General features: G+C 42.7%; 120 protein-coding genes and 4 pseudogenes (2 of these 124 cut by a window edge). 27 read left to right on the top strand and 97 right to left on the bottom strand.

What is annotated here, in order from left to right; translation table 11 throughout:
- Window positions 1-701: the 5' portion of an ABC transporter substrate-binding protein gene (locus MHH52_RS11045; protein ID WP_340008578.1), read on the bottom strand. It extends 319 nt beyond the left edge of the window; only the first 701 of its 1,020 coding nucleotides appear in the window; the start codon lies at window positions 699-701; its stop codon lies beyond the left edge, outside the window.
- A 232-nt stretch (window positions 702-933) separates the two neighbouring features.
- Here MHH52_RS11045 and MHH52_RS11040 point away from each other — a divergent pair, with 232 nt between their 5' ends.
- On the top strand, window positions 934-1,989 hold the full coding sequence (locus MHH52_RS11040) for a LacI family DNA-binding transcriptional regulator (RefSeq protein ID WP_340008576.1): 1,056 nt from the start codon (window positions 934-936) through the stop codon (window positions 1,987-1,989).
- Between the two features lie 182 nt (window positions 1,990-2,171).
- The gene (locus MHH52_RS11035) at window positions 2,172-4,607 is read left to right on the top strand and encodes a glycosyl transferase (RefSeq protein WP_340008574.1); all 2,436 of its coding nucleotides are present in this window, start codon (window positions 2,172-2,174) and stop codon (window positions 4,605-4,607) included.
- A gap of 92 nt (window positions 4,608-4,699) precedes the next feature.
- Here the strand turns inward: MHH52_RS11035 and MHH52_RS11030 are convergent, their stop codons facing one another.
- Window positions 4,700-5,008: a hypothetical protein gene (locus tag MHH52_RS11030; RefSeq protein ID WP_340008572.1), complete on the bottom strand. Its 309-nt coding sequence runs from the start codon at window positions 5,006-5,008 to the stop codon at window positions 4,700-4,702.
- A gap of 267 nt (window positions 5,009-5,275) precedes the next feature.
- Between MHH52_RS11030 and MHH52_RS11025 the strand changes: the two genes are divergently transcribed.
- The 5 genes from MHH52_RS11025 to MHH52_RS11005 all read left to right on the top strand — a co-directional run bounded on the left by MHH52_RS11025 (window position 5,276) and on the right by MHH52_RS11005 (window position 9,070).
- The gene (locus MHH52_RS11025; protein WP_313639595.1) at window positions 5,276-5,464 is read left to right on the top strand and encodes a hypothetical protein; all 189 of its coding nucleotides are present in this window, start codon (window positions 5,276-5,278) and stop codon (window positions 5,462-5,464) included.
- 286 nt (window positions 5,465-5,750) lie between these two features.
- A complete protein-coding gene (locus MHH52_RS11020) occupies window positions 5,751-6,341 on the top strand; it encodes a YitT family protein (RefSeq protein WP_340008570.1) in 591 nt (196 codons plus the stop codon).
- Between the two features lie 96 nt (window positions 6,342-6,437).
- Window positions 6,438-7,700 (top strand): DNA polymerase IV, encoded by a 1,263-nt coding sequence (locus MHH52_RS11015; RefSeq protein ID WP_340008569.1) that lies wholly within the window; start codon window positions 6,438-6,440, stop codon window positions 7,698-7,700.
- A gap of 157 nt (window positions 7,701-7,857) precedes the next feature.
- Window positions 7,858-8,616, top strand: coding sequence for a threonine/serine exporter family protein (locus tag MHH52_RS11010; protein ID WP_313641796.1), 759 nt, complete (start codon window positions 7,858-7,860; stop codon window positions 8,614-8,616).
- A gap of 28 nt (window positions 8,617-8,644) precedes the next feature.
- Window positions 8,645-9,070, top strand: a complete 426-nt coding sequence (locus tag MHH52_RS11005) for a threonine/serine exporter family protein (protein WP_313641797.1) — start codon at window positions 8,645-8,647, stop codon at window positions 9,068-9,070.
- Window positions 9,071-9,260: 190 nt separating this feature from the next.
- On the opposite strand, the gene MHH52_RS11000 is transcribed toward MHH52_RS11005, so the two are convergent.
- Window positions 9,261-10,157 (bottom strand): DegV family protein, encoded by an 897-nt coding sequence (locus tag MHH52_RS11000; protein ID WP_313640381.1) that lies wholly within the window; start codon window positions 10,155-10,157, stop codon window positions 9,261-9,263.
- 721 nt (window positions 10,158-10,878) lie between these two features.
- On the opposite strand from MHH52_RS11000, the gene MHH52_RS10995 reads away from it, so the two are divergent.
- On the top strand, window positions 10,879-11,634 hold the full coding sequence (locus MHH52_RS10995; protein WP_340008568.1) for an MBL fold metallo-hydrolase: 756 nt from the start codon (window positions 10,879-10,881) through the stop codon (window positions 11,632-11,634).
- A 76-nt stretch (window positions 11,635-11,710) separates the two neighbouring features.
- Here MHH52_RS10995 and MHH52_RS10990 read toward each other — a convergent pair whose 3' ends face one another.
- The 24 genes and pseudogenes from MHH52_RS10990 to MHH52_RS10875 form a co-directional block, all read right to left on the bottom strand.
- Window positions 11,711-12,346 carry an NAD(P)-dependent oxidoreductase gene (locus tag MHH52_RS10990; RefSeq protein ID WP_313640379.1) on the bottom strand — a complete coding sequence of 212 codons (636 nt, stop codon included), beginning with the start codon at window positions 12,344-12,346 and terminating at the stop codon, window positions 11,711-11,713.
- 22 nt (window positions 12,347-12,368) lie between these two features.
- On the bottom strand, window positions 12,369-12,686 hold the full coding sequence (locus MHH52_RS10985) for a beta-1,6-N-acetylglucosaminyltransferase (RefSeq protein ID WP_340008567.1): 318 nt from the start codon (window positions 12,684-12,686) through the stop codon (window positions 12,369-12,371).
- Between the two features lie 34 nt (window positions 12,687-12,720).
- Window positions 12,721-13,611, bottom strand: a complete 891-nt coding sequence (locus tag MHH52_RS10980; protein ID WP_340008566.1) for a VOC family protein — start codon at window positions 13,609-13,611, stop codon at window positions 12,721-12,723.
- A 141-nt stretch (window positions 13,612-13,752) separates the two neighbouring features.
- Window positions 13,753-14,265 (bottom strand): N-acetyltransferase, encoded by a 513-nt coding sequence (locus MHH52_RS10975; protein ID WP_340008564.1) that lies wholly within the window; start codon window positions 14,263-14,265, stop codon window positions 13,753-13,755.
- Between the two features lie 61 nt (window positions 14,266-14,326).
- Window positions 14,327-14,698, bottom strand: a complete 372-nt coding sequence (locus tag MHH52_RS10970) for a hypothetical protein (protein WP_340008563.1) — start codon at window positions 14,696-14,698, stop codon at window positions 14,327-14,329.
- 13 nt (window positions 14,699-14,711) lie between these two features.
- Window positions 14,712-14,997: pseudogene (locus tag MHH52_RS10965) on the bottom strand (hypothetical protein).
- On the bottom strand, window positions 14,994-15,734 hold the full coding sequence (locus MHH52_RS10960) for a peptidase E (protein WP_340008561.1): 741 nt from the start codon (window positions 15,732-15,734) through the stop codon (window positions 14,994-14,996). Before MHH52_RS10960 ends, MHH52_RS10965 begins: the two are co-directional and overlap by 4 nt.
- 17 nt (window positions 15,735-15,751) lie before the next feature.
- Window positions 15,752-16,339: a GNAT family protein gene (locus MHH52_RS10955; protein WP_340008559.1), complete on the bottom strand. Its 588-nt coding sequence runs from the start codon at window positions 16,337-16,339 to the stop codon at window positions 15,752-15,754.
- A gap of 13 nt (window positions 16,340-16,352) precedes the next feature.
- Window positions 16,353-16,958 (bottom strand): class I SAM-dependent methyltransferase, encoded by a 606-nt coding sequence (locus MHH52_RS10950; protein WP_340008558.1) that lies wholly within the window; start codon window positions 16,956-16,958, stop codon window positions 16,353-16,355.
- A gap of 50 nt (window positions 16,959-17,008) precedes the next feature.
- A complete protein-coding gene (locus MHH52_RS10945) occupies window positions 17,009-17,743 on the bottom strand; it encodes a metallophosphoesterase family protein (protein ID WP_340008557.1) in 735 nt (244 codons plus the stop codon).
- 546 nt (window positions 17,744-18,289) lie between these two features.
- Window positions 18,290-18,712 (bottom strand): Rrf2 family transcriptional regulator, encoded by a 423-nt coding sequence (locus MHH52_RS10940; protein WP_313640372.1) that lies wholly within the window; start codon window positions 18,710-18,712, stop codon window positions 18,290-18,292.
- Between the two features lie 123 nt (window positions 18,713-18,835).
- Window positions 18,836-19,708 carry a YitT family protein gene (locus tag MHH52_RS10935; protein WP_340008555.1) on the bottom strand — a complete coding sequence of 291 codons (873 nt, stop codon included), beginning with the start codon at window positions 19,706-19,708 and terminating at the stop codon, window positions 18,836-18,838.
- Between the two features lie 207 nt (window positions 19,709-19,915).
- Window positions 19,916-20,998, bottom strand: coding sequence for a nucleotidyltransferase domain-containing protein (locus MHH52_RS10930; protein ID WP_340008554.1), 1,083 nt, complete (start codon window positions 20,996-20,998; stop codon window positions 19,916-19,918).
- Between the two features lie 196 nt (window positions 20,999-21,194).
- The gene (locus tag MHH52_RS10925) at window positions 21,195-22,499 is read right to left on the bottom strand and encodes an ectonucleotide pyrophosphatase/phosphodiesterase (RefSeq protein WP_340008553.1); all 1,305 of its coding nucleotides are present in this window, start codon (window positions 22,497-22,499) and stop codon (window positions 21,195-21,197) included.
- On the bottom strand, window positions 22,496-23,755 hold the full coding sequence (locus MHH52_RS10920; RefSeq protein WP_340008551.1) for an MFS transporter: 1,260 nt from the start codon (window positions 23,753-23,755) through the stop codon (window positions 22,496-22,498). Before MHH52_RS10920 ends, MHH52_RS10925 begins: the two co-directional genes overlap by 4 nt.
- A gap of 141 nt (window positions 23,756-23,896) precedes the next feature.
- Complete coding sequence (locus MHH52_RS10915; RefSeq protein ID WP_340008549.1) at window positions 23,897-25,180, bottom strand: DUF1963 domain-containing protein; 1,284 nt, start codon at window positions 25,178-25,180, stop codon at window positions 23,897-23,899.
- A 269-nt stretch (window positions 25,181-25,449) separates the two neighbouring features.
- Window positions 25,450-25,749, bottom strand: coding sequence for a hypothetical protein (locus MHH52_RS10910; RefSeq protein ID WP_340008547.1), 300 nt, complete (start codon window positions 25,747-25,749; stop codon window positions 25,450-25,452).
- Between the two features lie 24 nt (window positions 25,750-25,773).
- Window positions 25,774-26,133 carry a DJ-1/PfpI family protein gene (locus MHH52_RS10905; protein WP_340008545.1) on the bottom strand — a complete coding sequence of 120 codons (360 nt, stop codon included), beginning with the start codon at window positions 26,131-26,133 and terminating at the stop codon, window positions 25,774-25,776.
- Between the two features lie 51 nt (window positions 26,134-26,184).
- A complete protein-coding gene (gene map, locus MHH52_RS10900) occupies window positions 26,185-26,931 on the bottom strand; it encodes a type I methionyl aminopeptidase (RefSeq protein ID WP_313640364.1) in 747 nt (248 codons plus the stop codon).
- A gap of 32 nt (window positions 26,932-26,963) precedes the next feature.
- The gene (locus MHH52_RS10895) at window positions 26,964-27,956 is read right to left on the bottom strand and encodes a hypothetical protein (protein WP_340008543.1); all 993 of its coding nucleotides are present in this window, start codon (window positions 27,954-27,956) and stop codon (window positions 26,964-26,966) included.
- A gap of 199 nt (window positions 27,957-28,155) precedes the next feature.
- Entirely contained in the window at window positions 28,156-28,788 is a 633-nt protein-coding gene (locus MHH52_RS10890) for an SGNH/GDSL hydrolase family protein (RefSeq protein ID WP_313640362.1), read from the bottom strand.
- A 156-nt stretch (window positions 28,789-28,944) separates the two neighbouring features.
- Window positions 28,945-30,123, bottom strand: a complete 1,179-nt coding sequence (locus MHH52_RS10885) for an NAD(P)/FAD-dependent oxidoreductase (RefSeq protein WP_340008541.1) — start codon at window positions 30,121-30,123, stop codon at window positions 28,945-28,947.
- 39 nt (window positions 30,124-30,162) lie between these two features.
- Window positions 30,163-30,606 carry a DUF1641 domain-containing protein gene (locus MHH52_RS10880; RefSeq protein ID WP_313640360.1) on the bottom strand — a complete coding sequence of 148 codons (444 nt, stop codon included), beginning with the start codon at window positions 30,604-30,606 and terminating at the stop codon, window positions 30,163-30,165.
- A gap of 207 nt (window positions 30,607-30,813) precedes the next feature.
- Entirely contained in the window at window positions 30,814-31,692 is an 879-nt protein-coding gene (locus MHH52_RS10875) for a DUF2785 domain-containing protein (protein ID WP_340008539.1), read from the bottom strand.
- 228 nt (window positions 31,693-31,920) lie between these two features.
- Between MHH52_RS10875 and MHH52_RS10870 the strand changes: the two genes are divergently transcribed.
- Entirely contained in the window at window positions 31,921-32,538 is a 618-nt protein-coding gene (locus MHH52_RS10870; protein ID WP_313640358.1) for a nitroreductase family protein, read from the top strand.
- Window positions 32,539-32,644: 106 nt separating this feature from the next.
- Here the strand turns inward: MHH52_RS10870 and MHH52_RS10865 are convergent, their stop codons facing one another.
- The 6 genes from MHH52_RS10865 to MHH52_RS10840 form a co-directional block, all read right to left on the bottom strand.
- Window positions 32,645-33,265: a hypothetical protein gene (locus tag MHH52_RS10865; protein ID WP_313640357.1), complete on the bottom strand. Its 621-nt coding sequence runs from the start codon at window positions 33,263-33,265 to the stop codon at window positions 32,645-32,647.
- Between the two features lie 230 nt (window positions 33,266-33,495).
- Window positions 33,496-34,638, bottom strand: a complete 1,143-nt coding sequence (dnaN, locus tag MHH52_RS10860; protein WP_340008537.1) for a DNA polymerase III subunit beta — start codon at window positions 34,636-34,638, stop codon at window positions 33,496-33,498.
- On the bottom strand, window positions 34,639-34,950 hold the full coding sequence (locus MHH52_RS10855; protein WP_340008535.1) for a hypothetical protein: 312 nt from the start codon (window positions 34,948-34,950) through the stop codon (window positions 34,639-34,641). It lies immediately after the preceding gene.
- A gap of 473 nt (window positions 34,951-35,423) precedes the next feature.
- The gene (locus MHH52_RS10850) at window positions 35,424-35,909 is read right to left on the bottom strand and encodes a DUF3888 domain-containing protein (protein WP_340008533.1); all 486 of its coding nucleotides are present in this window, start codon (window positions 35,907-35,909) and stop codon (window positions 35,424-35,426) included.
- Window positions 35,910-35,969: 60 nt separating this feature from the next.
- Complete coding sequence (locus MHH52_RS10845; RefSeq protein ID WP_340008531.1) at window positions 35,970-36,932, bottom strand: phosphotransferase; 963 nt, start codon at window positions 36,930-36,932, stop codon at window positions 35,970-35,972.
- Complete coding sequence (locus MHH52_RS10840) at window positions 36,929-37,375, bottom strand: effector binding domain-containing protein (protein WP_340008529.1); 447 nt, start codon at window positions 37,373-37,375, stop codon at window positions 36,929-36,931. The genes MHH52_RS10845 and MHH52_RS10840 overlap by 4 nt, the downstream gene beginning before the upstream one ends.
- A gap of 173 nt (window positions 37,376-37,548) precedes the next feature.
- On the opposite strand from MHH52_RS10840, the pseudogene MHH52_RS10835 reads away from it, so the two are divergent.
- A pseudogene (locus tag MHH52_RS10835) lies at window positions 37,549-38,761 on the top strand (MFS transporter).
- Between the two features lie 100 nt (window positions 38,762-38,861).
- Here the strand turns inward: MHH52_RS10835 and MHH52_RS10830 are convergent.
- Genes MHH52_RS10830 through MHH52_RS10820 form a run of 3 tightly spaced genes read right to left on the bottom strand, consistent with a single transcriptional unit; the run spans window position 38,862 to window position 40,853 of the window.
- Window positions 38,862-39,566, bottom strand: coding sequence for an SAM-dependent methyltransferase (locus MHH52_RS10830; protein WP_340008527.1), 705 nt, complete (start codon window positions 39,564-39,566; stop codon window positions 38,862-38,864).
- Between the two features lie 43 nt (window positions 39,567-39,609).
- A complete protein-coding gene (locus tag MHH52_RS10825) occupies window positions 39,610-39,909 on the bottom strand; it encodes a hypothetical protein (RefSeq protein WP_076282998.1) in 300 nt (99 codons plus the stop codon).
- A 50-nt stretch (window positions 39,910-39,959) separates the two neighbouring features.
- The gene (locus tag MHH52_RS10820; RefSeq protein ID WP_340008526.1) at window positions 39,960-40,853 is read right to left on the bottom strand and encodes a LysR family transcriptional regulator; all 894 of its coding nucleotides are present in this window, start codon (window positions 40,851-40,853) and stop codon (window positions 39,960-39,962) included.
- A gap of 131 nt (window positions 40,854-40,984) precedes the next feature.
- Here MHH52_RS10820 and MHH52_RS10815 point away from each other — a divergent pair, with 131 nt between their 5' ends.
- A complete protein-coding gene (locus MHH52_RS10815) occupies window positions 40,985-41,725 on the top strand; it encodes an SDR family NAD(P)-dependent oxidoreductase (protein ID WP_340008524.1) in 741 nt (246 codons plus the stop codon).
- Window positions 41,726-42,073: 348 nt separating this feature from the next.
- Here the strand turns inward: MHH52_RS10815 and MHH52_RS10810 are convergent, their stop codons facing one another.
- Window positions 42,074-43,318 carry a metallophosphoesterase family protein gene (locus MHH52_RS10810; RefSeq protein ID WP_340008522.1) on the bottom strand — a complete coding sequence of 415 codons (1,245 nt, stop codon included), beginning with the start codon at window positions 43,316-43,318 and terminating at the stop codon, window positions 42,074-42,076.
- Between the two features lie 215 nt (window positions 43,319-43,533).
- Between MHH52_RS10810 and MHH52_RS10805 the strand changes: the two genes are divergently transcribed.
- From MHH52_RS10805 to MHH52_RS10795, 3 genes are read left to right on the top strand one after another with little or no spacing between them, the layout of a single operon-like run.
- On the top strand, window positions 43,534-44,247 hold the full coding sequence (locus tag MHH52_RS10805) for a polyphosphate polymerase domain-containing protein (RefSeq protein WP_340008520.1): 714 nt from the start codon (window positions 43,534-43,536) through the stop codon (window positions 44,245-44,247).
- A 2-nt stretch (window positions 44,248-44,249) separates the two neighbouring features.
- Window positions 44,250-44,978, top strand: a complete 729-nt coding sequence (locus tag MHH52_RS10800) for a DUF4956 domain-containing protein (RefSeq protein ID WP_340008519.1) — start codon at window positions 44,250-44,252, stop codon at window positions 44,976-44,978.
- A 10-nt stretch (window positions 44,979-44,988) separates the two neighbouring features.
- Window positions 44,989-46,755 carry a CotH kinase family protein gene (locus MHH52_RS10795; RefSeq protein WP_340008517.1) on the top strand — a complete coding sequence of 589 codons (1,767 nt, stop codon included), beginning with the start codon at window positions 44,989-44,991 and terminating at the stop codon, window positions 46,753-46,755.
- Window positions 46,756-46,993: 238 nt separating this feature from the next.
- Here the strand turns inward: MHH52_RS10795 and MHH52_RS10790 are convergent, their stop codons facing one another.
- The 8 genes from MHH52_RS10790 to MHH52_RS10755 all read right to left on the bottom strand — a co-directional run bounded on the left by MHH52_RS10790 (window position 46,994) and on the right by MHH52_RS10755 (window position 53,556).
- Complete coding sequence (locus MHH52_RS10790) at window positions 46,994-47,641, bottom strand: DUF1775 domain-containing protein (protein WP_340008516.1); 648 nt, start codon at window positions 47,639-47,641, stop codon at window positions 46,994-46,996.
- A 50-nt stretch (window positions 47,642-47,691) separates the two neighbouring features.
- Window positions 47,692-48,357 carry a response regulator transcription factor gene (locus MHH52_RS10785; protein WP_313638675.1) on the bottom strand — a complete coding sequence of 222 codons (666 nt, stop codon included), beginning with the start codon at window positions 48,355-48,357 and terminating at the stop codon, window positions 47,692-47,694.
- A complete protein-coding gene (locus MHH52_RS10780) occupies window positions 48,354-49,172 on the bottom strand; it encodes a histidine kinase (RefSeq protein WP_340008515.1) in 819 nt (272 codons plus the stop codon). Before MHH52_RS10780 ends, MHH52_RS10785 begins: the two co-directional genes overlap by 4 nt.
- A 245-nt stretch (window positions 49,173-49,417) precedes the next feature.
- A complete protein-coding gene (locus MHH52_RS10775; RefSeq protein WP_340008513.1) occupies window positions 49,418-50,362 on the bottom strand; it encodes a hypothetical protein in 945 nt (314 codons plus the stop codon).
- Window positions 50,363-50,382: 20 nt separating this feature from the next.
- Window positions 50,383-51,303: a cysteine synthase A gene (cysK, locus tag MHH52_RS10770; protein WP_340008512.1), complete on the bottom strand. Its 921-nt coding sequence runs from the start codon at window positions 51,301-51,303 to the stop codon at window positions 50,383-50,385.
- A gap of 440 nt (window positions 51,304-51,743) precedes the next feature.
- Window positions 51,744-52,442: a cyclic nucleotide-binding domain-containing protein gene (locus tag MHH52_RS10765; RefSeq protein WP_313638671.1), complete on the bottom strand. Its 699-nt coding sequence runs from the start codon at window positions 52,440-52,442 to the stop codon at window positions 51,744-51,746.
- Between the two features lie 199 nt (window positions 52,443-52,641).
- On the bottom strand, window positions 52,642-53,163 hold the full coding sequence (locus MHH52_RS10760) for a hypothetical protein (protein ID WP_340008509.1): 522 nt from the start codon (window positions 53,161-53,163) through the stop codon (window positions 52,642-52,644).
- Between the two features lie 24 nt (window positions 53,164-53,187).
- Window positions 53,188-53,556, bottom strand: coding sequence for a DUF4153 domain-containing protein (locus MHH52_RS10755; protein ID WP_340008507.1), 369 nt, complete (start codon window positions 53,554-53,556; stop codon window positions 53,188-53,190).
- 112 nt (window positions 53,557-53,668) lie between these two features.
- On the opposite strand from MHH52_RS10755, the gene MHH52_RS10750 reads away from it, so the two are divergent.
- A complete protein-coding gene (locus MHH52_RS10750) occupies window positions 53,669-55,363 on the top strand; it encodes an ABC transporter substrate-binding protein (RefSeq protein WP_340008505.1) in 1,695 nt (564 codons plus the stop codon).
- Window positions 55,364-55,434: 71 nt separating this feature from the next.
- Here the strand turns inward: MHH52_RS10750 and MHH52_RS10745 are convergent, their stop codons facing one another.
- The 5 genes from MHH52_RS10745 to MHH52_RS10725 form a co-directional block, all read right to left on the bottom strand.
- Window positions 55,435-55,923, bottom strand: a complete 489-nt coding sequence (locus MHH52_RS10745) for a DinB family protein (protein WP_340008503.1) — start codon at window positions 55,921-55,923, stop codon at window positions 55,435-55,437.
- Window positions 55,924-55,938: 15 nt separating this feature from the next.
- The gene (locus MHH52_RS10740) at window positions 55,939-56,382 is read right to left on the bottom strand and encodes a GNAT family N-acetyltransferase (RefSeq protein WP_340008501.1); all 444 of its coding nucleotides are present in this window, start codon (window positions 56,380-56,382) and stop codon (window positions 55,939-55,941) included.
- Window positions 56,383-56,403: 21 nt separating this feature from the next.
- Window positions 56,404-57,267, bottom strand: coding sequence for a HAMP domain-containing sensor histidine kinase (locus MHH52_RS10735; protein ID WP_340008500.1), 864 nt, complete (start codon window positions 57,265-57,267; stop codon window positions 56,404-56,406).
- A 591-nt stretch (window positions 57,268-57,858) separates the two neighbouring features.
- Window positions 57,859-59,277, bottom strand: a complete 1,419-nt coding sequence (locus tag MHH52_RS10730) for an NAD-dependent malic enzyme (RefSeq protein ID WP_340008498.1) — start codon at window positions 59,275-59,277, stop codon at window positions 57,859-57,861.
- 84 nt (window positions 59,278-59,361) lie between these two features.
- Window positions 59,362-59,862, bottom strand: coding sequence for a GNAT family N-acetyltransferase (locus MHH52_RS10725; protein WP_340008497.1), 501 nt, complete (start codon window positions 59,860-59,862; stop codon window positions 59,362-59,364).
- A gap of 190 nt (window positions 59,863-60,052) precedes the next feature.
- On the opposite strand from MHH52_RS10725, the gene MHH52_RS10720 reads away from it, so the two are divergent.
- A complete protein-coding gene (locus MHH52_RS10720; RefSeq protein WP_340008495.1) occupies window positions 60,053-61,048 on the top strand; it encodes an acryloyl-CoA reductase in 996 nt (331 codons plus the stop codon).
- Between the two features lie 54 nt (window positions 61,049-61,102).
- Here the strand turns inward: MHH52_RS10720 and MHH52_RS10715 are convergent, their stop codons facing one another.
- Window positions 61,103-61,921, bottom strand: a complete 819-nt coding sequence (locus MHH52_RS10715; protein ID WP_340008493.1) for a cupin domain-containing protein — start codon at window positions 61,919-61,921, stop codon at window positions 61,103-61,105.
- A 184-nt stretch (window positions 61,922-62,105) separates the two neighbouring features.
- Here MHH52_RS10715 and MHH52_RS10710 point away from each other — a divergent pair, with 184 nt between their 5' ends.
- Window positions 62,106-62,963, top strand: a complete 858-nt coding sequence (locus MHH52_RS10710; protein ID WP_340008491.1) for an alpha/beta hydrolase — start codon at window positions 62,106-62,108, stop codon at window positions 62,961-62,963.
- Window positions 62,964-63,064: 101 nt separating this feature from the next.
- Here the strand turns inward: MHH52_RS10710 and MHH52_RS10705 are convergent, their stop codons facing one another.
- From MHH52_RS10705 to MHH52_RS10670, 8 genes and pseudogenes are all read right to left on the bottom strand, one after another.
- A complete protein-coding gene (locus MHH52_RS10705) occupies window positions 63,065-63,559 on the bottom strand; it encodes a hypothetical protein (protein WP_340008489.1) in 495 nt (164 codons plus the stop codon).
- 147 nt (window positions 63,560-63,706) lie between these two features.
- Window positions 63,707-64,464 (bottom strand): annotated as a pseudogene (gene fetB, locus MHH52_RS10700) (iron export ABC transporter permease subunit FetB).
- Window positions 64,461-65,174 carry an ATP-binding cassette domain-containing protein gene (locus MHH52_RS10695; RefSeq protein WP_340008487.1) on the bottom strand — a complete coding sequence of 238 codons (714 nt, stop codon included), beginning with the start codon at window positions 65,172-65,174 and terminating at the stop codon, window positions 64,461-64,463. The pseudogene fetB and the gene MHH52_RS10695 overlap by 4 nt, the downstream one beginning before the upstream one ends.
- 155 nt (window positions 65,175-65,329) lie before the next feature.
- Window positions 65,330-66,739, bottom strand: coding sequence for a glycoside hydrolase family 9 protein (locus tag MHH52_RS10690; protein WP_340008485.1), 1,410 nt, complete (start codon window positions 66,737-66,739; stop codon window positions 65,330-65,332).
- 35 nt (window positions 66,740-66,774) lie between these two features.
- Window positions 66,775-66,954, bottom strand: coding sequence for a cellulase N-terminal Ig-like domain-containing protein (locus MHH52_RS10685; RefSeq protein WP_340008483.1), 180 nt, complete (start codon window positions 66,952-66,954; stop codon window positions 66,775-66,777).
- A gap of 154 nt (window positions 66,955-67,108) precedes the next feature.
- Window positions 67,109-67,858: a GTP pyrophosphokinase family protein gene (locus tag MHH52_RS10680; protein WP_042187155.1), complete on the bottom strand. Its 750-nt coding sequence runs from the start codon at window positions 67,856-67,858 to the stop codon at window positions 67,109-67,111.
- Window positions 67,859-67,944: 86 nt separating this feature from the next.
- Window positions 67,945-68,328, bottom strand: a complete 384-nt coding sequence (locus MHH52_RS10675) for a hypothetical protein (protein ID WP_340008482.1) — start codon at window positions 68,326-68,328, stop codon at window positions 67,945-67,947.
- A gap of 103 nt (window positions 68,329-68,431) precedes the next feature.
- Window positions 68,432-69,010 (bottom strand): TIGR00730 family Rossman fold protein, encoded by a 579-nt coding sequence (locus MHH52_RS10670; protein WP_340008481.1) that lies wholly within the window; start codon window positions 69,008-69,010, stop codon window positions 68,432-68,434.
- Between the two features lie 96 nt (window positions 69,011-69,106).
- On the opposite strand from MHH52_RS10670, the gene MHH52_RS10665 reads away from it, so the two are divergent.
- Window positions 69,107-69,424: a MazG-like family protein gene (locus MHH52_RS10665; protein WP_340008480.1), complete on the top strand. Its 318-nt coding sequence runs from the start codon at window positions 69,107-69,109 to the stop codon at window positions 69,422-69,424.
- A gap of 74 nt (window positions 69,425-69,498) precedes the next feature.
- Here the strand turns inward: MHH52_RS10665 and MHH52_RS10660 are convergent, their stop codons facing one another.
- From MHH52_RS10660 to lepB, 3 genes are all read right to left on the bottom strand, one after another.
- Window positions 69,499-70,359 carry an alpha/beta hydrolase gene (locus tag MHH52_RS10660; protein WP_340008478.1) on the bottom strand — a complete coding sequence of 287 codons (861 nt, stop codon included), beginning with the start codon at window positions 70,357-70,359 and terminating at the stop codon, window positions 69,499-69,501.
- Between the two features lie 264 nt (window positions 70,360-70,623).
- A complete protein-coding gene (locus tag MHH52_RS10655; protein ID WP_340008477.1) occupies window positions 70,624-71,661 on the bottom strand; it encodes an HD domain-containing phosphohydrolase in 1,038 nt (345 codons plus the stop codon).
- Window positions 71,662-71,787: 126 nt separating this feature from the next.
- Window positions 71,788-72,285, bottom strand: a complete 498-nt coding sequence (lepB, locus tag MHH52_RS10650; RefSeq protein WP_340008476.1) for a signal peptidase I — start codon at window positions 72,283-72,285, stop codon at window positions 71,788-71,790.
- A gap of 208 nt (window positions 72,286-72,493) precedes the next feature.
- Between lepB and MHH52_RS10645 the strand changes: the two genes are divergently transcribed.
- A complete protein-coding gene (locus MHH52_RS10645; protein WP_340009593.1) occupies window positions 72,494-73,432 on the top strand; it encodes an alpha/beta hydrolase in 939 nt (312 codons plus the stop codon).
- Between the two features lie 113 nt (window positions 73,433-73,545).
- Here MHH52_RS10645 and MHH52_RS10640 read toward each other — a convergent pair whose 3' ends face one another.
- Complete coding sequence (locus MHH52_RS10640) at window positions 73,546-73,941, bottom strand: DUF4265 domain-containing protein (protein WP_340008475.1); 396 nt, start codon at window positions 73,939-73,941, stop codon at window positions 73,546-73,548.
- 368 nt (window positions 73,942-74,309) lie between these two features.
- A complete protein-coding gene (locus MHH52_RS10635; RefSeq protein WP_340008473.1) occupies window positions 74,310-75,167 on the bottom strand; it encodes an SDR family oxidoreductase in 858 nt (285 codons plus the stop codon).
- Between the two features lie 198 nt (window positions 75,168-75,365).
- Here MHH52_RS10635 and MHH52_RS10630 point away from each other — a divergent pair, with 198 nt between their 5' ends.
- The gene (locus MHH52_RS10630) at window positions 75,366-76,142 is read left to right on the top strand and encodes a hypothetical protein (RefSeq protein ID WP_340008471.1); all 777 of its coding nucleotides are present in this window, start codon (window positions 75,366-75,368) and stop codon (window positions 76,140-76,142) included.
- Window positions 76,143-76,160: 18 nt separating this feature from the next.
- Here MHH52_RS10630 and MHH52_RS10625 read toward each other — a convergent pair whose 3' ends face one another.
- The 13 genes and pseudogenes from MHH52_RS10625 to MHH52_RS10565 form a co-directional block, all read right to left on the bottom strand.
- Window positions 76,161-76,952, bottom strand: a complete 792-nt coding sequence (locus MHH52_RS10625; RefSeq protein WP_060622455.1) for a lipid II flippase Amj family protein — start codon at window positions 76,950-76,952, stop codon at window positions 76,161-76,163.
- A 24-nt stretch (window positions 76,953-76,976) separates the two neighbouring features.
- A complete protein-coding gene (locus tag MHH52_RS10620; RefSeq protein WP_340008469.1) occupies window positions 76,977-77,387 on the bottom strand; it encodes a DUF2809 domain-containing protein in 411 nt (136 codons plus the stop codon).
- A 9-nt stretch (window positions 77,388-77,396) separates the two neighbouring features.
- Entirely contained in the window at window positions 77,397-77,822 is a 426-nt protein-coding gene (locus tag MHH52_RS10615) for a hypothetical protein (RefSeq protein WP_340008467.1), read from the bottom strand.
- Window positions 77,819-78,406 carry a histidine phosphatase family protein gene (locus MHH52_RS10610; protein WP_340008465.1) on the bottom strand — a complete coding sequence of 196 codons (588 nt, stop codon included), beginning with the start codon at window positions 78,404-78,406 and terminating at the stop codon, window positions 77,819-77,821. Before MHH52_RS10610 ends, MHH52_RS10615 begins: the two co-directional genes overlap by 4 nt.
- Window positions 78,407-78,424: 18 nt before the next feature.
- Window positions 78,425-78,898, bottom strand: coding sequence for an NUDIX domain-containing protein (locus MHH52_RS10605; protein WP_313638682.1), 474 nt, complete (start codon window positions 78,896-78,898; stop codon window positions 78,425-78,427).
- Window positions 78,899-79,106: 208 nt separating this feature from the next.
- Entirely contained in the window at window positions 79,107-79,253 is a 147-nt protein-coding gene (locus MHH52_RS10600) for a hypothetical protein (protein ID WP_156113097.1), read from the bottom strand.
- Window positions 79,254-79,314: 61 nt separating this feature from the next.
- Window positions 79,315-79,686, bottom strand: a pseudogene (locus tag MHH52_RS10595) (DUF523 domain-containing protein).
- Between the two features lie 4 nt (window positions 79,687-79,690).
- The gene (locus tag MHH52_RS10590) at window positions 79,691-80,257 is read right to left on the bottom strand and encodes a putative ABC transporter permease (protein WP_340008463.1); all 567 of its coding nucleotides are present in this window, start codon (window positions 80,255-80,257) and stop codon (window positions 79,691-79,693) included.
- A gap of 183 nt (window positions 80,258-80,440) precedes the next feature.
- Window positions 80,441-80,629 (bottom strand): hypothetical protein, encoded by a 189-nt coding sequence (locus tag MHH52_RS10585; protein WP_313638641.1) that lies wholly within the window; start codon window positions 80,627-80,629, stop codon window positions 80,441-80,443.
- 229 nt (window positions 80,630-80,858) lie between these two features.
- Complete coding sequence (locus MHH52_RS10580) at window positions 80,859-81,038, bottom strand: hypothetical protein (protein WP_340008462.1); 180 nt, start codon at window positions 81,036-81,038, stop codon at window positions 80,859-80,861.
- A gap of 91 nt (window positions 81,039-81,129) precedes the next feature.
- The gene (locus MHH52_RS10575; RefSeq protein WP_340009591.1) at window positions 81,130-81,816 is read right to left on the bottom strand and encodes an LrgB family protein; all 687 of its coding nucleotides are present in this window, start codon (window positions 81,814-81,816) and stop codon (window positions 81,130-81,132) included.
- Entirely contained in the window at window positions 81,816-82,226 is a 411-nt protein-coding gene (locus MHH52_RS10570) for a CidA/LrgA family holin-like protein (RefSeq protein WP_340008461.1), read from the bottom strand. The genes MHH52_RS10575 and MHH52_RS10570 overlap by 1 nt, the downstream gene beginning before the upstream one ends.
- Before the next feature lie 208 nt (window positions 82,227-82,434).
- The gene (locus tag MHH52_RS10565; RefSeq protein WP_340008460.1) at window positions 82,435-83,109 is read right to left on the bottom strand and encodes an NAD(P)H-dependent oxidoreductase; all 675 of its coding nucleotides are present in this window, start codon (window positions 83,107-83,109) and stop codon (window positions 82,435-82,437) included.
- Between the two features lie 151 nt (window positions 83,110-83,260).
- Between MHH52_RS10565 and MHH52_RS10560 the strand changes: the two genes are divergently transcribed.
- Window positions 83,261-83,653 (top strand): winged helix-turn-helix transcriptional regulator, encoded by a 393-nt coding sequence (locus tag MHH52_RS10560; protein WP_340008459.1) that lies wholly within the window; start codon window positions 83,261-83,263, stop codon window positions 83,651-83,653.
- Between the two features lie 16 nt (window positions 83,654-83,669).
- Here MHH52_RS10560 and MHH52_RS10555 read toward each other — a convergent pair whose 3' ends face one another.
- The 9 genes from MHH52_RS10555 to MHH52_RS10515 all read right to left on the bottom strand — a co-directional run bounded on the left by MHH52_RS10555 (window position 83,670) and on the right by MHH52_RS10515 (window position 93,725).
- Window positions 83,670-84,047, bottom strand: a complete 378-nt coding sequence (locus MHH52_RS10555) for a YkvA family protein (protein ID WP_313638635.1) — start codon at window positions 84,045-84,047, stop codon at window positions 83,670-83,672.
- A gap of 105 nt (window positions 84,048-84,152) precedes the next feature.
- The gene (locus MHH52_RS10550) at window positions 84,153-84,791 is read right to left on the bottom strand and encodes a Vat family streptogramin A O-acetyltransferase (RefSeq protein WP_340008457.1); all 639 of its coding nucleotides are present in this window, start codon (window positions 84,789-84,791) and stop codon (window positions 84,153-84,155) included.
- Between the two features lie 142 nt (window positions 84,792-84,933).
- Window positions 84,934-86,208, bottom strand: coding sequence for an L-rhamnose isomerase (rhaA, locus tag MHH52_RS10545; RefSeq protein WP_340008455.1), 1,275 nt, complete (start codon window positions 86,206-86,208; stop codon window positions 84,934-84,936).
- 109 nt (window positions 86,209-86,317) lie between these two features.
- Window positions 86,318-87,805 carry a rhamnulokinase gene (gene rhaB, locus MHH52_RS10540; protein WP_340008454.1) on the bottom strand — a complete coding sequence of 496 codons (1,488 nt, stop codon included), beginning with the start codon at window positions 87,803-87,805 and terminating at the stop codon, window positions 86,318-86,320.
- A gap of 25 nt (window positions 87,806-87,830) precedes the next feature.
- Window positions 87,831-88,559, bottom strand: a complete 729-nt coding sequence (locus MHH52_RS10535) for an LUD domain-containing protein (protein ID WP_340008452.1) — start codon at window positions 88,557-88,559, stop codon at window positions 87,831-87,833.
- The gene (locus MHH52_RS10530) at window positions 88,552-90,105 is read right to left on the bottom strand and encodes a LutB/LldF family L-lactate oxidation iron-sulfur protein (RefSeq protein ID WP_340008450.1); all 1,554 of its coding nucleotides are present in this window, start codon (window positions 90,103-90,105) and stop codon (window positions 88,552-88,554) included. The genes MHH52_RS10535 and MHH52_RS10530 overlap by 8 nt, the downstream gene beginning before the upstream one ends.
- On the bottom strand, window positions 90,102-90,830 hold the full coding sequence (locus MHH52_RS10525; protein ID WP_340008448.1) for a (Fe-S)-binding protein: 729 nt from the start codon (window positions 90,828-90,830) through the stop codon (window positions 90,102-90,104). The genes MHH52_RS10530 and MHH52_RS10525 overlap by 4 nt, the downstream gene beginning before the upstream one ends.
- A 26-nt stretch (window positions 90,831-90,856) precedes the next feature.
- Entirely contained in the window at window positions 90,857-91,615 is a 759-nt protein-coding gene (locus tag MHH52_RS10520; protein WP_313638627.1) for a DeoR/GlpR family DNA-binding transcription regulator, read from the bottom strand.
- A 40-nt stretch (window positions 91,616-91,655) separates the two neighbouring features.
- Window positions 91,656-93,725, bottom strand: a complete 2,070-nt coding sequence (locus MHH52_RS10515; protein ID WP_340008446.1) for a bifunctional aldolase/short-chain dehydrogenase — start codon at window positions 93,723-93,725, stop codon at window positions 91,656-91,658.
- A gap of 621 nt (window positions 93,726-94,346) precedes the next feature.
- Here MHH52_RS10515 and MHH52_RS10510 point away from each other — a divergent pair.
- Window positions 94,347-95,255, top strand: coding sequence for an alpha/beta hydrolase (locus MHH52_RS10510; RefSeq protein ID WP_313638625.1), 909 nt, complete (start codon window positions 94,347-94,349; stop codon window positions 95,253-95,255).
- Between the two features lie 110 nt (window positions 95,256-95,365).
- Window positions 95,366-96,148 (top strand): sugar phosphate isomerase/epimerase family protein, encoded by a 783-nt coding sequence (locus MHH52_RS10505; protein WP_340008443.1) that lies wholly within the window; start codon window positions 95,366-95,368, stop codon window positions 96,146-96,148.
- 433 nt (window positions 96,149-96,581) lie between these two features.
- Here the strand turns inward: MHH52_RS10505 and MHH52_RS10500 are convergent, their stop codons facing one another.
- Window positions 96,582-97,376 carry a helix-turn-helix domain-containing protein gene (locus MHH52_RS10500; protein ID WP_340008442.1) on the bottom strand — a complete coding sequence of 265 codons (795 nt, stop codon included), beginning with the start codon at window positions 97,374-97,376 and terminating at the stop codon, window positions 96,582-96,584.
- 135 nt (window positions 97,377-97,511) lie between these two features.
- Between MHH52_RS10500 and MHH52_RS10495 the strand changes: the two genes are divergently transcribed.
- Complete coding sequence (locus MHH52_RS10495) at window positions 97,512-98,855, top strand: glycoside hydrolase family 30 protein (protein WP_340008440.1); 1,344 nt, start codon at window positions 97,512-97,514, stop codon at window positions 98,853-98,855.
- 74 nt (window positions 98,856-98,929) lie between these two features.
- Here MHH52_RS10495 and MHH52_RS10490 read toward each other — a convergent pair whose 3' ends face one another.
- From MHH52_RS10490 to MHH52_RS10470, 5 genes are all read right to left on the bottom strand, one after another.
- Window positions 98,930-101,347, bottom strand: coding sequence for a TIM-barrel domain-containing protein (locus tag MHH52_RS10490; protein ID WP_340008438.1), 2,418 nt, complete (start codon window positions 101,345-101,347; stop codon window positions 98,930-98,932).
- A 20-nt stretch (window positions 101,348-101,367) separates the two neighbouring features.
- Entirely contained in the window at window positions 101,368-102,972 is a 1,605-nt protein-coding gene (locus tag MHH52_RS10485) for an extracellular solute-binding protein (protein WP_340008436.1), read from the bottom strand.
- A 37-nt stretch (window positions 102,973-103,009) separates the two neighbouring features.
- A complete protein-coding gene (locus MHH52_RS10480; RefSeq protein WP_340008434.1) occupies window positions 103,010-103,933 on the bottom strand; it encodes a carbohydrate ABC transporter permease in 924 nt (307 codons plus the stop codon).
- A 17-nt stretch (window positions 103,934-103,950) separates the two neighbouring features.
- Entirely contained in the window at window positions 103,951-104,874 is a 924-nt protein-coding gene (locus MHH52_RS10475; RefSeq protein ID WP_340008432.1) for an ABC transporter permease subunit, read from the bottom strand.
- 79 nt (window positions 104,875-104,953) lie between these two features.
- Entirely contained in the window at window positions 104,954-106,558 is a 1,605-nt protein-coding gene (locus tag MHH52_RS10470) for an extracellular solute-binding protein (protein WP_340009590.1), read from the bottom strand.
- Window positions 106,559-106,842: 284 nt separating this feature from the next.
- Between MHH52_RS10470 and MHH52_RS10465 the strand changes: the two genes are divergently transcribed.
- The 3 genes from MHH52_RS10465 (at window position 106,843) to thiD (ending at window position 111,519) form a co-directional block, all read left to right on the top strand.
- The gene (locus tag MHH52_RS10465; protein WP_340008431.1) at window positions 106,843-108,564 is read left to right on the top strand and encodes a histidine kinase; all 1,722 of its coding nucleotides are present in this window, start codon (window positions 106,843-106,845) and stop codon (window positions 108,562-108,564) included.
- A 15-nt stretch (window positions 108,565-108,579) separates the two neighbouring features.
- Window positions 108,580-110,187, top strand: a complete 1,608-nt coding sequence (locus tag MHH52_RS10460; protein WP_340008430.1) for a helix-turn-helix domain-containing protein — start codon at window positions 108,580-108,582, stop codon at window positions 110,185-110,187.
- 519 nt (window positions 110,188-110,706) lie between these two features.
- The gene (gene thiD, locus MHH52_RS10455; RefSeq protein ID WP_340008428.1) at window positions 110,707-111,519 is read left to right on the top strand and encodes a bifunctional hydroxymethylpyrimidine kinase/phosphomethylpyrimidine kinase; all 813 of its coding nucleotides are present in this window, start codon (window positions 110,707-110,709) and stop codon (window positions 111,517-111,519) included.
- Between the two features lie 89 nt (window positions 111,520-111,608).
- Here the strand turns inward: thiD and MHH52_RS10450 are convergent, their stop codons facing one another.
- The 5 genes from MHH52_RS10450 to MHH52_RS10430 form a co-directional block, all read right to left on the bottom strand.
- A complete protein-coding gene (locus MHH52_RS10450) occupies window positions 111,609-111,983 on the bottom strand; it encodes a DoxX family protein (RefSeq protein ID WP_340008426.1) in 375 nt (124 codons plus the stop codon).
- Between the two features lie 247 nt (window positions 111,984-112,230).
- On the bottom strand, window positions 112,231-112,662 hold the full coding sequence (locus MHH52_RS10445; protein ID WP_340008424.1) for an Rrf2 family transcriptional regulator: 432 nt from the start codon (window positions 112,660-112,662) through the stop codon (window positions 112,231-112,233).
- Between the two features lie 154 nt (window positions 112,663-112,816).
- Window positions 112,817-113,245: a hypothetical protein gene (locus tag MHH52_RS10440; RefSeq protein ID WP_340008422.1), complete on the bottom strand. Its 429-nt coding sequence runs from the start codon at window positions 113,243-113,245 to the stop codon at window positions 112,817-112,819.
- A gap of 113 nt (window positions 113,246-113,358) precedes the next feature.
- Window positions 113,359-114,702 (bottom strand): glycoside hydrolase family 30 beta sandwich domain-containing protein, encoded by a 1,344-nt coding sequence (locus MHH52_RS10435; RefSeq protein WP_340008420.1) that lies wholly within the window; start codon window positions 114,700-114,702, stop codon window positions 113,359-113,361.
- A 63-nt stretch (window positions 114,703-114,765) separates the two neighbouring features.
- Window positions 114,766-115,343, bottom strand: partial view of a sugar ABC transporter substrate-binding protein gene (locus MHH52_RS10430; RefSeq protein ID WP_340008418.1) — the final stretch only. 1,060 nt of this gene lie beyond the right edge of the window; the window shows 578 of its 1,638 coding nt (coding positions 1,061-1,638); its start codon lies off the right edge, out of view; the stop codon is at window positions 114,766-114,768.

The raw sequence follows: 115,343 nt of genomic DNA, 5'->3' as shown, positions 1-115,343 counted from the left end.
AAACGGTTTTTAACACCGAACAAAGCAAAGGTCTTATCCGCTACGTTGAGCCGGATCACTGCTACTTTTTCTTGCCCCAGAGCCTGTTGCAGTTTAGCTTTTCCATCTGCCACTTTCTGATCATACTCGGCGAGTACAGCCTCAGCCTTCTCCGGAATACCGAGCGCATCAGCAATCGCTGTAAGCACTTGTCTTGAGTCCTGCAGTGCCGCCTCAGGGAGACGATAAGTTGGTGCTATCTTGGAATATTGTTCATACCTCGCCGCATCCGCGCCTCCGTCCGCAATAATCAAGTCAGGGTCTTTCTCCAACAACGCTTCCAAGCTTCCGGTGATATCAAATTCTGGCACATCGAGATTTAAGTAATCCTGTTTGCCCCAGCTTGGATGATACCACTGAACCACCGGGGTAATTCCCAATGCCTTCAAATAATCTTCAACGTAAATCCCGGCCACCCGTTTAGGGTTGACTGGAATCTCAACATCTCCGAATTCCCCTGTAATCGTCCGAGTTGCAACCTCTTCTGAAGCATTTCCACTTCCTTCGCTCGGCGTGCTGCTAGCTGAGGTTGATTCCTCTGCATTCTCTGTTTTAGCAACATTCTCTTTCGTAGTATTGCTATTCGTTCCGCATGCCGCCAGCGCGGTCAATGCCATAATAAGCACTGCTGACCACAAAAACTTCCGACCCCATCTTACCATTATCCCTTCACTCCAATGCTATATTTTCATTGATTATCATTCTCAATAATCATTATCACAATAGTAGCATGACTTTTATAGCTTTCAATGCACTTTCTCCGCAAAAATCTTATACAAACTATTAACTAGTTTCTTCCCTTCTTCACAAATTTCTTTTTATTTACGATTGATTTATACTATGCTTTCGCTTACAATAAACTCATAAACGCGCGTTTATGAAAAGAGGGGAAACATGCGCAGCGAAGATATAGCTAAGTTGGCCGGGGTTTCCCGAAGCACGGTATCCCGCGTGATCAACAACTATTCCAACGTCCCTGAAGAGACCCGGGCCAAAGTGCTGCGGGTGATTGAGCAACATCAGTACGAACCGAACAGCTTTGCAAGGGCTTTAGCCGGTAAGAAGACCGATACGATCGGACTCTTCGCCATCAGTATGAACGAAAAGGAGAATACCACCCGAATTTATCAGAACAATTACTTTGCGCCATTCGTTGATGCCGTAGTCGACACCTCGAATGCCCGCGGATGTTATGTACTGATTCATACGGTGTACTCTCCCGACGATTTTATCAAGGTAAAGCAAGCTTTTCTTCAAAAACGGATTGACGGCGGTATCATTGTCGGCACTCAGAAGGATATTAATATCGTACGAGAAATGGTAGGGCTCGACTCTCCTCTCGTATTAATTGATTACGATATCTCTGAGATTATGTCGGAGCATCTTGACCGCAATCATCTGGCCATTGTGAATTCCAAAGATTACGAGGGCACCACAGAAGCGATTGAATACTTGATCTCTCTGGGTCATGAAGAAATCGGCATCATCTGTGGGCAAATGAATACGTACTCTGGTCGAGAGCGTTATACTGCCTATGAGGATACACTGAAGAAGCATGGCCTGCCTATCAATGAGAAATTTATCCTGAAAGGTGATTTTCTGAAGGAGACTGCTTACGAAGAGGTTACGAAGCTTCTTGCTTCTGGAGAACCTTTGCCAACTGCCTTCTTCTCCTCCAACGACGATATGGCTATATCAGCGATGGAAGCGTTCTCCGAGCACGGAATCATTGTCCCTGAGGATATCTCCATTGCCGGATTTGATGACATTCAGTTAGCATCTCGTATTCAGCCAAAGCTGACCTCTGTACGCTTGCCGATCTATGAAATGTCCAAGGCTGCAGTGGAAAAAGTAATCGAGCTGTGTGATTCACAGCAGCCGACCTTTAGCACGATCAGCTTTCCAGCTCGTTTAGTGGAGAGAGATTCCTGTCAACCGCCGAAGAAATAGCTTAAGATCAGTCCTTCGCTGAAGAAATCTACATATTTTTCCGTGAAGCTGCTATGATTCGGTATCAAAACTATTGTTCTAGTTGGCCTGCTTGAAAGCATTGAGAAAAATCCCTTCCCTCGAGGGAATTTTTTTCTGAAACTTATAAACGCGCGTTCACAATCGAAAGGAGACTTTCTCACATGAAATTCGGAACCTTTGACGACACTCGTAAAGAGTATGTAATTAACACACCTAAAACACCTTACCCTTGGATTAACTATCTTGGTAATGAGCAATTTTTCGGACTTATTTCTAATACAGCTGGTGGTTATACCTTCTATAGAGATGCTCGTCTCAGAAGATTGACCCGTTACCGTTATAATAATATCCCACTGGATACTGGCGGCCGCTACTACTATCTTTATGACGATGGTGATTTCTGGACCCCAGGCTGGATGCCAGTAAAACGTGATCTCGACTTCTACGAATGCCGTCACGGTCTTGGCTACACGTCTATTACTGGTGAACGGAACGGAATTTCTGTGAACCAGCTTGCTTTTGTACCTATGGGTCATAATGCTGAAGTACATCGTCTTGTAGTGAAAAACACTGGCTCCGCGAAGAAATCCGTGAAACTGTTCTCTTTTGCAGAGTTCTGTCTCTGGAATGCACAAGATGATATGACCAACTTCCAACGCAATCTCAGCACTGGTGAGGTTGAAGTGAAAGGTTCCGTTATCTATCACAAAACAGAATACCGTGAGCGCAGAAATCACTACGCTTTCTACTCCGTAAATAAAGAAATCGCTGGTTTCGATACTGACCGTGAAGCTTTCGTAGGCATGTACAACGGTCTGGAAAGCCCGCAAGCTGTAGTTGCAGGTGAACCTACTAACTCCGTAGCTAGCGGCTGGTCCCCTATCGGATCACATGCACTGAACATTACGCTTGAACCAGGCGAAGAGCAAAGCTTCATCTTTGTACTCGGCTACATCGAGAACCCTGAAGAAGATAAATGGGAATCCTTGAACGTAATCAACAAAAAACCAGCAGAAGCTATGATCGAGCAATTTGCTACAGACGCTCAAGTCGATGCTACACTCGCGGCACTTGCTGCTCACTGGGATAACCTGCTGTCCAAATATCAAATCCAAAGCGGCGACGAGAAACTGGATCGCATGGTTAACATCTGGAATCCATATCAATGTATGGTTTCCTTCAACATGTCCCGTTCTGCTTCCTACTTTGAATCCGGTATTGGCCGTGGTATGGGCTTCCGCGATTCCAACCAAGACTTGCTCGGATTTGTTCACCAAATCCCAGAACGTGCTAAAGAACGTATTCTCGATATCGCCGCTACACAATTTGAAGATGGTAGTGCCTATCACCAGTACCAACCACTCACCAAAAAAGGTAACAATGAAGTCGGCACCGGCTTTAACGATGATCCGCTTTGGTTGATCCTGGGAACGGCTGCTTACATTAAAGAAACTGGCGATACTTCGATTCTTGATGAGCAAGTTCCTTTTGACAGCAATCCGGATAACACGGCTACTCTGTTCGAGCACTTGAAACGCTCCTTCGAGCATGTAGCTAATAATCTCGGACCTCACGGCTTGCCGCTGATCGGTCGCGCAGACTGGAATGACTGCTTGAACTTGAACTGCTTCTCTACTGAGCCAGGTGAATCTTTCCAAACGACTGCCAACATCGAAGGTCGCGTAGCTGAATCCGTATTTATCGCAGGTCTGTTCGTATTCGTTGGTCCTGACTATGCTGAAATCTGCCGGATGCGCGGACTTGACGAAGTAGCTGTAGATGCGGAAGCTAAGATTGACAACATGCGTGAAATCACACTTACACACGGCTTCGACGGCGACTGGTTCCTGCGCGCTTATGACCACTATGGCGACAAGATCGGTTCCAAAGAAAATGAAGAAGGTAAAATCTTCATCGAGCCACAAGGTATCTGCGTAATGGCCGGTATCGGTGTGGAAAATGGGCAAGCTGAAAAAGCTCTGTCTTCGGTACAAGAGCATTTGGATACCGATTACGGTATCGTGTTGCAACAGCCACCATACTCCAAGTACTATCTGAACCTGGGTGAAATTTCTACGTACCCTCCGGGCTACAAAGAAAATGCCGGTATTTTCTGCCACAACAACCCTTGGATCATGATCGCTGAAACTGTACTTGGACATGGCGACAGAGCGTTTGAAATTTACGCTAAAATTGCTCCTGCTTACCTGGAGGATATCAGCGAAATTCACCGCACAGAGCCTTATGTTTACTCCCAAATGATCGCAGGTAAAGATGCCGTTCGTCACGGGGAAGCTAAAAACTCCTGGTTGACTGGTACTGCTGCTTGGAACTATGTAGCCATCACTCAATCGATCCTTGGTATCCAAGCGGATTTCAATGGTCTGAAGATCGATCCTTGTATTCCTACTGAATGGGACAGCTTTGAAATCACACGTGTCTTCCGTGGAGATACTTATGTGATCCAGATCAAGAACCCGAACCATGTATCCAAAAGTGTAGCTAGTCTTACCTTGGATGGCGTAGCTGTAGAAGGTAACATCATTGCTCCTGTTGGAGACGGCGCTGTTCATCAAGTGGTTGTAGAGCTGGGCTAATAAAAAATCCGATCAACCGTTCGTTTGAACGATTGATCGGATCTAAAATTGACGGTAGATGACTCCTGACTTCTTCGAGGGGTCATATTTTTTTACCCTTCCACAATATCTGCTTTTAAATCACTCGCAACCTCAAGCATTCTCGGGATCACAGCTTCATTATTGCCAGATACGTAAATATCGCCTTGATAATGCCTAAATGGGATCTTAGTGTCACCATAGCTCCACATAAAGAAATCTCCATCAATGGACATGCTAGTGGCACCCGCCACCGTAAAAACTGATGTATAGGAGAAATCAGGTTTGGACGCGAAATATTGCTTACACTCTTCCAAAGATATGGTTTGCGCTGAACTTCCATCTTGCTGAATGGCTCTTGTAATTCGATAACGTTTACTCATTGTGATGCCTCCAATATTTTCTGTAAAATAACAACTACATTTCCCGATCAAATATAGCATACAATGAAGAGCAAATCCCAGCTATCCTAAACCTCGTGGTCAAATACTCGATATTCTAAAAAAGCTGTAAAAGTACATTTTTCTAGGATAGTAGGGTCGCTAAAGCACTAATTCCTGCAAATCTACAGTTATTCTTGCTCCAGAAGTAACATTCAACCCTGAAGCATGGAAATACCTGCACATTTGCAGTTTTTGGACTTTATAAAGATGATATCTGATAAAGAAGCTGTACTTTTGCAGGCTTTCCCTGGTTTGGTGAACGGCGTGGATGGAATGAAGGTGTACGAATGGATAGAAATGGCTGGATTAAGACGTAGAGGGCAACGAGCGTCAAAGCTCCTTTTTCACAATAAAAAAGGGACAGACTGTAAAGTAACAGCTGTCCCTTTAAGCTGAATGCTATTCGCTCGCTTTTTCCAAAGTACATACCTTATTCTTTGGTTTAAGCTCTATCTTCAGGAATCCACACCTTCATTTTACCACTACCACGATCTCCCAACAAGTAATATGGAACAGCTTTGACCTTAACGGATTGAAATGTGTGCATTTTATATGTACTCGCCAATCCCTCACTCGTTATGTAACATAAGACTCTTTAATCCTGACTACTAATAGTTTTTTTATTACACTGCAATTTTCTGGAAGTGACAAGCATATTTATAGACATGCCTTTAATGTGGAGATGTTAAATATGCGGCCATTAAGATACCTTATCATTCTTTTAGGAAGCTTACTCGTTGCTGCGGGAACTAATTTTTTTCTCGTACCATATAAAATCCTGGATGGGGGAATAATAGGAATAGCCCTCATTATCAATTATTTGTTTGACGCTAAAATTGGCGTAGCTGTAATTCTCTGCAGCTTCCCTATCTTCCTACTCGCTTGGTTAAAGGAACGCGATATCTTTTACAACAGTGTACTCGGTCTGTTGACCTCCTCATTTCTGATTGAGCTTCTCGGTCCCATGCAATACTACTTTCTGTATTATTTCGAGTTCGGCTCCATTTCTAGCGCGATTATTGGCGGTTTTTTGATGGGAACGGGTCTTGGGATTATGCTGCGGTTTAAAGCAAGTACGGGTGGAACCGATCTGCTTGCTCAATTTATTAAAAGGTATGTCCCGCTGAACCTTGGACTCATCATTTTTTTGACCGACTTTATGATTATCGGCGCTGGAGGACTCCTGATTTCCAAAGAAACCTTCTTCCACTCCATCCTCACGATTGTCTCTGGGGGTGTGGCTACGGGTCTGTGCACACTCAAGACGAAATAAATGGAAATAAATATGAATATACACGATCATATGTTCGTATTATAATAAGGAGAAAGAATCCAACATATCTCTACCTCACCTGGAGCGTGTGAACCTATGATTAAAGAGCGTGTCATTATGCTATCTGATTGCCAAAGCTTCTATGCCTCCGTGGAGAAAGCCTCTAATCCGCAGTACAGCAACCAGCCGCTTATCGTCGCTGGAGACCCGGCTAGACGGAGTGGTATTGTGCTGGCTGCCTGCCCTATAGCCAAATCTTTTGGCATTACTACCGCCGAAACGTTGAAGGAAGCGCTGGCAAAATGCCCCGAAGTCATCGTAGTCAGACCGCATATGCAGCAATATATCGATGTCTCCTCTCAAATCACAGACATTCTACGCAAATTTAGTGATCAGGTAGAACCCTATTCAATCGATGAGCAATTTATAGATGTCAGCGGTAGCCTCAGCTTATTTGGCAGTCCAAGGGAGATCGCTACCGCCATTCAGGATCTAATTCGTAGAAACACAGGTGTGCGTGCGCGCATCGGCATTGGATATTCCAAGGTTACCGCCAAAATGGCCTGTGACCTGTGGGCCAAGAAGAACAATGATGGTATATTCACCCTCACTAAGGAGGAACTTTCGGATGTACTCTGGCCCCTCCCCATTAGCGAGCTGTTCATGGTAGGCCGTCGTATGTCCGCCCACTTCCAAAGTATGGGCATCACGACAATTAGCCATTTGGCACAGATGCCGCTAAGCGAGCTGAAATGGCGCATGCGAGAGAAATTCCACAAAAAGTGTGATATCGATGCCGAGCTATATTGGCGGATAGCCAATGGTATCGATGACAGCCCCGTGAGCCCAAGCACCTATGAAGTCGCACCCAAGAGTGTCGGGCACCAAATGACGCTGCCAAGGGATTACTATAAGCTACAAGATATTAAGACCATCATTCTTGAGCTGTCTGAGCTTGTATGTAGACGTTGCCGCAAACTGAAAGTGCATGGTGCAGTTGTATCTGTCGGCTGCCAAGGTGCCAGCTTTGATGACCCAACAGGCTTCTCAAGACAGACTACAATGAGCGATCCTACGAATGCCACTCTACTGGTATATGAGGCAGCTCTTTCTCTCTTCAAGCTACACTGGGACGGCCAGCATGTGCGTAGAATCCACTTAAGCTTGTCCAATCTATCTGACGAAAGCCAGTACCAACTAACGCTATTTGAGTCTCGCCCTCGCTATCGTGAACTCGAAAGGGCTACCGATGCGCTCAAGAATAAATACGGGGAGACGATCATTGGGCGGGCTGCTTCTTTCACAGATGCTGGGCAGCTCAAGGACAGATCTGGAAAGATCGGCGGACACTATAAATAAACAGTGCATCCTTACACATTTTTATTTTCAAGCTATATTAAAATACACACCATATCGTTTATAATGCTATATTGGGATTGTTATTTTCACACGGATGAAGCGACAATCGAAAATATGTAAACATAGATAATAACATTCCAGAGGAGGACCGTTGAAGTTGGATAGCACGAGCAACACTACCTATTATGAAATCGTTGATCTCTGCCTTCTTGCTGGCAAGATCATGCTGCAGAATGGTGCAGAAACATCCAGAGTTGAGGATACAATGACACGAATGGCTGGATCTCTCGGGTTTCCGGGAGCACACAGTTATGTGACGCCAACCGTTATTATGTTCACCACAAATAGAATAGAACCTGTTAAGTTATACAGGATTGCGGAGCGAACAACAGATTTGCAGAAAGTATCGGAGGTCAATGATATTTCTCGGCGTCTGAGCGAACGTCAGATTACAGCTGAGGAAGCCCGTACACGATTAGGAGAAGTCGATGATGCCTCACATGTCTATCCCGTATGGCTGCAGATCTTAGCGGCCGCCCTTACCGGCGCTTGCTTCACCGTTATGTTTAAGGGTAGTTTGTGGGATGCTCTCCCTGCATTGCCCATTTCCGGATTGGGCTTCGCTGCGGTCATCTATCTGCATCGTCTAGTACAGACTAGATTCTTTGCAGAATTTTCCGCCTCCTTCCTGATCGGACTTCTAGCCTTCTATTCCGTAAAACTAGGGATAGGCCAAGAAATGGACAAAATCATCATCGGCTCCGTTATGCCTCTAGTACCCGGTCTACTCATTACTAATGCCGTTCGTGATCTGATGGCCGGTCATCTGGTCTCAGGTATATCCAAAGGAGCAGATGCCTTTCTAACTGCTTTTGCGATCGGTACAGGCATCGGGCTTGTACTATCACTATTTTAATTCTCCATGTGAAAGAGGTTAGCCCTTCATGATTTTGCAACTTATAACCAGTTTTATCGCCGCGGCAACCTTCTGTATTCTATTTAATGCGCCTAAGCGCTCACTACTGCAGTGTGGTTTTGCCGGAATGGTGGGCTGGATGGTGTATGTGATTCTTAATGTTGAGTTCGGGTCTGTTGTAGCGACGTTTGCAGCTACTGTAATAGTGGGTATCGTTAGCCAATTTTTTGCGCGAACCTTTAAAATGCCTGTTATTATTTTTAGTGTAGGCGGTATTATCCCGCTGGTTCCGGGTGGTCTTGCTTACGATGCTATGCGTAAATTTGTGGAAGAGGATTATACTTTGGCTGTAGAAATCGCTGTTCGGGCACTAATGCTCTCTGGCGCCATTGCAGCTGGACTCGTGCTAAGTGAAGTAATCGGACAAATGTTCCGACGCCGTGCAATCAAATAACAGTATATTTATAAAAAAAGAAATCGCCTCTTGGTATAACGGTGGTCACCCATCCATCTCCCAAGGAGCAATTTCTTTGTTTAAATATAAGAATTTATATGTTCCACGTTATAAATCATTCTTATATTTCTCGCTTAAAAGCTTACCGTCCTTAAAGGGACGCCGAAGGCGTTTATGCTTGATTTCATCTCTATGCATGTACTGCTTCAGGGAAGGCTATAGGCGCAGCGTCCGAATGAATACTATTGATACTAGTGTTCTTGATCCAGGACAGCCCTACGGTACCTTCACCCGCATGAACAGCCACAGCAGGAATATAAGTCATAATCTCTGTACGTAAGTTAGGCGCCATCGCCTTGATGTCTTCTTCCAGCTTAAGTGCCATCTCTAGATTATTAGAATGCATGATGCATACATCGCTAACAAGCCCTACGTCCTGTTTAAATATATCCAAAAGTGCCTGTTGCGTCTTCTTCATCGTGCGGATTTTCTCCACAACAATGACTTTACCTTCGTCAAAACGAAGCAGTAAATTTATGCGCAGCAATTGGCTAAGAACTACCTGTGATCCGGATACACGTCCACTGCGATGAAGCTGTGTCAAGCTTGCAGGAATTAAGTAAAAGGACATATTCTGAATAATATTTTCAATCTTCTCTTTAATTTCTAGTCCAGATAGGCCCTTCTTCTGCCAATGTATACCGCGCATGATCATTTCTCGGATCGGATAAGCGCCAACCTTGGCATCAATTCCAATCACGGTGGCCTCTGCTATATCAGCAGCTTGCATGGAAGCATTGTATGTGCCACTAAGCTCGGACGATAGATGTACCGCGATAATTTCATCGTATTCTTCTTTCAACCGTTCGTATAGCTCGATAAACTCACCGATTGGAGGCTGTGAGCTGCCTACCTTTTCATGCTGACGCATTTTCTCATAGAAGTCATCGATCGTAATATCTATATTCTCTTTATAACATTCGTTGTTGATAATAATCCGTAACGGAATAATATACACATGATTGTTCTTAGCGAATTCCGGATCTATGATACTTGTACTGTCGGTTACCCAGGCAATTGATTTCATGGTCACTTGTCACTTCTCTCTCTCATAAAAAGGAATAGTAGAATGAATGAGGAGACAAGGGCCACAAATTTACGACCAGTGAATCACACGCTCATCCTGAATAATCAACTTAAAATTGAACAGCGGTTAAGTAATCTACGTATTCGTAAATTATACAGGATAACAAGCGATAATATAGGCAAAACAGGCCTTTCTTCAAATTTTATTAAACTTTATTCAACATTATTCGACGTTTTTTCACATTATATATGACGAATATACCTATCCTAATAGAGCCACTTCATGTTATGAAAAAGCTAAACCACAGCAAAAACATCCCCGTCCCCGCCCTCACCGTTCTTGCAAAAAACTTGCGCTTGGTAGTTACATTAATAGGTACACTTTACATTTGTTACAGTACAGGGCTAAATTATGATTTAAGATCACTTCGATTCACTAACGCTTCCGCGAGTTTCATATCTGAATTCCCCCTATAATTTTCTGCCATCCTCTATCATTAGAGCTAATCCTCCCAAATAGATGTTTCCAAACGATCTACGAACCTGATCTTAACGATAATACTCATCTAAAAACCCCACACAAACTACACTAAACACATATTGACAAAAATATTTATTTGTGTTATAATATAATATTTACCTATTGTGATTCATTTGTGTTTTGAGTATTATATGCATTAGCCTAACGGCATCACTCTTATTACCAATCATGGAGGGATATTATGCATATTGCAGATGGAATAGAAATGTTAGAGATTACAGCACAGGTTATGGGCGGAAGTGACACGATTTACCCCACACTGCTCTGGGATCAGAATTCTGCCGTACTCATCGACACTGGCTTTCCCGGCCTGCTCCCAAAATTCAAAGAGGCTCTAAAAGAAGCTAACGTACCTTGGGAACAACTACACACCGTAATCATTACGCATCAAGATTTAGATCATATAGGGAGTTTGCCTGCCCTACTGTCAGATGAAAACCTAGACCTGACTGTTCTGGCTCATGAAATCGAGAAGCCTTATATTGAAGGGGAGCGAATGCTCCTTAAACACACCCCTGAAGCTTTAGCTGCAGCAGAAGCCATGATCCCGCCTCATGTGCCAGAGGAATGGCGCCGCGCTTTCCTATCAGTGTTATCCAATCCCCCTAAGGGGAGAGTAGATCAAATCCTTGCAGACGGGGAAAAGCTGCCTCTCGCCGGTGGAATTACGATTATCCATACGCCAGGTCATAGCCCGGGGCATCTAAGTCTATACCATCATAATAGTCGTACGCTAATTGCTGCGGATGCTCTAACGGTTCAAGACGGCGAGTTGCGTGGGCCCACTCCTTCGGCCACACCTGACATGAAACAGGCTTTATCCTCTCTGACCAAGTTCTCCGAGTATAAGATTGATAGAGTCATTTGCTATCACGGCGGACTCTATCGCGGGGATGCAAATAAACGAATTGCTGAAATTGCTGAAGTAAAGGTATAAAAATATACAAGAAGGCAGAGCCCCGAATACGGCTCTACCTTCTTTTTCAAATAAGATCACTACTCGCTATAAGCACTTAGGACTCCGAAACCACCGTAAACCGCTCGCGAATATGCTGTGGCTGTTCAATTTCATCTACAATAGCAATCGCATAATCTTCATAGCTGACATAGCTCTCGCCCTTGGAATTCACCAGAAGATTATCTTTGCCATTTACATAAGAACCCGTTCTTGAGCCAATAGCGAAATTGGCAGATGGACTGACGAAGGTCCATAAGAGCGAATCTGTTCCTTGTAGAATCTCCAGGTTCTTCCCTTGATTCGTAGCCGTTGGCTTGATAAAGTCAGGGAAATCAGGGGTATCCACCACTTTAAGTGTCTTAGCTTCATCTACATACAGACTTCCCGCACCTCCAACTACAATCAATCTCGTATCAGGCGCATCCTTCAATGCTTCAATAAGCACATTTCCGGCATCAACATGTAAATGCTCTTGTCCAAACGGTGCGGCGAAAGCATTCACTACAACATCAAAACTCTTCAAATCTTCAGCTGTCAGAGTAAATATATCTTTTTCGATGACAGACGCCTTGCTGTTCGCCACTTTGGATGCATCCCGTACGATTGCTGTAACTTCATGACCTCTATCCAGTGCTTCCTGTGTAATTCGGCTTCCGGCTTTTCCACTTGCTCCAACAACTGCGATTTTCATATAATTGTCCTCCTGAATGTGTTTACGATGTTTTCACTTTAGTATTTATATCTAGGAGATCCTGAACTATGGTTCTATCGATATCGAGATCAAACTTTCTACCCCAAAAGCATTCTGTACCCGTATGAGTGATCCGGTCATAATCTTCTATCGTTAGTGTTCGAGGATAATCCGGTCCTGTTTCCCAGTCTGTATACCTCTTAATTTCATTCCGTACATTGTTCTTAAACGCACTATTCAAAATAATCGTCTGGAAGAAGATTTCATCTCCACATAATGTGTTCTTAAAAAATCTAACATACTCCGGAGAAGTAGTAGTAAAATCCATTATGTATTCCATACATTCACCTGTAATTGACATCCAGTTCGAGCCTTTATACAGGTTTTTTGGCGTTCGTATGACTCTTCAATATAAGTCTGATCCCAATGTTCCATGGATCTTTGAATGTAGGAGCTCCATTCTCTTCTGCAACGGTGTAACCAGCCTGCTGAACACGCTCCACCACAGCCGCACGTTCCTCTTCACTCGGAAAAAGTAAGGTGAAATAATCAATTCCCGCTGCATCAACAGGAGCCGCAGGTGCGCCTTGGCCCGCCCAAATATTCAATCCAATATGGTGATGATACCCACCAGCAGAAATAAACATCGCTGCACTACCATAATTAGCTACTAAATCAAAGCCAAGCAAATCAACGTAGAAATCCTTCGCCTTGCTTAAATTGCCCATATGAAAGTGTACATGTCCGATCACCGTTCCAGCTGGCAACCCGTTCCATAGTAAACCTTCAGAAGCCGCTAGTAGTCCATCTACATCCACTGGATCTGTTGTCATCACTACATGCCCTTCCGCATCATATTTCCATGTATCCTTAGGACGATCTCGATAGATTTCGATTCCATTGTTATCCGGATCCTGAATGTACAGCGCCTCGCTCACCAAATGATCCCCCTGACCCACTTCAATCCCCGAAGCGATCAAATTGCGAACAACGAGTCCAAGGCTCGGACGATCTGGAACAAGGATAGCAAAATGATACAACCCAGCCACAGAATTAGGACGAAGCACCCGAGCATTCTCAATCTCCCGCAGAATCAATAACACATTGTGACCGTCAGCGGTCATTTCCGCTTCGCGACCATTCTGCCGCAAAATACTCAGCCCCACAACATTCTGATAAAAGGTGAGCGAACGCTCCAAATTACTTACTCTAATTTGCACCAGACCGATCGCTACGTCCGGATGAAGTGTTGTTTTAGTTGTCATTATAATTCCTCCTAATCTTCCTGTAACTTAATCAGTTACAAATTAACTATCTTTAGTATAGTTACATTCTATATGTTTGTCAATTACCAACAAAAAAATCATGCTGACTGCTTCACAGCCAAGCATGATTCATTTGGATAATTAAAAAAACGATTTCGGGTAGATCAATTCTCCTTTAACCTTCTGAAGTGCTCCTTCCTTCAGCTCACAGACCATAAATACATTGTCAGATACTTCAAATTGCTTCAGTTCGAAACCATGCTGCCTTGCAGGTTGAAATCCGAACTTAGGATAATATTCCGGATGTCCGATCAGAAAAACAAGATCATAGCCAAGCGTTCTACATCTATCTAATCCTTCAAGGATAAGCGCCTTGCCGATGCCCTGCTTCTGAACGTTAGGCATAACCGCTATCGGGGCTAGAACAATTACATCATTTGTATTCTCCCCATCTTGTACTACAGCTTTACTTAGCAGGATATGTCCTACAATCTCATTATCTTTTTCTGCTACAATCGAGAGCTCCGGGATAAACCCTTCTGAATTTCTAATGCTTTCGACTAAGCGCGCTTCATCTTCTCTATCATCAAAGGCCTTAACATTTACTTGATACACGCCATCATAATCTGCTGACGTTTCTGTTCTAATCATCATTTCGAAGTCTCCATTCATCAAAGTATTCAGCTACACTGGACTCCAGAAGCCCGATCAATCCTTATTTCATTTGTCCGTTTAGATAAAATCTCCTATTTAAGGAGGCATCCGTAACCCAATTTGATAAAAAGTCTTTGTTAAAAAGATATTTATGGTCTACATTTATATAAGGAAAAGGAGTGTTAGGAACAGAACCCAGCTTTATAATACTATGCTCCGTTGTAATAATTTTCATCACCTGATCTTCAGTCAGATTTAAGTATAAGGCCGTCTCTTTAATATCCATCAGAAGTTTATCTGCCGTTACTATGGATGGAGTCTGGTCTTGTTCGACTTCCGACTCTTTATCGCCATTAGTTAATGAACATCCAATAATAAATGAAATCCCTAGAATAAAACTCGCTAGGACTATATATATCTGATTTAATTTCACAGCCCCCTCCTCCCTACTTCGCATATTCAATTAACCAACAATCCCTTAGTTCTCCTTCATGCATTTCATGCTTTTCAAGGTATTTCTTCTTTACAAAGCCACCTTTTTCATATACCCTCAGTGCTCTCTCATTCCAAGCCTGCGGGTCCATTACGATTTTGTCATTCCAAATCATGTGGGCGATCACGACCTTCGTAGAATTCCAGTACAACTGGATCTGAGAGCCATTTCACAAGTAATCCAGCATCACTCGGTTCGAGAGTTCTTAGCCCGACATCTCCCCGTTCAAAAATAATCATAGCGCACCATACAGTTCATGAAGAGGTTTGTAGCTTGGATGTTGTTCAATTTCAGTAATCATTACTCCCTGCTCGGAGTCCATCACACGGTACGCTTTCGCTTCGTCTCTGGTAGACATCACTTTATACTCATTTTCTTTATAGACGATTGCACAATTGTTATCCACTGCGATTCCAGTCACACTGCCACCATTAACCATTCGTGAAAAATCCTCAACCCGAGTATCCTCATTATAATGCGGACAATGAATGCCTGACAGGATCCCCATGGCTTCAATCTTGATATACTGCCACTCCCCTTGGTCGTCAAACGCCTCAGAGTCACTATGCCCATATTCAAACCAGCAGATTGAACCTGCGCTCAGTCCTGCCAATACAGTTCCAGATGTATACGCTTCTTTTAGAAGAGTATCTACGCCGGTATTTCTCCAAATCTCCAGCATTTTTCGGGTATTGCCTCCACCAACATAAATCAGATCAGCGGACGTAATTAAATCTGTGATTTCTTCATGGGTATAATTTTGGCTCACAAGCAATAAATGACTTGTCTCACATCCTAGAATATCGCCGTACACTTTGTTGAACGTATCACAGTACCCTGGTGCATCACTACTAGCTGTCGGAATAAATAACGCCTTCGGATTAGGTTTATGGGTTAACTTCACAACTTCACGATCAATTCCAAGTGTTTCTAGTTCGCTTATTTCTCCACCACCAATGACCACAATTGTACCCATGAATATCTCCCTCTCTTTCACTGGTATCCTTTTTCAACCACTCTATAATCCTCTGCTAGAATGCTGTAAATGTCCAGATCTATAAGCCCTTTACCTGACCACACATGAGCCTGTCTTAACGTTCCCTCTTTCATAAAGCCACTTTTCAAAAGAACACGCTTGGACCGTTCATTAAAAGGCATAACCTCAGCTTGAATCCGATTTACTTCTGCAGTCTCAAATAAAAATTTGACCACCTCTTGAACTGCCTGAGTCGCAATCCCTTTTCCCCAATAAGTCTCCGCCAAAAAATAGCCGATCGTGACCATATCCACTTTTTGATTAAAATCCATAACTTCGATGATACCTAGCAGGATGTAAGGATTATTTTTGCGGAAAATCCCCCACTTCACTCTTACCCCTTTGGTAAAATCACGCTCGAAATGTCCGATCATATTCTTTACTGTATCTTTATTATGTTTCGGAATAATTCCGCAGTACTCAAACACTTGATCATTGCTATAAATTCCAAATACCTCTTCAAGATTACTAACTTCAATCTTCTTCAGTAATAATTGCTCGGTTTCCAAAGTAGGGAATTGCTCAAATACGTGACTAAGCTTCAATTCGTTCCCTCCGTTACTTTTTGATGGCTTGGATTAGGGTTGCAGTTTGACTCTTCGTTTCCTGTACCCATTCGATATGATATCCCGTTTTGTTAAAAAGCCTTATATATTCATCCACATCGGCTGGATATAATTTAACTCTTCTATCATTGAAATCAAACCACTCTTCATCCTTGCTAACAGATAACAAAAACGTTCCATTAGGTAGGAGTGATGTATAGATATTTTTTAATGCTTGTTCTTTATCCTCTATATGAAGAAAAGTTAACACACTATAAGCTGCATCAAAAGTATTAGGACGTACGAACTCACAAATATCAGCTAGCACAAGCTCTTTATTGGAGAAATTTCTAAGATTCAGATCCGCTCTTGCTAGTGTTTTTGGCGAGGTATCAATTCCTGTGAGAAACCGGCATCCCAAACCTAAGACCGATTTAGCAACTCTTCCTGTTCCAATTCCAATCTCTAACACCCGTTTATCATTTCCATTCAATCCATCGAAGAAAAGAGGCCCATCCCACTGACTCATATAGGCCTGTCCAATGGGAGGATCTTGTGCTGGATCATTCCCCTCATCAATCAAAGATTCATAATGCTCAAAAGCACTAACCATTTTCATAAGGGATCATCCCTTTCCGATCTAATGTAACGCTACGAGCTTATTCATCATTATCCCCGGACATTCCCTCTGTACTGCGCGGTTCTAAGCTCTCGAATATATGGCTCTGTAGCTGGCATAACGGCATCTATGGCTTGTTGAACGGCTAACTCAATATCATAAGGAACTCTTACAAATTGTATACTCAAAGGAGCTGTTGACACTCCTCCGTACTCCCCCTCCAAAATCACGTAAGATGCCTGAGTTAAGTCAAGAGGATTCCCCACGCTGCCTACATTAAATAAGGTCTTACCCTCTAGATGCTGAATATACGCATTATGAATATCCCCATAACCTACGATATCCGCTTGTCGCTTCTCCTGGCAGAGATCGGAACAACCAAACATAGACAGTTGCTTCTCGTAATCATCCCAAGGCTGAATCCGTTCATAGTAGCTTCGCGGTGAAGCATGAAATAATCGAATAAACTTACCACTCATCATAAACTCAATCGAGAACGATAAGGTACCTAAATAAACAAGTCGATCTTTACCTAACAATTTCCGACTCCACCGGGCCATTTCAAAATCAACATCCTGATTCATTAAATCATCCCAGTTCCCCATAACACTGATTTCACAATTTTTCTTTATGATATCAACGGCTAGATCTGAATTCGGCCCCTTTCCAACGATATCCCCTAGGCAAAATACTCTGCGAATTCCACGCTGCTTAATATCATCTAATACGGCTGTCAAAGCCGGGATATTTCCATGAATATCTGAGATTAATGCGATTTGTTCCACTGTAGATCCTCCGTTCATTTTTCCACTTTATCTTTTGTAAACTTTATAGATTGTATAATATCCTCTATCTTCTTCATATCTTCATTATGTACTTCTTCCATGCTATAAGGAAACAGTGTACCATTTCTTCAACACCTTAGAGTCTCCCTGTATGAAGTATTATCTGTTATCTGCCTTCTAAATACAGATTCTATGATTACGTCTTACTTCCCTTCTTTGAGTCGTTACTCTCCATAACCGAGCCATTGAACAGCCTTGTGATTATGAGCAGAATAACATCGGCCTTAGTGAATCCGTTATATACGTCACAAGGTTCGAGAATAGAAGGATCCTCCGTACTTTCCTTATCCAAATCGGGTGTGACATCTTTATTTAAGGTCGGTATGTGAAACACTTCACTTCCTTGTCTTCTACTAATCGATCAAGCATCTCTATCGTTGGCTCAAGCTGTCTCACCAGGACATTAACCATTGTAGTATTCAAAAAAAGACCACAATCACGTTAGCACATGTTGTGGTCTTCATTCTAAGTTGAGATATGGAGTGGTTATATTTCAGGCATTTCATTCACAATCTGCTCCAAAGTAACCTCCTGAAGGACATTCTCCATCGCCTTTTGCGCGAGCGAGAATACGGGTACAATGGCGCTGGCTATATTTTTACCGACTGGACATTCGGGGTTGGGGTGCTCATGAACCGAGAACAACGAATCCTCCTCCACCGCGTTTACTGCCTTATAAATCTGAAGTAGTGTAATTTCAGAGGCGCTGCGTGCAAGCGAGGCTCCTGCGACTCCCGGGCGGGCTGTTACCAGTCCTGCTTTTTGCAGCATACTCGTTAGCCGGCGGATAACTACAGGGTTTGTGTTCACGCTACCAGCTATCCACTCCGAGGTGCTTTTGCCCTCTTTATTACTGTCGATTAATGTTAATATATGAATGGCTACCGCAAATCGGGTGCTGATGTTCACTATAAATCTCTCCTTCTGCCTTACTGCCCGGCTAATAACAAGTGCATTAATCAGATGCAACAATAATAGTTACATTTTATGCATTTGTCAAACACTTGAAGAGATGGTACTTGAGGATCGTAATTAATGAATATTATGCTTTTTGAAATTACCGCCCTTGACTTCTGCTACATCATATACTACAACAAAAGCGTTAGGGTCAATTTCATGAATGATTTCTTTGATTTTACTTTCTTCCAGACGGTTAATTACACAGGTGATTTCTTTGAATTGTTCATTGGAGTAGCCACCGTAAGCATCTGTATAGGTTGCCCCACGACCCAATCGGTCACGAATTGTTTCTACCATAATTTCCGGTTGAACGGTAATGATTTTAAAAGTTTTAGAGCCACTCAAACCTTCTTCAACAATATGAATCACTTTTGAAGCAATAAAATAAGCGAGTGCTGATAGGATAGCCCCTTGTAGACCAAATACTGTTGAAACAACAATAAAGACAAACATGTTTAAAAATAAGATTAGATCACTAGTCCCAAAAGGTAACTTTCGTGAAAGTAATACAGCTAACATATCTATCCCATCTATTGCCCCACCGTTACGTAAGGCTAAACCCATACCAAAACCGATGATAATCCCACCGACAACGGTAACTAACAATGTATCTCCTTCAATAATCGTAGGTACATGGTGCATAAGACTAGTGCCAATGGCTAGCGAGGAAATACCGATAACGGAATAAACAGCAAAGCTTATACCAATTTGCTTATATCCTAGCCAAACAAAAGGGATGTTAATTACGGCAATTAACATCCCTAACGGTAATCCAAACAGTTTTGAGCCAACGATACTTAGACCTGTCACACCACCGTCTGAGACGTTGTTGGGTATTAACACTGCTTCAAGACCATACGCAGCTATAAGAGCCCCTATAATAATTAATATAACTTTTGAAAAAATCTTCAGCTTATTTGATTTTTGATGTCTCATTTCATTCATTAAATTTCCCCGCTTCTAATTAGTTTCTCTTATCACTGGACAAGAACTCATAAAAAACAGTCTATAATAAATATCACTACTTTGGCAAATCGGACATCACTAGTATGATGATCGTTTATTTTACCCATATGACTTATAATAATTTTGTCGTTCCACAAAATATAAAAAAACCAGACTACGAAAATTCGTAGTCTGGTTTCTTCTCTATCATACCCTCATATATTCGTTATATAATTGCTCAAAAGTATCGTATCGTTCAACTTTCCTTCCTACCTTATTGTATTCTTCCAGATATTCATCCATGACTTGCAGAAACTGCTCTTTAAATAAATGTAGATGATCTGAATCAAAATACTGCATAATATCAAACTTTTTCGTTCCACTTGATTCTGTCATTTCATCAAGAAAATTTTGTATGCCCATTGCTACATAATAAGCATAAGATTTATCATTTAATTCCACACTTGCTATAACCTTATTACGGCTGTTACACCACAATTCCTCAAAGGTGCCACCAAGATTATCATAGGTTGGGACAGGCTGAATCACAAAATCCTTATACATTTTTTTATATAAATCATTAACGCTTTCTAGAAATCTATATGATGTACTTCTGATTTCAGCGATAGTCTTCGCATCGATCACAGCCATATATATAATTTCAAAATCATCAGGAATATAACGATATGTAGCTATTTCCTGCAGATATCTCTTAAGTCCCCGTTTAAAATAGGTATTGTTCAAATGTGTTAGAGCATTTACCAAATTGTATACAACTTCGCATGAAGCATACCTCACAGCTCCGATATCTTCAGAAAGTAATGTATTCGTATATTCTTGCTTTGCAATGTCTATACTCTTTTTCGCTCTACTGATACATTCACTCCCTATAGGCTTTGCCAAAGCATCGAGTGCTCTCTGTTTATATAAATTTAGCTTTACCAGATATTCGGGTTTCGCACAATATAACAGCTCTAAATCTATCAGACACGAAATCATTGGGCTCTCAAGATTCGCTTGATCTTCTATCCTTGTTTCCCATGGCGTACAATATAGGTCGTATCCGATATCCTCCAGAATAAAACACGAAGATATCCCCCAACCTTGGGCCGTGTTATTAATTATGATTAGATCAAGATCGCTTTTTTCATGAAAATCTCCGGTACTGAAAGAACCTGTAAGCCCAATGATTGCAATATCATCAGGAAAATCTCTCTTGGCACGTTCAATAACCATACTAATAAGTTTGTCATTTTTATTTAAAATTTTTTGTCTATTAACAGCATCCATATCCAATTCTCCTCTCAATCCATCTTAATTCCATTGTATATGGATATTGCTCTAGTAAGTATACCGACTTTATCTATATTCAATCTATACCAAATAAAGGGGGCAGTTGGAAAACAAATAACGCGCTGGCGAGAGAAGGCTCTTCTCTACCCACGCGTTATTTAGTAAATAATGAATGCTTTTCTCACAGCTTGCTTTAGTAAATGAAAATTTCATCTAAAGATCTTCCGTCACAATGATTAAAATCAATCCCTAAAATCTTTGCCATCGTAGGGGCTATATCTACCATTTTGAGATCCCCTATAGGATAATCACTTTTAACCTTATTCCCTGAGATCACCAAGTTGCATCTATAATCCTCTTTATCGGGAGAGTAGCCATGAGTAGCATATTTAATCCCTTGTTTGTCCAAATCAACAATCGTTGGTTCATCCATACTTTCATCGAAACAATAGCCTCTTTTAGCTTCAAGCATATACTTAGTAGATTGGCCCACATGTAGATGATCCAGCTCCTCTCTAGCATACAATTCCTCTATGCCAGAAGCGTCATCTTTCATATCACCCCGAATCGCAGCTAATGCTAATTGTTCAGCTTCTTCATCCCCATGTTTGATATGCAGATAAGCGGCTCCGCCCCCACACTGAAAGTAAGCCCTCCACTTCATTTCACCATTCTCTTCATAAATCAGCCCTTTTTCCTGCAAAAGGTTGTTCAAATGCACTTTGTACCTAACATTGAACTGGCCATGGTCACCCAAAACTAAAAAAACTGTGTCATCCAGTATACCGGCTTCATCCACTGCTTGCATAATATCGCCTAGCCGTTTATCCATACGTGTGATTACCTGCTTCACTTCATCGCTGTCAGTGCCGTAAACATGCTTGGCGTCATCCAGATCAATCAAATGCATCATGAGAAGATTAGGTTTTTTACGCCTAATCGTTTCTATCGCACATTTTGTCGTGAAGTCATCCAGATAGGGCTGCTCAATCCCTTTTCGAAGCCTGCCGTATTTCAGCTCCATCTCGATACAATATAAGGGACTCCCGCTTTTTAACACCTTCAGTGCCTGATTTTCTTTTTTGATGGCTCTAATTTCAGGGATATTGTATTGGATTGAGGATTTCCCTGATACCGGCCAGAGGATTCCAGCGGTACTCATGTTATGCTTGCGCGCAGCATCGTAAATCGTGGGCACCTTTATCGCATTTCTAAACCAGAACCAGCTTTGCTCCTTTTCCTTCACAAACGGTTGAAATGGATTGTTGTGATGAATGCCATGCTTATCCGGATATACACCGGTCGCTATCGTAGTGTGCACCACATAAGTGAGCGTGGGATATACACTTTTCATTTTATTGCTATGCGCTCCACTCTTGATCAATTTCGATAAGTTTGGAAGACGGCTAGCCATTTCCCATTGGTCTTCTGAAAAGGCATCGTAAGAGATGACAATCAGATGTTTGGCCATTGCCGTTTGTTCTTTACTTGACTTCATAGGATAAGTCCCTTCGATTCATCTTGTCCAAGCTGCTCTTTAGGTAAAGTTATAAATACGAAGAATCCAATAATAAATAGTGGGATAATCGCTAAAATACTAAATTTTGCATTGCCTGTTAAGGTAGTCGTTAAAGACATCACAGCAGGACCAACAATCGCCGCAAACTTGCCAAAGATATTGTAAAATCCAAAGAATTCATTGGATTTTTCCTTAGGAATAATCTTCGCATAATAAGATCTGCTGAGCGCCTGAATCCCTCCCTGGGCCGAACCAATTAGCGCACCCAGAATAAATATATGCCACACTGAAGTGATAAAGTAAGCCGCGATACAGGAAATGATATATGTAAAAATCCCCACGATGATCATCGTTCTAGCGGAGTATTTTTTGGCGAGATTACCGTACAGGATGGCACATGGAAAAGCAATGATCTGGATAACTAATAAGATCCCCAGTAAAGTAAAGGTGTCAAAAGCATCCGCACCCAAAACCGATGTGGCATATGGAACTACCATTTTAATGATCGTATCTACCCCATCAATATAGAGAAAGTAGGCGATTAAAAAAACAAATACCACCTTATGCTGTCTGACATTCTTAAATGTGTCTCCCAGTCTTTTAAAGCTATTAATAACCGGTTTGGGTTCAGGTTCAATATAATATCTCTGCTGCACATCCTTGATCATCGGCATGGTCAACAGTCCCCACCAAAGGGCAGTGATTATGAATCCAATCTGATAACCAATCGATTTATCCATCCCCATAAACAGAATCAATAGTAGGCTGATACCAAATGGAATGACGCTGGCGATATATCCAAAAGCAAAACCTTTTGAGGATACCTTATCCATCCTTTCATCGGTGGTTACATCCACCAGAAAAGAATCATAAAAAATATTGGCTCCTGCAAAACCTATGACTGACAAGATATAAAATACAATCAATAACTGCCACTGTCCGCTCTCAGGTGCAACGAACGCCAGTGAAGCTGTAGCCATCACGCCAATCAAAGAGAAAAATACAAAGAAGCGTTTTTTCTTATCCTTGTAATCTGCCAACGTCCCTAAAATCGGGCTAAGGATCGCCACCAGAATACTTGCAATTGAATTAAAATACCCCAAATCCATGCTGCTGTTCACATTCGAAAACATCCCAAATACAATAGGCAGTAAAGCCGTTGTAACTGCCATCGAGTAAGCCGAATTTCCACAGTCATATAGAATCCATGATTTTTCCTCTTTACTTAGTTTCATCTAACAGCCACCTTTTCGCCTAGTTCTTTCTGTTATATCACTTAAGCATATGTGGCATATTAAATGTATGTAAAACTACGTATGACTGAAGGTTGTACGAGGGACATCCTTGTTTTCAAAGTTTAATTTTGGTAAAGCACTTTACGTCTGCTGGTAATTCACAGCTACCTTCAGGCAAGCCTCGCACAGAAATGCATAATAAATCCCCTCGCTATCCTCGGCCTGTTCCATATCCATTTGCGCAATAAACTTCATCGTCGTCGAACAGCAAGGGCACACAGGATATTCCGCATCCTGAATCCAGGTCGGATGTCCTCCTATCTTCGATGCAGGCGCCTCAAGCATCCAATACGCATTATCATAGGCTCCCATCAGTCGTTCCGATAGCTCCATGGCGTGCCATGATATTTGCTCCATATCTTCATTTTCAGGCAAAAAATCGGGAACGACATTATAATCACTCCACGAGTACCTGCCATCCAGATCTGCATTCATAAACACGGTGCCATAACAATTACAGTGCATACAAGCTGCAATCCTTAACCGCTGACCGGGTAGCTTCATAAATTGAATCAGTGGGTTCTGCAAGTTGTAATCAAATAGTACTGTCAGTTTACTGGCACACCATGGGCAGGAATGTTCACCTGCTTGCAATGCCGCAACCGCCGAAGGAGCCCGATCCATACCGCCTCTTCCTGCAACGCGTACTTTAAAATGATAACTCTCGGGGTAAAAAAGAAGCCTTTTCCCGCCATCATTATCTAACTCCCAGCCTGCTTCATGGGCGTAGGTTTCCGGAGATATATTTAACTCTGGGGCCCATCGAGGCGGATGCTGCCGCCATGTCTCGAACTGCCGAACAACCTCTTCATCACCAATCCAGGCGAGAGCGAGCAGCAAGTGATTACGATTCTCCGAATCGAACTCTAACTGATGAATGAGCTTATCGCGGATAACCTGACCTGCATCCTTATAGAGAATACCGGGATAATACTTTCCTTTGCGAAAAAAAGACTCCAACCCCCGTTCTATACGTGCACTTAAAAAACATGCAAGCGATAGCAGAATGGTTTCAGCCTGGTCAAAATCATCTTCTTCCATCAACGTAATCGCATAGGTCTCCAATCGCTCCCGTTCGCTTTCAGTCAGCTGATGATACATTTTTTGCGCGGTTTTGTGATAGGGGATTTCGTGTTCAAGCGGATTGTACTTCCGCGGTTTGTGCATGATTTTTAGAATTTCAACTGGATCATTCACATCTGCATACAAATCAACATCTTTTCGATTCTGTTCAATAAATGCCTGTTTCTCCAGAGCAATCTCCCTCTGATGACACGGCATGCAAATCCCACCTGTTTTTAAAGCAGTTGCAGGAAGAATACTTGCCTTGCAATCTGAGGTTTGGCAGGGCAATCGCTCACTCATCGTACCCCTCCTGTTCTGAATATTTTTGTCAGCTGGCCGGTTACGGTAGATTTCGATTCTCCACGATAACATGTGTTTTTCGAATTCGTGATCTACCTTCACCTGCATTAAAATGTAATAGGTTGTAACTATCTAATTAAGCTTATGTAGCGTACCGTTCTTATGCTCCTTGAGCAGCTTTGAGAAAATCTCCCTGGAGTAATCAATCCTACGCTCAGGAAATTCACCTGTAAGCACAATCTTCAGCATCTGAAGCAGACGTTTACCTGTTAGTTCAGTAGGCCCAAGAATGCCTCCGCAACCCTTGGCGACCAATCTGTGCCAGAAGGAGGAGATTTAACACTTCCCACATTTTCTATCGCCATGCGTTCTTTTAGAGTCGCTTTTTTAAATATCAAGCTCTCCTTGTTACCATTTTCGTAGGTAACCTCTAAACGACGTACCTCTGCACCCGACCAGCCACGTTCCGCTTCTGTCATAAACCCTTGTTCTAAATGACAAACCTTTCCGCGCTGAAGTACTTCGGCTAAACCTTGAGCAATTATGATCATATAATGTTCCAAATTCATCTGTGCTTCCTCCGGTGTTTAACTTCAGATTTGAACGATTCCCTGCATCTCGTATGGATAATCAATCTGTTTTTTCACCGAATTCATCGCTGCTTCTCCAACCAAGTGTGAAGTCAGATATAACCCCAGATCTATGGAAGTAGAAACTCCACCACCTGTAATTACATTACCATCATGCACAATACGAGTCTCCACAACTTCTTCACAATAGGGTCTTAGTAATTCATAGGCAGATGGATGGGTAGTGGCTTTTTTTCCTTCTAACAACCCCGCAGCCCCTAGCAGCAGCGAGCCTGTGCAGACCGACACCTTATAAGGAACATTGTGGGCACCTGCAATCCACGAGACAAAAGCCTCATCATAACGAAGTTTCCGCGTCCCCACGTAATCCCGTCAAAAAGTATAAAGGCGACTTTCAAATTCGCACTCTCCTCTTTATGGCTTGGTTAGGATAATAGGCTCACCTTTAGTCACGATAATCGTATGTTCAAACTGTGCTACCCGGCCGTTGTCTACAACGCTTAGTGTCCATCCATCTGACTGCTGCTCCACGTAGTCAGCTCCAGTAGAGAGGAAGGGTTCAACCGTAATCACCTGTCCCTCTTTTAACACTGTAGTCACTCTAGGATTATAGAAAGGTAAGATTTCAAACGGCTTCTCATGCAGTGATTTACCAATCCCGTGGCTGCACAGATTACGAACCACTCTATAGCCGCGTTTTCGAGCTTCAAGCTCCATCATTCTACCAATCTCATTGACCTTCATCCCTGCTCTCAGATGATTGATCACGCTCATCATAGTTTCCTCTGTACTCTGGCACAGACGCAGAATATCATCATTATAGGGCGGTAATTGAAAAGAAACTCCGGCGTCTCCATAATAACCATTTAGCTCAGCAGATACATCAATATTGATCAAATCACCGGCATTAATCACTCTAGGACCAGGAATCCCATGAGCAACCTCTTCATTCACACTGATGCAGGTGCTGCCTGGAAAATTATACGTTTTCATAGGGGCTGAGGATGCTCCGAATTCCGCTAGAATTTCAGCTCCAATCCTATCAAGCTCCGCTGTTGTCATGCCTGGAGTCACTTTCTTCTTCATCTCGGCGATGGTATGTCCTACCACTTTCCCAATTGCTTTTAGCCCTTCTAAATCTTGTACGGTATCACTCGTCATCTATCACACATTCCTCTCACTTCTTGTATGAATCACTTGTCGATCTGCTGAAATACACTCCCGTCCCACTGAAAAATATCTTCCAGCTGTTTACCCGCTTTGTTATCGTAATAACTTTTCTTGAAGCTATGATCATCGACTTTATCAAGCTTTATCGAATACCCCTCAGGAGTGCTGATAAACAAATCAGAGCCGGGTTTGATCCCTAGTTCTTCTATAACGTTATTTTTTCTAAGCGTAAATAGCTTGTAGAAATAACCGTTACTTGATCCGTACTGACCAATCGTAAAATCCGGATCACCGTCTCCATTATAATCTTCAAACTGAATCTGAAAAAAATCGTTAAATATCAATGGGGCCGCAAAACGATCACTTAACGGAAAGCTTCTCAGAGTGTTTCCTTGCTCATCGGTCACAAAGAGCCCAAATCGACCACTCCAATTTCTTCCCACCAACGGACCTGGTGTTGCCCAATCCTCACTGTATGTTCCATCTAAAAGCTGCAGATTCAAGAATTGTGCTCTAGTAGTTACCGGATACAGATCATTATGTGATATCGTTACTGGACCTGTAGCCGTAACAGAAGGTTCCACAGGCTCCGTCTGTTCGATGTCGCCCTTATCTGCTGTTCCAAAAATGAGTTTCCTTAATTGGTCCGAATTCTTCACCGGAATCGAGTAGCCTTGACCACTATTCTCTGCTGTAGTAAATACTCCTTTATAGCCAAGTTCATCACCTATTGCAATGTAATAATCCTCCGAGTAGCCATCACCATAAACAAGCTTCATATCGAATTCAGGAGCCCAATCTAGCTCACCTGATAATTTTCCACTCTTGTTCATAGCCTCCGCAAGCGCCTTAATCAGAGCGGAGTCCTTCAGTATTAGGGTCTCAGAATGTTCTGGTTGGTCAACTCGGTTCTGATTACTAGTTGTTACAGGGGTTAAAGACACTCCGGCGATCCACCTTGCATTGATGAATCCCACATCATTCTTACACCCGCTTAACAGAGTAACTAACAACAAGGGTACAACACATAGTATTCGCCTGATGTGAACCGCCTCCAATAAAAGAAACATAATCCAATTATAACAGTGTCCTTAAATATAGAGAAATCGACTTTCCGAACTGTAATAAAAAAAGACTACAACCTGCTCCTATAATGAGTGGTTCTAGTCTTATAGAATCAAATAAATATGTAGAGATACGATCAGACCATTAAGCTTATATCGTTGCGCCTACCGTTCTCAGCCAAGCATCTGCAATAAGCGCATGGCCTGCAGGTGAAGGATGTACTCCATCCGGAGCCCAGTAAGCAGGTTCAGCTTTTACTGAAGCCGCAGCAAACAGGCCATCTAGTGGAACAAGCAGTGCACCATATTCACGTGCCAGTTCACGAGTGATGTGAATTTTAGGATCAAGATCTTGGCGCCAAGTTTTACGATCTTCTGGTACAGGCAACACGAACGGCTCAATAAGGACTAATTTGGCGTTCAGTGATTTCTGCGTCCGTTCGATCAGGTCACGATAGGCAGCTTCAAATTGTTCTGGCGTTGTTTCCTGACCAGAATCAAAGCGGCGCCAAGTGTCGTTAATACCAATATAAATGGACACACAAGTCGGCTTCAGATCCAGGCAATCCTTATCCCAGCGTCCCTGCAAATCTACTGCACGGTTGCCGCTAATTCCGCGGTTAAAGAACGTAAGATTCTTCTCCGGGTATAAATGCCCCAGTCGGGCGGCGATCATCAATGCATAACCTTCACCAAGCGATGAAACGTCTTCATAATTGCGACCGCAATCTGTTATACTATCGCCTTGAAACAAAATGACATCGTTTTTTTGGAATAACATCATGTAATCCTCCTCTAACTACCTCTGTTAATATTAGCCAATCTATTATATCAAAAACGAATACTACGTACTAGGACAACTATTGACAATTAATGGTAGAAACCACTAGAGATCAACAAAAAACCTGCTCAAATCAGAGCAGGTTTTCCAATAATACAATTAATAAGCTAAGCTAAACAATCCTTTAATGTGGGACAAGTAACGAATATTACTTGCTTCTTTCATCAAGGTTGCAGGTAATCCTTTTAGCGGAGTTGAGCTAGCACCAACGATGGCTACACCATCTTTACGACCTAAGCTCGCAAGCGTACCTGAGTTGATAGGACTAAAGGATTCAAATGATTTATCCTTCAAGTACGCATAAAGATTGTACCCGATCAATTCACCCATTTGCCAAGCGATCTGTGCAGTTGGTGGATATGGACGACCATCTTCTGCAAAGACAACGGCGCTGTCGCCAGCAACGAATACGTCTTTGTGTGATGTGGATTGCAAGAATTCATTCACCGTTGCACGGCCACGATTCACTTCAAGACCGGATTCGCCAATAAGTGGATTTCCTTGTACGCCACCCGTCCATACGAATGTGTTAGCAATAATTTTTTGACCGTCTTTCAAATCAATTACATTATCTACTACATTCGTAACAGGTAGACCCGTCAAGAATTGAACACCGCGTTTTTCTAGGCTTACCACTGCGCGTTCGATCAGTGCATCCGGCAATACTGGAAGTATCTTAGGACCTGCTTCAACCAGCATAAGTTTAATTTCTTTAGGATCCACGCCGTATTTCTTAGTGAGTGTTGGCAACACATCAGCGATTTCACCAACAAGTTCAACGCCTGTTAAGCCACCGCCGCCGATTAGGATGCTCGCATCCGCTGCATTTTTAGACTTCGCATATTCACGGATACGCTCATCAATATGACGATGAATTCTGTTAGCATCCGCTGCCGATTTCAATACCATGCTGTATTGCTCAAGCCCTGGAATGCCAAAATAAGCCGTAGTGCTTCCAAGACCCACAACCAAAGCATCGTAGGATAATGTCACACCATCAGATAAAGTAATTTGTTTGTTCTCAACAGAAAAAGAATTAACTTTCGCGATTTTCAGGTCGATATCTTTACCTGCAAAAAGCTTAGTTAGTGGCATAGCAACAGCACCTTCTGCAACACTACCCGCTGCAAGACGATGCAATTCTGTAATAATTTGATGTGTAGGATATTGATTAACGACTGTAATTTTAGCTTCGTCTTTCTTCAGATACTTGCGTACAGTTAAGGCGCTTAGTAGACCGCCATAACCCGCTCCTAGAATGACAATATGTTTAGACATGATGTTTCCTCCGTCCTTACGAATGAGATATGAAAATTATTATTTCTGCTGACTGCGTTCGCCGGCGACTTGAAGATAAGCATTTACGAAACGGAAAAGCTTCTGCGCTTGCGGATCTTTCATCATCTTCATAAGACCAAATATACCGATAACATCGCTATTTTCATTCGCACGATCTTGCGCTTCGATCACTGTAGCTGCCATATTCTTCGCGGAATGCACCACAGGTTCAGCAAGTTCTTTAATTGCACTTACCGTATCACTTTTCAACACTTCATCCGCAGCGACTGTTTGTACAAAGTCATATGACTTTGTGAGCACGCCGACAAGCTCTGTTAATTTTGGCAACTGTTCCACTAAGACAGTTAACGATTCCTGAACTTCCGGTTTCAAAAGCTGCTCCAGAACATTCATTTGTTCTTTAGTGACAGCTAATTTGGGTGATTCTTGTTCAGGGTGTGTTTGAGTGATTGTTTCTGACATATCCAAATCTCCTCTGCAATAAGCTTTACTGCTTAATAGTAGTGAAAAACGTAATACTTATAATTCCATATTCCTATTATAGCACTTATCAAGTTATAAATGTCACAAAGTTTTTGAATTTCTCCAAAGTTTTGTGATTTTTATTACATTAAAAAACGATTATTCAAAATTTCGATATTATTTATACACGCTTAGGTGATTAAAAACTTATTGTGTAAATTTATTCAAATTCATCTCCGCTTTCAATAAAGACTCGACCATATCCGGATTGTTCTTCATTGGTAGCAATCTAAAATACAGAGAACGAACGAAATTCTTGGTGTTTACACGAGCTACGTACTGGCCGCGGCTTCTCGGCCACCCCCCACATTGCTCCAAGTTGCCGATCCAGTCGACAATAGATTGTTGTGGAAGTAAATGATGATCTACGATTGTAGCTACAATCGTAGCGATCCGTTCATCTTCTTCGTCGCTAAATATGTACTGATCGTTGTAGAGCATCCTTTGGATGACTGCCAGAACCTCTTCCCGTATTGCAGCATCACTCTCCGAGCACAGTACCAGTTCATCCAAGGCATCTGCGCCATGGGCTGCAGCGTGTGCCCAGCCTTCTTCATGCACAAATCCCCGTAAATCCTGTTCTTCCTCATAATATCTAATCAGAGCTTCCTTCACATTTGTAAACTCAGCGCTATCTAATAAAGCCTGTTCCCTATTCCGCTGAAGAATAAGCGCAATGACCAGTACCGAAAACGTTCTTGTGAACACAGCCTGATCTTCTTTGCTGTCAATGTGATAGAACAAATGCTGCTCGTCAAGGAGAATCAAGAGAAGTTCACGAAGCTCCGCATCACTAAACCATTGTTTTTCATTAATCCATTTGTAGAAGGTGGAATAGATCAAATCATCTCGTAGCACCGGCTGTGGATCTCCTATGTACTCAAGCATCAGCTTCACATAATCCCTTAGTTGCTCCCTACTTCTAAGCTCGTAATCGTTCTCTTCAATTCTTTGCAGGTCTATTATCAACTGCTCTCTAGTATCGTTCAACATTCCCACCCTTTCATTAATAAAAGCATTTTTCATTTTTCATATCCTAATATCCTAATTTACATCCTAATATTTTACAACAATGTATTTATTCTTCGCACACTTCAAAGTACTTAGAAGGCTAAAGCTACATGAAGTGAATTTAATCATTGACGAATATAATTAACTGTGATATTTTGAGTTAGTAACTAATAGTTAGTTTATTTATAAATATCACTTGTTTATAATTAACAAGCAAATACATAACATATGGAGGAATAACTCATGAGCGCTTTTACAGATTTGATTGAATCCCGCAGGTCTGCTATGAATTTTGTTGAAGGGGTGAAGATCCCTCAGATTGAACTAGAGGAAATGTTCTCTTACGCCAGATTGGCTCCATCAGCTTATAATCTTCAACATGCCAATTATAAAGTGGTTTCTGATGAGAATTTAAAAGAAGAGATTCGTAAGGCGGCTTACGGTCAATATAAAATACACTCCGCCTCAGCGGTAATTGTGGTACTCGGTGATAAGAATGCTTATCTGAAAGCTCCAGAAATCTTCGGAGGACTTAAAGCTTTAGGGGCTATGAGTCAAGAGGATTATGATGCAGAGATAGAAACGATTAACAATGCTTATACAGGAAATGATGCTTTCCAAAGAGATGAGGCTATACGCAATGCCTCCCTGTCTGCCATGCACTTCATGTTGATTGCCAAAGACAAAGGCTGGGATACCTGCCCGATGATCGGCTTTGATCCGAAAGCCATTCACTCCACTTTAAACCTACCCGATCATATGGTACCTGTTATGCTGATCACAATCGGCAAAGACAAGAAACATAAAATCAGACCACGTGGCTATCGTAAACCGGTCAATGAATTCGTTGAATTTATCTGAGTACCAAACGAAGATAACAGTAGATATGACAAAAGCGTTCCATCCGATGTTTGAATAGCGGATGGAACGCTTTTTATTGAGGATGTGGATCTGAAACCTTTTTCCACTACTTAGCATACTGAAGAATTGCAATCGCTGCTCGTTCCCGTCGTTCGGCGTTCTCACTAACAAGAGCTTCCTTCAAAATACCGAGCGCCATTGATAATGTCTCTTCATCCACATGCACTCGATTATTCGCCGCTTGCTCTGAATCAGACGAACCTGTGATCCACAGATCCACACGAGCACAAGGCATCGGCCCCTTATACTGTTTAACCGCTCCACTATCGCTAAGAAACTCTTTTACCCCTGCGTTCAGATCGGTCATGGGAAGACTCTTCAGCCAAGTTACACCACGTCGATGACATGTACCGATGTTTGGCGCGTCAAATAATTCGTTGTAAAAATAATCACCAAGATCACCTAGATGTACCCAATCTCCATCACACACCAGCACATAATCGCCATCCTGCATCGTATGTACGAACAGATGAATGTCTTGCAAATGTTCTGTAAGCTCCAGCTCACTGTATTGGTAAGTACGAAGCAACCGATCACGGAGCTCCTCTATACTGATGTTCTCCAAATCTCCTATTCCGGGGTAGCCGATACTCACATAATTATCCTCTAAAAATGCTGTAATCCGCTCGATCCCCAGTGGCTTTGATCCTATCTTAAACAGATTCATTATTCAATCCTCCAAGAATTAATGTAATATTTTTCAGCAAAGAGAACTCTTCTTAGCAAGCTCGATTAGGGGGCTTGAGAGTATGCAGTCCGATACTTCAACAAAATCAACTAAAATGCAGAAATAGCTGCAATACGGTCCGATACGATCGAATTCGAACAAAAGATAGTAAGTACCGAGCCATAGACAGCAAGTTCCGATCAACAGATACCACATTCATAAGCATATCCTCAATCCTGGGTCCTCATTGGTGTAATTAAAAAAAGTGTGGACGAAGTCGTGTCTGCAGGCTGTATCACCAGTGGTCTTTCTTTTCCAGCAAACCTTATTCTAAGCGTCTCACTATCTATCGCCCGAAGGATGTCTCTGAAATATTTTCCGTTAACAGCTACTCGAAAATATTCACCTTTTAGATACTCCAAAGGAATCTCCTCTTTTGCCTCACCCACGTCGGCGGTCCTGGATATTAAACTAAGTATACCGGAGGGAAGTACACTGAGCGTTACACTCTCACCAGCCAATATAGAAATACGTTCAACCACATGTAACAAACGCTCTGTCTTAACGATCACTTCGGAGAGGTACACCTGCGGAATTAAATTATCGATAGAGGGGTACGTTCCTTCTAGCAGGGCAGACTGAACCCTCAAGCCATAAGAAGTAAATCTGATTTGTTTCTGACCTATCTCTATTTGGGTGCTGCTGCCTTCATCATCGTTTAATATTTTTAAAAGATCCTCAAGGGTGCTGCCCGGTATAATGGCATTTAAAGGACTTGCTCCGTAATCTTCTACGTTTTCAACAACATGCTGGGCGAGGCGGATGCCATCAGTGGCGACTACGCGAATATTTTGATTATCTATATGAAGTGAAACACCTGTGAGCACAGGCCTAGTTTCCGACGAAGAGACCGCAAAAACCACGCGTTTAAATATTTGCTTCAAAAGTGTGTTCTTCATACGTATCTTTTGAAGGTAAGGAGGATCCATGTAATGGATTCTCGGAAATTCTGCAGTGTCCATCCCACATAAACGAAACTGAGTATTACCCGATTGGATACTTAGAATCAATGACTCTGCGATTTCCAGCTTAATTAATCCAGGGTCAAGCTTGCGAATGATCTCATAAAAATAACGTGCAGGCACTACGATCTCACCTGTTTTGTGAACAACTATCGAATCCATCTTCACAGAAAGCTTATATTCAATGATCATTCTTATATTGCTGGCTGTTAAAGTCAGACCCTCAGCTTGCGCCTGAATATGTATTCCGGAAAGAACACGGGAGGAACTATTCGCGGATATAGCTTTTAAGGTTGCTTGTAATGCGGTACCAAGGGAATCTTTTGATACATGGATTAGCAAAAACTTCACCTAACTCTCCTTAGATTCCTTTACAAAATACGCCTCAATGATGTTCCGAAATACTTGGGAGCGAGATGCATTCTGATCCTCACAAGCCTGCTCTATCTCCTGCCAGATGTTTTCTGGTAACGTCAAAGATACTTTTTTAGTTACCCCGGTGCTTTTTCTGCCTGCTCCTTCCCGAAGACCTCCCCTTGTAAAAAGAAACCCTAACTGCCCGTCTTTAGTAGATACGCCTACCTTGACTTTATCTTTGGCATCACTTTTGACTTCACTTATAATTTCACTCTTGTGTTCACCATTGTACTTATGATTGTCCAATTCCACGCGTCCTTTTATTTGAATTTAGTAACTTAAATCATTAAATCCACTATTTTCATAATACCATACACGCCCATATTCCACCACAATTCTAGCCACAAAAAAACACCCCTAGATCGGAGTGTTTAGTGAGCTGGGCATGAGTTCGACTTTGCACCGTAGCCCATGCCTTTTTTTTATTTTGCTAAAGCTCGTTTGTGATCGTAAGCGTTAATTGCACTTTATACATCTATTACCTTTACATCCTGATGCCCGAGCGATATAAGTGTATTCTCTGCAACTAAATTCAACGATATAAACAAATTAGTGTGAACCCCCCTCTTTTAACTGCACCAAATACAACTAAAAGCAACCAAGCACCCTATTCCCTTCAAATAAGTGTATAAACTGCAACTATCCAGCTTTTCCTTCCCCAATACCCAATATACAACTTTGCAGATACTCTTTCACCCACAATGGCTTAGCAGCACTCACTATCTCAAGATATCCTGATAATTTGGTGTAAGGTCAGACTTTCGTGGGTCTCTCAAATGCTTGAACGATTCTAACTTCACCTTAGGACCAGGAGTGATTCTAAAAGTCATAGTATCCTCTCCAACGGAAAGATGTGGACCCACTGTAGGGTGTATGTTAAGTGTAATTAAGAAATCAAACCGACGAAATCCATTCACTCGCTTCATATCTGTAACTTCTACTAAATAAGGATACACTGTCGGAGTTATCGTCAGAAGTGGCGCATAAATCTCAGCAATTTTTTTCTCAATATGGGGCAAAAGAAAGAGCATCAGTGTGTCTTTGTACATGAGCTCGCGGGAATCCTGATCTAGAAGCTTCGGTTCCGAATCAGATCTGGACGGAGCCTCGGATTGCGGTTGAACTAACCCATTAGCCGAGCAAGGTTGTTGCCCCAGCAAGAGCATAACTGCGACAAGAAGAGGAGCAATCCAGCTTTTTTTCATCAAAATAGCCTCCTTAGGGAACTTTTTATAAATTCCCCAAAGAGGCCCTATTTTTATACGTTAAATCTCAATTGTGTTAAAAAGAAAGAGATCTCCCTTAAGATAATTCCTTAGAATCGCTTGCGCATAAGGCTGTTCTGCTTTCAGTCCCTCGGTTTCTCTAGGGTCGGGTGCGTGATGGCAATAATTTTCGATCATAACCATGACCGTAAAATTCTCTAAAGTCTGCAACCACTCCCCATCTAGCTTGCTAACACTCTCGTAGCCCTTAATGACTAGTTCTCTTTGCAGAGGATTTATTCCCAAAATCGTATGTGCCACATCATAAAGATAATAGCCCCAACCACATCTTCCAAAATCAATCGGTCGAGGTTCACCCTCTTTAAATATGATGTTCCCTTGATGTAAATCACCATGGATGACCCCATAAGTCCTTCTGTTCTTATTTTTATGCTGCTTGCTTAACCAGTCGCATAATTTCTCAGCCGCAGTCTGATACAGCACGAACTCATCATCCGAAAGAAAACTATGGTAGTGCAGCTTTAAACGGAGCATTGCTTTTCTAAAGCTATGTTCATCCCACACGGGACGATTAAAGCCTGGAGGTAACTCAAGCTCCTGTGCCGCTTTATGTAGCTTGGCTAATAGAACGCCTTCTTTGTAAATTTGTTCTTCGGTAAGTCTTTCGTTCGCATGTTCGCCTTCAACCCAGCGCATTAACGATGCATATACGCCCTCTCCATTACCTTGCTCCACTTGGAACGTAACAGAACCTGTGCGATCATGAACGCCTTTTGGCAGGGGGACATCGATTTTCCTCTTCAAAAGCTCCAGCCACGCGATTTCGGAGTTAATTTCCTCTTTAGATCTCCCCGAGTGAAGACGCAGAAGGAAAGTTCCCTCTTTATTAGTCTCTATTACAAAAGTGCAGGTGTCCGATCGTTGGTTGAAACGAATCTGCATCCAATCGAGGTCAAAGTGCTGAAGCGCCATTAAAGCTGCTTGCTTATAATTATTTCTCATCGCAATGGAATGTACACATCAACCTCATCAGGCCACGTAGGATTAGCAAACTGATAGACTTCAATAGCCAGTGCACGATCATTACTTTGCAAATCGCTTTCCCTTACATAACTATGAAGATCATCATAGGGATCACCTTTGGATTTTACATGAACATACTGATGAGTCGGGATCGTAAAACCAAGCATACCTTCAGGAACATTCGTGAGCTCCTCCACTTCCATACAGATCATATAAGTAAATAAATTCTCCGTAGTAAAATGTGGGCTGAGATAACGTTCAGGGTGAATGATGTTGCTGATTTCATCTTTTCTACTATAAAATTCTCGCTTCATCGCCTCTACTCTTTCCGGTTGATGCCCTATAAAAGAAGAAGTAATACTCAAGCCTATCAACTTCATTTCCAGTAATTCAAGCACTCGGACTTGGCCTTCATCCATCATGAACCATCCATCCCTTCAATGTTTAATTAAATGAAAAATATCTGAAATAAATATTTCCCTTGAAAATAATTCAGAAAACTAAATAATATAAAGCAGTACTTACAAGTCGGATCTATCATCTTAATAAGGGTGGAGCTTCATTCCAGACAGAAGAAAGATTGAACATCTGCATCATGAACGCAATTCCAAACATTAACAAGGAACCAGCACGTGTGGAAAAAACACGCAAAGAACCTTTCCCTATCTCTATTCTTTCTCTTACGGTAGGCGCTTTTGCGATTGGAATGACTGAATTTGTCATCATGGGTATTTTACCAAATGTCGCCAAGGATTTACAGGTTAGTATTTCAACTGCAGGCCAGCTCATCACGATGTATGCCCTTGGGGTAGCCGTCGGTGCTCCTATCCTAACATCCTCACGCAACGAATCCCGCAAAAGAAACTGTTATGCCTGGTCATGGTTTTATTTATTCTTGGCAACGGAATCTCTGTCATTGCTCCAAACTATGCCGTTCTCATGGTAGCTCGTATTATTACAGCTTTAACACATGGGACTTTCTTTGGCGTTGGCGCAGTGATCGCTTCTAATCTGGTCAAACCCAATAGGCGGGCCGGAGCCGTATCCATAATGATGGCGGGTCTAACGATTGCTAATATCGTCGGTGTTCCTCTAGGGACATTTATTGGGCAAAATATGGGCTGGCGCGCCTCATTTGCTGCGATTGCAGTCATGGGAGTCGCTGCACTAATCGGCATTCTTATTTTCATTCCAAAGATTAACCAAGACAAACCAGCTAGTGTAATCCAGCAAATTTCTGCGCTAGCTAATCCTAAACTGCTTCTATTTTTACTGATCGGTGCGCTTGGTAACGCCAGCTTGTTTACGGTGTTCACTTATATTGCATCACTGCTTGAGCAGGTGACCGGATTTGCCGAGCATAGCGTGACATGGATTTTAGTTCTCTTCGGCTGTGGGGTAACCATCGGGAATATCGTTGGTGGGAAGCTTGCAGATTGGAAGCTGATGCCTTCTATCGTGGGACTTTATTTTGCAGTCAGTGTCATCCTTACGATCTTTTCCTTCACGATGCACAGTCCAGTTGCTGCGGTAATTACAATATTCTTCTGGGGTATGGTCTCCTTCGCGGTATGCCAGGTCTGCAAATACGGATTATGAGTCTGGCTCAGGCCGCTCCCGCACTTGCTTCTACAACCAGCCACTCCGCAGGTAATCTCGGAAACGCAACAGGTGCCTTCATCGGTGGATGGGTCATTTCTCATCTGGCGATTACTTCGCTGCCATGGGTCGGCGCGGTTCTGGTAAGACTCGGTCTGGTACTTGGAATTGCTTGTTATGTAGCAGAGCTTAAAGAGAGAGTGGCGTAATTTTTTATAGGGCTATATTTAAAAACGAGGGTGTCCCCAAAGCGATGAAAAGGCTTAGGGACACCCTCGTGTGTTTTTTAACAAACTATAGCTATCTATCTTATGGCTTCATTCTTCTAATTCTTAGCATCTGATTTGCCCCTTTTTGAAATTCATAAGGAACCTCCATCTCCTCCACAGCGAAACCTTGGCGAACCAGCTCATCTATAAAACGATCTAAATGCGCATATCTTTTGCAGGACAGATCAACTAATGGAAAAATACGAAGCTCCCCTTTCGTCACCCGCATAAGTTCATTAACGGTCCTTAGATGAAAATCATAGTCCAGCCGATCACTATACATAAACAGGAAGTGTGCAGACAACGTCAGATCGAAAGCCTCATCATTAAACGGCAGATCCGGTAAAACCACAGGAACATATCGCTCCGGGTTTTGTCTCTGATCCTTGATGTTATCGTTTAAAGCCTTACTCCTCGCTTGTGTCAGATCCTCTATAGACTTGAAGTAGTCCCACACAAAGTTATCCTGTACCTTTTCCAGCTCAAACATAGCATGCTCAATATCTTGAACACCTTTGTCCGCAAGTTCATCCGTTGAGTGAAAATAAGCGATATCTGCAGCCGTTATATCACCACCAAGCTGATTCGCTATAGCTGTAAAAGAACAAGCGCCCGCTGGGCAATCAAGTATCCGCTGACCTACGAGATCTGATTCCTTCAGATTAAACATCCGTAAGTACTCTTCAAAGGTCCTCCCAATAAAAACAATCCTCTCCAACTCAAGCTTCCCCTCTGCTCCGCTCATCTCTTCTCACCTTTCCTCATCTCGGCTAATACTGCTCGCTTTTTTACTTCTGTTTAAATATATGTATAAGATAATCTATAAGAAGTCCTAAAATCAGGAACGTCCCAAAATGAATTACATACGTGGGAAATCTGACGCTGATTAATATACTGCTTGCAGCCCATTCCGTATTATTAACATCAACCATCCAGTTTGCAAAGGGCTTCATGAAGATCAGCGTATCTATAATTGGATTAAGTCGTACAAGAATGATGTTTGCGATCTCAATCCCCAAATAATCACCCAGACAGATGATGATACTAATAATCGAAAACCAGAAACTGAATTTTCTCCTTAAAAACATCAAGCACCGCCCTCTCTATTTTTTCCTAATACATACAATTCGTTTAAAATTCAAAATATCCTTGTCGCGGTTAGCTCCTGCTTTAAAAAATGATACAATCTGGAGCTCGCTAGCTTGAGCGGATAATCCGAAAGTTTACATAGGATACCGCAGCTCATATCAATAACCTTTCCCTCCAGCTTCCGCACCACCGTTCCGACAGGAGCCGGATTCAGCACTATCTCAGGGACAAGAGCGACACCTAAATCACTTTCCACAAAATATTTCAGAGCCGTCATGCTTCCAATCTCCATAGTATCGAATGGCGTTCCACCTGATTCCTGTAGCACACTTTCTAATTTTTTTCGATAAGGACAGTTTGCTGCCGTAATAAGTAACCGATGATTCTGTAAATCCTCCGGGGTGATATTCTCCTTGGAAGCTAGCGGATGCTCTTCTGGCATTAATAACACAAATTCCTCCGTAAATAAGGGTTCAAAATAAAGCTCCTTACCCAGCTCTGGCGCTGAACATACAGCCATATCAATTTCGCCTCGCAAAAGTAGTTCACTGAGTGCTGCGGTTCCCGCTATCTCCACGGAGACTTTTACTTTCGGAAACTGCGCCATAAAACTACTTAACAGCTGCGGTAAACGATAGCTCGCCGTCGGATCTGTTACCCCTATGCGGACGTTGCCAGCCTCGCCAATTTTCAAATCAGCCAAACGGCTCTGAAGCCGCTCCATGTCCTTAACGATATGTAAGCTCTGTTCATAAAACAATCTACCAGCTTCTGTTAAGCTGATTTGTTTTCCACGCTCAAGCAATTGACAGCCTAAGTCGGATTCAAGCCTCTGCATTTGCATGGTAACTGTTGATTGGGCATAATTCAATTCCTCTGCTGCACGGTTAAAGCTTCCTGAAATCACGATCGTTTGAAAGGTTTTTATTGTTTTCAGATCCATTTTAGTGACCTCCACTACTTAGTTCAAATAAATTGAACCAAACCTTCATTTTATTCAATTATACGAAATCCAATAATCACTATAGAATACTCTATATCAACAACATACGCCAACCTAAGGAGTGAGTAAGGATGGATCTCAACAATAAAGTAGCATTAGTAACTGGTGGAGGTACGGGAATTGGCAAGGCTGTAAGTCTGGAATTAGCCCGACGCGGAGCACGTGTTGCAGTGAACTATTCTAGATCCGAGGTAGAAGCCAATGAAACCGTGAATACGATTATAAATCAAGGGGGGCAAGCCATAGCATTACAAGCCGATGTTTCTAAGGATCAGGAGGTACGGAGTATGGTCGATTCGATTATTCAGCATTTTGAGACGATAGATCTGCTGGTGAATAACGCCAGTATTACTAAACATATTGCGCTAGGGGATCTGGAAAAAGCAACAGAGGAAGTATGGGATGAGCTTTATGATGTAAATGTGAAAGGAATGTTCTTCTGCGCCAGAGCGGTTGCGCCATATATGAACCAGAGAGGCTCAGGCGCCATCGTCAATCTCGGCAGCATCGCCGGACAAACTGGCTTAGGCTCATCCCTCCCTTATGCCGTCTCCAAAGCTGCTGTTCATGGTCTTACGAAATCTCTAGCCCACACACTGGCTCCTAATATTAGAGTTAACTGTGTCGCACCGGGAGCCGTTGCTACCAGATGGTGGTCTGGACGAGAAGAGCAGATGCATAAATTAGCACCTAATCTGCTGCTCCAACGAATTTCATCTGCTGAAGATATCGCTCAATTTGTCTGCGCAACACTGGAACAGGAAGCCATAACCGGACAGATCATTGCTGTAGATAGTGGTCAAACGTTATAACAACACAAAACAGCGCCGATAGAATAATTACGGAAAACCTCCCTATAATTTAGCTGATTTGCTGGAAAATAAAGAAACTACCCTGATATATAGGGAGGAATTCCCTGTTTTTGTTCATTTAAAGCTTACATCGGCTATTTTCAGGGAGTTTTCCCTAATTACTCTCTAGCTAACGCCTTCGACGTCCCTATAAGGACGGTAAACCTTTAAGCGAGAAATAGAAGGATAATTTATAGCGTAAGCATATAAATTATCCTTCTATTTCAAAAAAAAGATGCCTCTTTTTGAGATGGCATCTGTTTCTCGAAGATATAAGTCCACCCTAACGGCGAAGAAAGTTACTACTACTTAATTCGTAAGCACAAATTCATCCAGCATCTTACCATCCACATCATATGCCTGATACGTTAATGTATTACCGGAAACGCTAATCCCTGCGAACATTTGCTTGTAGTTTTGAATGTGAACTTTATGGTAGAACTGATCTTCTTTTTTCTCATTAAACTTCCCACCAGATGCATTGGTCACAACATATACCGTACCTCTTTTAGCACCTACCGGATTCTCACCTTCAGGGACGATTTTCCCAGCCCGTAACGGGAAGGATCTGGAGTACTCATGATTATGACCCTGCAGCACCAAATCGACCTCATACGCATCAAAAATATCCGTCCAATCTTCAACCTTCTTATATGAATTCCCCCCGTACGCCGGACGGTGCATCGCAACGATTTTCCATTCCTTATCTGTGTTCTTCAAATCTCGCTTCAGCCACTCGGCTTGTTTTTTCAAATTGCTCTCCGTATTCAATACAGATACATGTACAGGACCGTAATCGAAGGAATACGAGGTGCCTGCAATAGAACCTTTTGCCCCGTTATCTGGCAGGTTGAAATGGGAAGTAAAATCCTTCACATCGTCATCCACCTCATCATGATTTCCTGTAACAGGCATTAAGGGTATCCCAGAAATCAAGCCTTGCACGTTTCCAAAAAATTGATCCCAGCCCGCAGAATCCTCCGGGTTCTCCGTTAAGTCACCGTTATGCACAATAAACTTGGCCTCTGGAAAGGTCTGCAAAGCCTTGCCTAATGTCTTCCCCCACAGTTTAAAATCATTCGTTGTCTCCCCTTGGGAATCCGTAACGTTGATAAATGTAACACTATCTAGTCCTGTCTCTTCCGTGGTGAATTCCGCAACTGTACTCCATTCCCCCTCAACGCCACTGCCCACTCTGTAAGAATACAACGTCCCAGGCTCAAGTCCCGTAGCCTCCGTTTTATGAACACCTCTGGAACCATTGTCTGTTTTTATGGAGTTACTATTTGCGTTTACCCTAATCACATCTAAATTTGCAAAAGAGGACGCCTGTCCCTTTACCAACTCCAGAACTCCTGCGGCATTGGAATCGCTAGTATACCAAGTAAATGCACGACTCTTTCCCGCATCACCCTTAAAGGTGGTAACAAGATCATACGGGGCTGATGATTTCGCGGAGCTCCCGGATTTGAACCACTCCATCCCAACAGCCACCAAGATCAGAATAATCACTACTACCCCTAGGATGATGGCGAATTTATAGTCTTTCATCATGGTTCCTCCTTAAGTCTTCTCTCTAGTCTTCTAACTAAGATAGCCTTCTAGAAAGTCAGAAGTCAAATCTATATCTCCATACTTTTGTTAACGCAGTGTAAACATTCAGCTAACATTCAGTCTATTTTAAGTTAAGCATAAGGTCTGTCTCCTAGAATTAGTTGTGCAAGAAGGTTAGCTAACGACAGAGATAGAGATAGAAACGAGGTGGGAAAATGAGTAACAAGCTTCAATTCCGGCATGAGCTAAAATTCTTCATTAACTATCATCTATACCTTATATTGCGCCAGCGATTACAGAGCTTGATTGATACAGACCAGCACGCCAATGAGTGTGGCGAATATCATATTCGAAGTTTGTATTTTGACGACATCAACAACACGGCGCTTGCCGATAAACTCGGAGGTCTCAGAGAACGCGCCAAATATCGTATTCGTATCTACAACATTCAAGACAATAGCATTCACTTTGAGAAAAAAATCAAAATGGACGATTATATCGCCAAAATCAAAGAGCCACTGACCCGTCAAATGTACAACGAGATCATGGCAGGCAACTATGAGGTGCTGAATGTCCCGGACAGTCCACTGTTCATGGAGTTATACAATCAGATGCGTCATAACCTGCTTCGGCCGAAGGTCATCGTGGATTACGTTCGCGAGCCCTATGTTTGCCACAACGGCAATGTGCGAATCACGTTCGATAAGGAATTACGTACCGGATTGCATTCGACGGATATTTTTGATAAGGATTTGCATCCGATTCGGGCGATTGATGAGAACTTCATTATTTTTGAAGTGAAATTCGATGAGTACATTCCGGAATACATTAAAATTGCGCTGCAGTTAGAGGGGCTGAACAGAAAGTCCGCTTCAAAATACGTGATCTGCCGCAAATTCTTAAAAACCAACACTTGGGAGGATTATTGATTATGAATGCATCACTAGCAACACTAGCAGCAACCGCAACAACAGATACAACCACAAATACTTTTACAGATATCATTAAAAACTCGGTGATTGACAACTTTGTCTCCGATATAAGCATCTCGAAAATGCTCATCACGTTAGGCGTGGCTTTTCTGATTGGCTACTTTATTTATCTGCTCTACAAACGTGTATTTAGCGGAGTGTTATACTCCAAAAGCTTCAATGTCTCCCTAATGGGTATGACCATGATTACAGCCACTGTCATTATTGCCATCAACTCTAACCTTGTTCTGTCCCTCGGTATGGTCGGCGCATTGTCCATCGTTCGTTTCAGAACGCCGATCAAAGATCCAACAGATCTAATCTTCTTATTCTGGGCAGCAGTCGCAGGGATCGTAACTGGCGCAGGCTTCTTCACTTTGGCTATTGTTGGTTCAATCATCATCGGTCTAATTCTGTTCCTGTTCATCAAACATTCTTCTATCGAAACACCATACTTGCTAGTCATTAACTGCGATAGCGACGAGAGCGAACGTGAAGTACACAACCATATCACCAAATCCGTGAAACGTTACAACGTGAAGCAAAAAACAGTATCCGCAAACAATATTGAAAAAACACTCGAGCTCCGTCTGGATGATAAAGTAGGTGGATTTGTCAACACAGTCTCCGACCTAAAGGGAGTCAAAAATGCACTTCTAATCAGCTATAGCGGCGACTATGTATCCTAAACACAATAAGATGAAAGCAAGAGGTAAGTCTATCCTGCTGAGTCTTGGTTGCCTGCTGCTGGTCATCGCTGTAGCTGGGTGCCAGAACGCAAGTCCATCTGCAACAAACGAAACTGCAACAGATTCTCAGGAAAAGAAAGTCTCGAGCGACGAGAAAAGTCTAGACGAGCAGGTCTTTCCAAAAGACAAGGTCGTCGATGTCAAAATCACTTTAGACCCGGATGATTTTCAGGATATGCTGGATAATGCCAGCGCGGAAGAATATAAAACCGCATCCGTTGAGTACAACGGGATTAAATTCGATAACGTAGCCGTACGAACCAAAGGAAATCTCAGTCTCAGAAGTGTAGTACAGATGACGGACTCTGACCGCTACAGCTTCAAAATTTCTTTTGATGAATATGTGAACCAGAATTTATTTGGCATCACAAAGATCAACCTAAAAAAAAATTACAGCGATGCTTCTTATATGCGAGAATTTCTAACCTATGAGCTCGCTGAGAGTGTCGAACTTCCAACGCCGAAATATTCCTTCGTCAATGTGTACGTCAATAATGAACTGAAGGGCTTCTACCTCGCGGTGGAACAGATCGGCGACGCTTATCTGGAACGCAACTTCGGGAACTCTTACGGCGCACTTTATAAAGGGGAAATGACCGGTCAGGGCAGTGACTTGACTTGGCTTGGTGACGATCCTTCCCTCTATACCGGACTAGTAATGAAATCGGATAAATCCAACGATGATATTCTGATCGATATGCTGAATGAGCTCAATAACGGCACCGATTATGAAAAATACATCGACGTAGAGGAATCCCTGAAGTACATTGCTCTAAATGCGGTAACGGCTAATATGGACAGTTATTTGGGTGGTAATAAGCAAAATTATTACCTATATGAAAACGACGGGGTCTTCTCCATCCTGCCGTGGGATTATAATATGGCTTTTGGTGGTATGGGTAGCGCAGATGTGCTGATTGACGAGCCTACTCAAGGCGCATTGGCAGAACGTCCGCTGATTGCGAAGCTACTTGCTAACGACGAATACAAAGCGAAATATCACGAGATTGTCAGCGAGATGATTAATGGCTATCTAGCGGACGATACGTTCCAAGCTCGGATGGATGAGCTGAACACGATGATTTCCAGCTATGTCAAAACGGATCCATCCGCCTTCTACACCTTCGAACAGTATGAAGAAGGGATTAAGTCTGTTAAGACCTTCATGTCGAACATGGCGAAAAATATCCAGCAACAGCTCGATGGCACCATTCCTTCCTCCGGAGACGGATCAGGAAGCGGTATGGGTGGTGGTGGCGCTAGGAATGGCGCAGCTGCAGGTGCAGGTGCCACTGGTGCTGGGCAAGGCGTGAACGGCGCGAGTAACAGACAGACTGGCGCAGGGGCGGATCAGAGCGCGGGCACTGGCGGTACGGGCGGAGCTAACGCGGGAGCTGAGAGCACAGGTGCGGGCGGTGTGGTTGCTGCTGCGCCGAATGCCGAAAGCGGGCAAGCTGCTCAAGGTGGATTCACCGGCGGACCTGGCGGTGCACCAGGTGCCATGGGTGGGCCAACTATCCCTGAAGGTGGAAACGGCCCTGGTGATGGAGGCATGGACGGCGGTATGCGTGGTGGTATGGGTGGTAACTTTAGCGGCGGTGCTGGCGCTATGCAGCAAAAAGGCAGCACAAGTGAAGCCATCACTACTGGAGTCGCGATACTTCTCCTACTGCTGACTGCAATCTTTGTGACCTTCTATAAGCGGAAACGGTTATAGATAAGTAAAAAGTTTTTCACAACAAAAAAATTCATAAAATGAGCTTCCGTCGTTTATTGACGGGGGCTTATTTCATGAATTGAATTATTTTCCCTTAAAAATCATATTTCCCAAATCTCCACATACAAGAAAACTGCGAACAGTTCCATACTTCACTAGAAACTGTTCACAGGTATAAGATCAAACTTTTGTCTAATCAAAGTATCTAACCCTGATCACGGAATACAACGATCCCCTCTTACTCTTTCCGCCCGCGCAATATACTTATGGCCGCTATTAAAAAGGCTAGTAAAGATATCCCGACTGCGATGTAGACCATTGGGTTGACACTATTTGATTTTTCCTCATCTTTCATGATAGCGTTGTGCTCTTCCATGCTCATCGAATTGTCAGTGACATTGGAACCGTGAGAATGTTCATCCCCACCGGTGGCTTGTACAATTGAAGTAATAGAATGCGGATTCTCTGCTCCAGCCTCACCAGACCATTGCACCAAGCTTCCATCGGCATAGTGTTGATAAGCATCCCATGCGATGTCGCCAGCGGCATCAGGGTTCTTAGCCGTAAAGTAGAAACGTTGGAATTGCCCCTTCTGAATGCCCTCACCATTAGCTATCCAGCTAACCTTATTCCCATCAATGGTAACATCCCATCCGGGTGTAGCCTCATATTGTTTGAACTCTGCACCTGCTGGAATTCGTAGATCAACCTGTACAGTGGCCACATCTTTTTCTGAAGGGACTTTAAGCGTGTACGTCTCCCATGCTCCGGTACTGGATTGTGCTGGTGCCACGGTTACGTGCGCGCTAGCCACGGCTGCGAACAGTAGTAGTGTTGCAGCAGCTGGTGCGAATAGAGTCATTATTTTGCGAGATAATCTGTTCATCGTTAGCCTCTTCTCATCAATAATTATATAACTTCGTCCTTAACTTCCTGCTATACATCTTTTGAAAAATCCCGTTTACGCGAAGCAAGCCCTTGCTCCAAGGCATAACGCGTCAGCTGTGTTCGGTTTTGGAGTTGAAGCTTTTGGAGGATGTTCTTCAGATGATTTTTTACGGTATGCTCCGAAATCCCTAGGCTCAAGGCAATCTCCTTATTCTTCGATCCAGAAGATACACAGCTTAAAATTTCTTTCTCTCTTGCTGTCAATGACTCCCCTTCATCCGTTACAGAGGGTACGGTGAACTCCTTCAAGATTTGAAAAGCCAGCTCCCGACTTAGAGGCGCTTCTTCATTAACAATGGCCTGCAAATATTGAATCCAGGTGGAAGGCGCCAGATTCTTTAGCAAATACCCCTGTGCTCCTTGCTTCAGCGCTTCGAGGAGATGGGAAATCTCGTCCGATACCGTAACGATAACGATTTTGACATAGGGATATTCCTGCTTGATTCGGCGAGTAGTCTCCAAACCGTCCATCACCGGCATCTGAATGTCGATTAGAATGAGATCAGGCATCCATTGCGCTGTGAAAGCGATCGCCTCAGCACCACTCTCCACTACACCAATAACCTCAAAACTATCATCCATGGACAAAATCTCGCACATCGCCTCACGTGCATGTACATGATCGTCCACAACTAAAACCCGGTATCGGCTCATGGACTGACTTCCCCTTTCGTAATTTCAACCTGGGTGCCTGTGTCACCAGACGTCAGCCTAAGCTTCCATCCCATCCTCAGGGCGCGTTCCTTCATGATCTGAAGTCCGTAGCTACCATTCATTTCAAATGGATCATGCTGGAATCCTTCTCCATTGTCTGCAACAACTACACGCCAGCTTTTCTCATCGCCAGCACCAGTAATTGAAACCAGTCCAGCTCGTGTATGCTTACGAACATTAATGATCGCTTCGCGGATACAGGATAACAATTCTGATTTTTCTGAAGGGGAGAGCGCATCATCTCGCAGGCTCCAATCGAGAGAGGCTTCGATCATAATCTCATTTGCCATCTGGGCTAGCTGATCTTTTACCGACTGTTCCAATGAAAAAGAACTCTGCTCAGAGACCGGAATCTTCAGATTGGCGATGGCCTGCCGCACATAACGGTTCACCTCATGGACCGTCTTTTTGATCTGATCCACACTTTCCTCACTGACTTCACCATTCTTGCGGCTTGCTTCTAGTCGGTCGATTTTGACAGATAAGAGAAATAATGATTGCGCCATCCCATCATGCAGTTCCTTGGCTAGTCCTTCACGAGCTTTCATTGCGTCTTTAAGCGCACGTTCCTGCTCCAGCTCCCGCTGATTCCGCTCCATAAGAGAGAACAGAGGGACTAGCAATACGAGACTGACCAAAAACACAAGAACCGGCGTCAAATAGTTTCCCAAGTCCATAGAAATATAAGGCATTAGAAACTGATGACGCACAATCTCCCAGATACCCACCATTAGCGTTGGCAGTAACAGGATCATATACTTTATTCGTTTATACGTTGCCGTCCCCTCCCGCACATCTTATGCTTAACAATATCACCGTCTCATCCCAGCTACATGACTCGATCGGGCTATATAGACCTACCGATGTTACAAATTTAAGTATTTTAAAAGATGATTGCTGACATTTATAATATAATAAGCAAGCTTTCTTATATTGTAGTAAAAAAAAGATACATCTCACGATGCACCCAATCATTTCTACGTTTACAGCGAAGTCATGCCTATAGTGGCGAAGTATAACGTCCATATTGGATGTCCATTTCCTTAAACGAATCTCTTTCTTTTTTCAGAAAAAACGTATTTACTCCCTCTGAACCCCACCAATTCATGCCGAGTAGTGGACCTTCTGAGGTATCAGCAGCAAAAAGAATTGAGAACATCTCAGGTATAACTTCCCCGCCATCATCCACCCGCCAGACCGAGTATTCATCCCCTTGAATCACCGCTGGATAGTCCATGAAGATAAATTCATCTTTTTCTTTCCAGACGAGGCTAAATAACATATCCTGATCCAGCCTCACGAATTGAACGAGATACAGCTGCCGATCTGTAGATAGGTCTGCTAGCTTCCAAATTTTCTGAATTTCACGTTTTTTCGTATCTACAATACGTAGCCGAATACTTTCTTCCACAGTGGACAAAGCTTGTTGACCCTTTATAGATTCAATAGGCAAAAGAGCATCAACCTTAAAGTCTGCTTGATCCGTCAAATAGTAGGTTTCATCCGGGGCCGCACTTGCCTCTTCCACTGTATAAAGATAACCCGCCAGATTCACAAAATTATGCGCCATCTCCCGGCCATTGCTGCCCTCTGTTCCATCCTGCCACTTATTAAATTTCAGCTTCAGCACTTTGCCCTGATCACCGATGGCCTCATTTAATTGTGCCATCTCTTGATCCAACCCTTTTTCATGCCCGGTTACTAGAATATTCCGCCCTTCGGCATCCGCAAAGCCAAAATTCGCCTTCAGATTCGCAGTATCTAGATAAGCCACTGTCTGCTGCATGCTTGGAGTTGATGATGGCTCTGCGCTTGGAGGAAGAGTTGGAGAAGTCTGTACAGTTTCCGCACTTTGTTCCGGTGTGGACTCACTGGTCAACGAGTTGTTTCCAGAACACCCCACCAACATAAGAACAATAAAGAAACTTACCATGAGCTTATTCATTCTTATTCCTCCAAACGAAGTTAGAATATTCCCATGCTCAAGTAACGTTCCCCCGCATCAGGTGCAATACACAGCACTCGCTTGCCGGGTCCGAGGCGCCGTGCTTCCTGCAATGCCGTCCATACTGCGGCACCACCGGATGGGCCAAGCAGAATCCCTTCCTGTGCAGCCAGCGTTCTCACCGTTTTCAGTGCATCTTCATCCGTAACTTGAACGATTTCATCGTAGACCTTCGTATTCAGAATGGTAGGTATAAAGCCAGGACTGGTTCCAACCAGCTTATGCGGTCCGGGCTTTCCCCCGGATAACACTGGTGAGCCTTGCGGCTCAACAACAAGAATACGAATATCAGGAAGCTGATCACGTAATACTTCCCCAGTTCCGGTTATCGTCCCCCCAGTTCCTGAAGAAGCAACGAACACGTCTAGCTTCCCTTCCATTTGCTCCAAAATTTCAAGAGCTGTCGTTGTCCGGTGAATATCAGGGTTCGCTTTATTCTCGAATTGCTGTGGAATAAAGCTGTTCGCCACTACTTTCCCTAGCTCGATTGCTTTCGCTATAGCCCCCGGCATCCGCTCTGCTGCAGGAGTCAGCACAACTTCAGCGCCATAAGCCTTTAAAATATTGATTCGTTCCTTCGTCATATTGTCAGGCATGACAAGAATCGCTTTATAGCCTTTTGCAGCAGCATTCATAGCCAATCCAATACCTGTATTTCCGCTTGTCGGCTCTATAATGGTCCCTCCGGGTTTCAGCAGCCCCTCTCGTTCAGCTTGCAAGATCAGATTATAAGCTGCTCTATCCTTTACACTGCCACTGGGATTGAAGCGTTCCAGCTTCACATATAGTTCTGCATCTTGGGATGTGGTCAACCGATTTAATCGTACAACCGGTGTATTCCCGATCAGCTCAGTTATATTGTTAACAACTAGGGATGTCATACATAGAGCCTCCTTCATTTCTTTACATACCATTCATTGTAACTGGAGAGCCATCTCCTGTCGATTCTGGAACTTGCTGTATCCCTAAGAAAAAAGCCGCCTCCTAATACTGAGATGATAGTGTTCCAACGAGACTTAACAATCGCTTCATTATTAGCTGCCAGTCATTCCTCATTCAACCTTGACTCTTGCTTTAACAAGTCTCTGATCTATACCAAGAGGTTGACCACAAACTAACTAATACTGGTAATAATATAAGTTATAGGTAGGTGGACGTCGATGGCGATTTCTATGCTTAATGTGTGGAATCTTCTCATTTAAGAAGAAACAATGTTTACGTCCTTAAACCTCTCAGAATTCAAATTGATTGATAGATAAAAAATAAATAGACCATTACTTCTAGCCCAGGGGCAGGAAATAATGGTCTTTAAGAAATCTGTCTATTCGTATAAATTGCCGTTCGCCAGCTCTGCCAGCTTCCCTTCATCCAGTACACTTAGGCGTCCACGATTTCGCGTAATAATTCCTTCATCAATAAAACGACGTACGATTCGATTAAGATGCCGATAGCTTGTGCCAAGCAATTCTGCTGTCTCTATAAGGCTAGAGGTCCGAATCTCCTCCACACGTCGATCACCGTTTTTATCGGCGAATAAAGACATCAAATAACTGGCAAATCGATTCTCTACCGGATACAACAGGTTAAGTGCAGAGGCTTGGCCGAGCGTGTGCAGCTTGTGACTAAGCTCTCCAACGAGGAAACGCAGTAGTGCTGTATTTTCCTCAAGCTCCCTAAGCAGAAGTCTTCTCTTGGCAAAAAGAATCAGGCTCTCTCCCACAGACTCCACTTGATTCTTGACAGGAAAGCGATGAAGCAGCTCCACATCCCCAATCACAGATATCGGATTTGTAAACCGCACCAGCATAGACTTGCCGTTTGGCAACAGTGTCTGAATTTTGAGCTTGCCCTCGACCAATATGAACATCCCATCCAATTGATCGCCAACCAAACACAGCTTTTCTTCATCCGCATAACGTCTCAACTCCATTTTATGCGTTACCAGCGGGCTAAAAATTCCGTCCAGACCGTTCTTCAATGCCAAGGCACGGACAGCTTCACGGTCATTTATCGTTTGCATGTGGTGTCCCCTCTATTGTTTTGCTTAAATAAGTGTAATTTAGAATACCCCACAAAAAAAGGACATATGTCCTTTTTGAAAATATAAGATCGTACAAGTTTCACACAATACTTTAAGTCTTATATTTCTCGCTTAAACGCTTACCATCCTTATAAGGATGCCGAAGGCGTTTATACTTGTAAGGATTTCCTAAGGCACCTTACATCACAACAGAGTCCACACTATAACGGATCATATTCACTTTCTGATCTTGTAACCAAAATTCCAAATTCCGATGATTAATTTTATCCACATACCCAATAATATCAGCCCCTTGCTCCCCTCGTTTATAATAAGAAGATCCGTAAGCTTCAATAATATCGTCTGAAGAAGACTCCACATGAATACCTCTGGCAGTTCTCATCGTATGATCGGAATAGACGCTAATTAGAATGATTTTATCATCACCACGCGCTGTGGCTACTGTCGTCTCGTTATTCAAATTATAATATTGATACCGTTCAATATCGTCACGTGGCTTAGCACGATTGATCGATTCGAGGCTCTGAAGCAGCTGAATATTTCCCAGACTTTCCTGTTCTAGATTGCTGCTGGATACGCGAGAGTAATGACTTTGCCTTGGTGCATTGTATAAATAAATATGATAGATCCCATAACTTAAACCTACCGTAATAAAAATGATGATAAATGACCAGCCTTTACTAAATGGCTTCTTTTTCACTGTCCTCACACCTTCTTCTAACCTTTACTGTGCAAAATACTTCTCCAACTCACGCTGCGCCCGATACTCTGGGAAATTAAAGGACTGCCACTTCCGCTCCCTCTGAGCACCATCCCAGCATTCGTTTTTCAAAAATTGATCTAGCATCCCGTCTTCCTTACGGCTGAACTTTATCAGAGCAGGAATTACCTCTGGTGATAGACCGACCAAATAATTTGCGTCCAGCTTACCGCTCGCCTCATAACGCTCAATATTCTTATTAGCAATAATTACGTCCATCCCGATATAGTTCATTACAAAGTAAGAAGCCAGACCCTGAACAATCGCCAGTAGGAGGGCAACAATTAATGCGGCAAGTGATCGATTAAGCTTAAGTCCCGTTTCATCGATCATGGTAAACACCCCCATATTCTTACTTTCTTATCCTTATTTTAAGTGATAAAATAAGAAAAAAAAGAGAAAGAATTTTTATATAATTTCCTATTTTCTGAAAGGGACCTAAACAATGAAGTTGCATAACCAATATTTAAAGCTGCACTCTCAGTTTGGGGGAGCAACAGAAATCTCAGTTACGATGGATGAACTAGCATTGACCTTCGGATGTACACACCGCAATGCCATGCATATTGTGAATAAAATGATGCAGCTGGAATGGGTCCAATGGACGCCTAAGCGCGGACGCGGAAGCCGTTCCTTATTACAGTTCCTTGTCCCCTCTGAAGAAATTGCGCTTCAATCTATGATGCAGGCCATTAGCCGTAAAGATGTTCACAAAGCCATTGAAGGCATCAAAACCCATGCCAGCTCCTCCTCGCTGCAGGATACATTACAAGGTTGGCTGCTGACCTATTTTGGGCATCATTCCGAAATACGTAGTGACAAACAAATCGATACCCTACGACTTCCCATCACCCAGCAGCTACATACCTTCGATCCACTCCATATGAATCTTTTGGCAGAGTCCTTTGTTTCCAGTCATGTCTTCGACGGATTAGTGAGACGTAGCGGGGAACGCGATAAGATTGCACCTAGTCTCGCTCACGCCTGGGAAGTGGATGAGAGCCGTACCATCTGGACTTTTTTTCTGCGCAAGGAAGTATTGTTCCATCATGGAAAAGTACTGACAGCTAAAGATGTAGTCTATTCCTTCGGACGGCTGATGCGAACCTCTAAGCGGACACTCTATAGCTATATTTTCAAAGAAATCCAGTGGGTCACCGCGCTAAATCCATCCACCGTTCAAATTACTCTTAAGCAGCCCAATGAGCTATTTCTCCCCTTTTTGTGCACGAGCAGAGCCGCTATTGTTCCGCGTGATTTAGAAGGAATGGACGAACCTAGCTTTGGCCGCAGACCGGACGGAACAGGGCCATTCAAGGTTGTGGAAATGAACGAGGACACTTGTGTGCTCGAGGTTTTTCCTTATTATTTCCAAGGACGAGCTCATTTGGATCGAGTTGAAATACTCTATGTTCCGTGGGATACCGAGGCGGGTTCCTCAGATACAGGTTCGGCTTTTCATGTGATTCAGAATCCTTCATCCACCAATTCTTCATCTTGGAGTCGGATTCATTCGGAGTCCTACATTCGTAAATTTGTTACCTGCAACACGCAAAAAAAAGGACCGCTTAGCGACCCCCTTCTTCGGGCAAAGATCGTATCCTGTTTAAAAGACGATTCAGCTTCCATAACGCAAGAGGCGATGGAGGATCAAGAAATCAAACTGCAAATATCGACCATACCGCAATATGCCTCCGATGCTGAATTCATTGCCGCTACACTTGAGCGTCAAGGTTATTCGTGCACTGTTGTTTCCGTGTCTCCAGAGGAATTCAAAGGACCGGTCCGACTGGAATCTGACCTGATTGTTTTCTCTTTATTTCGTGACGAGGATGAACAGCTTCGTTTATTTGATCTATACCTCACACTTTCCCAGCATATAGAACCACATACCCGGGCAGATATTGAAGGCTGGCTGTATACGATTGCAAGGGAACCTAACCCTGAGGCTAGATCTGAGAGCTTTAGTGTCATCGAGAACCGTCTTATCGAGGAACATCACCTTCATATTTTGTATGAAAAACCCACCCAGACCGCATATCTCCCCACTGTCCGAGGCGTAAGCTTCAATAGTCAGGGCTGGGTTGATCTTCGTCATTTGTGGTTCCCGCCGCTGCTCTCCACCGACAGCACTTCATGATATACGCAATAAATCATCGGCTCTAAATAAAAAGCGGAATTCCAAATTCCGGATTTCCGCTTTTCTATAATTCAAGAAGATTGTAGGCTATCCATAAGCCCTTTCCCGATCAAATTAGCCGATACTGGTTGTTTATCAATTTTTCTTGCCCAGACAGACAACTGTCCGACATGATGAATCTCATGAGCGATCACATGGCGTATCACTTCGCCCCAAGTATCAGTCACGACTCGACCATCCGTCAGGTGATCCTCAAAAACATTCCGCTCCAAACCCTCATGCCAAGAAAGTACAAAGGATTCCACCTCGGACCGGAATTTCGCATCCAGCTCTCTTACCTGCTGCAAAGATTTGTAATGCTCGAAGTCCTCCTGAAAATCCGGTTTACCTTGCAATACTTGAATCCAGCTCCACTCCACATCAACTATATGAAAGAGGGTCTTAAGAATGCTGCCTACACCGCCAGTACGAGTTGCTAGCATCTCTTCCTCAGAAATATCTTCGCACCACTCGTACCATTGTTCACGGACCATCCAGTTATATTGAAAGAATGTTTGCAAATCAAAAACCTCCTTTTAATGGGAACTTAGATGTTTCCGGTACCCCTCGACTTTCTCATCTCTATAACCTAACGATTCATAAAAAATATGCGCTTCCTTCCGCTTCTCTCCAGAGACTAAAATGATATATAAACAATCTCTTTCATGGGCCATTTTTTCAATAGCGAGCATGAGTTTTTTACCAACACCTTGACGACGGGCACGCGATGAAACAACCACGTTCTCAATCACCATAAACGGTTTACAATCGCCTATTAGATCATGACAAATGATACCCATCAAAGATCCCATCAGTTCACCTTCCACAAAAGCCCCCAACAAGATGTACCGACTGTCGGCCTTAATCACTTTAAATACTTCCTCAAGCTTGTTTGGGTCAGACGGATGATTCATCAACTCTTGATATAAATCACCAAGTTCATGCAGAGACTCTAATTCTATTTCTTTGATAACGACCATGATTGTTCATCCTGCTTTCTCTTAATTGTGTTTACGATTCTCATACGTAGCTAAAAAGCGAATAGTAACTGTTGTCCCAATACCTTTTGAGCTATTATAGTAAATTTCCCCATCATATTTTTCTACAATATTAAAGCAAATCATTAACCCTAAACCAGTCCCATTACTTTTTAATGAATAAAAAGGCGTGCCCAGCGACTTAACCTCAGCCTCGGACATTCCACTTCCTTCATCGATGATTTTTATCTCGATAAAATTATTATTTCTATTTGCTATGACTGAGACGGATTTACCTACATCCGAGGCTTCTAGCGCATTTTTTATAATATTAATGAGTAACTGCTTAAACTCAATTTTATTAATGGAAATAAAACAATCTTCCTCTACCTTTATATCAATTTGATTATCAGATAGCATGGCATAGGAATGAAGCAAACCCGCAACACTTTGAACAACATCCTTCACATCTACTTTCTCGAGTCTTTGATCTCCATTTGGTTTTGAAAGGGTTAGAAATTGAGAGATTATCTGTTCTACTGTGTTTAATTCATCAATCATTAAGTTGAACTTACTTTTCTTAGGATCATCAAATGAGGCATCTTCTTTGAACAATTGCAAAAAACCTCTAACCACAGTTATTGGATTTCTAATTTCATGCGCAACAGCAGCTGTTAATTGCCCTACCATCTTTAAACGCTCGGATTGCTGTAATTGTTCATAATACAGTTGCTGCTTTTTCATCCGTTTAAATGATAAATGAAAAATGAAAAATAATAACACTTGAACAGCTATAATGTTTATAATATTGCCTACAATGTCATGATGTAGATTGGTGTATAATTCGCTTTTATCAATAAAGATGACATAACTAAAAGTAATCACCATTAATATTCCATTTATAATAAAGGAAAAGTAGAACAATTTTAAATCAAAAAATAGAATAGAAAGTGCAGGAATAAGACAAATCAAAATATATGTGGTCCAAGTTTGAGGATATAAAAAGAAAAGAGTATAGAAGTAAGCAAATCCAAAAAGAATGATGATCTTTCTAAAAGTATATGTCTCATACTTAGGATAGATCCATAAACAGACGGATAGAAACATTACACAAAAAAAATGTACAATATATCCAAAATTAATCCCATTCAACTCTGTTGTAGACAATATTAATCCAGATATCATAAGAACAATGACTATTAACATTACAATATAATAGATTTTTCGATTCACCTGACTGTAAAACTCTTTCATGAATTCACCACTTCTAAATTAATATAACCCTTTTCGAAATAATACCCTTTCTAGAGGCAAAATTTAAGGGCACCCACTTGGATGCCCTTTCTACATATAATTGCATCAATCTTATTTAATTCATCTCATACATTATAGTAATTATATCAGCCACTTTACTAAAATGGGAATATATACTTTTACCGCTCTCTCACAAAGCAAAGCAGTCCATTTATAGTATCGCTTTTATTCCATATCCTTAGCAATATCCTTAGGAATCCTACGGGCCACATCTGTTGCAATAGCCGCGTGGATCACCGCCAGACGCACTAACTCTACCACTTTTTCGTTAAAAATACTTGGGATCACGTATTGCTCATTGACTTCATCCGGATGAACGACTGAAGCAATCGCTTTTGCCGCGGCTAGCTTCATTTCAAGGTTCACTGTTTTTGCTCTGCAATCCAGTGCACCACGGAAGATACCCGGAAAACACAGCACATTGTTGATCTGATTCGGATAGTCACTTCTACCCGTCGCTAACACGCGAACAAAAGGCTCGGCCAATTCTGGTTCAATCTCCGGTGTCGGATTAGCCATTGCAAACACAATATTATCGCTGGCCATGCTCTTGAGATGATCGACGGATAGAATCCCACCACGTGACACCCCAATAAAGACATCTGCTCCCTGCATAACCTCCGTCAGTCCACCTTCAATACCTTCCGGGTTAGTTGCATCAGCAAGCTTCCGCCATTCCTGATTATCATACTGAAGATCTTTTCTAAGAACACCTTCACGATCTACCGCATAGATTTTGCGAGCTCCTGCTGCCAGAAGCATATTACAGATGGACACCCCTGCCGCACCTATACCTACAACGACAATTCGAACATCTTCGATAGATTTATTTACTACTTTAAGTGCATTCAAAAGACCTGCCAAAACTACAACAGATGTACCATGCTGATCATCATGAAATACCGGAATATCCAGCTCTTCGGCAAGCCGACGTTCAATCTCGAAACAACGCGGAGAACTGATATCTTCTAAGTTGATTCCCCCAAATCCAGGAGATACTGCTTTTACGATATTAATGATTTCATCAGGATCTTTAGTATTTAAGCATAGTGGAAAAGCATCGATGTTCGCCAATTGCTTAAACAGCATAGCCTTACCTTCCATAACAGGCATAGCCGCCTCCGGTCCAATATCCCCTAGTCCAAGCACAGCCGTACCGTCTGTAACAACGGCTACTGTATTCCGCTTCATCGTCAAAGAATAGGCTTTGTTCGGATCTTCGGCAATCGCCGTACACACTCGGGCAACTCCCGGGGTATACACCAGCGATAAATCCTCCCGATTTTTGATAGGCATTTTAGGTGTAATTTCAATCTTTCCGCCTAGATGAGCTAGAAAAGTTCGATCTGACACATTAATTACTTTGACTCCTGGCATCTTCGATAGTATAGACATGATTTCTCCATTCGAGGCATCTTGCACGTTTATTGTTATATCTCGAGTTGTTACATCCTTACCTGCACGGATCACGTCAATAGCGACGATATCTCCGCCTGCAGTGGCAATTCCTGAAGCAACATCACCAAAAGAAGCAACCGATTTCCGAATTTCGAGCCTGACAATCATCGTTGTTGCAATAGCCATGAATTAGCCTCTCTTTCTTCAACCCTAAGATTTCAAATACACTATACTATACCATTTAAACAAACTTTCTTCCTATTGAATAGATCACCTTAGCATTTTTCTTAATATAGTATTCCCTTCGGCACCAGGACCAAACACATCAGGGATTGTAGCGACGGGCACAAAGCCATTTTTTCCATAAAAAGCAATCACATCATAATCTTCTGCATACGTCATCATAAGTAAACAGTAAGCTCCCCTACTCTTAACAACCTCTTCTACATGCTGAAGTAGGATACCGCCTATTCCTTTTCTTCGATGATCTTTACTTACCCCAATGTCGAGGACTTCAGCTCTCGCTCCAAGCGCGGGAATGCCAATCGGTGCTTCCTCATGTAGAACGGCAACAATACCAAAAGTATCGTCTTGTTCATTCTCATGATAGGCATAAAACAACGCCCCACGCTCAAAATGTGATTGAATACGGCGTCTTAGCCACCGCTCATGGTCGGGATCATTTCTGTTCAGTTTGTTATGTTCAACCTCGGCTAAGAGGTCCAAATACGGTTCGATCTCATGTTCATGGACTAATTTTATTATAGACATTTCAACAACTCTCCCTCAAAAAAATAGATATACCGACAGTCTGAACATAACACGTCCATTGTACAAATAACATGGAGAGTTTGATTATAATCTTACTTGCGTTATATCATAGACAACCGCAAGTTGACTAGGCAGAATAAATATTATATACATTGTCTTATCAATAACGTAGTTGAAGGAGCTTACACTTATGACAGAATCATTTCAAGCATTGGTTGTCGACAAAACAGAATCATCGTTCTCCGTCGCCGTTAAACCAGTTACCTTAGAAGACCTACCCGCTGGAGAAGTCGTAATTAAGGTTGCATACTCCAGTGTGAACTATAAAGACGGGTTAGCGAGTATCCCGAGCGGAAAAATTTTAAGATCTTATCCATTTATCCCAGGTGTGGACTTATCCGGTACTGTAGTATCCTCCACAGACGAGCGGTTTAGTGAAGGACAGCAAGTCATTGCAACAGGGTATGGTATGGGTGTATTTCATTTTGGAGGGTATAGCGAATATGCACGTATTCCTGCTGCTTGGATCACTCCTCTTCCGGAAGGACTTACACTAAGAGAAGCTATGATCTATGGTACAGCTGGATTAACTGCTGCCTTGTCCATTCTAGCGCTAGAAGACCATGACTTATCGCCGGACAAAGGAAAGGTGCTCGTAACGGGAGCAACCGGAGGTGTGGGTGGATCAGCTATCGCCATGCTTAGCACAAAAGGCTATAGCGTAGTGGCCAGCACTGGTAATACCGGAGCAAACGACTATCTAAAAGCTATTGGTGCGGAAGAGGTCATTTCACGCGAAGACGTTACTGGCAGTTCAACCAAACCTTTAGACAAACAATGTTGGCAAGGAGCTGTAGATTCTGTTGGCGGAAACTCACTTGCCGCCATTTTGAGTAAAATCTCCTACAGAGGTTCTGTTGCTGCAAGTGGCCTGACCGGAGGTACTTCTGTTCCAACTACCGTCCTTCCATTTATTCTTCGGGGGGTAAACCTGCTCGGTATTGATTCCGTAGAGTGCCCTGCTGAGCTTCGCGGAAAGGCGTGGACACGGATGGCAACTGATCTGAAGCCTGCACAGCTTGAGAACCTTGTAGATCGTGAAGTAACCTTAAATGAATTGCCACAAGCATTGGAAGATATTCTGCAAGGAAACACACGAGGCAGAGTACTTGTCCGTGTATCTTAAGCCATAACAAGTAAACCTCCCGAGAAATTTAATCTCGGGAGGTTTTTTGCGTAGTTACTCTTGATTATTCGAATATTGATAATTCGGCTGTTGTTGTACATAAGGCTGTTGGCGATAATGCTGTTCATAGCCTTGATTGTAGTATCCTTGCATTGGATAAGGCTGATATGTGAATGCCTGTATTGCTTGGGGCATTTGTGAAGATATCGGGATGGGTTGAGCTTGTATATGAGCATATGGCTGCATGTTAGGTTGCATATTTTGATGCATGTTAGGTTTCATATTTGCATGCATATTCATATTTGGAGCCATATTTGGAGCCATATTACTGACTCCCTTTACTTTATCTTCCTCACAGCAGTCGGCAGGCGGGCCAATGAAGGTTCCCGGTTTGATCGGAGCCAATGTTTCCTTTACCAAGGCTTCATTCAAACAGTAAGTATGAGCCAATACATTCGCAGGAGTTTTGCTCAGGATATCCGAGCCTAAGATGACCTCTGGAATAGGGGCATTAAAAATCGCGAGTAAATGTGTATTATCGGCGGTTGCTACCTCATAATGCCACCAACCTTGCGGTACGTTTGCCACTTGACCGGGACAAATCGGGAAATGCAAAAGTTCATTTGTAAATGGATTGATTAAGGACACTACTGCTGAACCGCAGATACAATAGACGAGCTCTGCCGCATTTTGATGATAATGGGGTTCCACCACATTCGATTTACTAAGAAAAATATCAAGAAGCGAAGTATTCTCCAGTGTGTTCAACTGCTTAACTGATAGCATATTGATGAAGTTGTGGGCATCCTTTTTAAATAGAGTGTTAGTGTTCACATCGAAAGTGAATTGTGTATCAGGGGACGTATAGTCCATGTATGAAGTCACTGTTTATTCCTACCCTTCTGTTCCTATAAATTTTGAATTCCCTAGAACAACATATGCGTTTGCCTATGCCTAGGTGCCGGAGATCCACTGACTCCATTAAAAATTCATCTTTCCCTGTTAAACGGGGTATCCTCTATAGTGTTAAATTCTCACACTACACAGGAGGCAAAGTATGAAATCGATTCACACTAAAATAGTATTAGCGTTATGTATCACTTTTTTCTCTATTATTGGTTTACTGCCTATCTATCAACACTCGGCGGTTGCAGCCGCTGACCACAAATCATCTACCAAACAAACTCCATTAACCTTTGTTCTAATTCATGGGTCTTGGGCTACAGCAGGTTTTTGGGATGAAACAGCAGCCGAGCTTCGTAAGTTAGGGCACACCGTCTACACACCGGAATATGCGGGACATGGCGCGGATAAGAATAATAATGTAACACATGAGCAGATCACAAAGTCCGTTGTCGACTATATCAAACAAAAAGACTTGAAGAATTTTATTCTGCTCGGACATAGCTTTGGGGGGTCAGTCATTCAAACAGTTTCCCAGCAAGTACCTGATCGGATCAAACGGATCGTGTTCTTCGATGCCTTCGCGCCGCTTGACGGCCAAAGTGTGGCGGATCAGTTTCCTGCTGAGTCACTTAAATCCTTTGAACAGCTTAGAGACGCTTCCGGTAATAACACCATCACGCTCCCTTTCCCGCTCTTCCGGGATACATTCGTAAACACTGCAAGTCTTGCGGAAGCACAAGCCTTTTATAAACAAGCTCCACCTGAACCAGCTACTCCACTATTCGAAAAGCTAGATCTCAAGAAATTCTACAGTCTCCAAATCCCTAAAAGTTATCTTTATCTGACGGAAGACACGGCTATCCCACAAGGCCCATATGGGTTTCACCCGACTCAGTCCAGTCATTTGGGCGTTTTTCGCTTCATCGAGGGCAAAGGTGATCATATGACTACTGTCCGAACTGAACCAAAAATGATGGCCGAATTGATGGTCAAGGCGGGTAGAGATTAGGCGCGTAATAGCGGAATAATGCATTCAGTCAGTAAAAAAGAGCAAGCGTACGGGAATGTTCCCTATTACGCTTGCTCTTTTTCCAATTCTCCATATAACATTTAAGGATTCGGTTTCACTCCGGTAATCACCCAGCTATTATGATCTTTAACAAGTGAGATTGTCAGTAGCATTGATGGTTCTGGACCATTTGAGGTTGCGGAATCTATGCGCATTTCTATGACCTCTGAATTCGGGTTAATTACTGTTTCTTTAGTAATCTCGTACTTTGTGATCCATGGGCTGGATACGCCAGTTACCCAGTTCAGTTCAACAAACTGCGGATACATAACCTTTTTGAAGTCTTTGGAGAAGATCGAATATTGAATCGACGCATTCCGGTGCTGCAAACCGAACCCGTATAGCTCAGCCGCTTGAAATGCAGTTGGCAATATAATTCGTTTAGACTCGGGGGCTGGCAAAGGCATTGCTGAGAGCAACTTTCCATTAGACTGGACTACCGTTCCGTTATATGGCGCACCTATTGCGATTCCTGGCAAAAGCAATACGCCAGCGACTAGGGCGACCGCCAATTTCTTTGTGCTAATTAGAATCACCTCATAGATAGCTTTTTCACCACTTGTGAATTGAATTCTAATTATTCCCCGTGATCGCTAACTTTTATGTATTCAAAGAGCTCTATAATGCCAACAAAAAAAGCGACCGTGATAATGACGGAATCGCTTGTGAGAAATAGAATTCTATTATAGTTCTACCGATTGCTTAAGCCGTAGGTCCGGTGTGAAAAAGAGTCGGTAGCTCAGCATACTAAGCAGTATACTTGTTATGGCTGCTGAAGCGGTGAATGAGAATACAATCAGAATCTGGTAGCGAACAGCGATTACTGGATCTGCGCCTGCAATAATCATACCCGTCATCATACCTGGAAGCTGGACAAGTCCTACTGTCTTCATTCCGTCGATGGTTGGGATCATACTGAATTTCACAGATCTTTTTCTAACTTCATGGATCGCCTGTGGAACCGTTGCACCAAGTGACAGCAGGGTCTCGATTTCCCCTTTGCTCTGCTGTATTTCGTGCTTGATATGGTTAATGAACAAACCCGAGACAACCATAGCGCTACCAATGGTCATGCCACTAATTGGAATGATATATTGTGGGGTCGCCTCAATAATATGTAAGCCAAGCAGAATGCCCATCATGAGAAGTTCCATAGTAGCGATCGCAAGTCCAATTCTCCAGACTAATCCACGTAGCTCTTTCCCTCTTTTCGCTGCATTCCATGCGGCTACGCTTATCATGAAGATAATAATCAAAATGACATAGATCATCTGATCAGTTTTAAAAATAAATTGCAGTACATATCCGACCGCAAGCAATGAATCGCCGACCTTATAGTGCCTACAATAATGTCTTTTTCGAGTCCGAGCTTTTGCCAAACCGAGACCAACATCGTCCCTAACACAAACAATAGCGTAAAACTCAATGCAGTATAACTCATATAAATGACGCTCCTTCTAACGGTCGAACAAACCTTTTGGCCAAAGCTTCCGCAGATTCAGCAAAAAAAGATTCACTCAAGTGTTGTTCCAGCTTACCTTTCCCCATAAACCATGTAGTAGTGCTAATTCGGCTAGCCTGTTTAAGGTCATGGGTCACCCAAATCATTGAAGTCCCTTCTTCTTTATGCCACTGTTCTAGCAGATCCTCAACCCTTTGAGTACTGTCAATGTCTAGTGATGCAGTAATTTCATCGAGAAGTAGAACATTAGGTCGCAGCAGCAATGACCGAATCAGGGATATTCGCTGCTTCTCACCGCCAGAGCAATCTGCCGCTTTTTTACTTAAATCCAGTTGTTCCAACCCTAGTTGTTCTAATAGTCTTTCTACAAGTTTAAGATCATAAGGTCTATCATGCAGCTTGCTGACGGTTCTTAGGTTATCCTCCACACTACCAGGCAACATAACCGCTTGTTGAGCCACAAAACCGATTTTCATTCTCCACAGCCTTGAATCCATGCTTTTAAATGAAGTGCCATTGACAAGCATATCCCCTTCATCCGGAGCATCCAGCAGAGCCATTATTCTAAGTAGTGTGCTTTTACCTTGACCCGAGGCACCGATCAGAGCGATCCGGTCCGATTCAGATATTTCTGCGGAGATGTCCGAGAATAGATATTTCGAAGCTTGATCGCTGCTATTCCAGTTCAATTTAGTCTTTGAATTTCAAAAATACTACTCAATGCCTTACCTCCTATTGCCACGCGCAAAAATATCATACCATCTCGTATTATAGCATTTTAGCTAACAAAAAAAGAGAAAGGCATCTTCTCTAAGAGAACGCCTTTCCCTTCAGTGAAATGAAATTATTGATTAAACCGAGCCGTAACGAACACTGCTGGTGAATTCCAGTAGATCGTTACCTCATTCGTGGAATAACTAAGTTCATGATCGGCAAAGCACTGAGCGGCTGGTTTGCCCTGTAGATGTTCTACTACATATTCATCATGGAGCCCACGATCTGGCCCCCCAGATACTAGACCCGGTACTGGATCAGCCACATGATCACCAACAGATGGACGATGATGCGGATGCATCACTGGACGATCGCCAAATCCGGTAACATAACTGATATCCAGTACGTTGCGCCCCATCAGATAGTGCAAATGATCTAGCGCACAGTCTGCAAATCTCGAATCGCCACTAAAATATTCAGCCACCAGCAGCAGCATCGCATTGTTCATTACGAGCATATTGCTACCCCAAATATAGTCATCCTCTTTTAAGGAGATCCTAAAGCCATCCTCATGACTCTGTTCTACTAACCGTTCCCCTTCATCTAGAAGCCCTTCTTTTAAGGATGCATACAAAGCACGGTCTGCTTGGTCTTCACCATTTAACAGATACGCAAGTGTGCCGTATCCCCCCATATCTGCCCAGCCTAGACTGGATTTTGAAAAAGACAACTGCGCCAGCTGTAGAACAGCTTCATGATTTTCTTTTTTCCCCGTCGTACGATAGAGCTCCGCGGCTGCCCAATACCGCTCATCCTTGTCGTTCCCATCTCCATATTCACCGGTGCTAATTTCTGGCGGATTTATAAACCCTGGTGCAGCTGGATGTTGAACAAGCCATTCCCAAGCTAGTGTTGCGGCATCCAGACATTTCTTCGCATAGACTGAGTCAAAGGGCTCATACATCCGTGCTGCCATAGCCATGACTCCAGCAAAATCTCCAGTGGCGGTGGCTGACACCGGTGAGAAATATAGATCTGCTGTATCATCCTCAGGCATCACATCTAGGTCAGGAAAGCTCAGCGTAGTCAGTTTGTGGTACACTCCACCTGTTCTATTGTCTTGCATTTTGAATAACCAATCTAGCTCGACTTTGCATTCCAGCATTACATCAGGCGTCCCCCCACCACTCTCAGGAATCGGGACAGCGCTTACAAAAGCGGATGGATATAACTCATAGGCAAGCAAAAGTTCGGCGATGGCCTTTGCCCCTGGTCCACTATATTTCCCATAATCGCCTGCATCATGCCAGCCTCCAGAACAATCTAGCCGACGCTCCGTTTCACCATATACAATTCCCTCTGCTGTATGACATGCCTTATGCTTCCAATCTCCAGCGTACTCTTCAGTTAACTCAACTCCGCAACGATAATAATAAAAGGCCTTCAGCAAGCCCTGTTGAAGCTCGTGATAAGGTTTATCTGAGATTATAAATGATGCCGAAGCTATTTCCTCACCTTGCTCAATCCGGTATCTGCCCACTGTATGAACCTCAGAAAAATCACCTGTATGCACAGTTACTCCGCTTGCCTCATCAATCTGGAAGTACCTGTCAGCCCTTCGAATACAACATTTCCATGATCAACATCAACAACTTGGAAGTGATGTCCAGCTCCAGTAAACACTGCAATCTTTTCTCCAACCACCGGATATCCAATTTGATTTACAGTAATGGCTCGGAGTGTACGCTCGCTCATCTTCATTCTCCTTCATATCAATTTGATGAAGCCGATGATTACAAGTCTCTCTTTTAAGTTGAGAATACTCTATTCTAGTTGTAAGTGGCAATGATCTATCCAATAAAAAACCTAGAGTTAACCAGAAACGGTAACTCTAGGTGATATGATCAGCTTATTTGTCGCCAAGCAGCTTAATAAAGTTAGCCGGAAGTGTGAATTGCTGATTGTGAATCACTATACGGCGAAGCTCCTCAAAGGAACTAAGATCATCATCTTCATCGTCGTCTTTAATTTCCTTAATGTCACGATGCAGTCGCTCCATCTGTAGGTCAAGTGCATGAGCAGCATCCGCAGCATTTTTCAACTCACGCGTCATGCTCTCTGGTACCGACTTATTATATTTATAAAATATTTTATGTTCGAGGCTTGCCCAGAAATCCATAGCAATAGTACGAATTTGTACTTCTACACATACGAGCTCCTGACGATCGGACATAAATACAGGTACTTGAATCAGCAAGTGAAGGCTCTGATATCCATTAGGTTTTGGATTCTTAATATAATCCTTCACCTCAAGCACTGTTAAGTCGTCCTGCTTCTGAAGCATTTCACTTACATGATAAATATCTGAGATAAAAGAACATGTAATCCGCAGACCTGCAATGTCTTTAATACAATTCCTCACAGAATCTAGAGATAATTCTCCATTCTTGCGGAGCATTTTATTCATAATACTCTCGGGAGACTTGATTCTGGATTTGGTATGTTCAATAGGGCTATAATCATGCAGAGACTGAAACTCCTGCTTGAGAATCTCAATCTTCGTCTCCATCTCATCTAGTGCAAATTTATAAATCAGCATAAAACGTGTGATCTCGTGCTTAAGCTTCTTAAATTGTTCGATCTGATTCTCGGGGGTCATTATCCATTTCTCCTCTTGTAGCATTTCTCTATATTTATCATAGCCAATCCACTAGTGAAATTCAAATTCAGTGGTATGATGTGAGGTTATTCAAAGTTAATTTGATTCAAATCCCATATTTCAAATGGGGTATTAGACAAGGGTTTAGTATAGCAAGCCATTCGTACTTTAAAAGGCTCATCATTAATTTCAACCATTACATCACGAAAATAATCAGGTCTTGGTGCTACTTCAGGAGTTGTAGAGAGGACTTTTATTTTCAAAGGATGCTTCATTAGGCTTATTTCTTTCACTGCATCAGCATCGGAACTATAATTCACTTCATTTATGGTTTGGAGTCTCTGTAAATCCGCATTTAACTGACGTTCAAAATTCCATTTGGAATGCCCAACCTCAATAGTGATCCATCCAATAATAGCTACAATTACAACTACACATAAAATTAATAGTACGTTCTGTTTTACGTTCATTCGCATACCTCCTTGAAGCATACCCATATTCTACCACATCTAATGATTAGCAAAAAAAGAGCTCCCTCTCGACAGCCCTTTCATCTGCTCCAATAGCTCTTTTCTAGTTAAGCTGTTTCCACTTTTGTTCTAACGTCTGGGGAACATAACCTTCCAGTAACCTTAAGAGTTCCAACGGCTCATCTGACACATTTAACAAGCTGAGATGTGAAGCATTAGAGAATCCTTCGTTAATGCTGTTATGAATCAGATGCATCAACGGATCAAAATAATGCCTGATATTTAGAACGCCCACCGGTTTCTTATGGATGCCAATTTGTGACCAGCACAAAACCTCAAACAGCTCCTCATATGTTCCAAAACCGCCGGGTAAAGCAATAAAGCCGTCTGCTAATTCCCCCATTTTTGCTTTACGTCCATGCATATCGTCCACTTCTATCAGCTGCGTTAATTCTCTATGTACCATCTCTCCGTTAAACAATCCTCTAGGCATAACCCCGATTACCTCACCTCCACCGTTCAAAACAGCATTAGCGACTTCACCCATTAACCCAATTCTTGATCCCCCGTAAATTAAGCGATAATTGTTCATAGCCATGTAGTTTCCGAGTTCAACAGCTTTAGCTTTATATTCCTCGTGTGCCCCTAAATTCGATCCTGCAAAAACACAAATTGATCTCAATTCCTCATCTCCAAACTATATATTGATAATATCCGACAACTAATATACTATATGTTGGAGAATAAATCATGTAAAAGATTAGGAGTGCTACATAATATGGAAATCAATGAAGTGCAGAAATGGATTAAAAGTTATTATGGACAAAGAGGCTGGACCGATTATGGTCCTTTTATACGGGTTGGCTTTCTTATGGAAGAAACTGGTGAGGTCGCTCGGGCAGTACGGTCCTATGAAATCGGAAGAGATCGCCCAGATGAATCTACCCCGCCACCAGAGCAACTGAAAAATGACTTGATTGAGGAAATTGGTGATGTGCTAGGAAATATAGCATTGTTAGCCGATTTGTATGGCATCTCTTTAGAAGAGGCATTTACTGCGCATAAGGAAAAATTAGTTAAACGCTTTAATTCCTAAGGAGAAGTAGAAAAAAGGGCTACAATCGGCATCACCGTATTGTAACCCTTCTTTATCTAACTATTTATGCCTCGTTAAGCATTACCACCTGAAGTATGACTCGAAATCGCATTAATTATTGTTTCCCAATCATCCGGGTGAACTTCATGACCCGTTCCTTCTAGGGTTAGTAGCGACGCATTAGGAATTTCATCAGCAAGCGCCAGGCCATGCTCTATAGGAAGTACCGTGTCTTCTACACCGTGGATTACCAATGTAGGAACCATGATATTTTTCGCCTTACCCTCGTATTTATCATCCCCTGTAAGAAGCGCATGATTAAACATACTGAGCAAGTTGTTGGCACGTTTTATTTCCATCCTAACTTGTTTATACGCTCTTTTCTCATCGAATTTATGTTTTGAACCACAGAGTATGCCGGAACCTGAAACCAAATAATCTGCTACAGCTTCTTCATCGGACCAATCCAGAGTAGCTCCATCCGCATGAAAAGCGAGAATCCTCTCATCCATTGGAGGCAAGTTCCGATCATTATCATCAGATTCAAAAAAACTAGATACGATCAAGGTTAAGGTTAGAACTTTCTGAGGATGGCGAATAGCAAGAACTTGTGCAATCATACCACCTAAGGACATCCCCACGATATTTGCCTGTTCTATATTATAGGCGTCAAGTAGCCCCGCAGCATCTTCGGCCATATCCATCACAGTATAATTGGAACTCCCAGGCTCATAAACAACAGAACGTCCCACATCCCGGTTATCATACCGAATAACGTAACGTCCGGTATCTGCTAATCGTTGACAAAACTCTTCATCCCAATAAACCATTGAACAAGTGGCACCCATAATCAGTAATACTGCAGGATTTTTGGGGTCTCCAAAACTTTCCGAACATATATCAATTCCGTTTACTTTAAATATCTTTTCGCTCATTGTTCATTCCTCATTTCATTCGAATTTGGTAATCAAAGAATGCACACTTAAATAAGGACCTGTCACATTTTGAAATAAATGATGACGGTATCATTGAATTGTACCTCGAATTAACGCAAACGAATGAACTTGATAATCACGATAAGCACTCTCCTACTTCATATTAAAGGGTTGTTAACCCAATTTCGATTATAACATAAAAAGACTATCCTCTGATTTTGAATCAGGAGATAGCCTTTCCATTTTTCCAGACAAAACTATTCGTTAAATAAATACTTCCTCAACGGTCAAATTTCGCTCCTTGGATAAATCCCTAAACGTAGTTTCATCTACTTTCACTAACGGTTTAAAAATATCCAAAGGGTTGTTCATAATAATCGTACCTTGCTCTCCGTTGCTAAGCTGAACACTTTTACCTACGAAGTTCGGCAGTAAATGTCCAATCAGAGCTTGTACCGCATTTCCATTCAGCTTGCCAAAGCCCAGCTCATGCACCTTGCGCAGAACGGTAATCAGCCCTTGTTTGGGTTGATTCACTCTTGCAGAGGTCATCCCAACATAGGCATTAGCGACAGCCACAATCAGTGTATACGGGTGCAGGTCCGCCTTACGAAGCATATTAGGATAACCAGTTCCATCCTCGAATTCATGATGCTGAAGCGCCACCAGAGCGGTCTTCTCGTCATTCATAGATTTAAGAATAATATCGTATCCGTATGAAGTGTGACGCTTTAGTTCTTTAGTTTCCTCAGGGGTTAAGATCCCCGTCTTATTTAAGATAGATGGGGCGATCTGACTTTTTCCTATGTCGTGTAAATACCCTGCCCGGCTAATCTCGTAGCGTTCTTCTTTGGTATAACCTAACCAAGTCGCTATGTAAAATGATAGCAGTCCGACCTGTAATGAATGATTGTATGTACCAACGTCTTCTCGTTCAAGCAACAGCAATAAGGATACTACATCCTTATGTTCATCCATTTTTTCCAGCAAGGGCTGCAGCGTAAGATCTACATCTGACTGCGTGAAACTACCCTTACTGAGTGCCTCAAGAAAAATAGATTCATAGTTTTGGATCGCTAGATCAAAGTTTCCATTCAGGCTTTGCGCCAGATTCGTTCCCTCATCATCCATCGCAATGCTGCGAGGTTCAATATCGACATAATCGATACGATGTCTCATCAGGAGGGTGATTTCTTCTTGGTAAACAATTGTCCCTTTTGGGAGCACGTGTAAACCAACACTATTAAAAGTGTCCAACATAAGACAATCGCCATGTTTGAGATCCGTGACATGAGCTTTCAAAATTCTGCACCCTTCCTATCAATAGGTATATTTTACCTTAAGGATAGCTAAATTATTCCAAAGTCACAATATGGTTAAAGTCTCATTAACACTCACAATTAGTTCAAAAGACCCCCGCTACATCACCTAAAAAGGAATACTAAAGTCCGCTATCACTTTTCCAATCAACTGATCCTTCGCTACAAAAGGAGTAGCCCAGAGATGAGCATCATAGCTTATATTCCGGTTATCTCCGAGAAAAAAATAATGATCTGCCGGAACCGTAACGGGTCCAAAAGTATAGTCCATCCGCTCATTAAGATAGGGTTCATTGATCTCCGTTCCATTTCTGTAAAGTGCTCCATCTTTAATTTCAATGGTATCACCTGGTAACCCTATCAACCGCTTTACATATCTTTTATTCTCATCACCTGCTACCGGGGGCGTAAACACGACGATGTCTCCATGATCGAGTGTCGTCATCCATAACATTTTTTCTACGATTAGACGGTCATTAATTTCAATTGTAGGAATCATAGAGCCGGTAGGAACCCTCATGGCTTCAGCAACATAAGTTCTTACAAACAAAGATAGGACCACTGCGATAGCAACACTAGGAAAATATTGTTTGATAAATTTCAACATAATTGCTCACCTCATATTCATTTTATAGACTCTTTGATCGGTGCAGAAGCTTTTTTTCGCTCGTTCATATTCAGTTCATATTGTCGTCATGTAGGGTTCACCTTCATCGGGTAAGCTTTCTTTGGCGAGTCGTTAATATAGCCAGAAAAACTAATGAGGACAGGTGAAGATACGAGTGAAACCAACAGAAGAAATAATAAAAAAAAGGATGGGTAAACCGCTTCGAATTATACTTATTTCCATAGGGGCTTTAGCTACTGCAATAGTACTTTTTCTAGTGACTGTTTTTGTCGCTAATATTTTCTTCAATAAATCGGACCAAGCTAAAATAAAACCCTATGGTCAGTCTGTAAGCGTCGATGGTAAAAATATGAATGTTTTGATTCAAGGAAAAGGTGAAGAGACAATCGTGCTCTTACCTGGTTATGGAACAGTGGCACCGGGACTTGATTTTAAGCTGCTAATAGATGAACTATCTCCATTTTACAAAGTTGTCACGATTGAGCCTTTCGGTTATGGATTAAGTGATAGAACTGAAAAAGAGCGAACCACGGAAAATATTGTGAGTGAGATTCATGAAGCTGTAAAGCAGCTTAATATTGACCGTTATATTCTAATGGCACACTCTATTTCCGGTATGTACAGTCTGAATTATGCGAACAAATATCCAAACGAAATAAGTGCATTTGTCGGGATTGATAACAGTATTGCAACAGAAGACAGAACAAATGTTAAAATACCAACAGGAAAATTAAAACTACTTAGAAAATCAGGCTTGGGCAGATTGTTATTTAAAACAAGTGGAAACCCCTATGTTGGATTGCCGTTTGATGATGAAACTAAAGAACAATTGAGATTGTTTACACTTAGAAACACTTATAATTACACTCACTTAAATGAAGCGGAACATATGTCTTCTAATTATAAAGGGGCTCTAAATTCAACTTTTCCAAAGGATCTTCCCCTTTTGCTCTTTGTACAAGGGGATGATACTCTCTTAAAGGATTGGATATCATTGCATGAAGAGCAAGTCAAAAATTCCGTACAAGGAAAATTGGTAAAACTTGATGCAGGACATTATCTGCACCATACCAAATCAAAAGAAATCGCCGAAAATTTTAAGACGTTTATGGAAGAAATAAAATAAAAAGCGTTTCTTCTATTCTCCATGCTGCGGCCATCATGTGCAAGTTTCCTTGCATTTCATGACGCAGCATTTTTTTCTTATTCATACTTCGTTAATATTTACGTACCCTACTTCTAAAACCGCTCAATAATGCGATTCATTTCCCCATCTACGTCGATCAAAGTATTCTTAGGAATATGAATGACCAACAAACCGCCAAAGATCTGTTCACATTTCCCATCATTCTCTGTGATCCGTTGTTTAAAAGCAGAAATGGCTGCTGAATCAACAGCCTCTTTACTGAGGAGCCAAGCGTACCTTTTGAAATAAGATTTCTGTACAGTTTCCTGATAGTAATAGATCCCTAGTTCTTCTTTCACCCGTATAATATCACCCATTGTAACACTTGGATTAAAAATCGGTGTCTCTTCGATGCGGTATTTATCTTTACCAACTGGAGTAACATCAAGGATTTCAATTTCACGGCCTGCTGGATCGAAGCAAATATGTAGTCCTGATGAATCTAGCATCGGCACACCTCAATTCTATTCAAAATCTGATCTTGATGATTCTAAATAACACAAAACACAATAAATACATTAAGCTTGTAATCCCGAACAACCTGAAGATTCCCGGCGTTAAAAACATATATAAACTGTATGGAAAACTCCAAATAAAGGCGAGAAGCATGAGAAGACTTCTGTTTAAAGAGACACCTATCGCAAATAATCCGGCAGGCAATACCAACATTACCATACTTATTATAATACTGGATTGATTCGTAACCTCAGCATAAGGATTAATGAATATAAATATAAACCATAAAAAAACGGTCATCAAACTGGATACATATCCAATGAGTTTAATGATTGTTAAGTTTATGGATTGCTCCATTCCATCACCTCAATTCTTTCGCAATAATTCTCTCCAGCCATTTCCACGGGAGCAGCGTTTTGCCTAAGATCAAGATCCGGGTGCCTTTGCCGATAGGGTACCGAAGCCTTGGTGACTTCATTTCAGTAATACGACCGATGAGATCTGCCACTTGCTTTGGATCAGGTGCAGTTTCAGCGGTATGCTTGGAATATCGTAGCACAGCGTCCAGACGGTCTCTATAAGGAGAATCCTCGGCTTGACGAATTTGTGCCATTCCTTTTCCCCAAATCGGAGTACGGAAGGAGCCAGGTTCAATTAATACTACACGTATTCCATAAGGAGACATTTCATGACGCAGACTTTCACTGAATCCTTCTACTGCAAATTTGGAAGCTGCATATGGAGCATACCCCGGAAACCCAGACAACCCGCTTATACTCCCCACGTTAATAATCGTACCACTTCTCTGTTCTCGCATAACTGGTAGCACAGCTTTTGTCACCGCGACTAATCCGAAAAAATTCGTCTCCATTTGCTGGCGCCATTCCTCCATGGTTAGCTCTTCTATGAAGCCACCTATAGCAAAGCCTGCATTATTTACCAGAACGTCAATTCTTCCGAATGTTTCGTGCACTGAGGATAAAGTCGCCTGTATAGAATCATTATCGGTAACATCCATGGTCATAAAATGAAGTTGCTTCAAGAGTCCTGCTTGCTCTGCCTGCTGTTCAAGCTCGCCTTTACGACTCAAATCGCGCATGGTTGCTACAACCTTGAATCCCTGTCCAGCTAGTTTGAGGGCTGTGAGCAGTCCAAATCCACTAGAGGTTCCGGTTATTAAGGCCACTCGATCATGCATTCGATCTAGATGTGAATTCATCTTTGACTCTCCTTATGTTTCATTATTATTCAAAAAAGCAAACAAATGTTCCATTTCGGGTTGACTATCCATTAATTTCAAGTTATAGTAAGTGTATCATTTATATTTCTGCGGGAGAAGCACCTCGCAAGATAGGCATTCATGCCTATCTTGGAGGTGCTTTTTTGCGCGCATAGACTAATTAAGGAGCTGAAATGAATGATAATTAACAAATTCAGTTATTTTAAGAAGCTTGTCCAATTAATCCTTGTAGTAGCTCTCCTCAACAGCAACCTTACAATGGCTTCTGCAGGTACAGATTGGGATTCTGCCTTAGATGACATTAACGGTCTCCATGGTAATTATACCTCGCTTCAAGTAGCCCTCAAGTCCGATAGCTCAAAAATTCAAATGCTGCGTAAGCAGAACAATGAAACGCTGAAATCTATTCACTCTGTCATAGAGTCAACAGATAAGGCTCTGCTGAGTCGCTTATCTTCTGAAGCCACGTCAGCTCAGAAGAAACATGCTCCCCTACTGGAACAATACAGCACACTCAGTAAGCAGTCTACCGCAGCCAAGAAAGCTAGGGACTTAAAGACAGCCACTCTCCTTGATCTAAGACGCAATAAGCTCAAGGCTACGGTAACACTCGCTCGAACTGAAATTAAGGCGAAGACAGATGCGTTGGCAACTGCCCGCAAGCAAACCGCTGCTAAGCTCAAACCAATCAAAGATGCGCTGGCACCGATCACAGCTTTGAAGAAGCAAATTACAGCAGAGAACAAGAAGATCGCTGTAGCACAGAAAGTTCGCTCAGAAGCAGATAAACAATATAAATCGGCTGTAAAACAAGGGGATGCTATTACGGCAGCAACAAAAATGAGATCATCCTATGAGCAAATGATGCAGATTCATTCCATGCAGAAGAATATTTACAGCTGGGAGCAGAAGATCTCGCTAGCTCTACGAGCAGCAGAGTCTAAGCTTCCATAATGATTCACCCCTACCGGCTCATATCAGCTTCACTAACATACTAATTAGTTGGGCTGCGGGTACAATTAGAAGCTGAGCAAATATAGTACCTAGAAATCGTGACCCCATCAATACCACATATATTTTCCCTAGCTGATCACGGTATTCTACATTTTCAGTGGCCTTATGGGTAATAAGACCAAGCTGCGGGTCGATAAATATGGTCAGCAGTATAGTCGCCATTCCGTTAATCAATCCTGAGGCTTGAGAAGCAGTCGTGCTATATTGAGGCATTAGATGAGCAGCGTACAAAGATGATATGACACCTACGGTGTAAAAGGCTGTAACAAAAACATTCATAACAATAAAACGTTTAGGAATTCCCAGGTATCTGAAGTTATATAAATTCACTTTTGGTTTTCTTATGTATTTTCTAGTATTCTTTAACTGCCCAATGGTTACGCTCGTAAGCAGCTTAGGAATAGAACCCTCGATCTCTAGCTTAGATATGATTCTCCCAAACAAGCCTACAAAGGTAGGAAAAATAGCAATGGCTATTAATGTCCCTAATGAAGAAGCTAATAATATAATTCTCAAGTAATTAAGAAGTGGAAAATCAGAATGTATTTTGGCGTAGTCTACGAATTTAGCCGTTAGTGGAGCTTGAATCATGTTTGCAGTTCTTGATACGAGAACAATAATGCCTGTCAGAGACAGAGCAATTGCTATCTTGTTCAGCTTCACTCCGGCGTATCTTACCGAATAGGATAAGGTTTCCGCTGTATGAATAATCATTGTAAGCAAGCATACTACAATCAAGCTATTTACCATTTGTAGGTTCATCTCCAATAAAAGCTATTTATCTATTTGGTGCAGTTTTGGACGAAAGTATTGATCCAATCCATAAGAAAGCGTAATTCCAACGGTATATCGAACAAGGTCAATCCAGAGGAATCCCTTTCCGAGAATCAACCCACCGATTATGGTAGCACGGATGCTGTTGATCCACTCCGCTTGATACAGTTGGCTTAATTCTACGCCGAAGCTAAACATTAGACTCCACACAAAAGCGATCCACAGTTTCCGATTCACTAGCAGTACGCGAAACATAAAGTAAACCATGCTGCCCCAAAGCGCATCTCCAAAATGTCTTGTTACAAACAAGGGTAGCTGTTCAGAGAATGCTCTAGAGCATAACCCCAGTACAATAACAATTAGGCAGATGCATCCATAAAAAAATCTTTCTTTTAGATCTTTGACTCTCATTTTCAACCTCTATCCAGCGTCTGACTTGAAGCTTATGCTTGCGATAATATTAATCATCACGATATAAAACGGATAAATAATCATGGCCCCTATTATGATTAAACCTGTTACCGGTACTGGTTTATCAGCAGATTCTGTAATTGGGAACCATGCTGCAAATAAATTAATGAACAGAACCAAATAGGGAAACCACAGGATCGTAGTGAAATACATAGATCTTTTACCGCTCAAATATTTTTTTGTCGTCCAAACAAACCCTATAGAAAAAAATATAAATAACACAAATATGAAGATAAGCAGCAAGTTATTCACTTTATCCAGCTCCAAGCCAGAAATTCTACTAATTCGATAAATATTCACTAGGAGCTCTATTACGACAAACATCATAAAAGCATAGAGTGCGCTTAATACATTAAGCTTAATAAAATATTTCATTTGCTCAGTACTTCGGAGTTCCACATTCGTTCTACAGTAGTAAGCTCAAATTCATTAAATTCCAGCTTATAAATATCTGGTTTGGAAGTCTGTTCAAAGAACTCATAACCATACTCTTTATTAAAGTAATTCAGGATAATGGTCAGGATATTCCCGTGCGTACCTAGTGCAATTTTGCCGCCTTTATGCTGTTGAATCAATTGCTTCATGATGGGAATCGCACGTTCCTGAGCTTCCTGAGTACTCTCTCCATTTGGCATTTTATATTGTAAGTCTGTGAACGATGTCCGGATACCCTGAAGAAATTCTTGTTCACTGATCTCGATCTCCACGCTTGCAATGGCTCTTTCTCTAAGTTCCTCATACAGCTCAATCTCTTGATCTGAAGCTTCAGCCAAATACTTAATCGTATCAATGGCTCGTCTATAAGGACTGGAGACAAAATGCGTGATCTCTTCCTCCGCCAATATTTCTTTAACTCTATAAGCATCCTCATGCCCTTTATCGGATAATCCTCGTTCCCTCTCATCCCCAAGCACAAACGGTGAGACTGCGTGCCTAATCATATAAATAAAAGTCTTCATGAGTTACTCCTCTCCAGCTCACTCAAATATCGTTTTTGCTATTTCGCGGTCTTTCATAAAAATCTCCACTGGATAAGGAATGGTCATCTCGGGTAGCTCACCCTCTTTAAAAAACTTAAATTCTTCGATTTCCCCATCCATCGCTCTCAGCGATCCACGGATGATAGAGCACTCAAATACGATGACTGTATATTCCACCTGATCGCCGTTACTATACTCGTATCTATATTTCCCTCCACCAAAAACCCCAAGAATGGAAGTGGGATGCACCATTAATCCAGTCTCTTCATATACTTCTCTGCGCAAAGTTCTTCCCGGACGTTCCCCTGGTTCGATGGCTCCTGCTGGCAATCCCCACAAGGACTCTTCAGGTTTTCGAATAAACAGGATTTCATCTTCTTTATTTCTTATTACTGCAGCTACAGAAGGCATCATTAATAACTCCGATCCTACTTTTCCTCGGATCTCCTGATAATACTCAGACATCGGCACGTTAATCATCCATCCTCTCTCACCGTTTAGTAGAACATCATCATGTTTTCCTCTGGCTTCCCAAAAACCCACATTATGTATATTAGACATCTCTGTGATGGAATCCTTTAGATTCAGCAATATGCTTAGCGTGGAACAAAAAAAGCTTCCGAACGGCTCAATAGTTTCTGAGGTCCGGAAGCAGTTACAATGAGGTGAGACTTTGAACTTAGTGTTTCCCTTTGTAGCCGGCAAGCTGTACGATCATGATTACAAGAACGAGCAATGAAATGAGCTGATCAATACTCATCTGCGTCCGCCTCCAATCCCAAATGAAGGATGGCTCTTCGGACGGCATTTCCTCTCCCAAGGACACTGCTTCGTTCCCCTTATACACATTATGTAACATGAGTTCCAATTATTACTTTAAGAATGTCTTACCCCTCTATACGAGCAAGTTCTTTCTCCACTTCATCTAGTTGATCTTCGCTGAACACCTTAAACCCATTCTGCCGCAATAACTCCGTAGTTGTACCTTCTCCTGGCATCTTCGTATCCATAAAAGTACCATCATAATAAAGACTACCACAAGAAGGACTATCCTGTTTTAAAATCGCTAACGTAACTTGATGTTCTGTAGCCAGCTACAGCGTTGCTTGAGCACCTTTCATAAAGGGTTCCGTAACATCCGCGCCTGCACCTGTGACTACCCGCTCACCTTGCCGCTGGGCATCTGGACGAGGCGTTGATAACCCTCCGACTACCTCAGGACAAATATGGACAAAACGCCCTTCCTCATACCACTTCAACCCATTAATCTTGATATTGAGGGGTCTTCTCACTTCGATACCGACTCCAGCAAGTCCATAATAAATCAGCCATAAGATAAAGTCCCACCAAAGGAAATATTATTCCCCAAACGTTTTGGACTTGTGAATATAAACGCTCCATAAACGGCTGAATCCCATATACACAAGCTACCGATAGCGCCCACCAATATAGGGAGAAACGAAGGCAAATATGCCCTTGCAGTTGATAAGACATCCCTGAGTAATCCCACCATTGCTTTTGAAATACAGTCTTTAGCAGCCAACCACTTACATATTCAACAGCTGAAGGAACAACTAACGCAAGAAGGAGGAATAGCGGGAAAGGCAGGGTTAAGTCTCTTGCAATCAGTAGAAGCAGTGGTGCGAATCCATACATTGGTTTAAAGGGGCCTTTTAGAAACCCCTCTTTGCGAAAGCTTCCATTACTATATAAGTTATATGTACCTTCCAATACCCAACCTAAAAAGGAATAAATCATAAAATAAAAGAAATATTGACCCGCCACCACCATCGCAGTATCTCCGCTTGAAGAAAAAATAGAAGTCATCATGTTTATACTCCACTCCTAGTTGTCATTATTTTCTTAAATATCCATCCGGCCCTATTATGCCTTAATCCTTCAGGAGATATGCGCACCAAGTATAAAGCGAGAAATTAAAAAAAGACATAACCCAAAGGTTATGCCTTCATTACAAAATATAAGGAGTGATGCGGATTTTCTATCCTTCCACGCTTATGGTTTAAGCTGTTCTTCATGATTCTGCGTCGGTATCAGCGACTGATCGTCGTATTGTTTCTTTAGTGTATCCACTGTAAGCTCGCTTCGTACGCCAAAGTTTGAACCATATTTTTTCTCAAAGTTACCTGCAAGAGCCTCACCACGTTTTTGCCGATATCGGCTGTTCTCATTCCGACTACGCATTTCATTTCCTCCCTGCAACAAGAATGGCTGAGATCTGTGAAATTTGCGAAAAGCTACGAGGAACTTGGAGAAAACACTCTGATGAGGTTGTACCTGCTTCCATTATACAATAATTGTTAAAATCATCTCAAGCATAAACGCCTTCGGCGTCCTTATAAGGACGGTAAGCGTTTAAGCGAAAAATATAAAACAGACTGCCCAATGAAGGACAGCCTGTCTTCCGAATCATTTAGTCCAAATCGCCCGGAAGCGGGTCAGGATGCGAGGACTCTGCGGGCTTGGCTACCCATTCATCTGCTTCTGGCTCGATGTCCACACCATTCTCCATCTTCTTAATTTCAGCTAATGAATCGCCGTCTTTATTTTCCTTGTTGCGGATTTCCGCTTCATCTTGAGAATAATCTGACATGTGAAATCCTCCTCAGGTGGTTTGCTTTTCTGGTTCCTTAGTTATAGTTACCCGATGGAGTGTTTTGCAAACATGGTTACGATGAATGAATTTATGGGTACATGATCCAAGCCACTACCGGACCGATACAAGAACCGACAATAGCACAAACGGTCATCGCTACCGAGCTCATTGAAACTGACTGTTCACCATATTCCAGCGCCTTTGCAGTTCCAAGTGCATGAGAACCAGTTCCTAAACCGATCCCAATCCCAACCTCACTTCGTATCCTAAACAGCTTAATGATAAAAGGACCACCAATCGCGCCCGTAAATCCGGCAATCATTACAAATACGGAGGTTAGCGAGAAGTCCCCACCTAAACCATTTGAGATCTGTATCGCTACAGGCGTTGTGATCGATTTTGGCAATATGGACAGAACATACAATTTAGAGAATCCTAGACCTGCCGCCAAAAGCAAACCACTAAACATTCCTATTAACAGACCTACAATCGCTCCCCCTAGGATCGCCGGAAGATTCTCAACTAACACATTACGTTGTTTATACAATGGGTAGGCTAGCGCCACTACAGCAGGACCGAGCAGCTGATTAATCCACTGACCGCCTATCATATAAGTATCATACGGAATATGAAAATATAGAAGTATTGCTACAACAAGGACTGTTGCTGTTAGCGCTGGAATAAGTACAGGAAACCGAAAACGTCTATATATTACGGACATCATCAAATAAATAGCAACATTAAGCAGGACAATTCCTGTCGCGATAAAAAACATTAAATTCTCTTCCCCTTTTCGCTTAAGCTCTTGCTGCTCCAACCCGCCTTGGTCTTGCCTTTCAAGGTTGAAAGCCATTGACTGGTATGTGCTGCTGCTGCAATTGTGAGGACGCTGCTAACGATAAGAATCAAGATTAATAGCAAACCTCTTCCACTAAAAATATCCATATGCTTCACGATCCCAGCCGTCGCTGGAATAAAAAATAATGGAAGGTAAGCTAACATTGTTGTTGCACCATCTTCAATCCACTTCACTGGTACGACCTTGAATAATAATAAAACAAAGAGCAGCAGTAATCCGACGATACTCCCAGAAACGGGAAGATGCAGCTGCTTTTGCAGGAAGTCTCCAGCCAAGTAGAACAAATAAAGCAGGAACACTTGAATAATAATGCGAATGATTTTCATGATGCAGGATCCCTTCATTATTAAATTAACTCGATAAAGCTTAAAATAGGTCACCTCAATAAGAGTATCAGAGTTTTCATGAAAATTTCAATTACTTTTCGAATCTTGTAAGAATTAAACAAAAAAAACTGCATTATCTCCAGAACACCGGAGACTTTGCAGATTAGTTATTTTCGTTATGCGGCTCAAGAATGAAGTTCCAGCTTAGTTAAACCCACTGAACGACTTGCTCTGCGCTTTGTCTTGTTTTGCCACGTGGTTCATTCAAACGATATCCAAAGGCTACCATACAGGAGATTCCAAAATGCTCGGCATCCATAATCCCCTCTTCGGTAAGAATCTGCTCAATCTTTGCCTTATTGAAACCTTCCATTGGGCAAGAATCGATTCCGATTAAAGCGGCTGCTGTCATCATATTACCAAGGGCTATATAAGTCTGCCGGCAGCTCCATTCGAACATAGCACGCTCATTTTCCATCAATCCGAAATCATCCTTCAAGAACTTATCGTACATTTTACCTTTCCCTTCCATCACTTCCGGAGGTAGCTCCTGCACTTGTTCCATGATCTCTCTAATATAATCTGAGTCAGCAGCCATATCTTTAGGAAGACGTGAGAGAATCAATACAAAATGACTTGCGGTTGGCAATTGCTTTTGTGCCCCCCAAGCATGAGCTCGTAATTTCTCACGTATTTCCTGATTTTGCACTACAACAAAACGCCAAGGTTCAAATCCGAATGAACTTGGTGACAGACGTCCAGTTTCCAGAATAAACTGAAAGTCTGACTCACTAATTTTTTTATGACTATCAAATTCTTTAGTTGCATGTCTGAACTGGTAGGCAGACAGGATTTCATTCTTGTTTAAAGACAAAGTATCCATATTTAACACTCCTTTTGTTTGCATAGAATCAACGACCCATTTGACTGTTTGCCGTTCTCACGCTTAATATTAGAATATATATCACTTCTTTAAAAGTACGCACATTAATGTTATGTAGTATACAAAATGATACTATAGGAGTTGAACGGCTATGCGTGATCGAAAAGGTGGATTCGGAGATTGCCCAGGAGGCAATAAAGAAGCTTGCCCTGTGGAATTTACGCTCGATGTTATAGGAGGGAAATGGAAGGGAATTCTCATCTATCACTTGATGGATGGAACGAAACGCTTTAACGAATTCCGCCGGATATGCCCAGGAATCACTCAACGAATGTTAACCCTGCAGCTTAGAGAGCTGGAAGAAGATGGGGTTGTTCACCGTGAGGTCTACCATCAGGTTCCCCCGAAAGTCGAATACTCGTTAACTGAATTTGGCAAGACACTGACCCCTATTATTAAACTCATGAAAGACTGGGGCGAGGTTTACAAATTAAAACAGCTTTCCGCAGAAAGCTGTCCAGAAGGTATGGATATAACGGTGTAGCTCAAAGCTGCACCTTTTATTTTTCCCCATTAAAGAATGCCTCGGCCTTTTCCTTATGTTCATCCGTAACCTGACCTGAAATAGCTTTAATGCCTGCTGCAATAATTGCCGCATCATCCGTAAATCCAAGTCCGAGAAGCGCATCTGGTATCGCATCAATAGGTGAGATGAAATAAGCCAACGCTCCGAAGGCGATTCCTTTTGCCCATAAAGGGGTCTTAGCGTCGATTGCGCAATAATACATGGCAATAACATCTTTTGTAAATGGGATCTTGCCTGCGAACTTTTTAGTTTTTGTCCAAAAATTCCGAGTCACCATATCCTCATTCTCTTTGCTGTATGGAAACTTCTCTGCTGTGAGTTCCGCAGTGTTCTTGTCATCATCTTTCTTCATTAGATTGTCCCTCCGCAAGGTTCATATGAAGTTCATACTGTCAGTATACCCTCAGCTATTATCTTTAAGATAAACTATAGCTCGTTCTATGAAACTTACACAATATCATTTAATTTCTTTAATTCTTTTCAAATCACTGCTGCATAACGCTTCAAGATTATTAAAGATTCGCTCGGCATCCCAATCCCACCACTTAAGCGCTTCAAGATATTCGATCAATTCATCATCAAAACGTTGTCTAATCACTTTACATGGATTTCCTCCAGCTACACTATAAGCCGGGATATCTTTCACAACTGTTGAATTAGCTGCGATGACGGCCCCATTTCCAATATGTACACCAGGCATAACCGTAACATTCTGACCAATCCACACATCGTTACCGATTACTGTATCTCCTTTTAAGGGTAGATCTGATAATTCTGGAACCGCATGCTCCCAGCCATTAGCCATGATATTGAAAGGATAAGTCGTAACAGAATTCATTCGATGGTTGGCACCATTCATGACAAATTCAATGCCGTTGGCAATCGCACAGAACTTCCCTATAATGAGCTTGTCACCAATAAAATCATAATGATGAGTCACATGCTCCTCAAACTTTTCCGCACCGTTTATATCATCATAGTACGTATAATCGCCAACCATAATATTTTTTCTTGTAATCACATTTTTGATATAACAGATACTTTTGATTTGTTCATTAGGATAGAGCGTATTCGGATTCGGTCCATATTTCTCCATAAATAACGCCTCCCTCTCTTTTTGATAAAACATAGCAGAGATCACACTCTTTTTCAAATATGTACGATTCATGAACATAAAAAAACGGCTACCCTTTGGTAACCGGAATTCTTTGTATTCACGCTTAAGCTAAAGGCTAAGCCTACCTCTTCGATAAAACATCTACTTCATATTGCTTCACATCGCTCAACCAGCTTTCACGGACCGGCACACCATTCATCGCACAATAATAATCCCAAACAGCTCCGAACGGATAAGATTTCAATTCCTCCACAAGTGCAAGTCTTGTAGTATAATCCCCATCCAGTTCAATTTGCTTCAATAGCTCTATCGGTTCCAGCATCGCACGTAACAAGGCTTTGATTGTGTTCCGTGTTCCGATCACCCAAGCGGCAATATGATTAATACTTCCGTCAAAGAAATCAAGTCCGATATGAGTTCTGTCTAGGAATTGACCTCTTACTAGTTCACGAGCAATTTCCAGCAGTTCATCATCCATAGTCACCACATGATCACTGTCCCAGCGTACTGGACGGCTAACATGCAGCAGCAATTGATCACCAAACAGCAGCCAAGACGATAGTTTATTCGAAATGGTTTCGGTCGGATGGAAATGTCCAGCATCGAAGCAAACCGCTTTACCACGGCTTAGCGCATAACCCATATAAAATTCATGCGAGCCCACCACATAACTTTCCGAGCCAATTCCGAACAGCTTGCTTTCTACAGCGTCAATGTTATATTGCTGATCGATCTCCTCGCTGAAAATCTCATCCAGTGATTGCTGAAGTCGTACCCTCGGCGATAGACGGTCGATCGGTGTATCTTTATATCCATCTGGAACCCAGAAATTAGTCACACAAGGCTGTCCTAGTTCCTGACCAAAGGATTCGGCGATCCGGCGTGAGGCCTTGCAATGATCAATCCAGAAGTTTCGGATTTCAGGATCAGGGTGGCTTAGTGTGAAGCCATCGCTTGCTTTTTCATGGGAAAAACAGGTCGGATTGAAATCCAATCCAAGTCCCTGCTCTTTAGCCCAGTTCACCCACCGTTCGAAATGCTTAGGCTCTAACGCATCAAGATCTACTGTCTCTTCCGTATCAGCATAAATAGCATGTAGATTAACTTTATGACGGCCAGGGATAAGCGCTAGTGCTTGCTCCAAATCACGGCGTAGCTCCTCTGGATTCCTAGCTCGCCCCGGGTAGCTCCCCGTGACCGCGATCCCGCCGCTTAGTTCCTTTTCCTTATTCATGAAGCCCTTTACATCGTCTCCCTGCCAGCAGTGCAAAGAAATCTTAATTGCTGCAAGCTGCTCTAATACCTTATCTACGTCGATGCCATGCTGTGCGTAGAGCTTTTTCGCTTCATGATAGCTCGTCTGTATGCTCTTTAAGCTTTCTGTATTCCGCTCCATGTTTGAGCCTCCTGATATTGGCTTAGTGTTTTCTTTTAGGGGCGTTTTTACCTCTCTTTGGCTCATTCATAGCTGTTTCACATATTCTTGCTTACTTTATTCGTTACGCTTATACGACCTGTAGCCGAGCAAACTCAGCTAATGCCGTGGCTTTGATGGTGGAGTCCATCACTTGAGGAATATAGGTTGTTACTTCAAATGAACGATATATAATTTCTCTTGCTGCTTTAATATCTGCAACCGTGCCCACACTGATCATTTGCATAACCACATTACCTAACGCGGTGGATTCCGTTGGCCCAGCGTGAATCTTCATCTCTAGCAGATCCGCCGCGATCTGACATAGCAGTCCGTTGTTCGCGCCTCCCCCTACGATATGCAGCCGCTCCCACTTCTCGCCAGTCAATAGCTGAAGATCCTGAACGTAGAAATAATAAGAAAGGGAAAGACTGTCAAACACACATCTAGCAACCTCCCCTGGTGTCTGAGGTACCAACTGTCCTGCTTCCACGCAATAGTTGCGTATTTCGCTGATCATGTTCGACGGATTCATGAATCGTTCATCATTGCAGTATATGATGGATCTAAAAGGGATTTCTTGAGCTGCCAACTCCACCAGTTCGCCGAAGCTGTATTGCCCGCCATATTCCTCACGAACCTTTTGGATCAGCCACATCCCCATAATGTTCTTAAGAAAACGGAACGAGCTGAAGGCTCCCCATTCGTTCGTATAGTTGCGCTCCATCGCCTCTGGACTTGTGATTGCTGAGCTTCGTTCCACCCCGATGAGTGACCAAGTACCACTACTGAGAAATCCCCAGTTCTCGCTGCTTGCAGGAACCCCTAATACAGCTGAAGCTGTGTCATGAGTAGCTACTGCTATGAACTCACAATCTGGAAGATCACCGCGTGCCGTCAAGGATTCCGTCAACTTGCCAATTCGTTCCCCAGGTTCCGTTAAGGGTGGAAATTGCTCTTTTGAAAGACCAAGCAGTGTCAGAAGATCAGTATCATAATCCCGAGTATGAAGATTCAGCAGACCCGTGGTTGAAGCATTCGTGACTTCGCTAATTCTACGACCCGTAAGTCGATAATAGAGATAATCTGGAACCAACAGGATGGAATGTGCTGCTTCCAGTTCTGCCTGATCATGCACAAACAGCTGGTACAACGTATTAATAGGGAGATTTTGTATGCCTGTCTTTTCGTAAACGCTTTCAGTTGATATATTGCAATGCATGCTTTGTACCGCTCCATCCGTCCGGGAGTCACGATAAGAAAAAACTTCATGAATCCGTGTACCCTCCTGATCTAAAAGTACGTAATCCACGCCCCAAGTATCAATACCGACAGTACAATGCTCGATCCCTTTAGACTTCACCTTCTGCAAGCCTTTTACGATTTCAGTAAATAAATAATCCACGTCCCAATAAAGATTACCATTCTTCTCAGAGAATCCATTACTGAAGCGGTGGATTTCTTCTATAGATAAGATTCCTCCCGGCTCTTGCAAGGTTCCGCAGACTACTCTCCCACTAGAGGCTCCGATATCGATAGCGATATGATTCTGATGTTGTTTATGTGCCCCAGAATTCATCCTTAAACAACTCCTTATCTCCACATCAGCCTACCAGCAAGGCGAATACGATTCCTGGGCCATGAACGCCTATCGTCAGATCATTCTCAATATCCGCTGACCGACTAGGTCCAGAGATAAAGTGAATACCTGCTGGTAGACCCGATTGCCCCGCTTCATCAAAATCAATAAGCACCTCACCCAGACGAGTCTTCAGCCGCTCAAGCGGAATGATGGCAATTAATGCAATAGGTAACAAGCTGACAGAGCGGCCTTTATCTTCAGAAGATAACACAGTAATAGAGCCAGTATAAGCAACTGCATAATCTGCGATCACAATTCCAATATCGGCCTCCGCCGCTCTAGCTTTCCATGCTTCCTGCAGATCTGTATTCCAGACAGATACCCGTGTATCTGCAAGTTCTTCTTCTAGCCTAAGTGCCGCAAGCTCTGCTACATTTTGCCGGAGAATATAATGTGCGAGCATCTCATTCGCTTTATTGACGATGAAAGCTTTAGCTTCATCCATATCTGTCATGCGAAACACATGTCCGCCTGCGCTTTGAAAATTCGAAGTAAATTGATCGACCCGTTCCTCCAGACTCCACTGGAATTCTTGCCAATATTGAGGCGCGCCGCGAAAAGGATGTACAGGAGCCACTGTCGTTCTCGGTCGCTTTAAGCGACGGGCAATATCGTTCATGAATGCCTGCTGCTTCTCACGAGAGTCATGCTCCGTACGCTCCAGCCATTTACTGTGCGTTTCCTCAGCCATGTCCGGGGCCTCCTTTCAGTTCTTCCATCTTCCGCTTTTGCAGTAAATCTTCCATTCGCTTACGAATGGCTGGGTCCATCTTGTGACTGTTACGGTCTAGCTCCTTCTGAAGCCCTTTCCAGCTCTCACGGAAGGATTCATCCGCTAGCTTAGGAGCAATCCGGTAGTTATTCCAGCCCTTAAGCGGCCCAAGCTTCGACGGAATTCCTCCGTCTCGAACAAGTAACTTTTGTCCGATTCTACCTATCTTCATCACACTATTGAATCGCTGTGACTTCGACATAATCGCACCAAAGCCCTTCATGCCGAGACCTTCCGCCTTATCACCATAGCCACGTTCTACCTTACGCCGCCGTAAATAAATGAGCATATCATGCAGAGGGATTTTGACTGGACAAGCTTCATAACATGCTCCGCACAGACTAGAGGCTGAGGCGATGTCATCCCATTGATCTACGTTTTTGTTCAGCGCCGGGGTAAGTACCGCTCCGATAGGTCCGCTATAAGTTCCACCATATGCATGACCGCCAATATGACGGTATACAGGGCAAGCATTCAGACAAGCTCCACAGCGGATGCAGTTCAGCAGTTCCTGAAATTCTGGATCGCCTAGCTGCTCAGATCGCCCATTATCAAGAATTATAATATGTTGCTCTTCCGGCCCGTCACCATCATCTTTCCTACGGGGTCCTGAAATACCCGACATATATACTGTTAACTTCTGACCTGTTGCGGAACGGGGCAATAACGTAGCCATCACCTCAAGATCGCTCCAAGAGGGAATTATCCGCTCCATCCCCATCAGGGTGATTTGCGTTTTTGGCAGGGTGGTGACCATGCGGGCATTGCCCTCATTCTCAAATAACACCATTGAACCCGTCTCCGCAATTGCAAAATTACAGCCCGTCATCCCAATATCCGCTTCTAGAAATTTCTCCCGTAGCTTGCGCCGCACAAATCCTGCAAGGATCGTAGTTTCAGGCAAAAGTTCCTCCCCTGCCTCCTTGGACAACAGCTCTGCAATCTGATAGCGGTTCTTATGAATAGCAGGAATAATGATATGTGATGGAGTTTCTCCGGCAAGCTGGATAATATATTCCCCTAGATCAGTCTCAATCGTCTCCACGCCAATGGATTCCAGCGCCGTATTCAAATGCAGCTCCTCTGTAACCATCGATTTGGATTTGACCACGGAAGCCGCTTGTTTCCGCTGTGCAATCTCTAAGGCAATCTTTACTGCCTCTTCACCCGTTGCCGCAAAATGAATATGAGTGCCGTTCGCTCTTGCATTGTCTGCAAATAGATTCAAATAATAGTCGAGATGAGCGATAGTATGCAGGCGGATTTGCCGCCCCTGCTCACGCCATTCTTCCCAGCGTCCATGATCGTTAGCCGCTTTCTGTTTCCCGTCACGCAGTCTTTCCGTGGTGAAGCGAACCGCCTTGCGCAAAAAGTCATTATTCAGCGCCAAGTCTGCACGCTGTTTTACCGTTGCTGGCTTCACACTAGCCGATTCTGATTTAGTATGGGCGGCATTATGACTCATTTTCCACTCACCCCTTCATACAGTAGCTCTGCCAGATGCATGACTCGGACCGGCTTGTGGCGATAACGTAAATTCCCAGCAATATTCATGAGACAGCCCATATCCAGACCCGTTAAGACCTCTGCTTCCGTCTCCAGCACATGATCTGACTTCTCAGACACCATTGCCCCGGAGATGTCAGACATCTTCACGGCAAAGGTTCCACCAAATCCGCAGCAGTCCTCGGCAAAAGGTAGTGGCACCAGCTTCATCTCCTTCACATGCTGCATAAGCTGCATTGGTTCATCGCGAATCCCCAGAATCCGGGTGCCATGACAGGAAGGATGATAGGTAACTTTATGCGGAAACACGGCCCCTAGATCAGTTATGCCAAGCACTTGTACCATAAACTGGCTGAATTCATAGGATTTGCGTTGCAAATTCTGCGCCTTGGCCAAATTAATCGGATCATCCTGAAACAGTTTCGGGTAATGATGAAGCATCCCGGTGCAAGACCCGGAAGGAGCAATGACGAAATCACTGTCTTCGAAAGCCTGCAAAATCGTAAGCGCAGCTTGACGCGCCTCATTCCAATATCCACTGTTGTACGCAGGTTGCCCGCAGCAAGTCTGCACCTCCGGGAACTCTAGCTGTACGCCATATCTGGCCAGCAGACGAGCCATAGCTTCCCCAACTTTCGGGTACACAGCATCGCTGACGCAAGTAATAAACATTGATACCTTCATGTCTTCACCTCCTGCACAACTATTATCTACACCGTAGTTATTGCGATATTCAGCTCCTGTAGCTGCTTCAGTTGTTCTTCAGCAGGACTATAATCCGTAATTAAGACATCTATTTCACTAGGTGACGCAACATGTGTGAACGCTTGAATTCCGAACTTACTGGAGTCACACAGCAGGATCGTCTGCTCGGCTATAGAGAGCATCTTTCGCTTCACCATCGCCTGCAACTCATTGGATTCACTGGCACCGCGTTCGAAGTGAAATCCTTTACAGGAAAAAAACATCTTATCCACGTGGTACAACTCAAGCGAACGCTCCGCTAAATGGCCAACAAAGGACATCGATCTGCGGCTCAGTTGACCGCCGGTTGAGATCACATCAATTCGTTCCTTCCCGCTTAACTCCGCAGCCACCCTAGTAGAATTTGTCAGCACAGTAAGTGGCATATCAGGCAAATGAGAAGCCATATACCAAGCCGTCGTACTAGCATCCAGCAAAATTCGATCTCCAGGTTGAATCATCATTACAGCCTCACGAGCAATCCGCTGCTTCTCCGCAGCATTCATAATTTCACGTTCAGCATATGGCGTCTCCGGCTGACGGTCACGCAAGCTAACTGCTCCACCGTGAGAGCGTATCAGTCTCCCAGCCTTTTCCAATCGATCAAGATCCCGGCGGATAGTCTCCTCCGTCACTTGGCATAATGTGCTCAGTTCCGAGACACGGATGCTGCCGCGTTCATTCACTAGCTCTACGATTTTTTCATATCTATCTGCAATCAGCATGGCTTCCCTCCGTTATGTCTATCTATATTCCATCTACCTCTTATCTAGTAAAAGCCGCTGGCACTCCACCGTCAATCGTCAACATACAGCCCGTAGTCTTCTCTGACTTAGATGAAGCAAAGAAAGCAACGCCTTCAGCAATATCACGTGGATAAATATTTACAAGCAGTGTTGTGCGTTTACGGTAATGCTCCTCAAGTTGATCTGGCTCAATTCCGTAAGCAGCCGCCCGCTCATTCCGCCAGTTCGAATTCCAAATGGCAGAACCTTGTAGAATGGCATCCGGCAAAATCGTATTCGCACGAATGCCGAATTCTCCACCTTCAGCTGCAATACAGCGAGCTAAATGTGCTTCGAGTGCTTTAGCAGAGCTGTAAGCCGAGACGCTTTTCCCAGCAAATATGGAGTTCTTGGAACCAATGAAAACCATGCTACCGCCGATTTTTTGCTCCTTCATCACCTTAAAAGCTTCGCGAGCGACGAGAAAATATCCTGTGCCTAGCACGGAAATATTCAAGTTCCACTCTTTTAATGAAGTCTCGTCAAAAGGACTGGAGGTCGCAAGCCCTGCATTGTTCACGATAATATCTACTCCACCGTAGAAAAGCGCTGTATCCGCATAAGCTGCGGTAACTTGCTCTTCCTGTGTTACATCCATCCTAACAGCAAACGCACGATTCTCACCGTATTTTCCGTTAATCTCCTCGGCAATTTTCTGTGCTCCCTCCAGATTGAGGTCTGCTAGCACAACATGCGCCCCTTCGGACACTAGGCGACGAGCGGTTTCACTACCAATTCCTCCTGCGCCACCAGTAATGAATGCAACCTTACGCGAGAATTCTGCTTCTGCCGGTGCCAGCGATAGTTTATATAATTCCAATGGCCAGTATTCCACATTGTACGATTCGTTCTCACTAAGGGAGACGAAATCACCCAGTGCCGTAGCTCCCCGCATAACGGCGATAGCCCGGTGATACAAAGCTCCGCTGATCTTGGAGTTACTCCAGCTTTTGCCTGTGTTTATCATTCCCACTCCGGGAATCAGGATCACGCGCGGCGCGGCTTCAAACATTACGTCGCCCTCATGCTTATTACGATCGAAGTAAGCTTTGTACTGCTCTTTATAAGCAGTTATCTCTTCGTTCAGCTTCGCCTTCAAGCCATCAATATCACTGGCATTTGGCTCCCAAGCCACAAAAAGTGGTAGCATTTTGGTATGTACCAAATGATCCGGACAAGCTGCACCTACACCGGATAATTCCTGCGAGTTAACCCCACCTACAAAACGCAGCACATCCTCTGCATCATCGAAGGTCAGAATCATTTTACGTTCATCGCTAACTGCGCCTCTGATCAAAGGCATCACTGCCGCGGCTACAGCCCGCCGCTCTCCTTCCGAAAGTGCTTCCGATTTGCGCCCTCCGAATAGGTTCTCATCTTCAATTCTATCTTCAATGTAACGCTCCGCCTCGTTAATAATAGAGATCGTCTTATCATAACAAGCTTCCGGAGTATCTCCCCAAGTCACAAGACCATGTTTCTCCATCAGCACTAATTCAGCTTGCGGGTTGGCAAGCACGCCTTCGGCAATCATTTTGGATAAAGTGAAGCCTGGACGGATGTAAGGCACCCATACGAACCGATCCCCATAAATTTCCCGCGCAATATCTTTACCGTTATGAGCACAGCATAAGCTGATAATCGCATCCGGATGCGTATGATCCACATGTTTGAATGGTAAAAAAGCATGCAGCAACGTCTCAATGGAAGCACGCGGATGCTTAGGATCAATCATACAGTTCGCAAGGTAAGCCACCATTTCTTCATCGGGCATTTCCTCCCGATCAAATAAAGGGGCAATATCCTGAAGCCGCAATCCGGTAAAATTTCCTGCTTTCATCGTAGCGAGGTCAGAGCCGCTGCCCTTCACCCACATTACTTCTACCTCACGACCACGGAAATCCAATTCTATCGTCTTGCTGGAGGTATTCCCTCCACCAAAGTTGCATACTCTACGATCTTCACCCAGCAGATTGGAGCGATATACCAGTGCATCCAGACCTCCGTTGATGTCTTTTTCCCGTGACGAATTCCATAAACTTTGTACCATTTGTGAATACCTCCGTTTTTGAATGTTTATTTTTTTGTTTATTTTTCTTTGTTTTGATTTTAATCTATTTGTTTGTGTTTGAATAGAGCGTTTTCAACAAAATTTTAAATTCATTTCACATTTTAGACGAATCTCCCTTGGATGAACTGGAATAACATCGCGAATAACAAAAAAAGAGTTGCCTTAGCAACTCCCTCACTTCCACTGTTCAGCACACCGACTCATAGACTAATCCAGTAGTTACCTTTTCCTTCCTCAATGCCACTAAGTTTTCCTTTGTTTGCTTCAATGACCTTTCTTGAAGCCGTCCGCATTATTTAATTGCACAATCTACAACTAAATTTAACTTCATCACTCCTGTCTCGTGTTAAGTGCACTTTGTGCAATTAAATTTCCCCAATCTAGCTGTATCAGCTGATTTCCAGAGATATAGTTGTATAAAGTACTTCTATATCACATTAGTGGGAGTAAAGTAGTTGTTTAGTTGTACGAAATACACTTATCTGCCGTCACCCTCTTTTTCACAGTAATGTTCCTTCTTCTCTCTCCTCCTTCCGAACTCTCGTAGTATACTTTTTAGAATAAGATTCAGATGTTGTATTTTTGATAAGGAGGTTTGTGATGGTAAATAGCTTTAAGAATGCCAAGGGGCAAGAAAGAGTGAGGCAATCGTACCAGCAGCTAGTTAATCGGTGGCCTATTCTATTTGAGGAGATAGACCTCCCTACCACATATGGGCTGACGCATTGTATCATTTCCGGTCAAAAGAGTAATCCACCTTTGTTTCTGTTTCATGGCGTTGGTGATAACTCGGCGGTCATGTGGATCTTAAACATCGAAGAATTATCGAAACATTTCTATTGCATCGCTATTGATACTTTGGGCGGACCCGGAAAAAGCATTCCTAACGAGCATTTTAACAAACAGAAGTTTGAGCAAGTAGAATGGATTAATGAGATAGCGACGCATCTGAGCATAGACGTCTTTAATATCGCAGGTGTGTCAAACGGTGCCTATATTGCTTTTAATTATGCGACTAGACAACGAGACAGAGTGAACCGTGTTGTTTGTTTGGAAGGAGGGATGGTCACAACACCTATCAAAGCAATGATACAAACCTTAATGATGATGTTCCCAGAGATTCTGATTCCTACGGATCGCAATTTACTTAAGGTTCTGAAGAAATTAAGCGCTCCAAACTCCCCTCTATTTGATAATCATCCAGAATTAGCTGCTCATCTGATCCTGTTAATGCGAACTCATAATCAGCAAGCTATGTTTGTGCATAAGCTTCAAAAATACGATAAGGACGCATCAATTGCAGTCAGAGACAAGCTATATTTTTTAGTAGGAGAACATGCATTAAAACAATCGAAGGACTTCATAGATATTTTAGAAGATGGAAAGTTCCATTACCAAGTCATCCCCCATGCGGGACACGGTATTAATCACGAGCAACCGGATAGGGTAAACACTGAGATCATCAATTTCCTGACAGACGATAATGATAAATCACTTGCATCCATATGAAAGCGCTACTATTATGATTGTAATTATTCATACCCACTCTACATAAGGAGATGTTAACCATCAGATACGGAACTTTAGCGCATACGTTTGGTTGCCTACCCCTCAAATCATTGACTGAAACTCTTCAGAATTATGATATCGATTTTGTTCAACTCGCTTTATCCAAAGCCATTCAGGACATCGACACTTCCACTGGTAAATTAAGTCCTGGCCTCGCAAACTATATTGGCGAACAATTTGACAGAGCAGGTATACGTATCGGCGTGTTAGGCTGTTACATCAACCCCATCCACCCAGATCCCGTCATTCGGAGATTAGAAATTAATCGATTCAAAGAGCATCTTCGGTATGCACGCCAATTCGGCGCACCTATGGTGGCTACGGAGACGGGTTCGCTAACTACTTTTCAAGCACAAGACCCGCTCCATTACGAAGATATCGGCTGGGACATATTAAGGGTTACTGTACAAGAGCTTGCGGAGGAAGCTGAAAAATGGGGCGTTTTTCTGGGACTTGAGGGCGTCAGCACGCATACACTTTCTACACCAGATAAGATGCGCCGCATCCTAGATGAAGTCCCTTCAAGCAATATCGGTGTTGTCTTGGATCCATGCAATTTTATTGGTGACGCTGTAGATGTGCAGGATCAAATTGTCGATGACTCGTTTAGGTTATTCGGGGACCGGATCATTCTGGCGCATTTAAAAGACATCTATCAAGATGGAGAAAAAACATACCACGGTAAGGCTGGTAGAGGGCATTTCCACACCGAAGCTTTCCTGAACAAATTAAACGAGTATAAGCCAATGATCGACGTATCTTTAGAGGATATAACGAATCTGGAGATTAACGAGACCGTTACCTTGTTGAAGAAGATTACTTCCCATATATAAACCGGATTTAAGGTACTTAAGCCACCGGAAAATATCGGTTCTTCACGCCAGCGAATGATGAGGAGCTCTGTTACCATTACAACGGTGCGGATATCTTTGTTAGTTCAAGTATTTTTGATACGAGTTCTTTACCGGAACTTGAAGCCATGCGGTGTGGCGCAGCTCTCGTCTGTGTTTATTCAGGTGGTAATATGGTATAGGCAACTGTCTGCTCTCATATAGGTACGAGCATCGGCTTGGTGAAGATGTCATCCGCTTAATTCGAGACCAAAACTTAAGAACTAAATTAGCAGCACAAGGTGAAAGGTCCTCACACAAATGGACATTGGAAAATAGTGTTAAGTTTTTTGAACATACGATTTAAGATATATTATAAAAAAACAGCAAGTCTCTGGATGAGATTTGCTGTTTTTTGATTGATTTAGATCTACACTTACTCTCTCTTTCGATACATGCCTGGTGAGACGCCGTAACGCTCACGGAATACCCTGTGGAAATAGGTGTAGCTTCCGAATCCAGTCTCCTCTGCAATCCGCTCCAGGGTGTAATTAGTGTTATCCATCAACCTTAGCGCCATGGCAAGACGAATACGCCCCGCATACTGCATAATAGAATAGCCAAACTGAATTTTGAATAAATGTACGGCCCTTGTTACACTAATTCCGGCATGAGCAGCTACGTCCTTTAATCTGATCTCTGATGTAGCATGCTCTTCCACATAACTCTTCATCTTAAGTCCGTGTAGAAGCGAGGCCGATGATGAGGCAGGAGCCTCTTCAATCGCCCGATCCAGCAGCAAACACAAAGCCTTAAATAGCGCTTCAAGTATTTCTGGAGTACCTCCATCAAGCCTTCTGTGCTCTAGATCGAGTTGTTGCCATATACTCTGTAGCTTGCCATCATCCGCAATTCTTACCTTCTTTGGTCTCTCACGTTGATTCCACCAGTGATCCACCCATTCCCCTGTACACATTACAAAATAATCCGCGCTATGTCCCAAAGGACTTTTCTTTTCACCGATTCTCAAATCATATATATCGTAGGGCTTAAATAATAACAGATCACCAGGTACCACAGTAACCATTTCCCCATCGATGAGTACTTCACATTCCCCTTCCGCTTGCAGCCTTATGATATAGGTATCCAGCCCGCTGCGAAATAATTGCCGAAATGGCTGGGTATGGCGAATAAAGCCACAAAGACTAATTTGGACACTGTTTGTTTCCATTCATATATTCCTCTTCTCATAGTAGTCGATGACCAGATTATTGAGGTTCTTAGCCATATTGTTTCTTCAAAGAGGTATGAATTCCCTTCTATAATAGAAATAGAATTAATACGTTTTAGGAGGTTATTAATCATTATGAGTAAAACTATTCGCGTCATTCAAACAGCTAAAGAGACCGCAGACCGTTTAACGGAAAAAGAACCTCTGATCTTCATTCCTGATACCGTAGGAGTTGAATCAGAGCTCATCAATATTTATGATGATTTAGAATATCAGGAAATCGAAGGTTTCGGCGGTGCACTTACTGAGGCGTCTGCCGTTACCATTGCTAAACTAAGTGAAGCTAAGCAAAAAGAAATTATCGATGCTTATTTTGATCCTGAGCATGGGATCGGGTATACACTATGCCGCTCCCATATCCAAAGCTGCGATTTCTCGCTAGGCAACTACGCTTATGTTGAGGAAGGAGATTCGGAGCTGCATACGTTCGATATCTCTAGAGATCAAGATTCAATTATCCCACTAATCAAACATGCTGCTTCAGCTGTAGGCGAAGAATTCCGTCTGTTCTCTTCTCCATGGAGTCCGCCTGCTTTCATGAAGACGAACGGTCAAATGAACGGTGGTGGAGCACTTAAGCCTGAATACCGTGAGGCTTGGGCCAACATGTTCGTTAAATATATTCAGGCTTACGCTTCTGAAGGCATCGATATTTGGGCCGTTAGTGTTCAGAATGAAGCGAAGGCTGTTCAAATATGGGATTCTTGCCTTTATACTGCCGAAGAAGAAAAGGATTTTGTTCGTGATTACTTGGGACCAGCCTTGGAACAAGCCGGTTTGGCTCATGTAAAGGTTATGATCTGGGATCATAACAAGGAGCGCGTGTATGACCGTGCCAAGGTTGCTTTCGAAGATCAAGAAGCTTCCAAATACATTTGGGGAATTTGCTTCCACTGGTACTCCGGCGATCACTTCGAAGCCCTATCTGCCGTACATGATCGCTTCCCAGACAAAAAGCTGTTCTTCAGCGAAGGCTGTCAAGAAGGCGGCGTTCATCTCGGTTCTTGGAACACAGGCGAACGTTACGGCCATGATATCATTGGCAATCTGAACAACTGGATGTCGAGCTGGACCGACTGGAACATTGTCTTGGACGATCAAGGCGGCCCTAACCATGTAGGTAATTACTGCGATGCTCCAATTATCGGGGATACGAAGAACGATGAAATTACTTTTGAGAGCTCCTTCTATTACATCGGGCACTTCAGCAAATATATTCGTCCAGGCGCTAAACGAATTGGTCATTCCAAATATACAGATAAGCTAGAAACAACAGCTTTCCGTAACCCAGATGGCACTATTGCAGTTATCGTTATGAACCGCACGGAACAAGAACTTCCATTCACCCTGCGCTTCCATGATGAATTAGCTGAGAACATGATTCCTGCCCATGCTATTCAAACCTTGCTAATTAAGTAAAATTAATAGGAGGTTCTCTTTATGCCAAGTGCATAGAGAGAACCTCCTTTTGTTTAATTAAGTGAAATAGTATGTTATAGCCTAGCCGTCAGAATTTCGCATAACGCTCCGTACAGCGTATGTTCAAGATCCATCGAGGCAAGAGCGGCCAATGCTGCCATCGGTGTTGTTGATTCATTCACTACCCTGTAAATTTGTTCTTTCAATTGAAAAAGAATTTGCGCACGGTTCAGGAGGGTGAACACTTCTGCTTCTACAGAATTCACAGCTATCCGAGCATCAGTGATCAATACCTCCAGAGATTTGTCGACCGCCAGATCGAGAACATTGACCGTAAGTGTATGTGTAGCTTCGTCATACCCCATATCTGCTGCGATTTCTGTGCCACCAACGAATACCTGTACCTTCGTATCCGCAAAGCCAACAAAGGATAACTTCCATGTCCGCCGCTCAGGTACAACTTTTGTATTTCCCCGAGCAGGGAGAATCTTGAAGCTAGCTTTCTCTCCCATTTCCAGGCTTATTTCCGTATCGCACCATTGATCGTCCCGGTCTTCCGCAGTATCGCCTGCATCCTCCCAAAGATGAAAATGACCACTATCTCCGGCAAACACACGGACCTCCATATGCCTCGGATTATCCACCGAAGAGGTATATTCCGTCAGGTCTGCCATAGGAACGATAGCACCCGCTTTAGCTAATACAGGAATGCTCTCCAGATTACGATAGAGAGAAAGCTTTCTTCCACCGTCGTACACTCTTCCGTTAAAGAAATCTATCCAGATCCCTTCAGGTAGCCAAGCCTTAAATTCGGCAACGCCCATCTTAGGGTTCACTGGCTGTGTAATCGGACAGGCAATGAGTTCCGTTCCGAAGTAATATTCATTTGGTACTTCGTAGGCTTCATTCCACTGCGCATGATGATAGTACATTGGCCGAACTAGCGGAAGACTATCGCGGCTGGCATAACGATTCATCGTATACAGATAAGGAAGTAAACTATGCCGCAAGCGCAGGTAATCCTTCATTACGTCCTCGGCAATCTTATTGAACCGCCATGGCTCCTTACTGTTAAAGGCACTAGCAGAGCTATGTAACCGTAGAATAGGTGAAAAGACACCAAATTGCACCCAGCGCATCGCCAATTCATCGTCTAAATAACCATTCATATGGCCCCCGATATCATGGCTCCACCAACCATAACCCGCGTTTGCCGCGTTGGCAGTGAAATAAGGCTGGAAATCCAGTGACTCCCAAGTAACAATAGTGTCTCCGGAGAATCCTATGGGATAACGATGGCTGCCAAGGCCCGCGTAACGAGAAAAAGTTATCTTCCTGTTGCCTCGACGTCCACTGTCCAAGTAGTGGTAGTGGTTCAGCATCCAGAGAGGATCTAATCCCGGAACCTTAGTAACTCCGCCCTGCTGCCAATCAATCCACCAGAAATCTACACCTTCATCCTCTAGCGGATGATGCAGAAACTTAAAGTATGCTCGTAAAAAATTCGAATCAGTGATGTCAAATTCCACAGCATCGCCTTTTTCGGGGTCCAAGCCCATCTCCGCAGCAATGGCCAGATAAGGATCTTCAAAAGCCCTTACTCCATCAGCTGGATGAACGTTGAGCGTTACACGAAGCCCTTTTTCATGTAGCCATGTCAAAAATCTTTGTGGATCAGGGAATAATTCACGGTTCCATGTATAACCCGTCCATCCACTGCCGTACTGCGGATCAATATCGACGAGATGCCAATCCATATCTATAACAGCGACAGAAAACGGAATTTGCTCACACTCAAACCGCTCCATTAACGCTTTATATTCTTCTTCTGAATACCGATAATACCGACTCCACCAGTTACCAAGCGCATAGCGTGGCAATAGGGGCGTACGGCCGCAAAGATGGTAGAAATCCTTCAAGCAGTTCAAGTAATCATGACCATATCCAAAAAAATAAAGATCGAGGCCTTCCTGCCCCCGTAGCTCGACCCGGTCATCTTCTTCCAATAAAAGGGAGGCGCTGTCTTCAACTAATGTATACCCAAAACGCGACAGTAGCCCGTGCTCTAGGGGAATGGCGCCATCCGCATTATCCAGTGTACGTGCCGTACCACCCAAATCTTGCGGTGTATCGCCATAATTCCAGACACTCATTAGGTGACCCGCTTCGTTCCTTACTCGGATACTGAGGCCATGCCGGGAGAAAGGCTTCTTGTCATAAGTCAAGTGCAGACGATCTGTAATTAATTCAAGCTTGTTCCCCAAATCCATCACACGGAACTCTGGCACCGAAAAATTGCGGTTCACCACAGTCTGTGACGCTCGGTCTTCAAAAGAGCCCTCTTCGCTGTATTCCATCCGGATGAGCTCCGGGGTTAACACAGTGAAACGATAGTGCTCTCCCTGAATGATCGCGTCAGTATTACCGCATGGTTCAGAATTAAGCTTTAAATACTTAGTTAGTGGCTTTAGCTCTTTAATCGTATTTCCCATCAGGTAAACCTCATTTCTTGTTATTCTACGCTCATATAACGACTGTACGCATCGGTCCGAATTTTGACCATCTGTTCAAGACCCATGCCCCGCAACTGCTTCACATAGTCATCCCACGCTTCGTCGATTCCACCTAAAATTATAAATTGAGCACGCATTGTATTGACGTAACTATCGATGTCCTTGGTCAAAGTCGGCAGCTTCTGAAATTCTTCTGCGGTGTACATTACGTTGGGGAAGGGTAGTGTTGCGTATTCGCTTCCCAAATTATCTAACTGCAACTTCAGCCCATCTCCGTTATCAGGGTTCAGAATGATGTTCTTCTCAAATGATGGGCTCACATATTTCGGCCCGAAATCCCGGAGTGACTCTTCCCAATACCAAGCATCTGCACTGGTTCCGGTCGGTGAGTCCATCAACATATAGGTGCCATCATCGTTCTTCTTAATAACCGTTCCAATGGCTCCCCAGAAATTCTGAATGCTTGCTTCATTGGTATAGAATTCGTCGGCCCAGCGAGCGGCAATCTCTGGATATTTGCAAGAACTGGTGATAAGCAGCTCGTTGCGTTCTAGATTCATTCCATACGGATTTCCTATGGTGTAGCGTTTACCATCCGGTCCAGCAAGGGGTGGAATGGTCTCATACTGATCGCTCCATTTGCCAAAGACGGCGTCCGGCGTCCACTGATATGTAAAGCCCACGATGGGAGCATCCGGATTACGAAACTTGGCCGATCTCAGCGTTTCGTCTTGAGTGAATATCTCTTCATCAAGTAATCCCTCTTTAAACAATTTGCTCTCCCATTTGAGGGCCTCTTTGTACTCCTCTGAAACAGGGTAATATACCGCTTTTCCGTCCTTAATCACCATAAAGTTGTTATTCAAGTCAGCGATCCCGAAGGGACTGATCAGATCATTACCTGTCTCGATAAAGGGAATCTCATCATGTTTGCCGTTACCATTCGGATCTTGTTCTTTGAAAGCTTTAAACACGTTATAAAGATCATCAATCGTATCCGGAACCTTTAATCCCAATTTGTCCAGCCAGGTTTTGTTAATCACGGGCTGGCGCGAGCTTTTCGGACGCGATGGTAATCTTGCGGGCAGAGAGTAGATTTTCCCGTCAGGGAAGGTACTGATTTTTTTCATTTCAGGCGTTTCTTGCATGGCTGCTTTGAGATTAGGCATATTCTGCTCTATATAATCATCGAGCGGGCGGAATAAGCTTATGTTATTGACAATATCGGAATCCCCAAAGGTTTGACTCCCTACAATGATATCTGGAAGTGTGCCGCTTGCCAGCATTATAGACTTCCGTTCACTCCAATCATTGGAAGACATCACCTGCCATTCAATTTTTACATTTGTCTCCTTTTCCAGCTCCTTCAGCCACTGGCTCTGAGTAAAGGTATCTCCCATGCTTCCCCATCGAACGGTTAGGACCTTTAATGTCAGTGGCTTATTGACAATCGGCAAGCCTTCTTTGTTGAATTCACCCGGCTCGGGATCGACAGTATTAACCCCATTGTCTCCTCTACAGGCTGTAAGGCTTGCAAGCAACGTTGTCACCATAAGAATGACAGTGATTGTTTTATGCATACTCGTTCTTTGTTGCTTTTTCATTACTGTCCTGATCCTCCATGAATATTTAATAATGTGATTATTCCTTCACTGCACCAATCATTACCCCTTGGTTAAAGTACTTTTGTACAAATGGGTATACACACATGATTGGAATAGTTGCAACTATAATAACAGAATATCGCATCATATTGGCGAGACGTAGCGCGATTTGCGCGGCTTCACCTGTTCCCATACCAGACTGCATCTGATTGGTAATCAGAATATTACGAAGTATCAACTGTAATGGATACATATTGGGATTTTTTAAATAAATCAAGGCGTTAAAATATGAATTCCAATAGCCGACGGCGATCCATAATCCCAGTACTGCGATAATTGCCTTCGACAGGGGTAAAACCATCTGAACAAAATAACGAAGATTACCACAGCCGTCAATCTGCGCTGCTTCCCATAAATCTCCCGGAATACTTGTCTGAAAAAAAGTTCGTGCGACGATAATATTAAAAACCCCAACAGAGAACGGTAGTACCATAACCAAAAATGTGTCATACAGATGGAAATCCCGGATGGTTAGGAAAGTAGGAATCAATCCCCCATTAAAGAACATCGTAAAGATAAAAAATAACGAAATATATTTCCGACCCACAAGGTCCTTTCTTGACAACGCATAGGCAGCTGAGATATTTACAACTAAACCAATTGCGGTTCCCACCACCGTGTACAGGATGGTATTCCAGTACCCGATCCAGATATTTTCGTGACGCAGCAGCTCTTTGTAGCCATCCAGTGTGAATCCTTTAGGAAACAACCATACTTGGCCGCCTGCCACTGCGGAAGGATCACTGAACGAAGCAATAATGATAAAGTACAGCGGGTAAATTAAGATAACTAGAAAAATTGCTGATATTGCGTACATTATAATTTCCATAACAGTATCCGATGAACGATTCTTCTTTATTTTTCCGACATTTCCTTTAGTCGTAGTTTCTAATACTCCCATTTCACTTTTCCTCCCTTCTACCACAAGCTGTTTTCGCTTAATTTTTTTGAAATCTGATTGACCATAATTAATAGAATAAAGTTGATGACGGTGTTGAACAAGTTGATAGCCGATGAAAAGCTGTACTGGCTACTGAGTAATCCTATTTTATAAACATATGTGGAAAGAATTTCGCTTGAGGTGATGTTCAGATCATTCTGCATTAGATATACCTTCTCAAATCCAACTCCGAGCAGACCTCCGACCCGCAGTATAAGCAGTGTAATCGCTGTCGGCATCAACATGGGAATATCGATATAACGAATTTTATGCATCCGGCTTGCTCCGTCCACGGTTGCGGCCTCATACAAGCTAGGGTCGACCGCGGAGAGTGCAGCGATAAAAATAATGCTGTCCCATCCGACATGCTGCCACACATCCGACCAGACATACACACTACTGAATAAACCAGCGGAGCCTATCAGATCGGGAGCCTCTTTTCCAAACAGACTATATAAATTCCCGAGCAAACCGGTACTAGGGGAGAACAAAATCATCATCAAACCCACCATTACAACCGTGGAAATAAAATGGGGCATATACGATATAGTCTGAAAAAAACGTCTAAACCGGTTGGGTCTCATCTGGTTAACCATTAGCGCCAGTATAATCGGAATTGGAAACGTAATCAGACTGTACAGACTGATGATCAGTGTATTCTTAATTGTTGATGAAAATTGATAGGAATTAAAGAACTTCTCGAAGTACTTGAATCCAGCCCATGGGCTGTCGCCAATTCCCAACGCCGGGCTGTAATCCTTGAATGCAATTAGCACCCCGTACATCGGTTTATACGCGAATAATAATGTTAGTACTACAGCGGGAAAAAGTAATGTATATAGACCCCAATTTTGTTTCATTTGTCCGAATGTCCGCCCAAAATTAAATCGACCAGATTTCATGACATCCCCTCCTTATTAAATAGAGAATGCTACCCCACAGATTTATGCAGGGCAGCACCTTTTTCGAAAGACGAATAGGTTATTTCACACTCATATAACGACTGTAAGCATCTGTGCGAATCTTAACTAATTTATCAAGTCCCATTTTATTAAGCTGTTTGACATAATCATCCCAACCTTCGTCAATTCCACCTTTGCTAATAAATTGAGCGCGCATTGTATTCACATAACCGTCGATATCCGTGGTCAAGGTTGGCAGCTCCTCGAACTCCTCGGAGGTGTACATAACGTTAGGGAAAGGCTCTGTTACATATTCACTACCCAGCTTATCTAGCTGCAGTTTCAGTCCATCTCCACTTTCAGGATTAAGAACGATTTTCTGTTCAAAGGACGGGCTCACATATTTCGGTCCGAAATCACGGAGCGACTGATCCCAGTACCAAGCATCCGCGCTGGTTCCGGTCGGTGGATCCATCAAAGTATAAGTGTCGTTGTCGTTCTTCTTGATAACGGTTCCAATCGCACCCCAGAAATTCTGAATGCTTGCTTCATTGGTATAGAACTGGTCAGCCCAGCGTGCGGCAATCTCCGGATATTTGCTGGTAGTAGTTATGAGAAATTCGTTACGGTTAAGATTCATACCAATCGGATTTCCTATGGTATAACGCTTACCATCCGGTCCGGCAATCGGTGGAATAGTCACATATTGATCGCTCCATTTACCAAACACGGCGTCCGGGGTCCACTGGTACGAAAAGCCCACAATTGGAGCATCTGGATTTTGGAACTTGGCCGATCTCATCGTGTCATCCTGAGTGAACACCTCTTTATCGAGCAGGCCTTCTGCATACAATTTATTTTCCCATTTGAGAGCTTCTTTGAACTCCTCTGAAACAGGATAGTATATTGCTTTTCCGTCCTTGATTATCATATTGTTGTTATTCAAGTCAGCGATACCGAAAGGACTGATCAAGTCATTACCTTTTTCAATAAAAGGAATCTCATCTTGCTTTCCATTCCCATTCGGATCTTGTTCTTTAAAAGCTTTAAACACGTTATATAGTTCGTCTATCGTTTCCGGAACCTTCAAACCCAATTTGTCCAACCAAGTTTTGTTAATCACAGGCTGGCGCGAGCTTTTTGGACGCGATGGAAGTCTTGTTGGCAGAGAGTAGATTTTGCCGTCAGGAAAGGTGCTGAGTTTTTTCATTTCAGGCGTTTCTTCCATAGCCGCTTTAAGATTAGGCATATACTGATCAATATAATCATCTAACGGGCGGAAAAAGCTTAGATTATTAACGATATCCGAATCTCCAAGTGTCTGATTTCCTAAGATGATATCGGGAAGTGTGCCGCTTGCCAGCATAATGGACTTCTGTTCGCCCCAGTCATTGGAGGACATCACCTGCCAGTCAATTTTGACATTCGTATTCTTTTCCAGATCCTTCAACCACTGATTCTGGGTAAAGGTATCTCCCATGCTTCCCCAGCGGACAGTCAGTACCTTCAGTGTCACAGGCTCATTGACAATCGGCAAGCCTTCTTTGTTATAACTGCTCGTCTCGCTTGTCGCTGCATTATTCGCATTGTTTCCACCGCAACCCGCGATTCCAAATGCCATCGTAGCCGCCAGAAGACCTACAGACCATTTCTTTGTAGTTATTTTCTTACTGTGTTGACCCATTCCATAATCCCCCATTTCAATTTTTAACATGCCATTCGATTCTTCCACTTGTGGAACGCGAATCTGAATAGCTTTATATTAACTTCTTATTTTTTCGTATTCCGGACACTTTAAGATGGTTATCCAGACCTTTGAATCCGCTTACAATAAATGCAAAAGCCAAAACCTCCACTTGAGAAGATTTAATAACAGTTTTCCGACTTCTGTATGTGCTTTCCGGACTTTGAGGTAAATCACTAGCGAGTTCTTATGTTTTTTTCACGCAGAGGTTTTATAATGATTTTATGACCAAAAAAACAGCGGAACACAAAACCTACCCCATTCGTCATTATATTAAAGTCATGATGTTGGTTTCGTTCTCAGTCCTTATTCTGGATTTAGCGATCAGCATTGCTTCCATTTCCATTGTTAAGCAGCAGTCCACTCGAAATTTGCAGGATACGGCTGCACTCTACATCAACCGTATTAATCATGATTTTGCCTACATTAATCACTATATGGGTTGGACGCTTGGGAACGAGGAAAGCCTACTTACGATGAATACTTACGGGGTCAACAGTACTAAGTTCTTAAAGGCAAATGAAAATCTGCACAAACGTTTTACTGAACTGCAAAAAAACTATGGACATGAGTACAACTTCTTCTACTATTTGAAAAATGAGAACTATTTTTTAAATTGTGCACCGATCAGTGTGACCTATACGGATTACAGGGAGCTCAAAACGAAGATTATTTCTTATATTGATGATAAGGAGATGTATGAGAAGTTTTACTCCAAATGGACCCCTATCCTTGTAAACAATCACTACTACGTGATTAATATCGTTCCCTATTACAATCGTTATTTAATTGGACTGATCTCCGCCGATAATCTGATCCGTCCTCTACGCCAAATTAATCTTGGTGCCAATGGTTATGTCTCTCTAGTGGATGAGAATGAACAGCCTTTAACTAGTCCCATATCGAACAGCGGAAAGCTGATAACGGAAGATAGGGGGTTCTCTAATCTTTTGCAATCGCGTACAACAATCAACAGCGCCTTCTCGGACACAAATTTCAGCACTAAAATGGTCATTAAGTATGGAATATTCGAAAAAATCATGATTGCTCAGCTACTTATTATGCTACTCTTCTTCATTGTGACCTCCACTTTATGCATCGTTCTACTGTTTTTCAAAAAAAGAGTACTGGGCCCGATTCAAAGCTTCTCTGAGAACCTTGCTTTCATTAATGAGGCTGGGCAGCCCGCAGATTTTAAGAGCAGTGAGATTATAGAGCTGGAACAGGCAAACACACAGTTTAAAGGCTTAGTTGAACAAATCAAAACCTTCAAAATCGCTATGTACGAGCAGGAACTGGAGAAGCAGCGGATACAGCTGGATTATATGAAACTGCAGATCAAGCCTCACTTTTTCTTGAACTGTCTGACTAGTATCTATAGCATGGCTCAAATTCAAATGTATAAAGAAATCGAGAATATGGCGATGTCTACTTCTAAATATTTCCGCTATATTTTTCAGAATGGTGAGAATTTTGTCCGACTAGAAGATGAAATTGAGCATGTCCGAACTTATCTCCAAATTCAAAAGCAACGTTATCAGGATGCATTTATTTACTATATCGAACAAGAGGATCAGGCAAGCAGTGTGGAAATCCCACCGTTAGTGCTGCAAACCTTCATCGAAAATTCAATTAAATATGCGATTTCACGAGAACATGAAGTAAAGATCAAGCTTACAGTACAACGATTACAGATTGAGCACGAAGAAATGCTCGTTATCCAACTCACCGACACCGGTCCCGGTTTTCCACCCCAAGTGTTAGAGAAGCTTAATCTTGGAGAGCCCTTGGATCAAAGTAAAGGTACGCAAATCGGCATTATGAATACGCTTAAAAGGCTGGAATATCTCTATCTTAAAAGAGCAACAATCACCTTTTCCAATTTGGAGGATGGCGGTGCTAGTGTAATTTTATTTCTTCCGGAGCTTCCTAAAAATTCTAAATGAATGGAGAACAAACCTATGAATGTACTGCTTGTTGATGATGACTTTTATGTTATTGCCGCATTGCAAAAGAGAATAGATTGGGAATCACTACACATCGAAACGGTTTATACCGCTAATAATGTCGCTCAAGCACGTGAAATCATAGAAAAACATTCGGTTCAAATTCTGATTTCAGATATTGAAATGCCGCAGGGTAGCGGACTCGAACTTCTGGCATGGATTCGCGAGGGGAATTATAGTATTCAGACGATTCTTCTTACCAATTATGCAGATTTCAACTATGCACAGAAAGCAATCGAATTGCAGAGCTTTGAATATTTTCTCAAGCCTATCGAATTTGATAAGCTGATGCTGATCATCCAAAAGGCTGTCACACAGGCAAAAGAACAACAGAGTAATGAAAAAGCCATACAGGGAGGCTACTTTTGGCAAAAAAATCAGGCGAAGATTCTCGAGCATTTTTGGCGCAAGCTGGTAAGTGGTAGTACTTCATTCCCGATTAAACCCGCAGACATCACTCATGCCATTGAAGAACAAAATCTGTCCTATCAAATGAGCGATACCCTACAGCCTTTGATATTCAACTTATTTCCTTACAATGGCAGCATGGGTAAAGAAGAAAAAGATCTTTTTGATTTTGCCCTGCTTAATATATTGTACGAATTGTTTCAGAATCCTTATTTTACCATTGAGAGCATTCTGGAATATAAAGATTATAACTGGATCGCCATATTAAAATGGAACCAAACGCCGGACACTCTAGTACTTGAAGAGTTGTGCTCATCCTTTATTCAAAAAGCGAACCCTTATTTAAAATGTGATGTCTGCTGCAATATTGGTTTATACGATAAACTGATTAATGTGGGGAATGTTCTAAAACAATCACTTCATATGGATGAAAAAATTACGAAGTGCAGAAATCAGACCTTTCTGGTAGAAGCATACCTCTCTCAAAATAAAACAGTCTACACTCCACCGGATCTTGGGTATTTGGAAGAGCTGCTTGACCAGAATAAACTTTCCGCTTTTCTTGAAGAAGTCACACAATATTTAAAAGTTATGCTTAATAATAAAACACTAGAAACTTCCGTCCTTAGCTTATTCCGATTAGATGTAGTTCAGCTTGTCTATTCGTTTCTCAACATAAAAGGTATACGATCACATAAATTGTATTCCGGAACAACGAATGATAAATTAATAATGCATTCTTTGAATTCGATCGAGGATATGGAAGAATATCTTAAATATCTAGTCAATACAGCAATGAAATACCGAGACTTCGCTGCACAGCCAAAATCTGTCGTAGAAGAAATCAAGCATTACATTCATTCGCATTACGGCGATGATCTGACACGAAATGATTTGGCTGAAATTGTCTATCTCAATCCGGATTATCTGGCAAGAATATTCAAACGAGAAACTGGAGTTTCATTAGGTAGCTATGTCATCCAAGTCAGAATCGCGGCTGCGAAGCATTTATTGGAAACCACAAATATGTCTGTATATACAGTGGCGAACAAAGTTGGATATAACAACTACTCCTATTTCTCCAAGCTTTTCAAACAAGAGGTAGGCCTCCCTCCTAATGAATATAAAAAGGAACAACAATACAATCCAGCTTAATAAAAGAGGGTACAATGGAGAAATGCTTACGGACCCAGATGACGTTATTTGCACATTTATCGCCAAGCAGATTTTTGAAATAAGTGTGATTATATAACATACTGGGATGGGATGGGATGGGTAAAAGCTCAGCGATGTTTCATTATGATGATTTCCCTTCTCATGTTGTCCGAGACGATCATAACAGAGTGCCAACCGAAGATGTAGCAACCAGGTATTAATAATTCCATTCTTCATTCCCATCGAATCGTCATCCCGCGGCAGCTGTATCACGAGCTCATACCAATATGTCGCAGGATGCAATTGGCCTTTATCATTTCTTTCTATATTGATATGCATGCTCAGTGAATCGGACTCATACTCTATCCCTGTGGAAGATTGATAACTTAAGAAATAATTCAAGACGCTGGAAGAGAGGTTAGATATACCCCTGCTTTTTAAAAGACGAATGTGCTAATTTTTGTTATAATCATTGCAGTGCGTTGTTTATGAATTCAGTTATATAAAGGGGACGTTACCATGACAAAAATCATTAAAACACTAACTATTGCAGGCAGCGACTCCAGTGGTGGTGCAGGTATCCAAGCGGATTTAAAAACATTTGAAGAGTATGGAACCTACGGCTTCAGTGCCTTAACCACTATCGTTACCATGGACCCTGACAATGGATGGCACCACAATGTGTATCCTATTGATGCGTCCATTGTTGCTGAGCAGTTAAAAACTATTTTCGCAGGCGGTCCGGTAAATGCCATGAAGACGGGTATGCTGGGAAGTGTTGAAATCGTACGTGTTGCTGAGCAAGCGATCAAAGAAAATCTACAGACCAATGTAGTGATTGACCCGGTCATGGTGTGCAAGGGCGAAGATGAAGTTTTGAACCCTGACAGCGCTGAGGCTATTCGTGACTTACTGCTACCTCTAGCAACTGTAGTCACCCCAAATTTGTTTGAAGCAGGCGTTCTTTCAGGTCTTGGCAAACTTTCTACCCTAGAGGATATGAAAGAAGCTGCTCGTCTGATTCATAAGCTCGGTGCACGTAATGTCGTGGTTAAAGGCGGCAAAGCACTCGGGGGCGATCAAGCGATTGATGTCTTCTTCGACGGTTCTGAGTACACAGTATTTCAAACAGCCAAAATCGAGCCTGCTCATAATCATGGAGCTGGATGTACTTTTGCCGCAGCAATTACCGGCGGTTTAGCTAATGGCCTATCCGTCCATGAAGCTGTAGCAAAAGCTAAAGATTTTGTCTCCGCAGCCATTCGCAATGGATTTGCGTTTAATGAATATGTGGGTCCTGTATTTCACGGTGGGTATCGTTTAGAACGTTAGAACCTAAAAGCTAAAGATCCAGAAACAAAAAAGGCAGTCCAGATGCTGAAACTCAGCACTGAACTGCCATTTATATTATTCAAGTATAATTACTTAAACCCTGGAAAGTCACCCAGATCTGAAAGACGAATGAAAAATACGATAAAAGCTAGCACGCCGAGCAGGATGATCGGAAACGTCTGTTTGAACGAATCTTTTACGCGAACATGAGTCAGAACACCGCCGATGGCAGTAACTCCAAGTAAAAGTGCACCTGCTGCCGCCCAACTAGGTTCCCAGTAGCCAACAATCAAAGCTGCCGCAGCGACGAGTTCAACAAGTCCGGTTACTACTCGAAACCATTGCGGCAAACCCCAGTGTTTGAAGTTTTCCACATGCATTTGTGAACCTGTTACCTTTCCGAACCCTGCCATAACAAAAGTAAGTACTAGCAAGCTCTGCAATACGATGGATACAATATTCATTGTCATCTCTCCCTATGAAATATTTGCACCTATAACGCACACATATTAAAGTAAATGAAACCTTCTGCTGAAAAAAATAGATGATACATACGATACTCCGCTTCGTGGATTCCCCCTTATCATTATATGTGCTCATCACAAGCACAATACCTCCAAAAAAAACGCAGCAATAAACTGCAACTCTGATAAGCACATTATAGTAGCTGGAGAAAGACTTAACCAGTACTCTTTTTAAAAATTAAAAATATTAAGAAAAAAACTCTACCCGCTCCATAACATTAATAACCGTATATTGGCGTAAATACTCAATGGTCCGTTGTTCGGTCTCTTGGAGAATTCTTTCTAGTTCTACATCAATCAAAGCACTTGCTCCACACGCCATATCCACTTCAGGTTCCTCCGCCGCTGTACTAACTGCCTCATAAATCTCTCCCAGTGTGATCTCATCAGCAGATTTCCGAAGAACATACCCTCCTTCTCTTCCACCTTTGGAATCCACGATTCCTGCAGTCGCCAAAGACTGCATCACTCTACGCATAAAGGTCGCGTGTGAATTCACTTGGCTTGCGATCATGGCACTGGATAATATGCTGCCACTTTTAGCAAGCCAGACGATCGAATGTACCGCTATTTTAAAACGGGGAGGTCCGATGTTCACACCACGATTAGCTGTACTCATGTCCCATCTCCCCCTTTCAACTGCAATTATATAAAGCACATTATAAATTAAAACAAGCTGTGGAGCAAACCAACGAATTCAATTCCCACTATAGGCAAAACAGGGCACATCCCATTGGAATATGCCCTGTAATATTTAGCGTTTCTATGATCAATTATTCAAAATCAGTAAATCTAATACTTTGTTTATGCTTACCTCTATTCTGATCATTCCACGTGAGTACGACCTCCATTTCTTTTGCACCTGTCTTTATAAAAAAATGGCTAAAGTTAACCATCTCATTCGGCCTCATAACATAGCGAAATGGATCTGTTAATATAATTTGCTCCTGATTAGGGTCTTGCACTGGTCGGTACAACTCAAAAGTTACATCTAACGATTCTTCACTTAAATTTGTGATCAATAGCTCGTAACTCATATATTTTTCCGGTTGTGGCGAAGGCAGTTTACTTTTATGAAGCTCCACCGCCCATTTTGGTGCTTCATTCTTTACAGGTAGCAAACTTTTAACAGCAAAAATACTAGAACCACCAGTAATCATCAAACACAGAACTAGCAGCGTCAGTAAAAGCTTTCTATTCAATGCTCATGTCTCCTCGCTATAGGGATGCGTTTAAGATTTACGAACACTGATTTTTTATGCGTTTTTGCCAAAAAAAAGTGCTCGAATCAAAATTCGAGCACTTCAAATACAAATTATTTAATCAAAATAGATAAGGCACTTTTAGACTCCAAACGGAACGATAAATCATCCGTACCCTGCAAGTTCACAGCCACATTCTCAGCCTTTTCACTATCGTTGAACAGGACTACCGCAATGGAATTATCCGTATTCTTAAAAGCTACGGAACGAATAAGTTCTTGATTTGTGGAAGCTTCGATACGTACTGCCTTAGGACGAATGAATTTACTGAAATGTGCCAGCGCATAATAGTCCAGCGTATACGTAAGTTCCTTGGTCTCTTGGTTGACCGTAACAACGCCGCGACAAGTACTTTTTCCAAAGCCCGGCACGGTAGGGCCGTTCTTCTCATCTAAGGCCATATTCCATAATACAAAGGATTTACTATGATTTCTGAGAATATCAATCCCTGTTCTCATTACATTCGAGAAGGCTTGTTCAAATGGAGGAATCCATTCCCCACCAGAACCTTCTGTGAAATGCACTTCTTTATCCGCAAAAGCCTTTAGAACCTCCGATTGTGCTGACGCATTGCCGCCATACCAGTGCCAAGCTACACCGTCGACTTCATCTTTCGCATAATTCAGCACCGTTAGTGGATAATCCGGACGATCCCAGTTGTGGTCGTAGCAGAGAATTTTTGTATTGATGTTGTGTTTCACAAAGCTAGGCTTCAAATAATTTTTAATGAAATCTCTTTGCGCCTCAGGCAGCATTAACATACTAGGGTAGTGCTTTGGTTCAAAAAGAGGCTCGTTCTGCGGTGTTACCGCATAAGTTGGCAATCCGTGTTTTTCAAATGCTTGAATGTATCGTACAAAATAATCGGCATAAGCCTGGTAATATTCTTGTTTAAGTTCACCGGCGATCATCGATCCGCTAGTCTTCATCCAACCTGGTGCACTCCATGGTGAAGCCATCAGCTTGATCTGAGGATTAATTTCCAGCGCTTGTTGTAACAAAGGAATAATATCTGCTTCATCATGTGCGATGGAGAAATGAGTTAATTTCGTATCGGTTACCTGTGCAGGCATATCGTCATAGCTATAAATATCTCTAGCATAATCCGATGCTCCCATTGGATTTCTTAATACAGACAAGCCAATTCCATCTTGGGAATCAAAAAGTTTGCTCATGACTTCTTTTTTCTGTTCATTGTCCAGTACTTGGTTAATCAAGTAGGCGGATGAATCCGTAAAGGATGCCCCAAAGCCATCCATTTCCTGAAAGGTTTGATTCTCATCAATAGTTACAGTAGTGGTCGCCTCAGCGTTAGCAATTGGAGTTAATTGTTGTAGACTTTGCTCTACAAATAATGAATTCTCCCCTGTGGATTGATAAATTTTAAGCTCTGGCATGTTGTTTCCCTCCATCTTCTTATGAAGAGGCCCCAGTTAAGGGGCCGCATTCAATAATCCAACTTATTTAAGTCCTAGTTTTTCTTTGTTATTTTTCATTTTTTCAGAACGAACTTCTACAATCTTATCCCAGTTGTTATCATTCAAGAATGCTTTGTAAGCAGCTAAGCTACTATCGAAAGTAGCATCATCTTTGGAACGAATCATACTTACAAGTGAAGTATTCCAAGTAGTGTCAATTGCAGTTAGACTACGAGCTTCAGGTGTTCCTTGAGCTGGGTTGATATTTTCTAGAATGAAGTGCGGTTTCATCTTTCCTTTGCCCCATTCTTGCATTTGTTTAATCGACTCTGCGAATGCATCATTACTCAAAGCTTTATCACGGTCATGTCCGAAGAACATAAATTCGCCCATCCGGTATTCTTTTTTAAATTTATCAGCATTATTCAATTGAAGATCTTTGATTTCAGGCAAGAATTCAATTTTACCGGCTTCATTAACTTTATAGGTTTCTCCTTCAATACCATAGTTCATAAGCTTCTGTCCTTCTTCACTAAGCAAATACGTGTAGACTTGAATAGCTTTAGCAGGGTCTTTAGCCTTTTTAGTAATAAAACTGATCATCCAGCCTGTAATACCTG

Source organism: Paenibacillus sp. FSL K6-0276 (assembly GCF_037977235.1).
In the GTDB taxonomy this organism is placed as follows: domain Bacteria; phylum Bacillota; class Bacilli; order Paenibacillales; family Paenibacillaceae; genus Paenibacillus_AQ.
Note: the sequence above shows the minus strand (reverse complement) of the source record. Positions and strands in the feature narration are given on the sequence as shown.

What these genes read in the sequence shown, in the direction of transcription:
- MHH52_RS11040 (WP_340008576.1), top strand. Translation starts at nt 934, where the DNA reads ATGCGCAGCGAAGATATAGCTAAGTTGGCCGGGGTTTCCCGAAGCACG.
- MHH52_RS11035 (WP_340008574.1), top strand. Translation starts at nt 2,172, where the DNA reads ATGAAATTCGGAACCTTTGACGACACTCGTAAAGAGTATGTAATTAAC.
- MHH52_RS11030 (WP_340008572.1), bottom strand. Translation starts at nt 5,008, where the DNA reads ATGAGTAAACGTTATCGAATTACAAGAGCCATTCAGCAAGATGGAAGT.
- MHH52_RS11025 (WP_313639595.1), top strand. Translation starts at nt 5,276, where the DNA reads ATGATATCTGATAAAGAAGCTGTACTTTTGCAGGCTTTCCCTGGTTTG.
- MHH52_RS11020 (WP_340008570.1), top strand. Translation starts at nt 5,751, where the DNA reads ATGTTAAATATGCGGCCATTAAGATACCTTATCATTCTTTTAGGAAGC.
- MHH52_RS11015 (WP_340008569.1), top strand. Translation starts at nt 6,438, where the DNA reads ATGATTAAAGAGCGTGTCATTATGCTATCTGATTGCCAAAGCTTCTAT.
- MHH52_RS11005 (WP_313641797.1), top strand. Translation starts at nt 8,645, where the DNA reads ATGATTTTGCAACTTATAACCAGTTTTATCGCCGCGGCAACCTTCTGT.
- MHH52_RS11000 (WP_313640381.1), bottom strand. Translation starts at nt 10,157, where the DNA reads ATGAAATCAATTGCCTGGGTAACCGACAGTACAAGTATCATAGATCCG.
- MHH52_RS10995 (WP_340008568.1), top strand. Translation starts at nt 10,879, where the DNA reads ATGCATATTGCAGATGGAATAGAAATGTTAGAGATTACAGCACAGGTT.
- MHH52_RS10990 (WP_313640379.1), bottom strand. Translation starts at nt 12,346, where the DNA reads ATGAAAATCGCAGTTGTTGGAGCAAGTGGAAAAGCCGGAAGCCGAATT.
- MHH52_RS10985 (WP_340008567.1), bottom strand. Translation starts at nt 12,686, where the DNA reads ATGGAATACATAATGGATTTTACTACTACTTCTCCGGAGTATGTTAGA.
- MHH52_RS10980 (WP_340008566.1), bottom strand. Translation starts at nt 13,611, where the DNA reads ATGACAACTAAAACAACACTTCATCCGGACGTAGCGATCGGTCTGGTG.
- MHH52_RS10975 (WP_340008564.1), bottom strand. Translation starts at nt 14,265, where the DNA reads ATGATGATTAGAACAGAAACGTCAGCAGATTATGATGGCGTGTATCAA.
- MHH52_RS10960 (WP_340008561.1), bottom strand. Translation starts at nt 15,734, where the DNA reads ATGGGTACAATTGTGGTCATTGGTGGTGGAGAAATAAGCGAACTAGAA.
- MHH52_RS10950 (WP_340008558.1), bottom strand. Translation starts at nt 16,958, where the DNA reads ATGAAAATGGTTAGTGCTTTTGAGCATTATGAATCTTTGATTGATGAG.
- MHH52_RS10935 (WP_340008555.1), bottom strand. Translation starts at nt 19,708, where the DNA reads ATGAATGAAATGAGACATCAAAAATCAAATAAGCTGAAGATTTTTTCA.
- MHH52_RS10930 (WP_340008554.1), bottom strand. Translation starts at nt 20,998, where the DNA reads ATGGATGCTGTTAATAGACAAAAAATTTTAAATAAAAATGACAAACTT.
- MHH52_RS10925 (WP_340008553.1), bottom strand. Translation starts at nt 22,499, where the DNA reads ATGAAGTCAAGTAAAGAACAAACGGCAATGGCCAAACATCTGATTGTC.
- MHH52_RS10920 (WP_340008551.1), bottom strand. Translation starts at nt 23,755, where the DNA reads ATGAAACTAAGTAAAGAGGAAAAATCATGGATTCTATATGACTGTGGA.
- MHH52_RS10915 (WP_340008549.1), bottom strand. Translation starts at nt 25,180, where the DNA reads ATGAGTGAGCGATTGCCCTGCCAAACCTCAGATTGCAAGGCAAGTATT.
- MHH52_RS10910 (WP_340008547.1), bottom strand. Translation starts at nt 25,749, where the DNA reads ATGAATTTGGAACATTATATGATCATAATTGCTCAAGGTTTAGCCGAA.
- map (WP_313640364.1), bottom strand. Translation starts at nt 26,931, where the DNA reads ATGACGAGTGATACCGTACAAGATTTAGAAGGGCTAAAAGCAATTGGG.
- MHH52_RS10890 (WP_313640362.1), bottom strand. Translation starts at nt 28,788, where the DNA reads ATGATGTTATTCCAAAAAAACGATGTCATTTTGTTTCAAGGCGATAGT.
- MHH52_RS10885 (WP_340008541.1), bottom strand. Translation starts at nt 30,123, where the DNA reads ATGTCTAAACATATTGTCATTCTAGGAGCGGGTTATGGCGGTCTACTA.
- MHH52_RS10880 (WP_313640360.1), bottom strand. Translation starts at nt 30,606, where the DNA reads ATGTCAGAAACAATCACTCAAACACACCCTGAACAAGAATCACCCAAA.
- MHH52_RS10875 (WP_340008539.1), bottom strand. Translation starts at nt 31,692, where the DNA reads ATGAAAAATGCTTTTATTAATGAAAGGGTGGGAATGTTGAACGATACT.
- MHH52_RS10870 (WP_313640358.1), top strand. Translation starts at nt 31,921, where the DNA reads ATGAGCGCTTTTACAGATTTGATTGAATCCCGCAGGTCTGCTATGAAT.
- MHH52_RS10865 (WP_313640357.1), bottom strand. Translation starts at nt 33,265, where the DNA reads ATGAATCTGTTTAAGATAGGATCAAAGCCACTGGGGATCGAGCGGATT.
- MHH52_RS10850 (WP_340008533.1), bottom strand. Translation starts at nt 35,909, where the DNA reads ATGAAAAAAAGCTGGATTGCTCCTCTTCTTGTCGCAGTTATGCTCTTG.
- MHH52_RS10845 (WP_340008531.1), bottom strand. Translation starts at nt 36,932, where the DNA reads ATGAGAAATAATTATAAGCAAGCAGCTTTAATGGCGCTTCAGCACTTT.
- MHH52_RS10840 (WP_340008529.1), bottom strand. Translation starts at nt 37,375, where the DNA reads ATGATGGATGAAGGCCAAGTCCGAGTGCTTGAATTACTGGAAATGAAG.
- MHH52_RS10830 (WP_340008527.1), bottom strand. Translation starts at nt 39,566, where the DNA reads ATGAGCGGAGCAGAGGGGAAGCTTGAGTTGGAGAGGATTGTTTTTATT.
- MHH52_RS10825 (WP_076282998.1), bottom strand. Translation starts at nt 39,909, where the DNA reads ATGTTTTTAAGGAGAAAATTCAGTTTCTGGTTTTCGATTATTAGTATC.
- MHH52_RS10820 (WP_340008526.1), bottom strand. Translation starts at nt 40,853, where the DNA reads ATGGATCTGAAAACAATAAAAACCTTTCAAACGATCGTGATTTCAGGA.
- MHH52_RS10815 (WP_340008524.1), top strand. Translation starts at nt 40,985, where the DNA reads ATGGATCTCAACAATAAAGTAGCATTAGTAACTGGTGGAGGTACGGGA.
- MHH52_RS10810 (WP_340008522.1), bottom strand. Translation starts at nt 43,318, where the DNA reads ATGATGAAAGACTATAAATTCGCCATCATCCTAGGGGTAGTAGTGATT.
- MHH52_RS10805 (WP_340008520.1), top strand. Translation starts at nt 43,534, where the DNA reads ATGAGTAACAAGCTTCAATTCCGGCATGAGCTAAAATTCTTCATTAAC.
- MHH52_RS10800 (WP_340008519.1), top strand. Translation starts at nt 44,250, where the DNA reads ATGAATGCATCACTAGCAACACTAGCAGCAACCGCAACAACAGATACA.
- MHH52_RS10795 (WP_340008517.1), top strand. Translation starts at nt 44,989, where the DNA reads ATGAAAGCAAGAGGTAAGTCTATCCTGCTGAGTCTTGGTTGCCTGCTG.
- MHH52_RS10790 (WP_340008516.1), bottom strand. Translation starts at nt 47,641, where the DNA reads ATGAACAGATTATCTCGCAAAATAATGACTCTATTCGCACCAGCTGCT.
- MHH52_RS10785 (WP_313638675.1), bottom strand. Translation starts at nt 48,357, where the DNA reads ATGAGCCGATACCGGGTTTTAGTTGTGGACGATCATGTACATGCACGT.
- MHH52_RS10780 (WP_340008515.1), bottom strand. Translation starts at nt 49,172, where the DNA reads ATGATCCTGTTACTGCCAACGCTAATGGTGGGTATCTGGGAGATTGTG.
- MHH52_RS10775 (WP_340008513.1), bottom strand. Translation starts at nt 50,362, where the DNA reads ATGAATAAGCTCATGGTAAGTTTCTTTATTGTTCTTATGTTGGTGGGG.
- cysK (WP_340008512.1), bottom strand. Translation starts at nt 51,303, where the DNA reads ATGACATCCCTAGTTGTTAACAATATAACTGAGCTGATCGGGAATACA.
- MHH52_RS10765 (WP_313638671.1), bottom strand. Translation starts at nt 52,442, where the DNA reads ATGCAAACGATAAATGACCGTGAAGCTGTCCGTGCCTTGGCATTGAAG.
- MHH52_RS10755 (WP_340008507.1), bottom strand. Translation starts at nt 53,556, where the DNA reads ATGATCGATGAAACGGGACTTAAGCTTAATCGATCACTTGCCGCATTA.
- MHH52_RS10750 (WP_340008505.1), top strand. Translation starts at nt 53,669, where the DNA reads ATGAAGTTGCATAACCAATATTTAAAGCTGCACTCTCAGTTTGGGGGA.
- MHH52_RS10740 (WP_340008501.1), bottom strand. Translation starts at nt 56,382, where the DNA reads ATGGTCGTTATCAAAGAAATAGAATTAGAGTCTCTGCATGAACTTGGT.
- MHH52_RS10735 (WP_340008500.1), bottom strand. Translation starts at nt 57,267, where the DNA reads ATGGTGATTACTTTTAGTTATGTCATCTTTATTGATAAAAGCGAATTA.
- MHH52_RS10730 (WP_340008498.1), bottom strand. Translation starts at nt 59,277, where the DNA reads ATGGCTATTGCAACAACGATGATTGTCAGGCTCGAAATTCGGAAATCG.
- MHH52_RS10725 (WP_340008497.1), bottom strand. Translation starts at nt 59,862, where the DNA reads ATGTCTATAATAAAATTAGTCCATGAACATGAGATCGAACCGTATTTG.
- MHH52_RS10720 (WP_340008495.1), top strand. Translation starts at nt 60,053, where the DNA reads ATGACAGAATCATTTCAAGCATTGGTTGTCGACAAAACAGAATCATCG.
- MHH52_RS10715 (WP_340008493.1), bottom strand. Translation starts at nt 61,921, where the DNA reads ATGGACTATACGTCCCCTGATACACAATTCACTTTCGATGTGAACACT.
- MHH52_RS10710 (WP_340008491.1), top strand. Translation starts at nt 62,106, where the DNA reads ATGAAATCGATTCACACTAAAATAGTATTAGCGTTATGTATCACTTTT.
- MHH52_RS10685 (WP_340008483.1), bottom strand. Translation starts at nt 66,954, where the DNA reads ATGAGCGAGCGTACACTCCGAGCCATTACTGTAAATCAAATTGGATAT.
- MHH52_RS10680 (WP_042187155.1), bottom strand. Translation starts at nt 67,858, where the DNA reads ATGACCCCCGAGAATCAGATCGAACAATTTAAGAAGCTTAAGCACGAG.
- MHH52_RS10675 (WP_340008482.1), bottom strand. Translation starts at nt 68,328, where the DNA reads ATGAACGTAAAACAGAACGTACTATTAATTTTATGTGTAGTTGTAATT.
- MHH52_RS10665 (WP_340008480.1), top strand. Translation starts at nt 69,107, where the DNA reads ATGGAAATCAATGAAGTGCAGAAATGGATTAAAAGTTATTATGGACAA.
- MHH52_RS10660 (WP_340008478.1), bottom strand. Translation starts at nt 70,359, where the DNA reads ATGAGCGAAAAGATATTTAAAGTAAACGGAATTGATATATGTTCGGAA.
- lepB (WP_340008476.1), bottom strand. Translation starts at nt 72,285, where the DNA reads ATGTTGAAATTTATCAAACAATATTTTCCTAGTGTTGCTATCGCAGTG.
- MHH52_RS10645 (WP_340009593.1), top strand. Translation starts at nt 72,494, where the DNA reads ATGGGTAAACCGCTTCGAATTATACTTATTTCCATAGGGGCTTTAGCT.
- MHH52_RS10640 (WP_340008475.1), bottom strand. Translation starts at nt 73,941, where the DNA reads ATGCTAGATTCATCAGGACTACATATTTGCTTCGATCCAGCAGGCCGT.
- MHH52_RS10635 (WP_340008473.1), bottom strand. Translation starts at nt 75,167, where the DNA reads ATGAATTCACATCTAGATCGAATGCATGATCGAGTGGCCTTAATAACC.
- MHH52_RS10630 (WP_340008471.1), top strand. Translation starts at nt 75,366, where the DNA reads ATGATAATTAACAAATTCAGTTATTTTAAGAAGCTTGTCCAATTAATC.
- MHH52_RS10625 (WP_060622455.1), bottom strand. Translation starts at nt 76,952, where the DNA reads ATGGTAAATAGCTTGATTGTAGTATGCTTGCTTACAATGATTATTCAT.
- MHH52_RS10620 (WP_340008469.1), bottom strand. Translation starts at nt 77,387, where the DNA reads ATGAGAGTCAAAGATCTAAAAGAAAGATTTTTTTATGGATGCATCTGC.
- MHH52_RS10615 (WP_340008467.1), bottom strand. Translation starts at nt 77,822, where the DNA reads ATGAAATATTTTATTAAGCTTAATGTATTAAGCGCACTCTATGCTTTT.
- MHH52_RS10610 (WP_340008465.1), bottom strand. Translation starts at nt 78,406, where the DNA reads ATGAAGACTTTTATTTATATGATTAGGCACGCAGTCTCACCGTTTGTG.
- MHH52_RS10590 (WP_340008463.1), bottom strand. Translation starts at nt 80,257, where the DNA reads ATGATGACTTCTATTTTTTCTTCAAGCGGAGATACTGCGATGGTGGTG.
- MHH52_RS10585 (WP_313638641.1), bottom strand. Translation starts at nt 80,629, where the DNA reads ATGCGTAGTCGGAATGAGAACAGCCGATATCGGCAAAAACGTGGTGAG.
- MHH52_RS10580 (WP_340008462.1), bottom strand. Translation starts at nt 81,038, where the DNA reads ATGTCAGATTATTCTCAAGATGAAGCGGAAATCCGCAACAAGGAAAAT.
- MHH52_RS10575 (WP_340009591.1), bottom strand. Translation starts at nt 81,816, where the DNA reads ATGTTTTTTATCGCGACAGGAATTGTCCTGCTTAATGTTGCTATTTAT.
- MHH52_RS10570 (WP_340008461.1), bottom strand. Translation starts at nt 82,226, where the DNA reads ATGAAAATCATTCGCATTATTATTCAAGTGTTCCTGCTTTATTTGTTC.
- MHH52_RS10565 (WP_340008460.1), bottom strand. Translation starts at nt 83,109, where the DNA reads ATGGATACTTTGTCTTTAAACAAGAATGAAATCCTGTCTGCCTACCAG.
- MHH52_RS10560 (WP_340008459.1), top strand. Translation starts at nt 83,261, where the DNA reads ATGCGTGATCGAAAAGGTGGATTCGGAGATTGCCCAGGAGGCAATAAA.
- MHH52_RS10555 (WP_313638635.1), bottom strand. Translation starts at nt 84,047, where the DNA reads ATGAAGAAAGATGATGACAAGAACACTGCGGAACTCACAGCAGAGAAG.
- MHH52_RS10550 (WP_340008457.1), bottom strand. Translation starts at nt 84,791, where the DNA reads ATGGAGAAATATGGACCGAATCCGAATACGCTCTATCCTAATGAACAA.
- rhaA (WP_340008455.1), bottom strand. Translation starts at nt 86,208, where the DNA reads ATGGAGCGGAATACAGAAAGCTTAAAGAGCATACAGACGAGCTATCAT.
- rhaB (WP_340008454.1), bottom strand. Translation starts at nt 87,805, where the DNA reads ATGAATTCTGGGGCACATAAACAACATCAGAATCATATCGCTATCGAT.
- MHH52_RS10535 (WP_340008452.1), bottom strand. Translation starts at nt 88,559, where the DNA reads ATGGCTGAGGAAACGCACAGTAAATGGCTGGAGCGTACGGAGCATGAC.
- MHH52_RS10530 (WP_340008450.1), bottom strand. Translation starts at nt 90,105, where the DNA reads ATGAGTCATAATGCCGCCCATACTAAATCAGAATCGGCTAGTGTGAAG.
- MHH52_RS10525 (WP_340008448.1), bottom strand. Translation starts at nt 90,830, where the DNA reads ATGAAGGTATCAATGTTTATTACTTGCGTCAGCGATGCTGTGTACCCG.
- MHH52_RS10520 (WP_313638627.1), bottom strand. Translation starts at nt 91,615, where the DNA reads ATGCTGATTGCAGATAGATATGAAAAAATCGTAGAGCTAGTGAATGAA.
- MHH52_RS10515 (WP_340008446.1), bottom strand. Translation starts at nt 93,725, where the DNA reads ATGGTACAAAGTTTATGGAATTCGTCACGGGAAAAAGACATCAACGGA.
- MHH52_RS10510 (WP_313638625.1), top strand. Translation starts at nt 94,347, where the DNA reads ATGGTAAATAGCTTTAAGAATGCCAAGGGGCAAGAAAGAGTGAGGCAA.
- MHH52_RS10500 (WP_340008442.1), bottom strand. Translation starts at nt 97,376, where the DNA reads ATGGAAACAAACAGTGTCCAAATTAGTCTTTGTGGCTTTATTCGCCAT.
- MHH52_RS10495 (WP_340008440.1), top strand. Translation starts at nt 97,512, where the DNA reads ATGAGTAAAACTATTCGCGTCATTCAAACAGCTAAAGAGACCGCAGAC.
- MHH52_RS10490 (WP_340008438.1), bottom strand. Translation starts at nt 101,347, where the DNA reads ATGGGAAATACGATTAAAGAGCTAAAGCCACTAACTAAGTATTTAAAG.
- MHH52_RS10485 (WP_340008436.1), bottom strand. Translation starts at nt 102,972, where the DNA reads ATGAAAAAGCAACAAAGAACGAGTATGCATAAAACAATCACTGTCATT.
- MHH52_RS10480 (WP_340008434.1), bottom strand. Translation starts at nt 103,933, where the DNA reads ATGGGAGTATTAGAAACTACGACTAAAGGAAATGTCGGAAAAATAAAG.
- MHH52_RS10475 (WP_340008432.1), bottom strand. Translation starts at nt 104,874, where the DNA reads ATGAAATCTGGTCGATTTAATTTTGGGCGGACATTCGGACAAATGAAA.
- MHH52_RS10470 (WP_340009590.1), bottom strand. Translation starts at nt 106,558, where the DNA reads ATGGGTCAACACAGTAAGAAAATAACTACAAAGAAATGGTCTGTAGGT.
- MHH52_RS10465 (WP_340008431.1), top strand. Translation starts at nt 106,843, where the DNA reads ATGACCAAAAAAACAGCGGAACACAAAACCTACCCCATTCGTCATTAT.
- MHH52_RS10460 (WP_340008430.1), top strand. Translation starts at nt 108,580, where the DNA reads ATGAATGTACTGCTTGTTGATGATGACTTTTATGTTATTGCCGCATTG.
- thiD (WP_340008428.1), top strand. Translation starts at nt 110,707, where the DNA reads ATGACAAAAATCATTAAAACACTAACTATTGCAGGCAGCGACTCCAGT.
- MHH52_RS10450 (WP_340008426.1), bottom strand. Translation starts at nt 111,983, where the DNA reads ATGAATATTGTATCCATCGTATTGCAGAGCTTGCTAGTACTTACTTTT.
- MHH52_RS10445 (WP_340008424.1), bottom strand. Translation starts at nt 112,662, where the DNA reads ATGAGTACAGCTAATCGTGGTGTGAACATCGGACCTCCCCGTTTTAAA.
- MHH52_RS10435 (WP_340008420.1), bottom strand. Translation starts at nt 114,702, where the DNA reads ATGCCAGAGCTTAAAATTTATCAATCCACAGGGGAGAATTCATTATTT.